Origin of the sequence: Pseudescherichia sp. (genome assembly GCF_032052675.1) — a bacterium.
Lineage (GTDB): Bacteria > Pseudomonadota > Gammaproteobacteria > Enterobacterales > Enterobacteriaceae > Pseudescherichia.
In genome coordinates this window covers 57672-173014 of record NZ_DAMBWA010000010.1, presented here as the reverse complement: position 1 = coordinate 173014, position 115343 = coordinate 57672, and the positions used below count along the sequence as shown (strand labels likewise).

Sequence of the window (115343 nt, the reverse complement as noted above, 5' to 3'; positions counted from 1 at the left end):
GCCGGTCTGCCCCTAAATGCCACAACCGGACGTCACTACAGCGGCGTGAATGTCCTGCTTCTCTGGATGTCAGCGGAAGAGCAGGGTTTTCGCAATAACCGCTGGATGACTTACCGGCAGGCGCAGCAGGCTGGCGGGCAGGTGCGTAAGGGTGAGAAAGCCACCCTGGCGGTGGTTTATAAGGACTGGACGAAGCAGGCGGAGGATCGCGAAGGCAACCGCCTTTATGACAGTGACGGTAAACCGCTGATGGAAACCGTGCCGATGCTTAAACCCCTGCAGCTGTTCAACGCTGAGCAGTGTGAGGGGTTGCCGGCAGAGGTTGCGGCTTCACCTGAGCAACCGCCGACGGTGGATGAGGACGGCATACTCAGCCCGGACGTGATGAACAGGGTGATCCGGATGTTTAACGCCACAGGGGTTAAACACCGGATGCTGCCTCAGAACCGGGCTTATTACCGTCCGCTGACGGATGAAATTGTGATGCCGGTGGCTGAGCAGTTTTTTACGGAGGCGGACTGCTGGTCCACGCTGCTGCATGAACTGGTACACAGTACCGGTCATGCGAAGCGACTTAACCGGGAGGGGATAACCTCCTCATCCCGCAAGTTCGGGGACCCGGTGTATGCCTTTGAGGAGCTCATCGCCGAAATGGGCAGTGCGTTTTTGTGTGCCCAACTCGGGGTATTCGGTGAGGTTCAGCACGACAGCTATGTGGACCACTGGCTGAAGGTGCTGAAATCTGACAAAAAGGCCCTGTTCCGCGCCTGCCGGCATGCCCGGGAAGCGTCGGAATATCTACTGGCACTGCCTGAAAGTCAGGCTGTGGCGGCGTAATTAACTTATCCGGTGGCGGTTATTCCGTAACTGTCGCCCTCCCGTGAGGACACCGCTCCTCACGGGGCTGTGTCCTCTTTTTTTTATGAAAGAGGAGTATTCACTATGTCCGAATGGTGTCATAACCGCCTGGAAATCACCGGTAAATCCGTCTGCATTGATGTCATGCTGCAGTGGATAAACGGAACTGACGTACCGCGTCACCGCCACGCAGTGCAGCAGAGCATACAGCTTTTTCTGGCTGGCGCGGCGGGGATACTCAAGCCGGTGCGCACAACGTCGTATCCGCCCTGTCAGGGGCTGGTCCGTGCAGGCACAGGGCTTTCCACTGCGGCCAATCAGGCGTTTGAAAGCTGGCTGGCGCTCCTGCTGAAGGATGCCATCCTCGATGCGGAAACCATCCGGGCCATTGACCGGCTGTATCACCAGTCAGGTCTGGGCGCGCTGAAATGGGAGAATATTCCCGACCCGGCACGTGAGGTTATGGCGGAGCTGATTGCCAGGCAATACACCGACTGGTTTGGTCTGGTCAGCGCCGGCGATGAGTCTGATGCCGCAACTGCCTGGGAGCGGCTCAGCCAGTATCCTGAACGCTCCCAGCCCTGCGATATGCTGGCCGTCATACCTACGCGGCTGGCAGCAGAGCTGAACGGTTCCGGAGGGCTGATGTCAGGCGTATCGACCACAACCAGCCTCTACTGCCGGCAGTACGGCATGGAGTGGCCTGCCGGGCACAATGTCAACTGGCAGCGGCATTCGCCAAACAGTCTTACGCTGCAGATGGATACGCCCTGGCTTCCGCCGTCAGGTGAGGTTGTCGGGGAAATTTCTGCGGTATTTGACTGCGAGGTGCGTCACAGCTACAGCGAGCCCGTGAGCGGGCTCAGCGGTTACGACTGCTATGACGGCGGCGAACATGTCGACGGACACAAAGGTGCGGCCGGCGCGTCTCAGCCCGGTCAGGTGCTTTATCTCGTCAGCGATGAGCCGGCGTTATCGACTCAGGAAGCAGCATCTTATCGTGAGGTCCGGGGGTAAAAGCCTGTTCCTCCGTTAACCCAGCCACGGCAATGCCGTGGCTTTTTACCCTCAGGGGACACGTCCCCTGGTCAGGGTGCGTGTTCCCTTTTTTTATGGAGAAGACGCATGCCTGGCATGATTAACCACGAAAAAGCCTTTGTTAAGTTGTTCAGTCAGACGGCCCGGTATCATCACCGGTTTAAAGTGTTTGAAGACTTCATCAGCTGCAGCGTCATCGCGCTGGAAAACCGGCTTCACTTCAGTGAAGCGCAGGAGCAAAAGTATCTGCGTATAGTCGGTGGATACGAAAAGGAGGACGTCACGCGCATGGCGCAGCTGCTGGCCCACGTTGTTAACGGGCTGGGTGAAGCGCCCGGGGACTTCCTTGGCCGCGTCTTTATGCAGCTGGAGCTGGGTGACAAATACAGGGGGCAGTTTTTCACGCCCTGGGACGTGGCCAGAATGATGGCGGCCATGCAGCTGGGCGACACTGAAGCGTTGTTCCGTGACAAACCCTTCATCACCCTGAGTGAACCTGCGTGCGGTGCCGGCTGCATGGTGCTGGCATTTGCTGATGTTCTGCAAAAGGCGGGGTGGCCACCGCACCGGTATCTGTGGGTATCCGCGACAGATATCGATCCGCTTGCGGCCGGAATGGCTTACATACAGCTGTCCCTGTGCGGGATTGCCGGCGAAGTGGTGGTAGGTAATACCCTGGCGAATGAACGACGCCGGATACTCTATACCCCCGGGCACTATCTCGGCGGCTGGCCTGTTCGTCTGGATCCACGGTACTTGCAGGCGGCATAATCACATCCACACGCTCCCGCCCGGGAGCGTTTTTTATTTCTGAAGCACGGTATCTGGTTTTTTATCGTAGTGAACTCTTCCCGCTGTCAGGCTGTTTTTTTTCACATCTGCTGCTGCGGGAGAACACAGTGACCTGGAAAACAACAGCCGAACAAAACGCCATCATCGAATGGAAGGGTAATCATCTTGTGGTAAATGCGTTTGCAGGCACAGGCAAAACCTCCACGTTAGTGAACTACGCTGAAGCCAACCCGGAAAGTAAGATGCTTTACCTTGCCTATAATCGCGCTGTGCGGGATGAGGCTGAACGCAAATTCCCCTATAACGTAGAGTGTAAAACGTCGCATCAGCTGGCATGGGCCCGTTTCGGCAGGCATTTCCGTGACCGGCTGACAGCCAGTCTGCGCATTACGGATGTGGCCCGCAAGCTCAATACCCGCCACTGGCCGCTGGCGCGGCTGGCGCTAAGCGGGCTGAACATGTTCCTCTGCAGTGCAGATACTGAGCCGGGGCTGATACATCTGCCGTCTGAGGATGATCGCCACGGTCTCGATGCCGGTAAAATTCTGGGGGCAATCCAAATCCTCTGGTATGAAATGAGCCGTACTGATTCAACCTTTCCCGTCACGCACGACACCTACCTTAAACTTTTCCAGCTTTCACATCCTGATTTATCAACACGCTGGGATACCATCCTTTTCGATGAGGCGCAGGACGCTAACCCGGTGACCAGTGCGTTTGTACTGAATCAGCCCTGCCGGGTCATCCTGGTCGGCGACCGCTACCAGCAGATTTACCGCTTTCGCGGGGCGGATAACGCGCTCAATGCCCCTCAGCTGGCGCAGGCAGACAAATTGTGGCTGACGGCGAGTTTTCGTTTTGGCCCTGAGGTCGCGCGTATGGCCAACATCCTGCTGGACCGTGCCGGTGAAGATAAACAGGTAACAGGCAACGGGGGGGAAGACAGTGTGGTGACCCGAATTCCGGAGGGAACTGAGCACATTGCTGTACTGAGCCGGACGGTATCCGGTGTGATTGGGAGTGCTTTAACGGCAAGTCTCATGGAGAAAAAGGTCTTCTGGGTCGGCGGGATTGAAGGCTACAAGACCGAAGAGCTTGAGGATCTGTACTGGTTCTCCGCCGATATGCCTGAAAAGATGCAGTCCCCGCGCTTCAGCCGGGACTACCGGGATTTTGACGAGTACTGCTCGATAGCCAAAGCCACGCAGGACGTGGAGATGAACCAGGCTATTCGCCTGCTCGATGACTTTTTCCCGCTCCCTCAAAAGCTGGCCATTATGCGCCGTCAGGTCGTCACTCATGAAAAAGAGGCTCAGGTCACGGTTTCAACCGCACACCGCAGCAAGGGGCTCGAATGGCCGGTGGTGATGCTGAGTGAGGATTTTACCGACATTACCGACCCGCTTCTTTCGCAGGATGAGCGGCAGGATGAGACCAACCTGCTGTACGTGGCTGTCACCCGGGCCAGAAGAACGCTCGTGCTTAACGAGTTGATGCGCTGGCTGAGCGATGAAGGCGGGAAAAACCGCGAGACGACGTACGAAACCGTACCGTCCGGAAATGGAGAGAGTGCCGACAGCCACGAAGAAACGGGAAAAACTTCTGAGAATGAGTAACTGGTTTTTTATGGTGAAGCGCGGGGAGTGTCACAACACTGGGCAGCCCTATACCAGGAGAAAATCATGCGCGACAGAATCAGGACTCTGAGGTTTCTGTTTTCAAAAGGTGAACCGGAACCAGCACGTCATGTATCCGCTTTCACACCTGCCGGCTACCACGCTCCGCGTACGGTCGATACGCTGTGCTGTAGCCCGTTGAGAAAAACCTGCCTGCAACAAATATGGGAAAACAGCTCACTTCCGGCGGATGTTTATCACCGGTTTTATATAACGCCACTGCATGGCTTACTGGCCAGGGTACAGAATGTGCCGGCAACACAGCAGGGAAGGTGGTCGCAGTCAGACGGCTTCGGGGACCTTACGCTGCAGTTCACAACCTGTGCGGTCAGACTGGCCAAAGGATACATGTTTCCACCCGGAGCTGCGCCAGAAGAGCAGGCAGAGCAAAACGTGATGTGGAATACGGTCATTTTCTGGTCTGCACTGTTCTGGCATTTGCCGCTCCTGGCGTCTCTGGAGGGGGAGCTGCTTGATGGTAAAAGCTGGCTTCCGGGAATAACCGTTCCGGACTCGCCTTATCGATTTCGCTTCCGGGAAGCTGACAACTCCTCAGCTTTTGCAGCGCTGGCAGCCGGACAACTTATGCCAGCGGAAGCGACAGGCTGGCTGGCAGAAAATCCCGAAGCTCTGGGCAATCTTGCCGGGGCCTTATGGAACCAGCATCCGGCAATGCCGTTGATCCGAAGCCTGATGAAACAAGCAGCTGAGAAAACAGAGTCTCCTCTGATGGAGAGGAAACCTGCGGAAATTTTAGGTTCTTATGCAGGTGAAATTCCAGTAAATACAGCCCTTTCAAATGAGGGGGGCGCTACGGTTTTACCTACAGATATGTTATCTGAACAAACAGCTCTGAGCGGGGCAACTGATCCATCTTCCCCTGAGATCTTTACACTTGCCACAGGTATTGATAACCCCACTCAGCTTAGTGATTCACCAGTTAAAAGCCGTGAAGAAAACGAAGCAGAAAGTGTTTTAAGCGAAATCGAAAAAAGTACTGGCTCTGACTCTCTGCCCTCTGAAGATGATGCTGATGCTCTCCTTTCTCTTTTCGACATGTCAGGAGATGCTAAAGCTTCAGAAAATGAAGGTGAGGTACAGGCAGGCGTGTCCGTTGTGATTGCAGAGGAACAGCAATCGTCAGAACCCCTTGAAAAGATAGAAGACCCCGCAAATGAAAAGGAACCGTCTGCAAAAGGAAACTCGGACTATTCTCAGGTTGCAATTGTTAACAAATGTGATGAAAGATCAGATTCCGTACCCGTAGCAGTCTCCGGTACTGACGTAGCGGAAGGAGAACAGTTTTTTGACTGGCTCCGGGAGGGACTCAATCGGGGAGATATTAGTTTTAATGGTAAAGCAGACAAAATCCATGTTATTGCCGGCTATGTCTTTTTACCCGTCCCCGGTATCTTTTTCGACTACCTTAAGGCCACTGGTTCGACTATTCAACGGGAAAGCATTCAGGCTTCTTTTGAGCGACTTAACCTGCATAAGCGTCGTGATAACAGGAGATTTTATTTTGCTCAGCTTTACGATACACCCGACAAGTCCGGGAGGTTCAAACGGGTAAAAGGCTACCTGGTGAAAAGCAGGCGGGTATACAGAAAGACCATCCCTCAGGACAGTCAGTTCATTTTGTTCCCCTGACCACAACGTCGGTCTGACATCTGGTGCGTTACTGTTACTAAGAGAGGAATGGAAAAAATGAACGAAAATAGTGCTGACTGGCTCTGGCAGGAACTTATGGATGAGTACTTTTTCTGTAAATCGCTGCGCGAAGATACCGAGTGGAGTTATAAGAAGGTTGTTCGTGGTTTCAGGAAGCATATCGGGGAAGCCTGTCCGCCTTACGGCATAACCAGTCGCGATGTGCTTGAGTGGCGAAGGCATGTGCTCAAGAAGCAGTGCCTTTCTGCACATACCTGGAACAATAAGGTCAGCCATATGCGTGCCCTGTATAATTTTGCCATCACTTCTCAACTGACGAACTTAAGTAAAAATCCCTTCAATGGCGTATCGGTCAAACAGGACAAGAAGCGTAAAAAAACGCTAACAAAAAACCAGATGACAAAAATCTGGCTAACTATGCAGCAATTTGCTTCTGAGCCCAGAACCGAATCTAAATGCGCTCTGAGGCCAGTATGGTACTGGCTGACTGTCCTGGACACCTTGCGTTACACTGGTATGCGGCAAAATCAACTGCTCCATATACGTCTAAAAGATGTGTCTCTTGACGATGGGTGGATTGAATTAAGAGCGGAAGGCAGTAAAACGTACCGGGAATGGCGGGTTCCCGTTGTCAGTCATTTACGACCGAGACTGGAAGCATTGCTTCAGCGTGCAAGGGACTGCGGTGCCGGCAATAATGATGCGCTTTTTCACTATGAGCGGTTTGTCTCTTCGCCTGCAGAAAGGGCGTCTCTTTCGGAAAAACCATCGCTGCAACCGTTACGCTCTTTTTTTCGTAGACTGTCAAAAGAGTGCGGATTTGATGTTTCTCCCCACCGGTTCAGGCACACCCTTGCCACGACACTGATGAGCTCGCCTGAACGAAACCTGCAGCTGGTTAAGGGATTGCTGGGGCACCGCAACGTGAGTACAACAATGGAATATGTTGATATCAGTATGGATATTGTGAGCCAGGCGCTGGAAAAGGAAATGGCACTTTACACCGATAAGGCTGAAGAGATGTTTTACAATGGTTGACATTCAGTCACGTCATTGTAATTATTCACAGTGATCGAGAAAAGGGAGCCTGTGTCAGCAGGCTCCCTAATCGAGAGGGTAACTTCTTGATGTATGCTGATGTGAGGATCAACATCAACAAGTACCACTCCCGTTAAACGCCCGTCAGTTTTCTCACCTCTGACCAGCGTGCTTCGAATAGTGGTGCCCGGAGGCGGAATCGAACCACCGACACGGGGATTTTCAATCCCCTGCTCTACCGACTGAGCTATCCGGGCAACGGGGCGCATTAAAACCGATCCGCCTCCTGTCGTCAACGAAATTTATTTAAATCGTTGCAGACTGCACAATCTATCACCACTTTGCCGTCTCTGCATTCGTTTTCAGGCAAAAAATGCCGTCCAGGCGGCGGAAAGCGGCATAGCGAGAACCAGCGCGGGCAGCATGTTAGCGACAGCAAACATCTTGATGCCGCAGATCCGCAGCCCCGTAGCCAGCAGCAGGATACCGCCAACGGCGGTAAAATCGCCCATCATCGCAGGCGTCGTCAGGGGCATCACCAGCGTAGCGCAGGCCCCAAGGCTGAGCTGAATAAGCAGCATCGGTATAGAGATGGCGGCAACCGCAATGCCCAGCGAGGTGGCAAAAATCACGGCGGTAAAGAAATCGAGAAAAGCTTTGGCGATCAGGATGCTGGCATCGCCCGTCATCCCCTCGCGCATCGCGCCGAAGATCCCGGTGCCGCTGGCGCAGAAGAGGATAATGATCGCTACCAGACTCTGAATAAAGGTCTCGTGGGCAGCAACGGCATCCTGCTTGCCGCCGCGCTGTACCAGCCGGCGCAGGCCGTTCACCGCGCCGCCAATCCCACGCTCGACATAACATACCTCGCCAATCAGCGTGCCGAGCAGCGTCGCCAACACCATCACCGGTAGATTAACGCACTTCACCACCAGCAGAATACCAATGCCGAGCGAGCAGAGGCCAAAGATGGCGGGCATGGAGGTGCGCACACGCTCAGGCAGCCGCTGGCTTAGTACTGCGCCAAGGGTTCCGCCAATCAGCACGGCGGCGGCATTTATAAAGGGTCCGGTTAGCACGCTCTCTCTCCTGAAATATCGATTTACATAGCTGCATAGTATGCCGGAAAAACCCCGCTTTTACGCACTCATTGTGGGTTGCATGGGCAGTTTAAAAGTGACATGATTGCGCGAAATTTCTCCTTTCTACTCTTCATTAAACAACGGGGGCTGCTGGATGACATATCAATTCGCTCGCCGGACGTATCGCATAGTTATGCGATCCTCCTCCCGTATGTTGCCGATCCCGACTCTTCTCACCATGCGGTGAGGCTAACGGTTACCCATAGCTTATGAAAACGATGAAAATCGCTGCCAGCCGCGAGCTGGTCTCTGCGCTCTCCACGCACCGGGAGGTGGTGACGCTGGACAACACGGACTTTACAGATGTGGCGGCAGTCGTCATTACACGGGCGGGGAGCCAGAGCGGCATCCTCGCCCTGCTCAAGCGTACGGGCTTCAATCTGCCCGTATTTATGTTTGCCGATGAGCAGGCAGATACGCCCGCGGGCGTCGACGCGGTGATTAACGGCAAAGAGCAGGCGATGCTGGAGCTGGAAGCGGCTGCCTGCCGCTATGAAGAGAACCTGCTGCCGCCGTTTTTTGACACCCTGAGCCAGTACGTGGCGATGGATAACAGCACCTTTGCCTGTCCGGGTCATCAGCACGGCGCATTCTTTAAAAAGCATCCGGCGGGCCGCCAGTTCTTCGATTTCTTTGGCGAAAACGTCTTTCGTGCCGATATGTGCAACGCCGACGTCAAGCTGGGGGATCTGCTGATCCACGAAGGCTCCGCCAAGCACGCGCAGAAATTTGCCGCCAAAGTATTCAACGCCGACAAAACCTACTTCGTACTCAACGGCACCTCGGCGGCGAATAAGGTGGTAACTAACGCGCTGCTCACCCGCGGCGACCTGGTGCTGTTCGACCGCAACAACCATAAATCGAACCATCACGGCGCACTTATTCAGGCGGGGGCCACGCCGGTCTACCTGGAGGCCGCCCGTAACCCGTTCGGCTTTATTGGCGGGATCGACGCCCACTGTTTTGATGAGACATACCTGCGCGAGCAGATCCGCGCCGTAGCCCCGGAAAAAGCCGATGCCCCACGCCCGTTCCGCCTGGCGGTGATCCAGCTCGGCACCTATGACGGCACGATCTACAACGCCCGGCAGGTGATCGACAAGATCGGCGCGCTGTGTGACTACGTGCTGTTTGACTCTGCATGGGTGGGCTACGAGCAGTTTATCCCGATGATGGCGGACTGCTCGCCGCTGCTGCTCGATCTTAACGAGAACGATCCGGGGATCTTTGTTACCCAGTCAGTGCACAAGCAGCAGGCCGGTTTCTCTCAGACTTCGCAGATCCACAAAAAAGATAACCACCTGCGTGGCCAGGCGCGCTTCTGTCCGCACAAGCGGCTGAATAACGCCTTTATGCTCCACGCCTCTACCAGCCCGTTCTATCCGCTGTTCGCCGCTCTCGACGTCAACGCCAAAATTCACGAAGGGGAGAGCGGCCGCCGCCTGTGGGCCGAGTGCGTGGCGGTAGGCATTGAGGCACGCAAAGCGATCATTGCCAACTGCAAGATGATCAAACCTTTCGTGCCGCCGGAGGTGGCCGGGCGGCCGTGGCAGGATCACCCCACTCACGCCATTGCCAGCGAGCGCCGCTTCTTTAGCTTTGAACCGGGCGCGGCGTGGCACGGCTTTGAGGGCTATGCCCGCGACCAGTACTTTGTCGATCCCTGCAAGCTGCTGCTGACCACGCCGGGCATCGACGCGGAAACCGGCGAGTACAGCGAGTTTGGTATTCCGGCCACTATTTTAGCCCACTACCTGCGTGAGAACGGCATCGTGCCGGAGAAGTGCGATCTCAACTCGATCCTCTTCCTGCTGACGCCCGCCGAAAGCGAGGAGAAGCTCGCCCAGTTGGTCGCGATGCTGGCACAGTTTGAGCAGCATATTGAGGACGATACGCCGCTGGCCGACGTGCTGCCGACCATCTTTAATAAGTATCCGGTGCGCTACCGCGACTACACCCTGCGCGAGCTGTGCCAGGAGATGCACGATCTCTATGTCAGCTTTGGCGTGAAGGATCTGCAGAAGGCGATGTTCCGCCAGCAGAGCCTGCCGCCGGTGGCAATGAATCCGCAGGATGCCAACAGCGAGTTTATTCGCGGCAACGTGGAGCTGGTGCGTATCAGCGAGGCGGAGGGACGGATTGCCGCCGAGGGCGCGCTGCCCTATCCGCCAGGCGTACTCTGCGTGGTGCCGGGTGAGATCTGGGGCGGGGCGGTGCAGCGTTACTTCCTGGCGCTGGAGGAGGGGGTCAACCTGCTGCCGGGCTTCTCGCCGGAGCTGCAGGGGGTCTACAGCGAAACCGACCCCGACGGCATCAAGCGTTTATATGGGTATGTCGTGCAGCAGGCGTAGGCCGGGTAAGCGTCGCGCCACCCGGCGTTTTCATCGCGGCTTAAATTCTCCCTCCGCGATACCCTTTCTGTGCCGTATTTACCTTGTAGAGGTAGCGGCGCGACTCCGCCGACGGGTGGCGGGTCGTGAGCGTCTCATAGACGTCGCCCGGCGACATGTTATTAATGATGTTCGCCGCCTGCACCTTATCGTTAGAGAAGACCCGCAGTACGCTGCCTGCGCCGCCGTTATAGGCGGTGATCACCGCGTAGCGGCGTGAGGTTGGGTTGCTGATGCCGGCGAGGTAGATGTTGTTCAGCATCGCCAGATAGGCGGTCCCGGTATCGATATTGCTGGCGGGATCGAACAGGAAGCCGCGGTCCGGCATGCCAGAACGTCCCTGCGCCCGGAAGACATCTTTACCGGCGCTGTGCTGCACCACCTGCATCAGGCCCAGCGCGTCAGAGCGGCTGACCGCGTAGGGGTTGAACGACGATTCGGTCTGCATAATCGCCAGGATCAGCGACTCGTCCACGCCATATTTGCGTGCCGACTGGCGCACCATGCCCACATACTTATGCGCACGCTTATCGAGGTGGTTGGCCACCAGGTTGATGGTCACGCTGTAGATGATCTTCAGGCCGTTGGTGCGGCTCTTCATCTGGTTTTGCAGCAGATAGTCGGCATATTTCTCGGCGCGCCACTGCCAGCGGATCGCCTCGCCGTTGTTATCTACCACCTGACCATAGAGGAACGGTTGCTTGGAGATCTGAATATCATCAACGTCGGAGTAGAGATCGATAGAGCCGGGATCGTCGCCCATCAGCAGGGTTTTGATAATCGCCTGGCGCAGGTGCGCCGCCGGCTCGGTACCGGCAATGGTCTCGATAGTGATCGTCCCGGCATCGAAGTTGATGTGGCTGCGGGTCTGATACTGGTCGGTATACTTAACGTAGTCCTTGGGACCGGCAATCAGGACTTCGTTAAAACCCCAGATGTTTTCGATATTATGGGCAAACTGACCCATCAGGATATCAAAACCGTTGGTGTCCTTTACCCAGGCTTCGTTATAGCTATCGCCCTTTTTATTGGAACTGGAACACGAGATGAGCAACGGCGCAACAAGGGCTAGCGCTAAATATTTTTTCATCATTCCTGGATGTATGTTGTGTTAAGTCGTTATTCTTTCCAAAAAAAGGGCCGAGGCCCTTAATCTTGTGGCTTATAGCCTTCGATATGTACGTCTTTCCCTTCGAACAGGAAGTTCACCATCTCCTCTTCCAGCAGCTTGCGGTGCTCTACGTTCATCATGTTGAGCTTCTTCTCATTGATGAGCATGGTCTGCTTCTGCTGCCACTGGGACCAGGCTTCTTTGGAGATCTCGTTGTAGATCCGCTTGCCCAGATCGCCCGGATAGAGCTGGAAGTCCTGGCCTTCCGCTTCGCGGCCCAGGAAGGTACAAAAAATGGTTCTGCTCATGGTCACTCCTCGTGATGTCGCGGCGCTAAACGGGTGCGCCCGCGCGTAATTGTTGTAACAGGCGCTCTACCGGCGCGGCCAGGCCCACCGACGGCGGCTGGGCTAAGTTATACCAGAGACCTGTTCCCTCATCCATGCATGACGTGAAGGAGGACACGGGAAGCCACATCGGCACAATATCCAGATGGAAATGGCTGAATGTATGGCGAAATCCGTTGAGCTCGGTAAGAGTATCGGCCTGAATCTGCCGTTGCGCCAGCCAGTCGCGCAGGGCCGCGTCATCGCTGAACTGTGGGAAGCAGTAGAGGCCGCCCCACAGACCAGTTGGCGGACGGCGCTCAAGCCAGACCGTCTCACCGTGCTGCATCAGCAGCAGAAAACCGGTGCGCTCCGGCAGCGTCTGCTTCGGCTTTTTGCCCGGATACTGCGCCCAGCTCCCGTTGGCATAGGCGATACAGCCGTTGTTCAGCGGGCAGAGCGTACACTTCGGCTTCGAGCGGGTGCAGACCGTCGCGCCAAGATCCATCATCGCCTGGTTAAACTGCGCCACGCCCTCGGCGGGCGTCACCTTTTCGCTGATCTCCCACAGGCGCTTCTCCACCTCTTTGCGGCCTGGCCAGCCCTCAACGGCGTAGCAGCGGGCCAGCACGCGCTTCACGTTACCATCAAGAATAGGAAAGTGTTTGCCGAGCGCAAGGGAGAGCACCGCCCCCGCCGTTGATCGTCCGACGCCCGGCAGGGCGGCAACCTCTTCAAAGGTATCCGGGAACACGCCGCCGTGCTGGTCAGCCACCTGCTGCGCCGCCTTGTGCAGGTTGCGCGCGCGGGCGTAGTAGCCCAGCCCGGTCCACAGATGCAGCACCTCGTCGATGGGCGCGCGGGCCAGATCGGTCACCGTCGGGAAACGCGTCATAAAGCGCTCAAAGTAGGGGATAACCGTCGCCACCTGCGTTTGTTGCAACATCACCTCAGAGAGCCATACTTTGTAGGGCGTTTTTTCGATTTGCCAGGGCAGGGTTTTGCGCCCGAATTTGTCGTACCACTCCAGCACCTGGGCTGAAAACTGAGACGCGTGCATGATCAAAGCAGGAGTTCCGAGTTGCATGATTAAGGGGCCAGATTGCAGCACAGCGGCACCAGGCTGTAAACCGGAACTTTCCGGTGCTTGCATCCGGCTATTAACTTTGGATAATGCCCGTTTCCCGAACACTCTCACAAGCAGACTAAACACCTATGAACAACGACGTCATTTCACCCGAATTTGATGAAAACGGTCGCCCGCTGCGCCGTATTCGCAGCTTCGTCCGCCGCCAGGGCCGTCTGACCAAGGGGCAGCAGCACGCGCTGGATAACTTTTGGCCGGTGATGGGCGTTGAGTTTAGCGAGCAGCCGCTGGATTTCACCGCGCTGTTTGGCCGCGATGCGCCGGTGACTCTGGAGATTGGCTTTGGTATGGGCGCGTCGCTGGTGGCGATGGCGAAAGCCAGGCCGGAGCAGAACTTCCTTGGCATTGAGGTCCACTCCCCGGGCGTGGGGGCGTGCCTCGCCACCGCTCACGAAGAGGGGGTGGAGAACCTGCGCGTGATGTGTCACGACGCGGTAGAAGTGCTGCACAAGATGATCCCGGACAACTCGCTGAACATGGTGCAGCTCTTTTTCCCTGACCCGTGGCATAAAGCGCGCCATAATAAACGCCGTATCGTGCAGACGCCGTTTGCCGAACTGGTGAAGGGCAAGCTGAAGCTGGGCGGCGTCTTCCATATGGCGACCGACTGGGAAGCCTACGCCGAGCACATGCTGGAAGTGATGTCCGCAATCGACGGATACCAAAACCGCTCTGAGAGCGGCGACTATGTACCGCGCCCGGAGACGCGCCCGGTAACCAAATTTGAACAGCGTGGTCATCGTCTTGGCCACGGCGTATGGGACTTAATGTTCGAGAGGGTAAAATAATGGCAACAAACCGTAGCCGTCGTCTGCGTAAGAAGTTACATATCGATGAGTTCCAGGAGCTGGGTTTTTCCGTCGCCTGGCGTTTCCCGGAGGGCACCTCTGAGGAGCAGATCGACCAGACGGTTGATGCCTTCATCAACGAGGTGATTGAGCCAAACAAGCTGGCCTTTGACGGCAGCGGCTACCTGGTCTGGGAGGGGCTGATCTGCAAGCAGGAGATTGGCAAGTGCACCGAAGAGCATCAGGCTAGCGTGCGTAAGTGGCTGGAAGGCCGCGGCTTTGAAGATGTGCGCATCAGCGAACTTTTTGACGTCTGGTGGGACTAAGTCACTATCGGGGCTGGCGATTGCCGGCCCGTTTTGTCTCTACAGGACAGGAGCTTTTATGATGCGCAAAGCGCTGCTGGCTGCGGCACTGGCGGCAACCGCCTTCACCGCCCAGGCAGAATACAAATGTAGCGTAAACCCGCGTGACGACGTGATCCTCAACCCGCAAACCGTGCAGGTGGTGGGTGAGAACGGCAATCTGGTGATGACCCCAGACGGCAACGTCATGTTCAACGGCAAGCAGTATAGCCTCAGCGCTGCCCAGCGCGAACAGGCCAAAGATTATCAGGCCGATCTGCGCAGCGCGCTGCCGTGGATCGACGAGGGCGCGCGTAGCCGCGTTGAGAAGGGCCGCGTGGCGCTGGATAAGATCATTGCTAAAGAAGTGGGTCAAAGCAGCAACATGCGCGGGCGCTTAACCAAGCTCGACGCGCAGCTGAAAGAGCAGATGAACCGTATTATTGAGCATCGCAGCGACGGCCTCGCTTTTCACTATAAGGCGATTGATGAGGTACGCGCTAACGGTCAGCAGCTGGTGAACCAGGCAATGGGCGGCATCCTGCAGGACAGTATTAACGAGATGGGTGCTCAGGCGGTGCTGAAAGGCGGCGGTAACCCGTTGCAGAGCGTGATGGGTAGCCTCGGCGGCCTGCAAACCGCGATTCAAAGCGAGTGGAAGAATCAGGAAGCGGACTTTGAGCAGTTCGGTAAGGCGGTATGCAGCCGCGTTATCTCCCTCGAAGAGAGCCGCAAGACGCTGGTGAGCGGGCTGAAGTAACGCCCGCCCGCAGGCAAACGCCTGCTAGAAATCAGCGGGCGCTTTAAAGGTCATGCTGGTGCCGTACGCCGGATGCGTGATGGTCAACATCTCGGCGTGCAGCTGCAGGCGGGGTGCCATCGCCAGCGCCTCGGGCGTGGCGTAGAAGCGGTCACCCAGGATCGGGTGGCCCAACGCCAGCATATGCACGCGCAGCTGGTGCGAACGCCCGGTAATGGGCTTCAACTGCACGCGGGCGGTGTTATCCGCCGCATACTCCAGCACCGTATACTCGGTCTGCGCCGCCTTACCGGTCTCATGACACACCATCTGCTTTGGGCGGTTAGGCCAGTCGCAGATCAGCGGCAGATCGATCAGACCCTCCGCCTTTTCAGGATGTCCCCACACGCGGGCCACGTACTGCTTCTTCGGCTCGCGCTCGCGGAACTGGCGCTTTAGCTCCCGCTCCGCCGCTTTGGTGAGGGCCACTACGATCACGCCGCTGGTGGCCATATCCAGACGATGCACCGACTCCGCCAGCGGATAGTCGCGCTGAATGCGCGTCATCACGCTGTCTTTATGCTCGTCCAGCCGCCCCGGCACAGAGAGCAGGCCGCTCGGCTTGTTGACCACCATAATGTGCTCGTCCTGGTATAACACGACCAGCCAGGGCGACAGTGGCGGATTGTAGGGCTCCATCAACATAACGGGTTCCTGTTACTGGTGCGTGACCACAATAAGACGCAGGGCATCGAGACGCCAGCCCGCCTGAGCGAGGCTATCAAGCACCTGCTGACGGTTGCTCTCGATGGAGGCCAGCTCATCATCACGGATGTTCGGGTTTACCGCCTTCAGCGCTTCCAGACGAGACAGCTCTGCAGAGAGACGTTCATCCGCCTCCTGGCGCGCCGCGGCGATCAGCGCCTTCGCCGCGCTCTCGATCTGTGCTTCACCCAGCTGCAGGATCGCGTGCACGTCCTGCTGCACCGCATTCACCAGCTTGCTGCCGGTGTGACGGTTGACCGCGCTCAGCTGGCGGTTGAAGGTCTCAAACTCCACCTGGGCGGCAAGATTGTTGCCGTTTTTATCCAGCAGCATACGCACCGGCGTGGCAGGCAGGAAGCGGTTAAGCTGAAGCTGCTTCGGTGCCTGTGCCTCAACGACGTAGATCAGCTCAAGCAGCAGGGTACCCACCGGCAACGCCTTGTTTTTCAGCAGGGAGATGGTGCTGCTGCCGGTATCGCCGGAGAGGATCAGATCCAGACCGTTGCGGATCAGCGGATGCTCCCAGGTCACGAACTGGGCATCTTCCCGCGACAGGGCCACGTCACGCTCAAAGGTGATGGTGCAGCCATCTTCCGGCAGGCCCGGGAAGTCCGGAACCAGCATGTGATCGGACGGGGTCAGCACGATCATGTTCTCACCGCGATCGTCCTGGTTGACGCCCACGATATCAAACAGGTTCATGGCAAAGCTTATCAGCCCGGTATCGTCATCCTGCTCTTCAATGCTCTCCGCCAGCGCCTGCGCTTTTTCGCCGCCGTTGGAGTGGATCTCCAGCAGGCGATCGCGGCCCTGCTCGAGCTGGGCCTTCAGCGCTTCGTGCTGTTCGCGGCAGGTTTTGATCAGCTCGTCGAAGCCTTCGGTCTCTTCCGGCGCGGCGAGGTAGCCAATCAGATCGCTGTGCACCTGGTCGTAGATAGTGCGGCCGGTAGGGCAGGTGTGCTCAAAGGCGTCGAGGCCTTCGTGGAACCAGCGCACCAGCACCGACTGGGCGGTCTTTTCCAGATAGGGGACGTGGATCTGAATGTCGTGTGCCTGGCCGATACGATCCAGACGACCGATACGCTGCTCCAGCAGATCCGGGTTAAACGGCAGATCGAACATCACCAGGTTGCTGGCGAACTGGAAGTTACGCCCTTCGGAGCCGATCTCCGAGCAGAGCAGCACCTGCGCGCCGCTGTCCTCTTCGCCAAACCAGGCGGCGGCGCGGTCGCGCTCAACGATGGACATGCCTTCGTGGAACACGGCGGCACGGATGCCTTCCCGCTCGCGCAGCACCTGCTCCAGCTGGAGGGCGGTGGCAGCCTTGGCGCAGATCACCAGCACCTTCTGCGAACGGTGGCTGGTCAGGTAGCCCATCAGCCACTCCACGCGCGGATCGAAGTTCCACCATGTGCCGGTGTCGCCCTCGAACTCCTGATAGATCTGCTCCGGGTAGAGCATGTCGCGGGCGCGCTCTTCAGCGCTTTTGCGTGCCCCCATAATGCCGGAGACCTTGATAGCGGTCTGGTACTGGGTCGGCAGCGGCAGCTTGATGGTGTGCAGCTCGCGTTTCGGGAAGCCTTTCACGCCGTTACGGGTGTTACGGAACAGAACGCGGCTGGTGCCGTGGCGGTCCATCAGCATGGAGACCAGCTCCTGGCGCGCGGCCTCTGCGCCGTCGCGATCGCTGTTAGCGGTTTGCAGCAGCGGTTCGATATCCTGCTCGCCAATCAGCTCGCTTAGGGTGTTCAGCTCGCTGTCGCTCAGATGCTTGCCCGCCAGCAGCATCGCCACGGCATCGGCTACCGGGCGGTAGTTCTGCTGCTCTTCAACAAACTGCTCAAAGTCGTGGAAGCGGTTCGGATCCAGCAGGCGCAGACGGGCGAAGTGGCTCTCCAGGCCCAGCTGCTCCGGCGTCGCGGTTAGCAGCAGGACGCCCGGCACGCGCTCGGCCAGCTGTTCAATCGCCATGTACTCGCGGCTCGGTGCCTCTTCGCTCCACACCAGGTGGTGCGCCTCATCGACCACCAGCATATCCCACTCGGCGTCGCACAGGTGCTCCAGGCGCTGCTTGCTGCGGCGCACGAAGTCCAGGGAGCAGATCACCAGCTGTTCGGTCTCAAACGGATTATCGGCCTCGTGCTGCGCTTCCGCGTAGCGTTCGTCATCAAACAGCGCAAAGCGCAGGTTGAAGCGGCGCAGCATCTCCACCAGCCACTGGTGTTGCAGCGTTTCCGGCACCACGATCAGCACGCGCTCTGCCGCACCGGCCAGCAGCTGCTGGTGCAGGATCATCCCCGCTTCGATGGTTTTACCCAGGCCAACCTCATCCGCCAGCAGCACGCGCGGCGCGTGGCGGCGGCCCACTTCATGGGCAATGTGCAGCTGGTGCGGGATCAGGCTGGTGCGCTGGCCACGCAGGCCGCTCCACGGCATCCGGTACTGCTCGCTCTGGTATTTACGCGCGCGGTAGCGCAGGGAGAAGCGATCCATACGGTCGATCTGCCCGGCGAACAGGCGGTCCTGCGGCTTGCTGAACACCAGCTTGCTGTCGAGCAGCACTTCACGCAGCGCCACGTCGGTTTCGCCAGTATCCAGGCGCGTGCCGGTATAGGTCAGCAGACCGTTTTGCTCTTTTACGTCATCAATGGTGAGCTGCCAGCCTTCGTGGCTGGTCACCGTATCGCCTGGATTAAACATTACGCGAGTAACCGGGGAGTCACTGCGGGAGTAGAGACGGTTCTCTCCGGTTGAGGAGAAGAGCAGCGTAACGGTACGCGCATCCATCGCCACAACGGTTCCCAGTCCGAGTTCGCTTTCTGTATCGCTGATCCAGCGTTGACCAAGTGTAAAAGGCATATTTATTCGGCTCTATATCTCAAATTGCAGGCAATAGTTAGACCACCGTCAGAGAACGACAGCGCGTCAAAAAATTGGGGCCAGGATTGGAAAGGGCGCTATGGTACTGGATGCTGAGATGATAGTCACCACTTAGAAGAGTCCCATCTGCCCCGTAACCAGTGTAGCAAAGTCATCGCCCATAAACGGCAGAATGCCCTCCGCTACCGGCTGGAGCTGACGGGTCAGGTAGTGATCGTAATCCAGCGGCGACTGCTGGTAGTCCACCGGCTCGGGGCCGTGGGTGGTCCAGACGTACTTAATGGTGCCGCGCTTCTGGTACTGCAACGCTCGACCGCGCTTCTGGTTCTGCTCATCCGCCAGCCTCGCCGCCCGCACGTGCGGCGGCACGTTGCGCTGATACTCCGCCAGCGGACGGCGCAGGCGCTTGCGATAGACCAGCTGGCTATCCAGCTCGCCCGCCATCAGTTGGGCAATAGTCTCGCGAATGTAATCCTGATACGGCTCGCGGCGGAAAATACGCAGGTAGAGCGCCTGCTGGAACGTCTGCGCCAGCGGCGTCCAGTCGGTGCGCACCGTCTCCAGCCCTTTGAAGACCATGCGCTGGCTGTCGCCCTCCTGAATCAGCCCGGCGTAGCGCTTCTTGCTGCCGGTATCCGCCCCGCGAATAGTTGGCATCAGGAAGCGGCAGAAGTGGGTTTCGAACTCCAGCTCCAGCGCGCTGGTTAAGCCTTTGCTGGCAAGATGCTCTCGCCACCAGTCATTAACCTGCACCACCAGCGTCTGGCCGATGCGGGCGGCCTGCTCTTCGCTATGGGCGTGCTTCAGCCAGACGAAGGTAGAGTCCGTGTCGCCGTAGATCACCTCGTAGCCCTGGGATTCGATCAGCGTTTTGGTCTGACGCATGATCTCATGCCCGCGCATGGTGATCGACGATGCCAGCCGGGGATCGAAGAAGCGGCAGGCGCTGGTGCCCAGCACGCCGTAGAAGGCGTTCATGATGATCTTCAGCGCCTGGGAGAGCGGTTTGTTGCCCTGGCGTTTGGCCTCGTCGCGGCCGTGCCAGATCTGGCCGACGATCTCCGGCAGGCAGTGCTTCTCGCGGGAGAACCACGCCCCGAGAAAGCCTTCGCTGCTGTGGGCCTCATCCGGCTGCGCCATGCCCTCTATCAGCCCCACCGGATCGATCAGAAAGGTGCGGATGATCGACGGGTAGAGGCTCTTATAGTCCAGCACCAGCACCGAGTCATACAGGCCGGGGGTGGAGTCCATCACGTAGCCGCCGGGGCTGGCCTGCGGCGGCACGGCACCGAGATTCGGGGCCACATAGCCCGCCCGGTGCATGCGCGGAAAATAGAGGTGGCTGAAGGCGGCCACTGACCCGCCGTGGCGATCCACAGGCAGGCCGTTGACCGAGGCGCGCTCGAGCAGGAAAGGCATGATCGCGGTCTTATGAAAAATGCGCGTCACCAGCTCGCAGTCTTTTAGGTTGTAGGTGGCAAGGGCGGGCTTATCCTCGTTAAAGCGCCGCTCGATCTCGTCCATTCGATCCCACGGGTTATCGATCGACTTGCCCTCACCGAGCAGCTCCCGGGCTACCGACTCAAGAGAGAATGACTGGAAATTCCAGAAGGCGGACTTCAGGGCGTCGATGCCGTCGATAATTAGCCGGCCCGCCATCTGTGCAAAGAAGACGCCGTTCTTGAAGCCATGCTCGCGCCACTCCAGCTCGCTGTTGCCGCGCCCCAGCCGCAGCGGGACGCCGTAGCGCTCGGCGTGCTTTTGCAGCATGCGCAGATCGAACTGCACCACGTTCCAGCCGATCAGCACGTCCGGATCGTGGGTGGCAAACCAGGCGTTGAGCTTCTCCAGCAGCTGTCGACGGCTGGCAACGTACTCCAGATGGAAATCGAGCCCCGAGGCGTCGCCGTTTTCCGGCCCGAGCATATAGACCGTGCGCTGGCCGCACCCTTCCAGCCCGATGCAGTACAGCTCGCCGTGACGGGTGGTTTCGATATCCAGCGACACCCACTTCAGCGGCGGGCGGTAGTGCGGGCTGGGCTTTAGACGGGCGTTTACCAGCGCGCCGTCGCGCGCTTCGCCGCTGACCCACACCGGGGCGGTGATAAAGCGCTCCATCAGAAAACGCTCTGGCGGGCGGACGTCGGCTTCGTAAAGGGTTACGCCGCCCTCGCGAAGCAGCTTCTCATAGCGCATCAGCTGGCGATGGGCGCGGCAGTAGAGGCCGTGCACCGGCTGGCGGCTGAAGTCCTTAAGCTCAAGCGGCGTCAGGCGATAGTGGCTTTCACCCGCCAGGATCCGCTGCGCCTGGGGCACCTGCGCCGAGGGGATAAACGCCACCGACTCCTGTACGGGCAGCACCACCCGCAGCGGGCCGCTATCGGTTGCCAGCCACAATTCGATCTCGGTGCCCTGCGGGGTATCCCGCCAGTGCCGGGTCAGTAAAAAGCCTTCTTGCGCCTGCGCCACGCCGTCTTCTCATAAAATAAAACCAGGCGTTATTATAGCCTGGTTTCAGTAATTTAGCTGGGTTTTTATACAGTCTTACTGGCCGTAATAGGCCTTCGCCCCGTGCTTGCGCAGGTAGTGTTTATCCAGCAGCGTCTGCTGCATGGCAGGCAGATCCGGGGTGAGCTGGCGGCAGAAGATGCCCATGTAGGCGACCTCCTCCAGCACGATGGCATTATGCACCGCGTCGTCGGCGTTTTTGCCCCAGGCAAAGGGACCGTGGGAGTGCACCAGCACGCCAGGCATCTGGGCGGCGTCGATCCCCTGGGTATTAAAGGTCTCGACGATCACCTGGCCAGTCTCCCACTCATACTCGCCGTTAATCTCGGCATCGGTCATCTTGCGAGTGCAGGGGATGGGGCCATAGAAGTAGTCGGCGTGGGTGGTACCGGTGGCCGGAATGGACTGTCCCGCCTGCGCCCAGATAGTGGCGTGGCGCGAGTGGGTATGCACAATGCCGCCGATGGTCGGGAAAGCCTGATAGAGCAGGCGGTGGGTTGGGGTGTCGGAGGAGGGTTTTTTCGTCCCCTCGACTACCTCGCCGGTTTCGATGCTCACCACTACCATATCCTCTGACGTCATGACGCCGTAGTCGACGCCGGAGGGCTTAATGACAAACACGCCGCGCTCGCGATCGACGGCGCTGACGTTGCCCCAGGTGAGGGTGACCAGATTATGTTTCGGCAGCGCCAGGTTGGCTTCCAGCACCTGGCGTTTGAGATCGTCTAGCATTCATCTCTCCACGCCGGATGGCGCTACGCTTATCCGGCCTACAAAACGTAGGCCCGGTAAACGAAGTGCCACCGGGCATTTAATGACTTAACGTTTTGAACCGTAATAGACTTCGTTCCAGCGCAGCGCATCTTTGAACGCCGGCAGGCGGGTGTCGTTATCGATCACCGCCAGCTCAATATCGTGCAGCTCAGCGAACTGGCGCATATCGCTGAGATCCAGCGCGTGGCTGAAGACGGTGTGGTGCGCGCCCCCGGCAACGATCCACGCCTCAGAGGCGGTGGCCAGATCCGGCTGGGCTTTCCACAGCGCGTTGGCGACCGGCAGCTTCGGCAGCTGGTGCGGGGTTTCGACGGAATCCACGCAGTTCACCAGCAGGCGGAAACGATCCCCAAGATCGATCAGGCTGGCGTTGATCGCCGGGCCGGTTTTGGTAGAGAAGATCAGGCGAGCCGGATCGGCTTTGCCGCCGATGCCAAGGTACTGCACGTCGAGGATCGGTTTCTCATCCAGGGCGATGGTCGGACACACTTCCAGCATATGGGAGCCGAGCACCAGATCGTTGCCGTCCTCAAAGTGGTAGGTATAGTCCTCCATAAAGGAGGTGCCGCCCTGCAGACCGGTTGCCATCACCTTCATGATGCGAAGCAGGGCGGCGGTTTTCCAGTCGCCTTCGCCCGCAAAGCCGTAGCCCTGCTGCATCAGGCGCTGCACGGCGAGACCCGGAAGCTGTTTCAGGCCGTGCAGATCTTCAAAGGTGGTGGTGAAGGCGTGGAAGCCACCCTGTTCGAGGAAGCGCTTCATGCCCAGCTCGATACGGGCCGCGTCAATCACGTTCTGGCGTTTATCACCGTTAACCTGCGCGGCAGCGGTCAGGCGGTAGCTGCTCTCGTACTCATCCACCAGCGCGCTGATATCGCCTTCGCTGATGTCGTTAACCACCTGCACCAGATCGCCTACCGCCCAGGTATTCACCGAGAAGCCGAACTTGATCTGGGCTGCCACTTTATCGCCGTCGGTAACGGCAACTTCACGCATGTTGTCGCCGAAGCGGCACACTTTAAGATGGCGGGTATCCTGTTTCGAGACTGCGTGACGCATCCACGCCCCGATACGCTGCTGGGCTTTGCGATCCTGCCAGTGGCCGGTCACCACGCTGTGCTGCTGGCGCATCCGCGCACCGATGAAGCCGAACTCGCGGCCGCCGTGCGCGGTCTGGTTCAGGTTCATAAAGTCCATGTCGATGCTGTCCCACGGCAGGGAGGCATTGAACTGGGTATGGAACTGCAGCAGCGGCTTGTTGAGGATAGTCAGGCCGTTGATCCACATTTTGGCTGGGGAGAAGGTGTGCAGCCACACCACCAGGCCCGCACACTTATCGTCGTAGTTAGCGTCGCGGCAGATCGCGGTGATCTCATCCGGCGAGGTGCCCAGCGGCTTCAGCACCAGCTTGCAGGGCAGTTTGGCTTCGCCGTTCAGCGCGTTCACCACCTGCTCAGCGTGCTGCGTGACCTGACGCAGGGTCTCCGGGCCATAGAGATGCTGGCTGCCAATCACAAACCATACTTCGTAGTTATCAAAAATAGTCATTATCGTGTCCTTAATGAGTCAGAGCGGCCTGCAACGCTGGCGCGGCTGAAGGGAGATAGTGTTGCTCGGCGCTGGCCGCCCAGTGCTGGTAGCGGCGATAGAGCTGTTCAAAGCGTTGCGCCTGAGCGGGAGCAGGCTGGAGCGTGTTTTCGACGGCGCTGGCCATGTGGCGCTGCGCGGTCGGGATATCCGGGTGATCCCCTGCGGCGACGGCGGCGAAGATGGCCGCACCCAGCGCGCAGCACTGATCGGAGGCGACGATCTGCAGCGGACGGTTGAGCACGTCGCAGCAGGCCTGCATGATCACCCGGTTTTTACGGGCGATACCGCCGAGAGCCATCACGTTGTTGACCGCGATCCCCTGTTCGGTAAAGCACTCCATAATGGCGCGCGCGCCGAAGGCGGTGGCGGCGATCAGCCCGCCAAACAGCAGCGGCGCGTCGGTAGCAAGATTAAGGTCGGTGATCACCCCCTTCAGACGCTGGTTAGCGTTGGGGGTGCGGCGACCGTTAAACCAGTCGAGGATCACCGGAAGGTGATCGAGGGAAGGGTTCTCCGCCCAGGCCTGGGTCAGGGCGGGCAGCAGCTGCTTCTGGCTGGCCTGGATCTGGGTTTTTAGCTCCGGATGCTGGAGGGCAAGCTGCTCAAGCGGCCAGCCGAGGATGCGGCCAAACCAGGCGTAGATATCGCCGAAGGCCGACTGCCCGGCCTCAAGGCCGATAAAGTCCGGCACCACGCTGCCGTCAACCTGGCCGCAGATGCCTTTCACTGCACGATCGCCGACGCTGGGCTTGTCAGCAATCAGAATGTCGCAGGTGGAGGTGCCGATCACCTTCACCAGCGTGTTCGGCTGCGCTCCAGCGCCCACTGCGCCCATGTGGCAGTCAAATGCGCCCCCGGCAATCACCACCTTTTCCGACAGGCCCAGACGCTGCGCCCACTCCGGGCTCAGGTTGCCCACCGGCAAATCGGCGGTCCAGGTCTCGGTAAACATCGGCCAGGCCAGATGCTTGTTAATGATGGGATCCAGCTCGTCAAAGAAGCTGGCTGGAGGCAGGCCACCCCAGCTTTCGTGCCAGAGAGATTTATGCCCGGCGCTGCAGCGCCCGCGGCGGATATCCTGCGGACGAACGGTGTTAGAGAGCAGGGCGGGAACCCAGTCGCACAGCTCGATCCACGAGGTGGCTGCCTGGGCGACGGCGGCATCCTGGCGGGTGACGTGCAGGATCTTGGCCCAGAACCACTCGCTGGAGTAGATCCCGCCGATATAGCGCGAGTAGTCGGTTTTGCCCGGCTGGTGGCAGAGGCGGGTAATGGCCTCGGCTTCCTCTACCGCCGTGTGATCTTTCCAGAGCACGAACATGGCGTTGGGGTTGTCGGCAAACTCCGGACGTAGCGCCAGCACGCGGCCCTCAGCGTCAATGGGGGCTGGCGTCGAGCCGGTGCTGTCCACGCCGATACTGCTCACCTGTTCGCGCTGGTCGGCGCTCAGCTGGGCCAGCACGCTTTTGATCGCCGCTTCCATCGACTCGATATAGTCGCGCGGGTGATGGCGAAACTGATTCCGCGGAGCGTCGCAATAACGCCCCTCCTGCCAGCGCGGATACCACTCTACGCTGGTGGCGATCTCTGTGCCGTGCTCGCAGTCTACTGCCAGCGCGCGTACCGAGTCGCTGCCAAAATCGAGGCCAATTGCAATTGCCATCGTCTTACTCCATCCAAAATAACCGTATGGAGAAACATTAGAGACAGGGGCCAAAAAGCGTCAGGCAGGATCCGCTAATCTTATGGATAAAAATGCTATGGCAGCTGAAAGTGTGATTCACTGCAAATATTCAATGTGGACATTTCTGCCGGGTTTATAGACACTTTTGTTACCCCTTTTTATCGGTGTAGATTAGGCAAAACGGGGAAAGTGCTTTTATCTGGCGGGGTTGTCACGCTGCGGTTTTCGTATCAGGTTCCCTCGAGCAGCCGCGTGGTGAAATAAAACCCAATATGGACAAATGGTTTCCTTGACCACTACCTGGAGCGCGCTGTGTATGGCTGAATTACAAACCGATCCTCTGCTGCCTGGCTACTCGTTTAATGCCCATCTCGTGGCCGGGCTGACGCCCATTGAGGCCGACGGCTACCTCGACTTCTTTGTCGATCGTCCGCTGGGGATGAAGGGCTATATTCTCAACCTGACGGTGCGCGGGGAGGGGATCGTCAACAACAACGGCCGGCAGTTTGTTTGCCGCCCGGGCGATATTCTGCTTTTCCCGCCTGGCGAGGTGCACCACTATGGCCGCCACCCTGAGGCGCGGGAGTGGTATCACCAGTGGGTCTACTTCCGTCCGCGGGCCTACTGGCATGAGTGGCTGGCCTGGCCGACCCTCTTTGCCCAGACCGGCTATTTCCGTCCTGACGACGTGCATCAGTCCAGCTTTAGCGAGCTGTTTGCCCAGATCATCAGCGCAGGGCAGCGCGGCGGGCGCTACAGTGAGCTGCTGGCGATCAATCTGCTGGAGCAGGTGCTGCTCAGACGCATGGATGCCATCAACGAATCGCTGCATCCGCCGCTGGATAGCCGGGTGCGCGACGCCTGCCAGTACATCAGCGATCACCTGGCGGATAACCACTTCGATATCGCCGGTGTCGCGCAGCACGTCTGCCTGTCGCCGTCGCGGCTGTCGCATCTCTTCCGCCAGCAGCTGGGGGTCAGCGTGCTCAGCTGGCGGGAGGATCAGCGCATCAGCCAGGCCAAGCTGCTGCTCAGCACCACGCGGATGCCCATCGCCAGCGTCGGGCGCAACGTCGGCTTTGAGGATCAGCTCTACTTCTCTCGCGTGTTTAAAAAGTGCACCGGGGCCAGCCCAAGCGAGTTCCGCGCCGGGTGTGAATAACGTAAAGAAACGAAATGCCGCCGCCGAGGTCTGATACAACCAGTAAACTAATCGGACAATTGCAGGCTTGACGAGGCGCTACCGGCTCTGGAGAATCCCTGCTTCGTCACTAAAACGGACCGCGTATGCAGGCATTTCTGGAACATTTTATTACTCAATCAGCGACCTATACGCTTATTGCGATCGCCCTCGTGGCTTTTCTGGAGTCGCTGGCGCTGGTGGGCCTGATCCTGCCCGGCACGGTGATGATGGCGGGACTCGGTGCGCTGATCGGCAGCGGCGAGGTGAACTTCTGGTATGCCTGGCTGGCGGGGATTGTCGGCTGCCTGCTGGGAGACTGGATCTCCTTCTGGCTCGGCTGGCGCTTTAAGAAGCCGCTGCACCGCTGGTCGTTTATGAAAAAGAACAAGGCGCTGCTTGATAAGACCGAGCATGCCCTGCACCAGCACAGCATGTTTACCATCCTGGTGGGCCGCTTTGTTGGGCCAACCCGTCCGCTGGTGCCGATGGTGGCCGGGATGCTCGATCTTCCCGTCAGCAAGTTTATCCTGCCTAACGTTATCGGCTGCCTGCTCTGGCCACCGTTCTACTTTCTACCGGGCATTCTCGCCGGGGCGGCGATCGATATTCCTGCCGATGAGCAGAGCGGGGCATTCAAGTGGCTGCTGCTGGGGGCGGCGCTGCTGCTCTGGCTGGCGGCGTGGCTCTGCTGGCGACTGTGGCGCAGCGGCAAGTCCGGCAACGATCGGCTGACAAAATACCTGCCGCGCGGACGGCTGCTGTGGGTTGCTCCGCTGCTGCTCGGTGTGGCAGTGATCGCCTGCGTGGCGGTGGCCCGTCATCCGCTGATGCCTGCCTACTTAACGATTCTCGGTAAGGTCGTCAGCGGTCACTGACGTTCAATTCCCAGCAGCCCCGAGACGGGCGCACGGCCGCTGACCAGCTCGGCGGTTGCGCCGTCCCAGGCGATGCGCCCCTCGGCCACCACCAGCGCCCGGCTGGCGATGCGCGCAGCATCCTCAATGCTGTGGGAGACCATCAGCAGGGTGATGTTCTGCCGCTGGCAAACGCTCTGCACCAGGGCCAGCATCTCCTGACGCAGGGCCGGATCGAGCGCCGAAAACGGTTCATCCAGCAGCAGGATAGGCTGGGCCCGCACCAGACAGCGCGCCAGCGCCACCCGCTGTCGCTGCCCGCCGGAGAGCTGATCCGGCAGCCGGTCAAGCAGCGTCTCCAGCCCCATCTGGGCGGCAATCTCCGCCAGCTTCTCCTGCTGCTCAGCATTGAGCTTCAGGCCGGGGTGCAGGCCGAGGCCGATGTTCTGCCGCACCGTCAGGTGGGTGAACAGGTTATTCTCCTGAAACAGCATTGATACCGGACGGCGCGACGGCGGCGTAGCGGTATGCTCCTGCTTGCCAATCATAATCGTGCCGCTTACCGGCTGGATAAAACCGGCGATCAGATTCAGCAGGGTACTTTTCCCCGCGCCGCTGGGTCCCAGCACCGCAATCTGCTCGCCCGCCTCGACGGCGAGCGTAAAGCGCATCGGCAGATGCTGATAAAGCCAGGTGACATCAGTGAGTTTTAGCATGGCGGCCCGGAAGTTTTTCAATAACGGTAAAGAGAACAAAGCAGAGCGCCAGCAGGATCAGCGCCGTCACCGCCCCGTCCTGGCTGCGGTAGGAGCCAATCTGCTGGTAAAGATAGAAGGGGAGCGTGCGAAAATCGTCGTTACCAAACAGCGCTACAACTCCGAAGTCGCCGATGGAGAGCACGCAGGCAAAGGCCAGCGCCTGGGCCAGCGGCCGCCGCAGCGCGCGCAACTCCACGACCCGCAGGCGTGAAAAGCCATGCATGCCCAACGACTCGCACAGCAGGCTGTAGCGGGCGGTAATGTCCCGCATCGGGTTATCGAGCACCTTCTGGGCGTAGGGGATAGCCATCAGGGCATTGGTAAAGATTACGATCCCATCCGCCGAGGTGGGTAGGCCGATGGAGTTGTTAAGGAGTAAAAAGAAGCCGGTTGCCAGCACGATGCCGGGCATGGCAAGGATCAGCATCCCGCTCAGCTCCAGCGCCTGCCCCCGGCGCAGCTGTCCGCGCGCCCGCAGCTCGCGGCTGCTCCAGAGCAGCATCATGGTGAGGATCACGCAGAGCAGCCCGGCCAGCAGGGCAATGCGCAGGGAGGTCCACGCCGCCTGCCACAGCACCGGCTGAGCCAGCACCGCAGGCAGGTTACGGTTCACCCCCTCGACGATGACTGCCAGCAGGGGCGGCAGAAGCAGGAGCAGCGCCAGGCCAATCAGCAGGCCGTCCCCCAGCCGGGCGCGCCAGCAATCTTGCGGATCGCGCCAGCCCTGGATCTGGCTGCTGCCCACCGGAATGGCCTTGCTCAGGCGCTGGCTCAGCAGCACCAGCGCCAGGCAGCAGATCATCTGCAATAGCCCCAGCAGCGCGGCGCGGCCGGGATCGTAGTCGAAGTTCAGGGCCTGATAGATCGCCAGCTCAATAGTCGTCGCCTTAGGGCCGCCGCCCAGCGACAGCACGGTGGCGAAGCTGGCGAAGCAGAGCATAAAGATCAGCGCCGCCACTGGGGGGATCTGCCGCCGTAGCCACGGCCACTCAACGAAGCGGAAGAGGGCGAAACCGCGCATCCCCAGCTGGGCGGCAAGCTGACGCTGCTCGCCGGGGATCTGCTCGAGGGCCTGGAGCAGTAGACGGGTTGCCATCGGCAGGTTAAAAAAGATGTGCGCCAGCAGAATGCCGCTCAGCCCGTAGGGCGAAAACCCCCACGGCAGGCCGAGGGAGTCGCACAGCGACGCCAGCCAGCCCTGGCGGCCATAGACGGTAAGAATGCCAAAGACCGCCACCAGCACCGGCAGGATCAGGGTCATCGCGCAGAGACGGAGCAGCATCAGCCTGCCGGGAAAGCGACGACGGTAGAGGGCGCGGGCCAGGAAAATAGCCGGCGTCACCGAGAGCAGGGCAGAGAGAAACGCCTGGCCAAAGGAGAAGGCCACCACGTGGCGCAGGTAGCTATCGTGCCACAGCGCCGAGACGTCGGTGGTCGGCGCATTGAGCCAGAGGGCAAGAAACGCCGCCAGCGCGACCGCCACCAGCAGGGTAGCAGCGGCAGCGCCGGGCAGCAGCCAGCCGGGAATTAGCGGCTGGTCGCGCGAAGCCACGTGTTAATCCACTCAGCGCGTTGGGAGAAGACCTGCTGCGGGGTGAACTCCAGGGTGGTCTTCGGCTTCGTCAGCGAGTCAAAGCCCGCGGGCAGCGTCACGTTGCTCACCGGGTACATCCAGTTGCCGGTCGGGATGGCGTTCTGGAACGCCGGGCTGACCATAAACTTAAGGAACTTCTCTGCCAGCTCAGGCTGCTTGCTGGCCGCGGTGCGGGCGGCCACCTCGACCTGCAGGTAGTGACCTTCGCTGAAGTCCGCCGCCGCGTAGTTATCCTTTTTCTCTTCGATCAGGTGATAGGCCGGAGAGGTGGTGTAGCTCAGGACCAGATCGCTCTCGCCCTTCAGGAACAGGCCGTAGGCTTCGCTCCAGCCTTTGGTAACGGTGACGGTTTTTGCCGCCAGCTTCTGCCACGCCTCAGGCGCTTTATCGCCGTAGACTTTTTGCATCCACAGCAGCAGGCCCAGCCCTGGGGTGCTGGTGCGCGGATCCTGATAGATCACCCGCCACTTCTGGTCGCTCTCCACCAGCTCCTTGAGACTCTTCGGCGGATCCTTCAGCTTGTTTTTGTCATAGACAAAGGCGAAGTAGCCGTAGTCGAAGGGGACAAAGGTGTCGTTTTTCCAGCCGCCGGGAACGTTAACGGCGTCGGCCGCGACGCCGCTTTTGGCAAACAGCCCGGTCTTGCTCGCTGCTTCCAGCAGATTATTGTCGAGGCCCAGCACCACGTCGGCCTTGCTGTTTTTGCCCTCCATGCGCAGACGGTTGAGCAGCGAGACGCCATCCTCCAGCGCCACCATCTTCAGCTCGCAGTTGCAGTCGGCCTCAAAGGCTTTTTTCACCGCGGGACCGGGCCCCCAGTCGGCGGCGAAGGAGTCGTAGGTGTAGACGGTGAGAACGGGTTTATCAGCTGTCGGGGCGGCAAAAACGGGGGCGGCTACAAGCAGCAGCAGCGGCAGACATTTTTTTAACACTTTGCACCTCAATAGAAAGAGAGTGGCAAAGGATTTTGAGCAGCAGCCTCAAATCCCTTCGCCGGCGTTATCCGGATCAGGTTCGACGGGTATTTTCTCAGCACACGCATTGCGCAGCACCCCGTTGAGCACGGCCTCATTGTAGTGATTATGTCAGCATTCTGAAAGCGCTAAGGATCTGGGGGGGCAAACCATGCCGATTTAAAATCAAACCAGCCGAGGGTATTCATCCGCAGGCCACGCATGCTGCGCTGCCCCTGGATCATCAGCCAGTGATGGATCAGCGGCACAATCGCCTTGCCCGCCAGCAGCTGCTGACACCAGGCGGCTAAGTTCATCTCGCCCGCCCGCCACTGCGTGGCATCCGCCTGCCAGTCGCGGGGAATGCACTTCTGCAGTAGCGGCACCTCATAGAGATGAGTAAAGAGAGAGAAGTCCAGCGGCAGGGTAAAGTTGGCGCTGTTGAGCCAGATATCGCTCACCGCGTCGCCGCTGTGCCACTCGTCATAGTCGACCTCCTGAATGTGCAGGGTCACCTGATGCGCTGCCAGCAGGGCGCTCATGGTCTGGGCCAGTACCCGGTGCTCAATATGATCCCGATAGTAGGTCAACGTCAGGGACTCCAGTCCGGCAGGCTTTTCACTGCCGCCCGGACGGGTATGGTGCCAGCGCGGCAGCAGGCCGTACGCCGGGAACCAGTAGCGCTGGTGGTGCTCCTCGGCGTGAAACAGCAGGCTCGCCGGAGAGAGGATCTGGCTCACCCACTCCCGCACCTGCTGGCTGGCGCCGCGACGAGTGCGGGCATCAAACAGCAGGTAGTAGCACCCCTCCTCGAGGCGGCTCTCTACCGCTCTCTCCTCGCCGCCTGGCCCTTCCAGCGTCAGGCCTGCGCTCAGATCGTCATTAACGTCGGGCAGCACCCAGACGTTTACCTCATCGATGAGCGCCCGGAAGCCAAAGTAGTCATCAAAGGCGTGGATCTTGAGCTGGTTGCTGTTGTTAAGCGTTACCGCATACGGCCCGGTGCCCACCGGCAGGCTGGCAAAGTTATCCATTGTGGGCCACTCCCGAGGAAGGATCATCGACTGCACGTGGCCCAGCAGCCAGGGTAGCCAGCTGTCGGGCTGGGAGAGGTGAACATCCAGCGTCCACGGGGTAGGGGAGACGATCTCGGTGATATGCGAGTAGAGCGGCAGGGCGTTAACCCGCTGCAGGGAGGTGATGACATCGCTCATCTCCAGCTCGCGGCCGTGATGAAAATGAATGCCAGGGCGCAGATAAAACCGCCAGTGCAGCGGCGAGAGCCGTTTCCAGTGGTGGGCAATATCCGGCTCCAGTTCCCCGTTTTCCTCATTTATCCGCGTTAGCGCGCTGAAGATCTGGCGGGCAATATGGGTTTCCGAGCGGCGCAGCGCCGTGCCGGGCAGCAGGTTTTTCAGTGGCCGGTAGTAGAGCACGCGCAGGATATGCCGGCCCTGGCGAAAGCTTCTGCCGAGGTGCGAGACCAGCATCTGCCGTACGGCACTTTTATCGCCCACCAGCTGTACCAGCTGATCGATACGATCCTGATCGAGTAGATCCTCCGCCCGCTGCTGCTGGAGCGCCAGCCCGGTATAGAGAAAGGTAAGGCGCGAGCGCTTGCCGCGGCCCGCTTCCGCCTCCCACGTCAGCCAGCCGCGCTGCTGCATGGCGTTAAGCAGGGTACGCATATGGCGGCGGGAACAGCTTAGCTGCTCCGCCAGCTCGCTGAGCGTCGTCTCGCGAGATGCGCCGTTGCAGCACTGCCAGAGGCGGATAAACTGTTGTTGCAGACGACCAGAGGACATAAAAGGGGAACTCCCGGCGAAAACCCAGCAATTTATTTTTCCCTATATTAAGCCAATACTCCTTGCTGATGAAAGCGGTGCTCAACTGCTTTCACCATGTGTGACTGAGTATTGGTGCTAATCGCCACGCCAGCAGCTATGATTCTGCTGGCTTTTTTCTTTTCTCACACGCTAAAAGGATGCTTATGCTCTGGCTGATGACAATGGGAAGGCGGCTGAACGGGGTCTACGCCGCGTTTATGATCGTCGCATTTATGATGGGCATTGCCGGAGCGCTACAGGCGCCGACGCTCAGCCTCTTCCTCAGCCGCGAGGTGGGCGCCGAGCCGTTCTGGGTGGGGCTGTTCTACACCGTCAACGCTATTGCCGGGATCCTTGTCAGCCTCTGGCTGGCGAAACGATCCGACAGTCAGGGCGATCGCCGTAAGCTGATCATGTTCTGCTGTGTGATGGCGGTGGGCAACGCGCTGCTGTTCGCCTTTAACCGCCACTACCTGACACTCATCACCTGTGGCGTGCTGCTGGCTTCACTGGCGAATACTGCCATGCCGCAGCTCTTTGCCCTTGCTCGCGAGTATGCCGACAGCTCGGCCCGCGAGGTGGTGATGTTCAGCTCCGTGATGCGCGCCCAGCTTTCCCTGGCGTGGGTGATCGGTCCGCCGCTGGCCTTTATGCTGGCGTTAAACTACGGCTTTACCACCATGTTCACTATCGCCGCCGGGATCTTCATTATCAGCTTAGCGCTAATTGCGCTGATCCTGCCGTCGGTCGCCAGGGTGGAGCAGCCTGCTGACGTGGCGGTGACGCAGATCGGCGGCTGGCGCGACGGCAACGTGCGCAAGCTGTTTATCGCCTCCACGCTGATGTGGACCTGCAACACCATGTACATCATCGATATGCCGCTGTGGATCAGCGGCGATCTCGGCCTGCCGGACAGACTGGCCGGGATCCTGATGGGAACCGCCGCCGGGCTGGAGATCCCGGCGATGATCCTTGCTGGCTACTACGTCAAACGCATCGGCAAGCGGCGGATGATGACCCTGGCGGTCGCGGCAGGGGTGCTGTTCTACATCGGTCTGCTCTTCTTTCATAGCGAGCATGCGCTACTGCTCTTACAGCTTTTTAACGCAGTGTTTATCGGGATTGTGGCCGGGATCGGTATGCTCTGGTTTCAGGATCTGATGCCGGGACGGGCGGGATCGGCCACCACGCTGTTTACCAACAGTATCTCTACTGGCGTCATTCTGGCGGGGGTGATCCAGGGCGCGCTGGCGCAAAGCTATGGCCACGGGGCGGTCTACTGGGTTATTGCGGGGATTTCACTGCTGACGCTGGGGCTGACAATGCGGGTAAGGGATGTGTAGTTGACAATAAAACGCCCGGTGGCGCTACCGCTTACCGGGCCTACAAACGGCTTTGAACCTGTAGGCCCGGCAAGCCTGCGCCACCGGGCATAGCCATGCATAAACGCCGAACGGCGCTGTGCTTACTAAACGACTTATTTGTACAGCTCAGCCGTCATATGCACGGTGTTGTTGACGTTAGCTTCGGTGATTTTATAGGAAGAAGCTCCGGCCTGCTCTGCCTGAGCGGCAATTTTCGCTTCGGCATCATCAATAGTGGTGCCGCTGGCGGTGACGCTCTGAGCGAAAGCACCAAATGAGAGCGTAGAGAGAGCAACGGCAGCAACAAGCGTTTTAATCGATTTCATGGGGTATTCCTTAAGCTTGATTTTGTCTGGGGTCGTTAATTAGTTAACGATCGATAGGTAAATGATAGGCGCGATTGGCTATGTGCGTCAACACTATTTTATAACGAGCGTTAATTAATTTATAAAAGCCAAGGAATTCAATGCATAAAAAAACGGCAAGGATCGCTCCTCGCCGTTTATGGTGTTAAAAATCGGTATCGGCTAGCTCATAAAAGCGGGCTGCCGCTGTTCGTACGCGGAGATAGCCTCTTCGTGTTGCAGCGTCAGGCCGATGCTATCCAGGCCGTTTAACATGCAGTGGCGGCGGAACGCGTCGATATTGAAGCTATAAGATTTCTCTCCGGCAATCACTTTCTGCGCCTCCAGGTCCACCACAAACGTGATGCCCGGATGGCTCTGCACCAGGTTAAACAGCTCATCCACCTCGTCATCGCTCAGCGTGACCGGCAGCAGCTGATTGTTAAAGCTGTTGCCGTAGAAGATATCGGCAAAGCTCGGGGCAATAACTACCTTAAAACCGTAGTCGGTCAGCGCCCACGGCGCATGCTCACGCGAAGAGCCGCAGCCAAAGTTTTCCCGCGCCAGCAGGATAGAGGCGCCGTTATACTGCGGAAAGTTCAGTACGAAATCCGGGTTTGGCTGCTCGCCTTTGTCGTCGAGGAAACGCCAGTCATTAAACAGATGTGCGCCGAAGCCGGTACGCGTCACCTTCTGTAAGAACTGCTTGGGAATGATCGCATCGGTATCGACGTTAGCGGCATCCAGGGGAACCACCAGGCCAGTATGCTGGGTAAATTTCTCTGCCATGATGGTCTCCTTATTTAATGCTACGAATGTCAGCGAAGTGGCCGGTAACGGCGGCGGCTGCGGCCATTGCCGGGCTGACCAGGTGGGTACGTCCCCCGCGCCCCTGACGGCCTTCAAAGTTACGGTTGCTGGTTGAGGCGCAGCGCTCGCCCGGATTCAGGCGATCGTTGTTCATTGCCAGGCACATGGAGCAGCCCGGCAAGCGCCACTCAAAGCCCGCCTCGATAAAGATCTTGTCCAGGCCTTCCGCTTCCGCCTGGGCTTTCACCGGGCCAGAGCCGGGGACGACCAGCGCCTGAACGCCCGGTGCAACCTTGCGTCCTTTCGCAATCTCTGCTGCCGCGCGCAGGTCTTCAATCCGCGAGTTGGTGCAGGAGCCAATAAACACCTTGTCGATGTTCACTTCGGTCAGCGGAATGCCCGGCTTCAGGCCCATATAGGCCAGCGCCTTCTCCGCGCTGGCGCGCTCAACCGGATCGGCAAACGACGCCGGATCGGGAATGTTCTCGCCGACGGCAATCACCTGGCCTGGGTTAGTCCCCCAGGTGATCTGCGGGGCGATCTCTGCCGCCTGCAGCGTCACTACGGTATCGAAGGCTGCGCCCTCGTCAGATTTCAGCGTCTTCCAGTAAGCTACAGCGTCATCGAAATCTTTACCCTTCGGTGCATGCAGACGGCCTTTGACGTAGTTAAAAGTTGTCTCGTCAGGGGCGACGATACCGGCTTTGGCGCCCATCTCAATGGCCATGTTGCAGAGAGTCATGCGACCCTCCATGCTCAGGGCCTGAATGGCTTCACCGCAGAACTCAACCACGTGGCCGGTACCGCCCGCGCTGCCGGTTTTACCAATGATCGCCAGCACGATATCTTTTGCGGTGATGCCCGGTGCAGCGTGTCCCTGCACCTCAATTTTCATGGTCTTGGCACGGCCCTGCTTCAGGGTCTGGGTCGCCAATACGTGCTCAACTTCCGAGGTGCCGATCCCGAACGCCAATGCGCCAAATGCGCCGTGGGTAGCGGTATGGGAGTCGCCGCAGACGATGGTCATCCCCGGCAGGGTGATGCCTTGCTCTGGCCCCATCACGTGGACGATGCCCTGATAAGGGTGGTTCAGATCGTACAGCTCCACGCCAAACTCGTTGCAGTTCTTGATCAGCTCCTGCATCTGAATACGTGCCATCTCGCCCGAGGCGTTAATATCTTTCGTCTGGGTCGAGACGTTGTGATCCATCGTGGCGAAGGTTTTACCCGGCTGGCGCACCGGGCGATGATGCGCGCGCAGGCCATCAAATGCCTGCGGGGAGGTCACCTCATGCACCAGGTGCCTGTCGATATAGAGCAGCGGGGTTTCGTTTGGCGCTTCATAGACCACGTGGGCGTCAAACAACTTCTCATACAAACTCTTGGCCATGATTACACCCCTTCCGCTACGTAGCGGGCAATAATGTCGCCCATCTCATCAGTACTGACCGCCGCGCCGCCGCGGGCCAGGTCTCCGGTGCGCACACCCTCTTCCAGCGCGCGGTTAATCGCGGCTTCAATGGCGTCCGCCGCATCGTTGGCGTTCAGGCTATAGCGCAGCAGCAGGGCCAGGGAGAGGATCTGGGCAATCGGGTTAGCCATGTTTTTCCCGGCGATGTCCGGCGCAGAGCCGCCTGCTGGCTCATACAGGCCAAAACCCTGCTCGTTGAGGCTGGCGGAGGGCAGCATCCCCATCGAGCCGGTGATCATCGCGCACTCGTCGGAGAGGATATCGCCAAACAGGTTGGAGCAGAGCAGGACGTCAAACTGGGACGGATCCTTAATCAGCTGCATGGTGGCGTTGTCGATATACATGTGCGCCAGCGCAACGTCCGGATACTCTTTAGCAATCTCGTTAACGATCTCACGCCACAGCAGCGAGGTTTGCAGCACGTTAGCCTTATCAATAGAGGTCACCTTATTGCGGCGCTTGCGCGCGGACTCAAAGGCGATGCGGGCGATACGCTCAATCTCAAAGCGGTGATAGACCTCGGTATCAAACGCTTTTTCATGCGGGCCGCTGCCTTCACGGCCCTTCGGCTGGCCGAAGTAGATCCCGCCGGTCAGCTCGCGCACGCAGAGAATATCAAACCCGTTGGCGGCAATGTCTGCCCGCAGCGGGCAGAAGGCTTCCAGCCCCTGGTACAGCTTCGCCGGACGCAGGTTGCTGAAGAGCTTAAAGTGTTTACGCAGCGGCAGCAGCGCGCCGCGCTCCGGCTGCTGGGCCGGGGGCAAGTGCTCCCACTTCGGTCCACCGACCGAGCCGAACAGGATCGCATCGGCCTGCTCGCAGCCAGCAACGGTTGCCTGCGGCAATGGGTTGCCGTGGCGGTCAATCGCAATCCCACCCACGTCGTAGTGGCTGGTGGTAATGCGCAGGGAGAAACGCTCCCGAATAGCTTCCAGTACTTTCAGGGCTTGCGCCATCACTTCCGGACCAATACCGTCGCCCGGCAAAACTGCAATATGATAATTTTTAGACATCACACGGTTTCCTGGTTGTTTTCTTTTATGGCTTTACGCTGCAGCTCTTTTTCGACTTCATTGGCGCGCCAGATGTTGTTCAGCACGTGTACCATCGCTTTGGCAGAGGACTCCACGATGTCGGTCGCCAGACCCACGCCGTGGAAACGACGGCCGTTATAGTTCGCCACGATATCGACCTGGCCCAGGGCATCTTTGCCGTGGCCCTTTGCGCTCAGCTGGTACTTCACCAGCTCGATATCGTATTCGGTGATGCGGTTAATCGCCTGGTAGATGGCATCTACCGGGCCGTTACCGTTGGCGGCTTCGGCTTTCACTTCCTCTCCGCAGGCCAGCTTCACGGAGGCGGTGGCAATATCGTTAGAGCCGGACTGCACGCTGAAGTACTCCAGGCGGAAATGCTCTGGCTCCTCCTGCTGCTTGTTGATAAAGGCCAGCGCTTCCAGATCGTAATCAAATACCTGGCCCTTCTTATCCGCCAGCTTCAGGAAGGCGTCGTACAGGCTATCCAGGCTGTAGTCGCTCTCTTTATAGCCCATCTCATCCATGCGGTGTTTCACCGCCGCGCGGCCGGAGCGGGAGGTCAGGTTCAGCTGTACCTGGTTCAGGCCGATAGACTCCGGGGTCATGATTTCGTAGTTTTCACGGTTCTTCAGCACGCCGTCCTGGTGAATACCGGAGGAGTGGGCAAACGCGCCGGTGCCGACAATCGCCTTGTTCGCCGGGATGGGCATGTTGCAGATCTGGCTAACGACCTGGCTGGTACGCCAGATCTCCTGGTGATTGATGCGGGTCTGCAGGTTCATGATGTCCTTGCGTACCTTAATCGCCATAATCACCTCTTCCAGCGAGCAGTTACCGGCGCGCTCGCCGATACCGTTCATCGCCCCTTCAACCTGGCGTGCGCCGGCATGGACCGCAGCGATAGCGTTGCCGACGGCGAGGCCTAAATCGTCGTGGGTGTGGACAGAGATAATAGCTTGATCGATGTTAGGCACGCGCTCATACAGGCCAGTGATGATATTGGCAAACTCGAAGGGCATGGTGTAGCCAACGGTATCGGGAATATTGATAGTTTTCGCTCCGGCGTTAATCGCTGCCTCAACCACCCGCGCCAGATCGGCAATCGGGGTACGGCCTGCGTCCTCACAGGAGAATTCGACGTCGTCGGTATAGTTACGTGCGCGCTTCACCATATAGACCGCGCGCTCGATCACCTCGTCCAGGGTGCTGCGCAGCTTGGTGGCGATATGCATCGGCGAGGTAGCAATAAAGGTATGGATGCGGAAGGCCTCGGCGACCTTCAGCGACTCTGCCGCCACGTCGATATCTTTCTCGACGCAGCGTGCCAGCGCGCAGACGCGGCTGTTTTTTACCTGGCGAGCGATAGTCTGTACAGACTCAAAGTCGCCCGGGGAAGAGACCGGGAAGCCTACCTCCATCACGTCCACGCCCATACGCTCAAGCGCCAGTGCAATCTGCAGTTTCTCTTTTACACTCAGGCTTGCCTGTAACGCCTGTTCACCGTCGCGTAAGGTGGTGTCGAAAATGGTAACGTGCTGCTGGCTCATGGTTTAGGTCCTTGTCTGTCGGAAGTCGCCTTGTGCTACGAGCATAAAAAAACCCGCGCATTGGCGCGGGTTCTCTGTTTTAACCGGAAGCTGACTTAACTCTGTTTGTCGCCCACCAGTCCACCGCGCAATGAGGATGCGTTTAGTAGTAGTAGACCGGCGATACGAACGTTGCGAATCATGCGTCAGGCTCCAGATGAAATCGATATGCTTTTAGTGGTACTGGATATGGCAGGTGATGTCAACAGCGAGCGGTAAAAAAGGGCGCAGAAGACGAAAGGAGGTTTAGGTAATTGTGCTGTTGAGAAGCGCATGGGCGAAACATTTCTATTCTCTACTGTAGAGATGTCTCGGCTGGTTTCTTGTGGACATAATGTATTTACAGAAATATATATTTTGTCACATGTAGAGAGGGGATTTTATTTGCTTGATTTGGTTGGTTTTAATCTTTTTATAATCTCTTTTTTATATACTCTTTTACAAGATTAAAACAATTGATATTCATTTTACCAATAATTAATTAGTTGATTTTAGATAATCTGAATTTACTTTTAAGTATATATTGCTTTGGTTATTCATGATGTTTATGTTTTCATTGCGCCCATAGCGTTAAGGGTATGCGTTGTGCAATAAAAAGCGCAGCGCGACTTTCGCTTTTTTTCGCGTACGTTTTTCTCGCGAAGTTATCCAAAATTGCCCTGTATTTTTTCTAAAATTATACGATACTGCTTTTGCTTATTTATATGCTTACTGAATCATATTTATAGCCAAGCGCTACGCTTGCCAGCAAAAGGAGTTTAGCATGACAGTGGAGTCAAAAATGTCAGAAGCCAACAATGAATATCTCTCGGTACCTTATGATATGAAATCGAAGCTCCGGCAGGTTGATCTAAATTTATTAACCGTTTTTGATGCGGTGATGCAGGAGCAGAATATCACCCGGGCCGCGCGTAATCTTGGTATGTCGCAGCCGGCGGTCAGCAATGCGGTAGCCCGGCTGAAGGTGCTGTTTAACGACGACCTCTTCTCCCGCTATGGTCGCGGTATCAAGCCTACGGCACGTGCCTATCAGCTTTTTGGCTCGGTTCATCAGGCGCTGCAGCTTATTCAAAATGAGCTTCCAGGCTCCGGCTTTGACCCACTTAAAAGCGAGCGTATTTTCCATATTTGTATCTGTAGTCCGCTGGATACTTACCTGACCTCTTCTATCTATAATCGAGTCGAAAAGGATGCGCCAAATATACACCTGGTCTTTAGCTCGGCGCTCGATAAAAATATTGAACACCAGCTGCGTTATCAGGAGACTGGGTTTGTTATTGGCTACGAGGAGTTTAAGCGTCCGGAGTTCTCTTGCCTGCCGCTTTTTAATGATGAGATGGTGCTGGTGGCCAGTAAAAATCATCCCCGGATCTATACGCCGTTAAAAGAGTCCGATATTTATGTCGAAGAGCATGCGGTTGTTTCACTTGAACGCTATGCCTCTTTTAGCCAGCCGTGGTATGACACGCCGGATAAACAGAGCCGTATTGCCTACCAGGGAATGGCGCTGGTTAGCGTCCTCAATGTCGTCTCGCAAACCCATCTGGTCTGTATTGCCCCGCGCTGGTTAAGCGAAAAATTTGCTGACAGTTTGGATCTGCAAATTATGCCGCTGCCGCTAAAGCGTAATAGCCGAACCTGTTTTTTGTCCTGGCACGAAGCCGCCGGGCGCGACAAAGGCCATCAATGGATGGAAGAGTTGCTCATTGACGTTTGCCGCCGCGTTTAGCAATTGATTAAAACCGGGTAGCCTCTATCCGGTTTATGCTAAATAGAGGCCCATCTGCGCTATTTTTGACTAATGTGATATTTATCTATGCATTGCCGGCAGGCGAAAAATGGATGAATTGCTGTGCCTTGCCCGTTTCCAATGATGAAGCATTATCAGCTTTCCTTATCGCAGTTGAATCCACTGATAACTTTTTATTTACCTCCCGCTTCCTCTTTTGGGTCCGCAGAGTGCTAATCGTTTGCTAATTGCCTGCCCTTAAATCAACAGTTAAGGTACAGACAATAAACAAAAGCCTGGAGGCAAGTCATGGAGATGTTGTCTGGAGCCGAGATGGTCGTCCGTTCGCTCATCGATCAGGGGGTAAAGCAGGTCTTTGGTTACCCCGGAGGGGCCGTCCTTGATATCTACGATGCCCTGCACACGGTTGGCGGGATTGAGCATGTGCTGGTGCGGCATGAGCAGGCCGCGGTGCATATGGCGGACGGGCTGGCGCGCGCGACCGGCGAGGTGGGCGTGGTGCTGGTGACCTCCGGGCCTGGCGCCACCAACGCCATTACCGGCATTGCTACCGCCTATATGGACTCTATTCCCCTGGTCGTGCTCTCCGGACAGGTTGCCACCTCGCTGATCGGCTATGACGCCTTTCAGGAGTGCGACATGGTCGGGATCTCCCGTCCGGTGGTAAAACACAGCTTTCTGGTCAAGCAGGCGGAAGATATCCCTGGCGTACTGAAGAAAGCGTTCTGGCTGGCCTCTACCGGCCGTCCAGGCCCGGTGGTCGTCGATCTGCCAAAAGACATCATGAACCCGGCAAATAAGCTCCCTTATGTCTGGCCGGATTCGGTGAGCATGCGCTCCTATAATCCCACCACCCAGGGCCACAAGGGGCAGATCAAGCGCGCATTGCAGACGCTGATCGCCGCGAAAAAGCCGGTGGTCTACGTCGGGGGCGGGGCGATCAATTCTGCCTGCGATAAGCAGCTGCGCGAGCTGGCCGAGAAGCTGAACCTGCCGGTCGTCTCGTCATTAATGGGCTTAGGCGCGTTTCCGGCTACCCATCGCCAGGCGCTCGGGATGCTGGGGATGCACGGCACCTACGAAGCCAACATGACGATGCACCACTCCGACGTGATCTTTGCCGTCGGCGTGCGTTTCGACGATCGTACCACTAACAATCTGATGAAGTACTGCCCGAACGCCACGGTGCTGCATATCGATATCGACCCGACCTCGATCTCGAAAACGGTGGCGGCGGATGTCCCTATCGTGGGCGACGCCAGGCTGGTGCTGGAACAGATGCTGGAGCTACTGGCCCAGGAGGAGAGCGTGCAGCCCCTCGACGATATCCGCGACTGGTGGCTAACAATTGATGGCTGGCGCGCCCGTCAGTGTCTGAAGTACGACACCCAGAGCGAGAGTATCAAGCCGCAGGCGGTCATTGAAGCCATCTGGCGTCTGACGAATGGCGATGCCTACGTCACCTCCGACGTCGGCCAGCACCAGATGTTTGCTGCCCTCTATTATCCTTTCGATAAGCCCCGCCGCTGGATCAACTCGGGCGGTCTGGGCACGATGGGCTTTGGCCTGCCCGCCGCGCTGGGGGTAAAAATGGCCCTGCCAGAGGAGACGGTCGTCTGCGTCACCGGCGACGGCAGTATCCAGATGAACATTCAGGAGCTGTCGACGGCCCTCCAGTATGAGCTGCCGGTGCTGGTGCTTAACCTGAATAACCGCTATCTCGGGATGGTGAAGCAGTGGCAGGATATGATCTACTCCGGTCGCCACTCGCAGTCCTATATGCAATCTCTTCCGGATTTTGCCCGTCTGGCCGAAGCCTACGGCCATGTGGGCATTCGCATCACCCGTCCCGATGAGCTGGAGGCGAAGCTGAGCGAGGCCCTGACGCAGGTGAAAAACGGCCGGCTGGTGTTTGTCGATGTCACCGTTGACGGCAGTGAGCATGTGTATCCCATGCAGATCCGTGGGGGCGGCATGGATGAGATGTGGTTAAGCAAAACGGAGAGAACCTGATTATGCGCCGGATATTATCTGTGTTACTGGAGAACGAATCGGGTGCGCTGTCGCGCGTGATTGGCCTCTTCTCCCAGCGTGGCTACAACATTGAGAGCCTGACCGTGGCCCCGACCGACGATCCAACCCTCTCGCGCATGACTATCCAGACGGTGGGCGATGCCAAAGTGCTGGAGCAGATCGAGAAGCAGCTGCATAAGCTGGTGGACGTGCTGCGTGTTAGCGAGCTGGGGCAGGGGGCACACGTCGAGCGTGAGATCATGCTGGTGAAGATCCAGGCCAGCGGCTATGGCCGGGAGGAGGTGAAGCGTAACGCGGAGATCTTCCGTGGTCAGATTATCGACGTCACTCCCTCTATCTATACGGTTCAGCTGGCTGGCACCAGCGATAAGCTGGATGCGTTTCTGGCCTCTATCCGCGACGTGGCGAAAATCGTTGAGGTCGCCCGCTCCGGGGTCGTGGGCCTGTCGCGCGGCGATAAAATCATGCGATAGGTTGAAGGCAACGGCAAAATGAGCAGCCCGACGGATCCTGTCGGGCTTTTTTTTGCGAAAACAACCGGAAGGCTGAGCGAAAGCGGTTGCCGCAGTGACTATTCTGCGTTTAGATGTTATGGAATTAAACCTATATTCCAAAAAAGGTTATGGAGTATCCTTTTTTCTTTGAGAGGCAATTGTGAAACTGGATGAAATCGCCCGGCTTGCCGGCGTCTCACGCACCACAGCAAGCTATGTGATCAACGGCAAAGCGAAGCAGTACCGCGTTAGCGATAAAACCGTTGAAAAAGTCATGGCCGTCGTGCGCGAGCATAACTACCATCCGAATGCGGTGGCCGCCGGGCTGCGGGCAGGACGCACGCGATCGATTGGCCTGGTGATCCCCGATCTGGAAAACACCAGCTATACCCGCATTGCTAACTACCTTGAGCGGCAGGCGCGCCAGCGTGGCTACCAGCTCCTGATTGCCTGTTCGGAAGACCAGCCGGATAACGAGATGCGCTGTATTGAGCATCTGCTGCAGCGCCAGGTGGATGCCATTATTGTGTCGACGTCGCTCCCGCCGGAGCACCCTTTTTACCAGCGCTGGGCCAACGACGCTTTTCCTATCGTTGCCCTCGACCGCGCCTTAGATCGAGAGCACTTCACCAGCGTGGTCGGTGCGGATCAGGACGATGCCGAGATGCTGGCGGCGGAGCTGCGTACCTTCCCGGCGGAGAACGTACTCTATCTGGGGGCGCTGCCGGAGCTGTCGGTCAGCTTTTTGCGCGAGCAGGGTTTCCGCACCGCCTGGAAAGACGATCCGCGCGAGGTCAGCTTCCTCTACGCCAACAGCTACGAGCGGGAAGCCGCCGCGCAGCTGTTCGATAAGTGGCTGGAGACTAACCCGATGCCGCAGGCGCTGTTTACCACCTCCTTTGCCCTGTTGCAGGGTGTGATGGATGTGACGCTGCGCCGCGATGGTCATCTGCCTGCTAATCTGGCGATTGCCACCTTTGGCGATCACGAACTGCTCGACTTCCTGCAGTGTCCGGTACTGGCCGTGGCCCAGCGCCACCGCGACGTGGCGGAGCGCGTACTGGAGATCGTCCTGGCCAGCCTCGACGAGCCGCGTAAACCGAAGCCTGGCCTGAGCCGCATTCGGCGCAACCTCTACCGCCGCGGCGTGCTAAACCGCATCTGATCCTCTTTAAGGATCGTAAACGCCGGGCGGCGCTGCGCTTGCCCGGCCTACAAAGCGCACTCCACCGTAGGCCCGTGCAAGCGCAGCGCCGCCCGGCGTGTCTTTATTTAACTAAAGCAGCTCTTTTCTTTCAGCGCCCTCATTTATATGAAAGCCATTCGCGTATTAACGTAAATTAACGTTCGGATTAATCCTTAAAATCCGTAGGCCGCTATTTTTTAAATTCCGCCTTATTCTAAAAACACCTTTTTTTAGGGAAGAAGGAGGTAACGGTGCGTTAATTTTGTATTGTTTTGTTACATCTAAGGAGGAGTCGCTGAATTAATGACCTTTTCTTTAGTATGACAATTCACTTCCTCTCTCAATGAACACGCTTCCCTCCCTCCACCGGTAAGTGACGCTGTTAACCATTGACAATATGGCTTAAAATGCTGCCCGCGTCGCAAACTGACACTTTATATTTAAGCCGTAGCGTGACCGAGGTCTTTAACCGTCTCATGCGGACGCATTATTTTTTTTGCAAATATTCATGACGTTAATTTGCAGCGCGCGTTGAGCACATTTTGTGCGGGACTGTTATCCACTATTAATCGTGGTTGTTTCGGACTCGTTAGCGTCAGTGCTGGCTTGACAAGCTTTTCCTCCGCTCCGTAAACTCCCTCGGTGGGGATTTGTGGGATAAAGTGGTGAAAGGTTGATTTTGAGGTGAAACTGGCATGTTCCGTGGGGCAACGTTAGTTAATCTCGACAGTAAAGGCCGGTTGTCCGTGCCTGTTCGCTACCGGGAACAACTCGTCGAGCATGCTGCCGGTCAGATGGTCTGTACCATTGACATCCATCACGCCTGCCTGCTCCTTTATCCCCTCCCGGAATGGGAAATTATTGAGCAAAAATTATCGCGTCTGTCGAGCATGAATCCCGCAGAGCGACGCGTGCAGCGTTTACTGCTGGGACATGCCAGTGAATGTCAGATGGATAGCGCGGGGCGCTTACTGATTGCTCCCGTTTTACGGCACCATGCCGGACTGAACAAAGAAGTGATGCTGGTCGGGCAGTTTAACAAGTTTGAGCTGTGGGATGAAACGACCTGGTATCAACGGGTCAAGGAAGATATCGACGCTGAGCAGTCAGGCTCTGAACCACTTTCAGAGCGATTGCAGGATTTGTCTCTATAACGATGATGGAAAATTTTAAACACACAACGGTACTGCTGGACGAGGCCGTGAATGGCCTGAACATTCGTCCTGACGGTATCTACATAGATGGAACTTTTGGTCGCGGTGGCCACTCGCGCCTGATCCTCTCCCAGCTGGGGGCGGAGGGGCGACTGCTGGCAATCGATCGCGATCCTGAGGCGATTGCTATCGCCAAAACCATTGACGATCCGCGCTTCTCTATTGTGCACGGGCCCTTTTCCGGGCTGGCGGACTATGTCCGCGAGCGCGATCTCGTCGGCAAGATCGACGGTATTCTGCTCGATCTTGGCGTCTCCTCACCGCAGCTTGACGATCCTGAACGTGGCTTCTCCTTTATGCGCGACGGTCCGCTGGACATGCGTATGGATCCCACCCGCGGCCAGTCCGCCGCCGAATGGTTACAAACCGCTGACGAAGCCGACATTGCCTGGGTGATTAAAACCTTTGGCGAAGAGCGTTTTGGCAAGCGTATTGCCCGCGCCATTGTCGAGCGTAACCGCATTGAGCCGATGACGCGTACCAAACAGCTGGCAGAAGTGATCGCCGCCGCAACGCCGGTGAAGGATAAGCATAAACATCCTGCCACCCGTACCTTCCAGGCGGTGCGCATCTGGGTGAACAGCGAGCTGGAAGAGATAGAGCAGGCGTTAAAAAACTCGCTCGACGTGCTGGCTCCAGGGGGAAGGCTGTCAATCATCAGCTTCCACTCGCTGGAGGATCGTATTGTGAAACGCTTTATGCGCGAGCAGAGCCGTGGGCCACAGGTTCCTGCCGGGCTGCCGATGACCGAAGCTCAGCTCAACAAGCTGGGCGGCCGCTATCTGCGCGCCCTAGGCAAGCTAATGCCGGGGGAAGAAGAGGTGGCAGAGAATCCACGCGCCCGTAGTTCAGTGCTGCGTATCGCTGAGAGGACGAACGCATGATTAGCAGGGTGGCAGAGACGCTCAGTAAAGTAAAAGGGTCGTTAGGAAACACCGAGCGCCATGCCTTGCCTGGCGTGATCGCCGACGATCTTTTGCGATTCGGCAAACTGCCGCTCTGCCTGTTCATCTGCATCATCGTGACGGCGGTAACGGTCGTCACGACCGCCCACCATACCCGTCTGCTGACGGCGCAGCGTGAACAGCTGGTGCTGGAGCGTGATGCGTTGGATATCGAGTGGCGCAACCTGATCCTCGAAGAGAATGCCCTTGGCGATCATAGCCGCGTTGAACGTATCGCCACTGAGAAGCTGCAGTTGCAGCATGTTGATCCCTCACAAGAAAACATTGTAGTACAAAAATAAGGACTTACGCGACGCATGAAAGCAGCGGTGAAGACGCTTAAACCAAAACGTCAGGAAGAGCAGGCCAACTTTGTGAGTTGGCGTTTTGCGTTGCTTTGCGGATGTATTTTACTGGCCCTGGCGTTTCTGCTGGGGCGCGTCGCATGGTTGCAGGTTATCAATCCGGATATGCTGGTGCGCCAGGGCGATCTGCGTTCGCTGCGCGTGCAGGAGGTCTCCACCTCTCGCGGCCTGATCACTGACCGCTCCGGCCGTCCACTGGCGGTGAGCGTGCCGGTAAAAGCGATCTGGGCCGATCCGAAAGAGCTGCATGACGCTGGCGGCATTACGCTCGACAACCGCTGGAAAGCGCTGGCGGATGCGCTGCATCTCCCGCTCGATCAGCTTGCTGCCCGCGTGAACGCCAACCCGAAAGGGCGCTTTATCTATCTTGCGCGGCAGGTAAATCCCGACATCGGCGACTACATTAAAAAACTGAAGCTGCCCGGCATTCACCTGCGGGAAGAGTCGCGTCGTTACTACCCCTCCGGCGAAGTAACCGCTCACCTCATTGGCTTTACCAACGTCGATAGCCAGGGCATTGAAGGCGTTGAGAAGAGCTTCGATAAGTGGCTTACCGGCCAGCCCGGCGAGCGTATCGTGCGTAAAGACCGCTATGGCCGTGTGATCGAAGATATCTCCTCTACCGACAGCCAGGCAGCGCATAACCTCGCCCTGAGCATTGACGAGCGTCTCCAGGCGCTGGTCTACCGCGAGCTGAACAACGCCGTGGCCTTTAACAAGGCGGAATCCGGCAGCGCCGTGCTGGTCGACGTTAACACCGGCGAAGTGCTGGCAATGGCCAACAGCCCCTCCTATAACCCGAACAACCTCAGCGGTACGCAGAAAGACGTGATGCGTAACCGTACCATTACCGACGTGTTCGAACCCGGCTCTACCGTGAAGCCAATGGTCGTTATGACCGCTCTGCAGCGCGGCGTGGTCAGAGAGAACACCGTTCTGAATACCGTGCCATACCGTATTAACGGCCACGAGATCAAAGACGTGGCGCGCTATAGCGAATTAACCCTGACCGGGGTACTACAGAAGTCGAGTAACGTCGGTGTTTCAAAGCTGGCGTTAGCGATGCCCTCCTCAGCGCTGGTAGAAACTTACTCGCGTTTTGGCCTGGGAAAAGCGACCAATTTGGGGTTGGTCGGAGAACGCAGTGGCTTATATCCTCAAAAACAACGGTGGTCTGACATAGAGAGGGCCACCTTCTCTTTCGGCTACGGGCTAATGGTAACCCCGTTACAGTTAGCGCGAGTCTACGCAACGATTGGCAGCTACGGCATCTACCGTCCGCTGTCGATCACCAAAGTTGATCCCCCCGTACCCGGCGAGCGCGTCTTCCCGGAATCCATCGTCCGTACCGTGGTGCACATGATGGAGAGCGTGGCGCTGCCCGGCGGCGGCGGCGTGAAGGCGGCCATCAAAGGCTATCGCATTGCCATTAAAACCGGTACGGCGAAAAAGGTCGGGCCGGACGGGCGCTATATCAACAAATACATTGCTTACACCGCGGGCGTTGCGCCAGCCAGCCAGCCGCGTTTTGCGCTGGTGGTGGTCATTAACGATCCGCAGGCGGGTAAATATTACGGCGGTGCCGTTTCCGCACCGGTCTTCGGGGCCATCATGGGCGGCGTACTGCGCACCATGAACATCGAGCCGGACGCGTTAGCAACGGGCGAAAAAAGTGAATTTGTGATTAATGAAGGCGAGGGAACAGGTGGCAGATCGTAATTTGCGCGACCTTCTCGCTCCGTGGGTATCGAATCTGCCTGCGCGAGCTTTGCGGGAAATGACACTCGATAGTCGCGTGGCGGCAGCGGGCGATCTCTTTGTGGCGGTAGTGGGCCACCAGGCGGACGGGCGTCGGTATATCCCGCAGGCGATAGCACAAGGCGTGGCGGCTATTATTGCGGAAGCCAAAGGCGAGGCCGCTGACGGTGAGATCCGTGACGTTCACGGCGTGCCGGTTATCTACCTCAGCCAGCTTAACGAGCGCCTCTCAGCGCTAGCCGGACGTTTCTACAATGAGCCTGCCGAGCATTTAAGCCTGGTGGGCGTTACCGGCACCAACGGCAAAACCACCACTACCCAGCTACTGGCGCAGTGGGCTCAGCTGCTGGGCGAAACCAGCGCGGTGATGGGTACGGTGGGTAACGGCCTGCTGGGCAAGGCGATCCCAACCGAGAATACCACCGGCTCCGCCATTGACGTTCAGCACGTGCTTGCCGATCTGGCAGGGCAGGGGGCAACCTTTGCCGCGATGGAGGTCTCCTCCCACGGTCTGGTGCAGCACCGTGTGGCCGCCCTGAAATTCCGTGCGTCGGTATTCACTAACCTGAGCCGCGATCACCTCGATTACCACGGGGATATGGCGGGCTACGAATCGGCAAAATGGCTGCTCTTCTCCGCGCATCACTATGGCGAGGCGATTGTGAACGCCGATGATGAAGTGGGCCGCCGCTGGCTGGCTAACCTGCCGGACGCCGTTGCGGTCTCAATGGAAGGGCATATCAACCCGGACTGTCATGGCCGCTGGCTGAAGGCCGAGGCGGTAAGCTATCACGACAGCGGCGCGACAGTGCGCTTTACCTCCTCCTGGGGCGAGGGCGAGATTGAGAGCCGCCTGATGGGGGCATTTAACGTCAGCAACCTGCTGCTGGCGCTGGCTACCCTGCTGGCGCTGGACTTCCCGTTGAGCGATCTGCTGAAGACGGCGTCGCGCCTGCAGCCGGTATGCGGCCGCATGGAGGTCTTCACCGCGCCGGGCAAACCGACGGTGGTAGTGGATTACGCCCACACCCCGGATGCGCTGGAGAAAGCGCTGCAGGCCGCGCGCCTGCACTGCACCGGCAAGCTGTGGTGCGTCTTTGGCTGCGGCGGCGATCGCGATAAAGGCAAACGCCCGCTGATGGGGGCCATTGCCGAAGAGTTTGCCGACGTGCCGGTCGTGACCGACGACAACCCGCGTACCGAAGAGCCGCGCGCCATCATAAACGATATTCTCGCCGGCATGCTCGACGCAGGCCGCGCCCGGGTGGTGGAAGGTCGTGCCGAAGCGGTGACCAGCGCCATCATGCAGGCGAAAGAGAGTGACGTGGTGCTGCTGGCCGGTAAGGGCCATGAAGATTACCAGATTGTCGGCACCCGCCGTCTTGACTATTCCGACCGCGTCACCGCCGCGCGTCTGCTGGGAGTGGTGGCATGATTAGCGTAACCCTTAACGAGCTTGCCCAGATCCTCAGCGGCGAGCTGCACGGCCAGAGCCTGACCATTGATGCCGTGACTACCGATACCCGCCAGCTGACGCCGGGCTGCCTGTTTGTGGCCCTGAAAGGTGAACGTTTCGACGCCCATGATTTTGCCGAGCAGGCGAAGGCGGGCGGCGCGGGCGCGCTGCTGGTCAGCCGTAAGCTCGACTGCGATCTGCCCCAGCTGGTGGTGAAAGATACCCGTCTCGCCTTCGGTGAAATAGGGGCCTGGGTGCGCCAGCAGGTACCGACCCGCGTGGTCGCGCTCACCGGCTCCTCCGGTAAAACTTCGGTGAAAGAGATGACCGCCGCCATCCTTGGCGAGTGCGGCAATACGCTTTATACCGCCGGCAACCTAAATAATGACATCGGCGTGCCGATGACACTGCTACGCCTGACGAAAGCGCACCAGTATGCGGTGATCGAGCTGGGGGCTAACCATCAGGGCGAAATCGCCTGGACCGTGAGCCTGACCCGTCCGGAAGCGGCGCTGGTCAACAACCTGGCGGCGGCGCACCTGGAGGGCTTTGGCTCGCTGGCGGGCGTGGCGAAGGCCAAGGGTGAAATCTTTACCGGGCTGCCGCTGAACGGCGTGGCGATCATGAATGCGGACAACAACGACTGGCTGAACTGGCAGAGCGTTATCGGCGAGCGCAAAATCTGGCGCTTCTCACCGAACGCGGCCAACAGCGATTTTACCGCCAATAACGTGCATGTGACCTCGCAGGGGACCCACTTCACGCTGCAAACCCCAACCGGGAATGCTGAGGTGCTGCTGCCGCTGCCGGGTCGTCACAACATTGCTAACGCGCTGGCGGCAACGGCGCTGGCGATGGCGGTGGGCGCACCGCTGGATGCGGTCAAAGCTGGGCTGGCGAAGCTGAAGGCGGTGCCGGGACGTCTGTTCCCTATTCAGCTTGCGGAAAACCAGCTGCTGCTCGACGACTCCTACAACGCTAACGTCGGCTCGATGACCGCCGCGGCGCAGGTGCTCTCCGAGATGCCGGGCTACCGGGTAATGGTGGTGGGTGATATGGCCGAGCTGGGCGATGAAAGCGAAGCGTGCCATCAGCAGGTGGGCGAGGCGGCGAAAGCCTCCGGCCTCGATCGCGTGCTGAGCGTGGGCGTCCAGAGCAAAGGTATCTCCGACGCCAGCGGCGTTGGCGAACATTTTAACGATAAAGCTGCGCTGATTGCGCGCCTCAAGGCGCTGATTGCAGAGCAGCAGATGATTACCATTTTGGTGAAAGGTTCACGTAGTGCTGCCATGGAAGAGGTAGTACACGCATTACAGGAGAATGGGACATGTTAGTTTGGCTGGCCGAGCATTTGGTCAAATATTATTCGGGCTTTAACGTCTTTTCCTATCTGACGTTTCGCGCCATTGTCAGCCTGCTGACCGCGCTCTTCATCTCTTTATGGATGGGGCCGCGCATGATCGCCCGCCTGCAAAAGCTCTCGTTTGGCCAGGTTGTTCGTAACGACGGTCCGGAATCGCACTTCAGCAAGCGCGGCACCCCAACGATGGGGGGGATCATGATCCTTACCGCCATTGTGGTGTCGGTCCTTCTGTGGGCTTACCCCTCCAACCCCTACGTCTGGTGCGTGCTGGTGGTGCTGGTGGGCTACGGCATCATCGGCTTTGTCGACGACTACCGTAAGGTGGTGCGTAAAGACACCAAGGGCCTTATCGCCCGCTGGAAATATTTCTGGATGTCGGTCATCGCCCTGGGCGTCTCCTTTGCGCTCTATCTGGTAGGCAACGATACGCCCGCTACGCAGCTGGTGGTGCCATTCTTTAAAGACGTTATGCCGCAGCTGGGCATCCTCTATATCCTGCTGGCCTACTTCGTGATCGTCGGTACCGGCAACGCCGTGAACCTCACCGACGGCCTCGATGGCTTAGCGATCATGCCTACCGTGCTGGTGGCATCAGGCTTTGCGCTGGTGGCCTGGGCAACCGGCAACATGAACTTTGCCAGCTATCTGCACATCCCCTACCTGCGTCACGCCGGTGAACTGGTGATCGTCTGTACGGCTATCGTCGGGGCAGGGCTGGGCTTCCTCTGGTTTAACACCTATCCGGCGCAGGTCTTCATGGGCGACGTCGGATCGCTGGCGCTGGGCGGCGCGCTGGGCATTATCGCCGTGCTGCTGCGCCAGGAGTTCCTGCTGGTGATCATGGGCGGCGTATTCGTGGTGGAGACCCTGTCGGTGATCCTGCAGGTGGGCTCCTTCAAGCTGCGCGGACAGCGCATCTTCCGTATGGCCCCGATTCACCACCACTATGAACTGAAAGGCTGGCCGGAGCCGCGCGTGATCGTGCGCTTCTGGGTTATTTCGCTGATGCTGGTGCTGATTGGCCTGGCTACGCTGAAGGTGCGTTAATCATGGCAGATTACCAGGGTAAACAGGTCGTCATCATTGGGTTAGGGTTAACCGGGCTATCCTGCGTGGATTTTTTCCTCGCGCGTGGCGTGACGCCGCGGGTGATGGATACGCGTAGCGCGCCGCCGGGGCTAGAGAAGCTCCCGGAGTCGGTTGAGCGCCACCTTGGTAGTCTGAATGACGACTGGCTGCTGGCCGCCGATCTGATCGTTGCCAGCCCCGGTCTCGCCCTGGCGCACCCGTCGCTGAGCGCGGCCGCCGAGGCTGGCGTAGAGATTGTCGGCGATATCGAACTGTTCGTGCGTGAAGCCCAGGCGCCGGTGATTGCGATTACCGGCTCTAACGGCAAGAGCACCGTCACTAAGCTGGTGGGCGAGATGGCGGAAGCCGCGGGCGTTAACGTTGGCGTCGGCGGCAATATTGGTCTGCCAGCACTGATGCTGCTCGACAGCAACCGCGAGCTGTACGTGCTGGAGCTCTCCAGCTTCCAGCTCGAGACCACCTCCAGCCTGCATGCCGTAGCAGCCACGATCCTGAACGTCACCGAAGATCATATGGATCGCTATCCGTTTGGCCTGCAGCAGTACCGCGCCGCCAAGCTGCGCATTTTCGAGAACGCTAAAGTCTGCGTGGTCAACGCCGACGACGCCCTGACCATGCCGGTTCGGGGTGCGGATGAGCGCTGCATCAGCTTTGGCGTCGACGTTGGCGACTATCACCTCAATCGCCAGCAGGGTGAGACTTGGCTGCGGGTGAAGGGCGAGAAAGTATTTAACGTTAAAGAGATGAAGCTCAGCGGCCAGCACAACTATACCAACGCCCTGGCGGCGCTGGCGCTGGCGGATGCCGCTGGCCTGCCGCGTGCCACCAGCCTGAAGGCGTTAACCACCTTTACCGGCCTGGCGCACCGTTTCCAGCTGGCGCTGGAGCATAACGGCGTGCGCTGGATCAATGACTCCAAGGCGACCAACGTTGGCAGCACCGAGGCGGCGCTTAACGGTCTGCACGTTGAAGGCACTCTGCACCTGCTGCTGGGCGGCGACGGCAAGTCGGCGGACTTCTCGCCCCTGAGCCGCTACCTGAACGGCGATAACGTGCGCCTCTACTGCTTTGGCCGCGACGGCGCAGCGCTGGCGGCGTTACGTCCCGAGATTGCGCAGCAAACTGAGACGATGGAGCAGGCGATGCGCCTTATCGCGCCGCAGCTTAAGTCAGGGGATATAGTGCTGCTGTCACCCGCCTGTGCCAGCCTCGATCAGTTTAAGAACTTTGAACAACGGGGCGATGAATTCACCCGTCTGGCGAAGGAGTTAGGCTAATGCGCTTATCATTTCCTCGCCTGAAGCTACCACGCATGCCGCATTTGCCGGGGCTCGGTATCCTGGAGTGGCTGTTTGCGGCGCTTAAAGGCTGGGTCATGGGGTCGCGTCCAAAGGACGATGATAGCCTGGTCATGTATGACCGGATGCTGCTGTGGCTGACCTTTGGCCTCGCGGCAGTGGGCTTTATTATGGTGACCTCCGCATCGATGCCGGTAGGGCAGCGTCTGACCAACGATCCCTTCTTCTTTGCTAAGCGCGATGCGCTCTATATCTTCCTCGCGTTTTGTATGGCGATGATTACCCTGCGCCTGCCGATGGAGTTCTGGCAGCGCTGGAGCTCCGCCATGCTCATCGCCTCTATTTTGATGCTGCTGCTGGTGCTGCTGGTCGGCAGCTCGATTAACGGGGCATCGCGCTGGATTGACCTTGGCGTGATGCGCTTCCAGCCTGCAGAGTTCACCAAGCTGTCGCTCTTCTGCTACCTCGCCAACTACCTGGTGCGTAAGGTAGATGAGGTGCGTAATAACCTGCGCGGCTTCCTGAAGCCGATGGGCGTGATCCTTGTGCTGGCCCTGCTGCTGCTGGCGCAGCCTGACCTCGGTACAGTGGTCGTGCTGTTTGTCACTACCCTCGCCATGCTGTTCCTTGCCGGAGCCAAGCTGTGGCAGTTTATCGCCATCATCGGGATGGGTATCTCTGCGGTGATCCTGCTGATCCTTGCTGAACCCTACCGCATCCGCCGCGTGACCTCGTTCTGGAACCCGTGGGAAGATCCCTTTGGCAGCGGCTACCAGCTTACCCAGTCGCTGATGGCCTTTGGCCGGGGCGAGTTCTGGGGACAGGGCCTCGGCAACTCGGTACAAAAACTGGAGTACCTGCCGGAGGCGCATACCGACTTCATTTTCTCCATTATCGGCGAAGAACTGGGTTATATCGGTGTGGTACTGGCGCTTTTGATGGTATTCTTCGTCGCTTTCCGTGCGATGTCTATTGGGCGGAAAGCGCTGGATATCGACCACCGTTTCTCGGGCTTTCTGGCCTGTTCGATCGGGATTTGGTTTAGTTTTCAGGCACTCGTCAACGTTGGCGCGGCCGCCGGGATGCTGCCAACCAAGGGTCTGACGCTGCCGTTAATCAGCTACGGTGGGTCCAGCCTGTTAATTATGTCGACGGCGATCATGATGCTGTTGCGTATAGATTATGAGACGCGTCTGGAAAAAGCCCAGGCGTTTACACGAGGTGTTCGATGAGTGGGCAACCGAAGCGGTTAATGGTGATGGCAGGCGGCACGGGCGGGCACGTTTTCCCCGGCCTGGCGGTTGCGCACCATTTAATGGCCCAGGGCTGGCAGGTTCGCTGGCTGGGCACCGCCGATCGTATGGAAGCGGATCTGGTGCCAAAGCACGGTATCGAGATCGACTTTATTCGCATCTCCGGGCTGCGCGGGAAGGGGTTGAAGGCCATGCTGCTTGCGCCGCTGCGTATCTTTAACGCCTGGCGTCAGGCGCGGACCATCATGCAGCGTTTCAAACCGGACGTGGTGCTGGGGATGGGCGGCTACGTCTCCGGGCCGGGTGGCCTTGCCGCCTGGTCGCTGGGTATTCCAGTGGTGCTACACGAGCAGAACGGCATTGCCGGGCTGACCAACAAATGGCTGGCGAAGATCGCCACCAAGGTAATGCAGGCCTTTCCCGGTGCGTTTCCACAGGCTGACGTGGTGGGTAACCCGGTGCGCACCGACGTACTGGCGCTGCCGCTGCCGGCGGATCGCCTCTCCGGTCGTGAAGGGCCGGTACGAGTACTGGTTGTCGGCGGCTCGCAGGGCGCTCGGGTGCTGAACCAGACGCTGCCGCAGGTCGCTGCCCGACTGGGCGATGCGGTAACCATCTGGCACCAGAGCGGAAAAGGGGCGCAGCAGACCGTTGAGCAGGCCTATGCCGATGCGGGCCAGCCGCAGCACCGCGTGACCGAATTTATTGATGATATGGCGGCAGCCTACGCCTGGGCCGACGTGGTAGTTTGCCGCTCCGGGGCGCTGACGGTGAGCGAGATCGCCGCTGCCGGGCTGCCGGCGCTGTTCGTGCCGTTCCAGCATAAGGATCGGCAGCAGTACTGGAATGCGCTGCCGTTAGAGCAGGCGCACGCGGCGAAGATCCTTGAGCAGCCGCAGTTTACCGTTGATTCCGTCGTCGAAACGCTGGCGAGCTGGGATCGCGTTACGTTACTGGGAATGGCCGAGCGCGCACGCGCCGCAGCCATTCCTGATGCTACCGACCGGGTAGCAAAAGCCGTAAGCCTTGCTGCACAGGCTTAACCATCGCGACGCCTTTTGCGTCGCACGAATTTTAGAAGTTTATGGCGTTTAGAGAATGAATACACAACAACTGGCGAAACTGCGTTCAATCGTGCCCGAGATGCGTCGCGTCCGGCACATTCACTTCGTTGGCATTGGCGGGGCCGGCATGGGCGGCATCGCTGAAGTCCTGGCGAACGAAGGCTATCAGATCAGCGGTTCCGACCTTGCGCCAAACCCGGTTACGCAGCAGCTGGCCGCCCTCGGCGCGACCATCTACTTCAACCATCGTCCGGAAAACGTACGCGACGCCAGCGTCGTGGTGGTCTCCAGCGCGATCTCAGCCGATAACCCGGAGATTGTTGCCGCGCATGAAGCGCGCATTCCGGTGATCCGCCGTGCAGAGATGCTGGCGGAGCTGATGCGTTTTCGTCACGGCATCGCCATCGCCGGGACGCATGGCAAAACCACGACCACCGCGATGGTCTCCAGCATCTATGCCGAGGCCGGACTGGATCCGACCTTTGTTAACGGCGGGCTGGTGAAAGCCGCAGGCGTACATGCGCGTCTGGGCCACAGCCGCTACCTGATTGCCGAAGCCGATGAGAGCGATGCCTCGTTCCTGCATCTGCAGCCGATGGTGGCGATCGTCACCAATATCGAAGCCGACCATATGGATACCTACCAGGGCGACTTCGAGAACCTAAAGCAGACCTTTATTAACTTCCTGCACAACCTGCCGTTCTATGGCCGGGCCGTGATGTGCGTGGACGATCCGGTGTGCCGCGAGCTGCTGCCGCGCGTGGGCCGTCAGACCACCACCTACGGCTTTAGCGACGACGCGGACGTGCGGGTTGAGAGCTACCAGCAGACCGGGCCGCAGGGACACTTTGTGCTGGTGCGCCAGGACAAACCTAATTTGCAGGTCACGCTGAACGCGCCGGGTCGCCATAACGCCCTGAACGCGGCGGCGGCGGTTGCCGTGGCGACGGAAGAGGGGATTGACGACGAGGCGATCCTGCGGGCGCTGGAGAGCTTCCAGGGCACCGGACGCCGCTTCGACTTCCTCGGCGCGTTCCCGCTGGAGCAGGTAAACGGCAAAGCGGGCAGCGCTATGCTGGTTGATGACTACGGTCACCACCCAACAGAAGTGGATGCCACCATCAAGGCCGCGCGTGCAGGCTGGCCGGATAAAAATCTGGTCATGATTTTCCAGCCGCACCGTTTCACCCGTACCCGTGACCTGTACGATGATTTTGCCAACGTGCTGACCCAGGTTGATGCTCTGCTGATGCTGGACGTTTATGCCGCAGGCGAGACACCGATCCCGGGTGCGGACAGCCGCTCCCTGTGCCGTACCATTCGTGGCCGGGGTAAAATCGACCCGATCCTGGTTCCGGATGCGGCCCAGGTTGCAGCGATGCTGGCCCCGGTATTAACCGGTAACGATCTTATTCTGGTTCAGGGGGCAGGAAACATTGGTAAAATTGCCCGCAGCCTGGCCGAGAATAAACTGAAGCCGCAGCCGTCGCAGGAGGAAGAGCGTCATGGCTAATAAAGTTGCAGTCCTGCTGGGCGGAACCTCCGCCGAGCGTGAAGTATCGCTGAACTCCGGCGCTGCGGTGCTGGCTGGCCTGCGTGAAGGCGGCGTGGACGCCCATCCGGTAGATCCGCGTGATACCGACGTCACCCAGCTTAAGAGCATGGGCTTTGACAAAGTCTTTATTGCCCTGCACGGTCGCGGCGGCGAAGACGGTACGCTGCAGGGCCTGCTTGAGCTGACCGGTCTGCCCTATACCGGCAGCGGCGTAATGGCCTCGGCCATCTCAATGGATAAGCTGCGCAGCAAGCTGCTGTGGCAGGGCGCGGGCTTGCCTGTCGCGCCGTGGGCGGCGCTGACGCGCAAAGAGTTTGAGCAGGGCCTGAGCGAGAGCGTACTTCAGCACATTGCCAGCCTGGGCCTGCCGCTGATCGTTAAGCCCAGCCGCGAAGGCTCCAGCGTGGGCATGTCAAAAGTTGACGAGGCCGGCGCGCTGAATGCGGCGTTAGCTTTAGCGTTTCAGCATGATGAAGAAGTCTTAGTTGAGAAGTGGCTGAGCGGGCCGGAATTTACCGTGGCAGTATTAGGGGAAGAAATTTTACCCTCAATTCGCATCCAACCCGCAGGAACCTTCTATGATTATGAGGCAAAGTATCTCTCTGATGAGACTCAGTATTTCTGCCCCAGCGGATTAGAAGCGGAGCGCGAAGCGCAGCTGCGCGATCTGGTACTAAAGGCCTGGACCGTTTTAGGCTGCCGTGGATGGGGTCGAATCGATGCCATGCAGGATCGCGATGGTCACTTCTATCTGCTGGAAGCGAACACCTCGCCGGGAATGACCAGCCACAGTCTGGTCCCGATGGCGGCTCGCCAGGCTGGATTAAGTTTCTCGCAATTGGTTGTACGAATTCTGGAGTTGGCGGACTGATATGTCGCAGGCTGCGCTAAACACGCGAAACCGCGAAGAGGAGGAGGTTGTTGCCTCCCGGCGGAATAATGGAACGCGTCTTGCAGGAATTGTTTTTCTGCTGGCGGTGCTGTGCACCGTGTTGGTGAGCGGCTGGATGATTCTGGGCTGGATGGACGATGCGCAGCGCCTGCCGCTGTCGAAGCTTGTGGTCACCGGTGAGCGCCACTACACGCGCAACGATGATATTCGCCAGTCGATTCTGGCCCTGGGGGCGCCCGGGACCTTTATGACTCAGGATGTAAACATCATCCAGAGCCAGATTGAACGTCTGCCGTGGATCAAGCAGGCCAGCGTAAGAAAGCAGTGGCCGGACGAATTGAAGATTCATCTGGTTGAATATGTCCCCATTGCGCGGTGGAATGATCAGCACATGATGGATGCAGATGGAAATTCGTTCAGCGTGCCGACCGATCGGGCTAAAGAACAGAATCTTCCGCTGCTCTTTGGTCCGGAAGGGAGCGAAAGCGAAGTGTTGCAAGGCTATCGCGACATGGGGCAGGTGCTGGCAAAGGATAAATTTACGTTGAAAGAGGCGGCGATGACCGCCCGTCGCTCCTGGCAGTTGACGCTTAATAATGGAATCAAGCTCAACTTAGGTCGGGGGGATACGATGAAACGTCTGTCACGCTTTGTAGAACTCTATCCTGTTCTGCAGCAGCAGGCGCAAACCGACGGCAAAGAGATCAGCTATGTCGATCTGCGCTACGACTCGGGCGCGGCGGTCGGTTGGAAACCGGCACCCATTGTGGATCCTAATCAGCAACAGAATCAGGCACAGGCAGAGCAATAATGATCAAGGCGACGGACAGAAAACTGGTAGTAGGACTGGAGATTGGCACCGCAAAGGTTGCCGCTTTGGTAGGGGAAGTTCTGCCCGACGGTATGATCAATATCATTGGCGTGGGCAGTTGCCCGTCGCGGGGTATGGATAAAGGCGGGGTCAACGATCTGGAGTCGGTGGTAAAGTGCGTGCAGCGCGCCATCGACCAGGCCGAGCTGATGGCGGACTGCCAGATTTCGTCGGTTTACCTGGCGCTCTCCGGCAAGCATATTAGCTGTCAGAATGAGATCGGCATGGTGCCCATTTCCGAAGAGGAAGTGACCCAGGAAGACGTTGAAAACGTGGTGCACACCGCCAAGTCGGTGCGGGTGCGCGATGAGCACCGGGTTCTGCATGTGATCCCGCAGGAGTACGCCATTGACTACCAGGAAGGGATCAAAAATCCGGTAGGGTTATCCGGCGTGCGGATGCAGGCAAAAGTGCACTTGATCACATGTCACAACGATATGGCAAAAAACATTGTCAAAGCAGTTGAACGATGTGGTCTGAAAGTTGACCAACTTATTTTTGCCGGACTGGCGTCCAGCTATTCCGTATTGACGGAAGACGAACGTGAGCTGGGTGTCTGCGTGGTCGATATCGGTGGTGGTACAATGGACATCGCCGTGTATACCGGCGGTGCGCTGCGCCACACCAAAGTGATCCCCTACGCGGGGAACGTGGTGACCAGCGACATCGCCTATGCCTTCGGTACGCCGCCAAGCGACGCCGAAGCCATTAAGGTTCGCCACGGCTGTGCGCTGGGCGCTATCGTCGGTAAAGACGAAAGCGTAGAGGTGCCGAGCGTGGGCGGACGTCCGCCGCGCAGCCTGCAGCGTCAAACGCTGGCGGAGGTGATTGAGCCGCGCTACACCGAGCTGCTCAATCTGGTGAACGAAGAAATTTTGCAGCTGCAAGAACAGCTCCGGCAACAAGGCGTTAAGCACCATCTTGCAGCAGGAATTGTATTAACCGGCGGCGCCGCGCAGATCGAAGGGCTTGCAGCCTGTGCGCAACGCGTGTTTCATACACAGGTGCGCATAGGTGCGCCGCTGAATATCACGGGCCTGACGGATTATGCCCAGGAGCCGTACTATTCAACGGCGGTAGGTCTGCTGCACTACGGGAAGGAGTCCCATTTAAGTGGTGAAGCAGAGGTGGAAAAACGTGCGTCAGTCGGCTCGTGGATCAAACGTCTGAACAGCTGGCTGCGAAAAGAGTTTTAATATTTTCAGAGACCGCACAAAATTAGCGGACTCAGGCGACAGGTACTTACATTGAATCCCTCTTGCAGCCGTAACGCAGTTTGAAGGATGATGTGTAAAATCGGAGAGAAAATTATGTTTGAACCTATGGAACTGACCAACGACGCGGTGATTAAAGTCATCGGCGTCGGTGGCGGCGGCGGTAACGCCGTTGAGCACATGGTGCGCGAGCGCATCGAAGGCGTTGAATTCTTTGCAGTAAACACCGACGCCCAGGCGTTGCGTAAGACCGCGGTGGGACAGACCATCCAGATCGGCGGCGGCATCACCAAAGGTCTGGGAGCAGGCGCTAATCCGGAAGTCGGCCGCAACGCAGCCGAAGAGGACCGTGAGGCACTGCGCGCTGCGCTTGATGGCGCAGACATGGTATTCATCGCCGCAGGTATGGGCGGTGGTACAGGCACAGGCGCTGCGCCAGTGGTTGCCGAAGTAGCCAAAGATTTAGGTATTCTGACCGTTGCCGTCGTGACCAAGCCTTTCAACTTCGAAGGCAAGAAGCGTATGGCCTTTGCAGAGCAGGGGATCACCGAGCTGTCCAAGCACGTTGACTCCCTGATTACCATCCCGAACGACAAGCTGCTGAAGGTGCTGGGTCGTGGCATCTCTCTGCTCGACGCCTTTGGCGCGGCCAATGACGTGCTGAAAGGCGCGGTTCAGGGCATCGCCGAGCTGATCACCCGTCCGGGCCTGATGAACGTCGACTTCGCCGACGTGCGCACCGTGATGTCCGAAATGGGCTACGCGATGATGGGCTCCGGCGTGGCGAAAGGGGAAGATCGTGCGGAAGAAGCCGCCGAGATGGCGATCTCCAGCCCGCTGCTGGAAGATATCGACCTCTCTGGCGCGCGCGGCGTGCTGGTCAACATCACGGCGGGCTTCGACCTGCGTCTGGACGAGTTTGAAACCGTGGGTAACACCATCCGTGCCTTTGCGTCGGATAACGCCACCGTGGTTATCGGTACCTCTCTGGATCCAGAGATGAACGACGAGCTGCGCGTGACCGTTGTTGCCACCGGTATCGGTATGGACAAGCGTCCTGAAATCACCCTGGTAACTAACAAACAGCAGCAGCAGCCGGTGATGGATCGCTATCAGCAGCACGGTATGGCTCCGCTGAGCCAGGAGCAGAAACCGGCCGCTAAAGTGGTTAATGACCCGACGCCGCAGACCGCGAAAGAGCCAGATTATCTCGATATTCCGGCATTTTTACGTAAGCAGGCTGACTAAGAATTAGCTGGAAGTTGGGCATTGTCGCTCTTTGTGCTAAACTGGCCCGCCGGTTGTATAGTACAATTCGGTTGGATTAGTAACTAGGCGAGATTATACGATGATCAAACAAAGGACACTTAAACGTATCGTTCAGGCGACTGGCGTCGGTTTGCATACCGGCAAAAAAGTCACCCTGACGCTGCGACCTGCGTCGGCCAACACCGGGGTCATCTATCGTCGCACTGACTTGAATCCACCGGTAGATTTTCCGGCCGATGCCAAATCTGTGCGTGATACCATGCTCTGTACCTGTCTGGTGAACGAGCATGACGTGCGGATCTCTACCGTAGAGCACCTCAATGCCGCGCTGGCGGGTCTGGGTATCGACAACATCATGATTGAAGTTGATGCCCCTGAGATCCCGATCATGGACGGTAGTGCAGCGCCGTTCGTTTACCTGCTGCTTGATGCCGGTATCGAAGAGCTGAACTGTGCGAAGAAATTCCTTCGCATCAAAGAGACCGTTCGCGTCGAAGATGGCGACAAATGGGCTGAATTCAAGCCGTACAATGGTTTTACGTTGGACTTTACCATCGACTTTAACCATCCGGCGATTGATGCCAGCAGCCAGCGCTACGCGATGAACTTCTCTGCTGACGCATTTATGCGCCAGATTAGCCGCGCGCGTACCTTCGGCTTTATGCGTGATATCGAGTATCTGCAGTCCCGTGGCCTCTGCCTGGGCGGCAGCTTCGACTGTGCCATCGTCGTTGATGACTATCGTGTATTGAACGAAGACGGCCTGCGTTTTGAAGACGAGTTTGTGCGTCATAAAATGCTGGATGCGATCGGTGATCTGTTCATGTGTGGTCACAACATTATCGGTGCATTTACCGCTTATAAATCCGGTCATGCGCTGAATAATAAACTGCTGCAGGCGGTCCTGGCTAAACAGGAAGCCTGGGAGTATGTGACGTTCCAGGACGACGCTGAGCTGCCGCTGGCATTTAAAGCACCGTCAACGGTACTGGCATAATCCTCCAGACCGTTTAGTAAAAATTCGACTGGTTAACCTGGCACTCTCTCCGGTCAGGGGCGCCAGTCGTTTTTGTTTCCAGGTTTTACTGTTTCTCTTCCTGCCTCCCGACGTACAAATCCAGACGTAATTTACTGCCGAAAGCGGTGCGTTCGCTGTTTTCTTAAGCGTTTTCACCCGGCTATGCCCCTCATTGTTACTGCCGTGTAGCGCCTTTAATGGTAATATTTGGTCGCAAAATAACGGATGTTGATGTGAATCGGGTAGGTTTAACCCATTAATGGTGGAGCAAGTGAGCGGATTACTGACGCGCTGGCGACAATTTGGCAGACGCTACTTCTGGCCGCATCTCTTTTTAGGGATGGTCGCGGCGAGTCTTGGCCTGCCCGCGCCGGGTACGCAGGATCGTCCCACCCAGCCTGAGAAGGCCACCGCCAGCAACCATAACCGCACCAGCCCGGTTAATTTCACCAGCCTCGCACTGCTTGAAGCCAGCCGCCGTCCGACCTTTACCGTCGACTACTGGCACCAGCACGCCATTCGCACCGTTATTCGCCATCTCTCCTTTGCGATGACGCCGCAGGCGCTGTCGGTTGCCGAAGAGCCGCTGCCCGTCCGGGCGCAGCATCTGGCGCTGCTGGATACGCTCAATGCCCTGCTGACCCAGGAGGGCAAACCGCCGGTTATCGTCCGGCATAAGCCTGTCTCTACTCCCGAACCTCACGCGGCGTTTACCGTTGCCAGCTGGCTCGCGCAGGTGCAGGGGATCCGCGCCGGACCTCAACGCCTCAGCTAAATTAACCGTTTCAACACCTTAATTTATCTGCCCGCTTTGGGGCGTTTGAGAATTTATTATGCTTATTAAACTGTTAACAAAAGTATTTGGTAGCCGTAACGATCGTACCCTGCGCCGGATGCGCAAGGCCGTGACCCTTATCAACAGCATGGAACCGGCTATGGAGAAGCTCAGCGATGACGAGCTGAAAGCCAAAACCGCCGAGTTCCGCGCCCGTCTTGAAAAAGGCGAGACCGTAGAGAGCCTGATCCCGGAAGCATTCGCCGTGGTGCGCGAAGCGAGCAAGCGCGTATTCGGTATGCGCCACTTTGATGTCCAGCTGCTGGGCGGCATGGTGCTTAACGATCGCTGCATCGCCGAGATGCGTACCGGTGAAGGTAAAACCCTGACCGCAACCCTGCCGGCCTACCTGAACGCCCTGAGCGGTAAAGGCGTGCACGTGGTCACCGTCAACGACTACCTTGCCCAGCGTGACGCCGAAAACAACCGTCCGCTGTTCGAGTTCCTTGGTATGAGCGTGGGCGTTAACATGTCTGGCCTGCCTGCACCAGCCAAGCGTGAGGCCTATGCCGCAGATATCACCTACGGCACCAACAACGAATACGGCTTTGACTATCTGCGTGACAACATGGCGTTCAGTCCGGAAGAGCGCGTTCAGCGTAAGCTGCACTATGCGCTGGTGGATGAGGTGGACTCCATCCTGATCGACGAAGCCCGTACGCCGCTGATCATCTCCGGTCCGGCGGAAGACAGCTCCGACATGTACAAGCGCGTCAACAAAATCATCCCTAACCTGATCCGTCAGGAGAAAGAGGACTCTGACACCTTCCAGGGCGAAGGCCACTTCTCCGTGGATGAGAAAGCGCGTCAGGTGAACCTGACCGAGCGCGGGCTGGTGCTGATTGAAGAGCTGCTGGTGAAAGAGGGCATCATGGACGAGGGCGAGTCGCTCTACTCCCCGGGCAACATCATGCTGATGCACCACGTCACCGCTGCGCTGCGTGCACACGTGCTCTTCACCCGCGACGTAGACTACATCGTGAAAGACGGCGAAGTGATCATCGTTGATGAACATACCGGCCGTACCATGCAGGGCCGCCGCTGGTCCGATGGCCTGCACCAGGCCGTTGAGGCCAAAGAGGGCGTAGAGATCCAGAACGAGAACCAGACGCTGGCCTCCATCACCTTCCAGAACTACTTCCGCCTGTATGAGAAGCTGGCGGGGATGACCGGTACCGCCGATACCGAAGCGTTTGAGTTTAGCTCTATCTACAAGCTGGACACCGTGGTGGTGCCGACCAACCGTCCGATGATCCGTAAGGATCTGCCGGACCTGGTTTACATGACCGAAGCGGAAAAAATTCAGGCCATTATCGAAGATATCAAAGAGCGTACCGCTAACGGCCAGCCGGTGCTGGTGGGGACCATCTCTATCGAGAAATCCGAGGTGGTATCAAACGAGCTGACCAAAGCGGGTATCAAGCACAACGTTCTGAACGCCAAATTCCACGCCAACGAAGCGGCGATCGTGGCCCAGGCGGGCTACCCGGCGGCGGTGACCATCGCCACCAACATGGCCGGTCGTGGTACCGATATTATGCTGGGCGGTAGCTGGCAGGCAGAGGTTGCCGCGCTGCCGGAACCAACCGCAGAGCAGATCGCTAAAATCAAAGCGGACTGGCAGGTGCGTCATGATGCCGTGCTGGCGTCCGGCGGTCTGCACATCATCGGTACAGAGCGCCATGAATCCCGCCGTATCGATAACCAGCTGCGCGGCCGTTCCGGTCGTCAGGGTGATGCGGGCTCCTCTCGCTTCTACCTGTCGATGGAAGATGCCCTGATGCGTATCTTCGCCTCCGACCGCGTCTCCAACATGATGCGCAAGCTGGGGATGAAGCCAGGCGAAGCGATCGAGCACCCGTGGGTGACCAAGGCTATCGCCAACGCCCAGCGTAAGGTGGAGAGCCGCAACTTCGACATTCGTAAGCAGCTGCTTGAGTATGACGACGTAGCCAACGACCAGCGCCGCGCGATCTACACCCAGCGTAACGAACTGCTGGACGTGAGCGACGTCAGCGAAACCATCGCCAGCATCCGCGAAGACGTCTTCAAGGCGACCATCGACGGACATATTCCGCCGCAGTCGCTGGAGGAGATGTGGGACATCCCTGGCCTGCAGGAGCGTCTGAAAAACGACTTCGATCTCGATCTGCCGATTGCCGAGTGGCTCGACAAAGAGCCGGATCTGCATGAAGAGACGCTGCGCGAGCGTATTATGCAGAGCGCCGTCGAGGTCTATCAGCGTAAAGAAGAGGTGGTGGGTGCCGAGATGATGCGCCACTTCGAAAAAGGCGTCATGCTGCAAACCCTCGACTCCCTGTGGAAAGAGCACCTGGCGGCGATGGACTACCTGCGTCAGGGTATCCACCTGCGCGGCTATGCGCAGAAAGATCCGAAGCAGGAGTACAAGCGCGAATCCTTCGCCATGTTCGCCGCTATGCTTGAGTCACTGAAGTATGAAGTGATCAGCACCCTGTCAAAAGTACAGGTGCGGATGCCGGAAGAGGTGGAGGAGATGGAGCAGCAGCGTCGCGAAGAGTCAGAGCGCCTGGCCCAGATGCAGCAGCTTAGCCACCAGTCCGACGACGCGCAGGCCGCAGCCGATCTGGCGGAGCAGTCCGGCGAGCGTAAAGTGGGCCGTAACGACCCATGCCCGTGCGGCTCTGGCAAAAAATACAAACAGTGCCACGGCCGTCTGAGCTAAACGCAACACAATAAAAAACAAAGGCGCAGATTCTGCGCCTTTTTTATGGAGCCTACCTGATGAAAGTATTGAATATCGCCGCCGGGATCATTCGCAATCCGCAGGGCGAAATCTTTATTACCCAGCGTGCCGCCGACGCGCACATGGCCAATAAGAAGGAGTTTCCCGGCGGCAAGATTGAGGCTGGTGAAACCCCGGAGCAGGCGCTGGCGCGCGAGCTGGATGAGGAGGTGGGCATTACCGTCACCTCAGCGCAGCTGTATGAAAAACTGGATTACCACTATCCGGAGCTGCACATCACCCTGTGGTTCTACCTGGTCGAAGGCTGGGAAGGGGAGCCGTGGGGGAAAGAGGGACAGCCGGGAGAGTGGTTGACGCCGCAGGCGCTGAACGGGGACGACTTCCCGCCCGCCAACCAGCCGATCGTCGCCCGGTTACGCGGCGAGTAGTTTGCTGGTTTTATAGGCCCGGTAAGCGTCGCGCCACCGGGCAATTAACCGCTTAAGGCTGTTTCTCTTCGCTCCAGCCATCGCTGTCGGAGAGGTCGCCCTCGCTGGGGATACGCTTCTCTTCGGCGGCCCACTCGCCTAAATCAATAAGCTGGCAGCGCTTAGAGCAGAACGGGCGAAACGGGCTGGTCTCGTTCCAGACAACGTTCCGGCCGCAGGTTGGGCACTTTACAACGGTTTCTTCAGACATCACTCCTCCTTAACAGCAGGCCAGGCCAAAATCGAGACGCTCCGGCACGTGGCCGTTTTCGCTGTCCAGCGGCATAAAGCGGATGGCAAAACGGCTCTTATGCCCGGAGATTTGCGGATAGAGCTGGTCGGCGAGGGTCAATTCCAGACGCAGCAGGTCGGCATCGTCACCGTTGTCCTGATAAAAGCCGTTCAGGCTGGTCTGCTTACGGAACGGCGCAGAGTTGCGGATCAGGTCGAGGATCAGCGTCAGGGTCTGGGTCAGCGGCTGGAGGCTCTCCAGCCAGACGGCGACCTGCTCATCCCGCTGGGACTGAGGCGCATAGAGCCACAGGTGCAGGGTCGGCAGATCGAAGCTGCAGCAGCCGCCTGGAATAGAGAGGCGCTGGCGCACCAGGCCAATCAGGCGCTCTTCACGCAGCAGCTGGCCAACGCGTGGAGCGGCCATTAGCGTATTGCTGCTCTGCTTCAGCTGGTCGCGCACCGCATCAATACGGCTCTGGTCGACGCCAGGCACTTCTACCCACGCTTTCAGCTTACGCTGCTGGCGCTCCAGCTCTTTCAGCAGCTCGGTGCGGATATCGCCGCGTTCGAACACGTCAAGCAGGTCTCCGGCGTTACGAAAAAAGTGTAAGGCGTCAGCGTGATCGCTGATGGGAAGCCGGGCAGAGAGCTGCTGGAGCAGAAATTCAATACGCAGCCAGGTGCGCATCTTTTCATTGAGCGGGTGTTCAAAAAGGACGTGGGTCTGCATTACGGTTTTTCCTGTGATACGACCTGGGAAGCGTAGCGTAGATACGCCTCATGCAGGCGGGCAACATCCGATGCAACGGCATCTGGTGCGCCATTATTGTCAATAACATCATCCGCGACGGCAAGGCGTGCTTCTCGCGTGGCCTGAGCAGCAAGGATATGCTCGGCGTGCTCACGCGTGACGCCATCGCGCGCCATCGTGCGGGAAATCTGTGTCTCCGGGGAGACGTCAACCACCAGTACCCGATCGGCCCTGGTGTGCAGCTGGTTCTCCACCAGCAGCGGCACTACCCAGAGCACGTAGGGCGATGTCGCCCCGGCAATCTGCCGCTGGGTCTCCTCGTGGATCAGGGGGTGGAGTAGTGCGTTAAGCCAGCGTTTGTCGTCTGGCGAGGCGAAAATGCGTTCCCGCAGCAGGCGGCGGTTGAGCGTGCCGTCTGGCTGGATCGTCTCTGGCCCAAAATGGGCCGCAATGGCGCGTAGGGCAGGAGCGCCAGGCTCAACCACCTGGCGGGCAATGACATCAGCATCAACGACGCTAACCCCGTTTTTCAGGAATTCGCGGGCAACCGTACTCTTCCCGCTGCCTATTCCCCCGGTTAAGGCGACCGTATACCCCATAACGCAAAATCCCAGACTGCTCTGCCAGCTCACGATCTTTTGATTTATCTATTCATAAATCAAAAGGTTATAATTTGTACGGAAAACGAAACGATCAATTATCCGGACCCCGCCCATTCGGCAGGTAAATTTATAGGATTGTAGCGTAAAAAAAGAGAATTTCGCAGTCTTGCGGACTCCTATTTAGTGCGTATGATAGCGTCACTGGAGTTGTGTGTTAGCTCGTATGCGTTAGTCGCCATTAACCCCAGGAATCCGTTCATGCGTATTGAAGAAGATCTGAAATTAGGCTTTAAAGACGTTCTTATCCGCCCTAAACGCTCTACCCTCAAAAGTCGTTCTGATGTCCAGCTAGAACGCGAGTATACCTTTAAGCACTCTGGCATGACCTGGTCTGGCGTTCCTGTTATCGCAGCGAACATGGATACCGTAGGCACCTTCGCGATGGCGAAAGCGCTGGCGTCGTTCGACATCCTGACTGCCGTGCACAAGCACTACTCTGTAGAAGAGTGGAAAGCCTTTGTTGCCGCTGAATCCGCTGAGGTGCTGAAACACGTGATGGTTTCAACCGGCACTTCAGACGCTGATTTTGAAAAGACCAAACAGATCCTCGACGCCAGCCCGGCGCTGAGCTTTGTCTGTATTGACGTTGCTAATGGTTACTCCGAGCACTTCGTGCAGTTCGTGGCCAAAGCGCGTGCGGCATGGCCGACCAAAACCATCTGCGCCGGTAACGTCGTGACGGGCGAAATGTGTGAAGAGCTGATCCTCGCCGGGGCTGATATCGTTAAGGTTGGCATCGGCCCAGGCTCCGTCTGCACCACCCGCGTGAAAACCGGCGTCGGCTACCCGCAGCTCTCTGCGGTGATCGAGTGTGCCGATGCGGCTCACGGTCTCGGCGGCCAGATCGTCAGCGACGGCGGCTGCACCGTACCGGGCGACGTGGCAAAAGCCTTTGGCGGCGGCGCGGACTTCGTGATGCTGGGCGGTATGCTGGCCGGTCACGAAGAGAGCGGCGGCACCGTAGTCGATGAAAACGGCGAGAAATTCATGCTCTTCTACGGCATGAGCTCTGAGTCGGCGATGAACCGTCACGTTGGCGGCGTTGCGGGCTACCGCGCTGCGGAAGGGAAAACCGTTAAGCTGGCCCTGCGCGGCCCGGTTGAGAACACCGCCCGCGATATTCTTGGTGGCCTGCGCTCAGCCTGCACCTATGTGGGTGCTTCCCGCCTGAAAGAGCTGACCAAGCGCACCACCTTTATTCGCGTCGCCGAGCAGGAAAACCGCGTTTTCAATAGCCTCTGATGTCTCTGCTGGCGCGGTTCGCTGCGTCAGCTTCTCTCCTGCTGTTATCCCATCCCACTCATCGCATCCCCCAGATGAAAAATCGGCAGATACATGGCGACGATCAGCGTTCCGATAATCACCCCGGTCACCACCAGCATCAGTGGCTCCAGCAGCGTCGCCAGGCCATCCGCCTGCTGCTGCGTCAGTTCGCTATGGTGGCGGGCAAGGTTATCGAGCATGGTATCGAGCGCCCCGGAAGCCTCGCCGGTTCGTACCAGCTGAATGCACAGCGCACTAAACTCACCGCTGTTTTTCAGCGCCGCCCAGATTGGCGTCCCCTGCGCTATCTCCTGATGGATATGATGGATCGCTTCGCGCCAGTGGGGGCAGGTTAAGGTTGCCTCGACGCTCTCCAGCCCCTGCAGAAAAGCAATACCCGCCCTCTGGGTGAGGGCCAGCACGGTAAATATCTGGCTGAGCCTTTGCCCCCGCACCAGCCCACCGACGACCGGGATCCTCAACAGCAGCCGCTGCCGATAGCGTTGCCACGGCGGGTGGTTGCGCAGCGCAAATCCGCTGGCGGCAAGGAGCAGAGCCGCAGCCAGCGTCCAGGGTCCGGCGCGGGTAATCAGCCCCGAGAGCGCCATAACGCCACGCGTGAGCGCTGGCAGCGGCGTATTGAAGGTCCGGTAGATAGCGGCGAATTCGGGCAGTACCAGCAGGATCATCGCCAGCGTTACTGCCACCGCCAGGGTCAAAACGATCAGCGGGTAGCGCAGGGCCTTTTTTACCTTGCCGGCCAGCTCTTGCTGGGTTTTCTGCTGGGCGGCAAGCTGGAAGCAGCACTCATCCAGCGCGCCGGTCAGCTCACCGGTGTGGATCATAGCGATATAGATCGGCGGGAAGGCGTCCGGCCAGCGGCGCATGGCCGCAGAGAGCGCGGTGCCCTGGGCCAGATCCTCCGCCAGGCTTTGCAGCAGCGCCTGCCACTGTCCTACCGGATGCTGTTGGGAGAGCATCAGCAGCGCATCGGGCAGGGTCAGGCCCGCCTTGAGCAGCGTTGCCAGCTGGTGCACCACATTGCAGCGGTGCGTCCCGCGCCAGTCTGCCGTTCGAACCGCGCTGCGCCTGAGGGTCAGAATAAAGATCTGCTCAGCCTGGAGCGCCTCGGCAAGGGTCAGCCGATCTGCCGCCCAGCGTGCCCCCTGGCAGCGCTGGCCTGCATTATCAAGTCCCCGCCAGTGCCAGAGCTGATTAGCCTGCATGGGGCATCCCCAGCACCCGCAGCAGCTCCTCCAGGGTTGTTAAACCCTGCTCGACGGCAAGACAGCCGTGCTCAAACAGGGTGATCATACCCTGCTGGCGCGCCTGCTGCTCGATGCGCTCAGCTGGCTCGCCGCTGGCGATAGCCTGGCGCAGGGCGCGGTTGACGCTCAGCACTTCAAAGAGTGCCACTCTGCCGCAGAAGCCGTGATAGCACGCTTCGCAGCCGATGGCCTGCCAGTGGGGCAGGGGGCGGGGCCAGAGGCCTGGCGGCAGAATAACATCCTCCGGTTGCCGACGACGACAGTGTGGGCAGAGCTTACGCACCAGCCGCTGCGCGACCACCAGCGAGAGCGCAGAGGCGATCATCCAGCGTGCGACGCCCATCTGGGCGATCCTCACCAGCGCTTCGCTGGTGGAGCTGGTGTGCAGAGTAGAGAGCACCAGATGACCGGTTTGGGAGGCTTTAATAGCAATCTCCGCCGTTTCGCCATCGCGGATCTCGCCCACCATAATGATGTCCGGATCCTGGCGCAGCAGCGCCCGCAGCACGCTATGAAAGTCCAGCCCCGCCCGGGGATTAATCTGCGTCTGGTTTAGCCCCTCCAGCGGGATCTCCACCGGATCCTCCACGCTGCAAATGTTTACCTCGGGCAGGTTACGCGCCGCCAGCGCGCTGTAGAGCGTCACGGTCTTGCCGCTGCCCGTGGGGCCGGTGACCAGCATCAGCCCTTGCGGTCTGGCGAGCGCCGTCTGAAACTGGGCCAGCTGCTGCGGATCCATGCCCAGCGCTGCGAGATCCAGCGGCTGGTTCATCTGATGCAGCAGGCGCAGAACGATCTTCTCCCCGTGGCGGCAGGGCAGCGTGGCGATACGAAACGAGATCGCTCTGCCGGAGAGCGTAACCGTGAACTGCCCATCCTGGGGCAGACGCCGCTCGGCGATATCCAGGCTGCCCAGCACCTTCAGGCGCGCCGTCAGCGTCTTTGCGCTCTCTCGTGTTAGCAAGGGAAGGGCATGGAGCACGCCGTCAATACGCAGCCGGATGCGATAGTGCTTCTCCCCCGGCTCAAAGTGGATGTCGGACGCCCGCTGCGCCAGCGCCTGCTGCAGCGTCTGGTTAAGCAGCTCCACCACGGAGGTACTGCCCTCGCTGACGGCCGGAAGATGGCTTTGCGCGGCGAACGATGCAGGTATATCCATATTCCCTCCTTACTGATAATCAAAGCGGAAAACATCTTCGCAGGCCTGCTGGAACGCTGCGTCGTTTTGCACGTTGCAGGTACGCTGCCAGCCGCTTATGCCGCTGCTGCTGCTCCACTGCGGCACCAGCGTCACGCTCAGCCCGGTCAGGCTCTCCTGCCCGGTCAGCGTGACCGTGCCGTTTTCGACGCTCATCTCGGAAACGTAGCGCGTGGTGGTGGGAGAGGGGATGCCGTTACTGCCGCCGTCGCAGCTCTCCGTACCGCCGCGATCGAGAGCGCACAGTTCAATGGCGGTACGGTAGGGGATAAAGGTTTGCAGCATGTCGGTGAGGGCCGCTTTGCGCAGGTAGTTCTGATAGGCGGGAATGCCGATGGCGCTGAGGATGGCAATGATACCGATAACCACCATCAGCTCGATTAAGGTAAACCCCCGCTGTTTTTCCAATGACTGTTTCATGACGTGCTCCCTGGTTGATGCGGGGGAGTGTGTCAGCAGAGAAAGAGGGTGGCGAGGGGGTAAAACCGCGTTCGGGAAGGTTGCTTCCTGAGTTTTTAATGGCGTTGCAGGGGTAAGCAAAAGTTTTGCGAGCGGTGTTGTCATTTGCAATAAACATAACCGCGTTACAAAGCAATAAGGGGTAACCTCAACGAAATCATAATGTGGATAACTCTGGAGTTTAAATTATATATAATTCAAATGGTTGTGCAGATGGACTGGTGTTTTTGACTTATTGCATTTTTGCGATTTATGGTCCCGTAATTAATGTGATTAAGGTACAATACTCTGCCAACAATCATTTTACGGTTTATAAATGCTTAAAAAAACAGCTCGCTCTGGAACCTTCACTGACAACATGAAGTTACCTGTCCATCGCTGGTTCCGCTATTCGGCTGGTTTCTCTGCGGAATGGGTAGTAGCTGAAATTGAAAAATTCCAAAACGAAACAGGTGATAAGGCGGTTATACTTGAGCCTTTCGCTGGTTCTGGAACAACGAACATTGCTGCAGACTCTCTTGGCGTCAAATCCTATGGTTTTGAAGGGCATCCTTTTGTGTCAAGAATTGCACAAGCGAAGCAGCACTGGAACGCAAGTACGGCTGAGTTTCGTCAAGCTGGTAATGAGGTTCTTGAACTTGCAACCTCATTAAAAATCAAATCAGAGAGTAGTAGATTCTCAGAAGATACCCTGCTAGGGAAATGTTATTCTCTTGAGATATTTAACAAACTTGAACAGCTTAAGAAAGCATATGAGATGCTTGCTGAAGAGCATAATCCGATCTGGGAATTAGTAAGGCTTAACATTACTTCTATCCTGAGGGCCTGTAGTCATGTTGGAACTGCGCAGTGGCAATATGTTTTGCCTAATAAATCAAAGAGTAAAGTATTAGATCCATTCGAGGCCTTCAGCGGTAAAATGGAGCTTATGATCGCTGATATGGAGTACGCAACTTCTTCAGACTGGATTAATAGTTCTCATATTGCTCACCATGACGTTCGCCGATCTTTTGTAGTGCCACAAAAATGCAATTTGATTATTACATCGCCTCCTTACCCAAACAATTATGATTACGCAGATGCTACTCGTCTGGAAATGATGTTTTGGGGAGAGATCAATGGATGGGGCGATCTTAAGCATGTTGTAAGGCCGAGCTTAATGAGGTCATGTTCTCAACACTCAGCCTCTGATAAAGTTGTTCTCGAAGAGGTTCTGGAGGATCCATTGCTGCTTCCTATAAAGGAAGAAATAACCATTGTGACTAAGCAATTAGATGAAATCAGACATACTAAAGGCGGTAAAAAAACATACCATACAATGGTAGCGGCTTATTTTTTAGATTTGGCTCAGATTTGGTCTAACTTAAGATCCAACATGTCTGATGACTGTAAAATTTGTTTTGTTATTGGTGATTCTGCTCCTTATGGGATTCATGTGCCTGCGGAAAAATGGTTGGGCGAATTAGCTTTATCTGTAGGATTTAAATCCTTTGCTTTTGAGAAGCTAAGGGACAGAAATGTAAAATGGAAAAATCGTACCCATACTGTGCCATTGCATGAGGGTCGTTTGTTGATAAAAGGTTAATTTAACATGGCTGCATCACCATCACAAAAATTAGGGCAACTCATAGGTAATATTCTTGAGAGCCTATTTGCCCCCCTTCTTCAAAGCGTTGCTGATAAGTCTGGTTTATACCTTGATGTTGTGGGTCAACCAAGAAAAGTTCGAAAAGGAAAAAAAATTACCTGGGAAGACGCCTATGGTAGTACTCACGACTTAGATTTCGTTTTCGAATATTCGGGCAGTGATACTACCTTGGGTAGACCTGTTGCTTTTATCGAATCAGCCTGGCGTCGTTACACTAAGCACTCGAAGAATAAAGCTCAAGAAATTCAAGGTGCTGTGCTTCCTATTGTTAATAAATATCAAATTGAATGCCCATTCAAAGGAGCAATCCTTGCAGGTGAATTTACTGAGCCATCACTCAAGCAGTTAAGAAGTAGTGGATTTCAAGTTCTTTACATCCCTTACAAAGATTTTGTTGCTGCATTTTCAGTTGCAGGGATAGATATGTCATTTGATGAGGGCACATCTGAAAAAATCCTATCTGAAAAAGTCGCTTTAATAGAGAAGCTTGAGCAAAGTCAACTGAAACAAGTAAAGGATAGCATTTTTAAATCAAACCAGGATGGGATTAATGATTTTATTCTCGCCCTGGAGTTGAAGGTGCAAAAAGTTCTCAGCTATATCACTATTAGTCCATTGTATGGGCATGACTGTAATTTTACATCCTTGGATGAAGCTAAGTTATTTATAAAGAGTTATGATGCTAGTAAAGTGCCAGGTGATCTGCGCTTTAATACCTTTATCATTAATGTAAAGTATGTAAATGGTGATTTTATTAAAGCTGAACTATCTTCAGCGAATGCTGCTATTGGGTTTTTAACAAGTATTTTATCTTAGCTTTTCAAAAGTACGCCATAAGAGATCATAAAAAAGAGACTCGAGAGTCTCTTTTTTGATTGATAAATTTTACGAGTTCCTAACGGAAACGCATCGAGAGATCGAGGGCGCGCACGTGCTTGGTCAGCGCGCCCACTGAGATATAGTCCACCCCGGTTTCAGCAAATTCGCGAAGGGTGTCAAAGGTGACATTGCCGGAGACCTCCAGCCGCGCCTGGCCGTCGGTGATCCGCACTGCCTCGCGCATCTGCTCGGTGGTAAAGTTATCCAGCATAATGATATCGGCCCCGGCCTTCAGCGCCTCCTCCAGCTCAGTGAGCGTCTCCACCTCTACCTCCACCGGCACGTCCGGGTGCAGCCAGAAGGCTTTCTCTACCGCCTGGCGCACCGAGCCGGAGGCGATAATGTGGTTCTCTTTGATCAGAAACGCATCGGAGAGGCCGAGGCGGTGGTTGGCCCCGCCGCCGCACAGCACCGCGTACTTCAGGGCGGTACGCAGGCCGGGCAGGGTTTTACGGGTGTCCAGCAGCTGAGTCTTTGTACCTTCAAGCAGGTCCACATAGCGACGAACCTCGCTCGCCACGCCGGAGAGCGTCTGGACAAAGTTCAGCGCCGTGCGCTCGCCGGTCAGCAGCACGCGGGAGGCGCCGTCCAGCTCGAACAGCGGCTGGTTTGCCGTCACGCTCTCCCCGTCGGCAACGTGCCACTGGATCTGCACGTCGTCGCCAGCCAGCTGAATAAAGACCTCTTCTACCCAGCGCTTGCCGCAGAAGACGCCATCCTCACGGGTGATCACCACCGCGTGCGAGCGCGTATCTTCCGCCAGCAGCTGGGCGGTAATATCGTTGTTCGCATCCACCTTGCCGCCCAGGTCTTCACGCAGGGCCTGCGCCACGGCGGCGGGGATATCCAAATTTATACGTTCCAGCAGGGCATCACGACGGCTATCGGGGTTGTAACGGCGAGGCGGCATGATAAAACTCCAAAAAGGGTAACGAATCAGAAGATTGAATCATGCTACTCTGAAGCGAGTATTAGAGCCATAGTTGAGGAGAACCCGTATGCAGTTAAACGAGGGCTGGCTGGTCGATGCGCGGCAGGTCCGCTCCCCGCATTATGACTGCCGCCCGGATGATGAGTGTCCCTCCCTGCTGGTGGTGCATAACATTAGCCTGCCCCCCGGAAAGTTTGGCGGGCCGTGGATCGACGCCCTGTTTACGGGCACGCTGGATGCCACCGCACACCCTTTCTTTGCCGAGATAGCCCATCTGCGCGTCTCCGCGCACTGCCTGATCCGCCGCGACGGCGAAATCGTCCAGTATGTGCCTTTTGATAAGCGCGCCTGGCACGCGGGTCTCTCCTGCTATCATGGGCGCGAGCGCTGCAACGATTTTTCCATCGGTATCGAGCTTGAGGGGACGGATACGCTGCCCTATACCGAAATGCAGTATCAACAGCTGGCGGCAATTACCCAGGCGCTGGTTGCGCTTTATCCCGCCATTGCTGACAATATGACCGGACACAGCAACATTGCCCCCGAGCGTAAAACCGATCCTGGCCCGGCCTTTGACTGGTCGAAGTTCCGCGCTCTGGTTGCCCCCTCGTCAGATAAGGAGATGACATGACGCTATTCACGATGCTGCTGGTATTGATCGCCGAGCGCCTTTTTAAGCTTGGCGAGCACTGGCATCTGGATCACCGCCTTGAGGTGCTGTTCCGCCGGATTAAGCGCTTCTCGATGCTGCGCACCCTGCTGATGGCCGCCCTGGCGATGCTGGTAACCTTTCTGCTGCTGCGTGCGCTCTACGGACTCTTTTTCAACGTGCCGCTGCTGGTGGTGTGGATTATGCTCGGCCTGCTCTGCATCGGCGCGGGCAAGGTGCGCCTGCACTACCATGCCTACCTGAAAGCGGCCTCGCGGGATGATAGCCACGCACGGGATACGATGGCCAGCGAGCTGACGCTGATCCACGGCGTGCCGCCGGAGTGCGACGAGCGTGAATACCTGCGCGAGCTGCAAAATGCCCTGCTATGGATTAACTTCCGTTTCTACCTGGCGCCGCTGTTCTGGTTTGTCGTTGGCGGCGCGTGGGGTCCGGTGCTGCTGGTGGGCTACGCCTTCTTACGTGCCTGGCAGTCGTGGCTGGCGCGCTACCTGACGCCGCACGCGCGGCTACAGTCCGGCATTGACGCGATCCTGCATCTGCTGGACTGGATCCCGGTGCGGTTGGTGGGGGTTGTCTACGCGCTTATCGGTCACGGTGAAAAGGCGCTGCCCGCCTGGTTTGCCTCGCTCACCGACTGGCGCACCTCGCAGTATCATGTCCTGACCCGGCTGGCCCAGTTCTCGCTGGCGCGTGAGCCGCACCTCGATAAGGTCGAAACGCCTAAAGCCGCGGTGTCGATGGCGAAGAAAACCTCGTTCGCCGTGGTGGTTGTGGTGGCGCTGCTGACAATTTACGGAACGTTGGTGTAGATTTAACGCCCGGCGGCGCAGGCTTGCCGGGCCTACAGGATCGTAGGCCGGGTAAGCGCAGCGCCACCCGGCGGAACTTAATAGCTGTCCGCAGGCGGAACACCAAAAATCGGCATTCCCTCTTTATCCCACTGGATCAGCTTCAGGCGGGTATGGCGGTTTGGATCGTAGAGGGGGTCGCCCTCAATTTCCGTGTAGTTACGCGCATGGTAAACCAGCACGTCTTCACCATCCGTTGTGCAGGTAAAACTGTTGTGGCCTGGGCCAAACTGCTTGTTATCGTAGCTGGTGGTAAACACCGGCTGCGGCGATTTATGCCAGTTCTCCGGCTTTTGCGGATCGGCATCAATATCGATCCATAGCAGGCCCAGACAGTAGTTCTCATCGGTGGCGCTGGCGGAGTAGGTGATAAACAGCCGGTCACCGTGAGTCATCACCGCCGGCCCCTCGTTGACCAGAAAACCACGGCACTCCCACTCAAACTCCGGCTTGCTTAGCATCACCGGGTCGCCTTTCAGCGTCCACGGGTTCTCCAGCTCCGCCAGATAGATATTTGAGTTGCCGGGAATATCGGGGGCTTTCTGCGCCCACAGGTACCACTGTTTACCCTGGTGATTGAACGTCGTGGCATCCAGCGCAAAGGTATCAAACGGCGTCTGCACCTGTCCTTTCTCCGTCCAGCGACCGGTTAAGGGATCGGCATCGGCACACTCCAGCACAAACATGCGGTGCTGGAACATATTCAGCTCGTCGAGATCGTGCGTGTGTGTCGCGGCAAAGTAGATGTACCACTTTCCGTCAATCTGATGCAGCTCCGGGGCCCAAATAAGCTGGCTCATCGGGCCGGTCTGCGGTTTACGCCATACCACCACCGGCTCGGCGTCGCGCAGCCCCTCCAGGGTAGCGGCGCGGCGGATCTCCAGCCGATCATACTCTGGCACGGAGGCGATAAAGTAGTACCCATCGCCGTGACGCAGAATGAACGGGTCGGCGCGTTGTTCAATAAAGGGATTTGGCCACTGGCGCATTATGCTTTCCTCACGTTGTCGCCTGTTGGAAGTTGGCTGCTTTCACTCAGCTCGCGGTAGTTGATGCGGCGTTTCTCCAGGTCAGTCTGGATCTGCTGCATAAACGTGCGGTCGACCTTCAGCAGGCGAACGACCCCGGCGGTAATCAGATAGCCCACGCCCGGGATAACGGTGAACAGCAGCATGATGCCGTTGATCGCCGTGGCGCTCTGCTGCTTCGCACCCGCATCGTAGCCGTACCAGGAGAGCAGGAAGCCCACCATCGCACCGGCTACCGCCAATCCGACTTTTAAGAAGAAAAGGTTACCGGAGAAGCTGATCCCGGTAATACGTTTGCCGGTCTTCCACTCGCCGTAGTCATCTACGTCGGCCATGAGTGACCAGTGCAGCGGAGAGGGGATCTGATGCAGCACATTAAGCAGGAAGTAGAGCACAACGATCATCACCGTTGCGTGAGGATCGAAGAAGTAGAACGCGCCGGAGAAGAGCGCCAGCGCAATGTTGGTCCAGAAAAACACTTTCAGCTTGCACCAGCGATCGGTCAGCGTTTTGGCGAGCATGCTGCCAATCATCATGCCCACTACGCCAAGGCTAATAAACAGCGTCGCGAAGTGGGTGCTCTGTCCCATGACCCAGGTAACATAGTACATGGTGGCGGCCATCCGGATAAAGCCGGGGCAGACGTTGCACAGGGTAAGCAGCAGAATGCGCACCCACTGGTCGTTTTTCCAGACGTCCCGCAGGTCTTTCTTCAGATCGTCATTGGTTTGTACCGCCGGACGGACACGCTCGCGCACGGTAGCAAAGCAGTAGAGGAACATGCACATACCAATAAAGGCCAGCACCATCATCGCCATCTGATAGCCTTTGGCTTTATCTGCGCCGCCGAACCACTCCGCCATCGGCAGCAGCGTTAACGACAGCAGCAGCGTGGCGATGCCCACCAGCACGAAGCGATATGACTGGCAGGCGACGCGCTCTTTGGGATCGTTGGTGATGACGCTGCCGAGAGAGCAGTAAGGGATATTGATGGCGGTATAGGTAATTGACAGCAGGAAGTAGGTAACGAAGGCATAGATAACCTTGCTATGGTAGCTCCAGTCCGGCGTGGTAAACATCAGCACGCTGAAGACGGCGTAGGGCACAGCGATCCACAGCAGCCAGGGGCGAAAACGACCATATTTGCTTTTGGTACGGTCGGCCAGCGCTCCCATAATCGGGTCCGTTACCGCATCAATGACGCGGATAGAGAGCAGAAGCACCCCGACCAGCGCCGGTGCCAGACCAAATATGTCTGTATAGAAGTAGTTAACGAACAGCATGATAGCGCCGAAGATGATATTGCATCCGGCGTCGCCCATGCCGTAGCCAATCTTCTCTTTCACTGACAGCTTATTATTGTCCATCGCGAAATCTCCCGTTGATATAGAAAGGGATTATTTGCTCGCTACGGAATTTTTTGCGTTACAGGATAGGGGCGCAGAGATGGACAAAACGGCTACGAAAGTGAATTTGTGAAGCGTCTTACAATTTCACCTCTCTCCCGCCTCCCTGGATTTAGGAGGCGGGGCAGAGCGTGCGGTTAGTGGGCCTTAACCGGCTTTCCCGCTTTTTGCTGCTTGATGAAGTAACCCACGGCGAGGATCGCCACCCAGACCGGGATCAGCCAGACGGAGATCGCCATGCCAGGGGTAATCGCCATGATCACCAGCACTGCAGCCATAAATAGCAGGCAGATCCAGTTACCCAGCGGGTAGAGGAGGGCCGGGAAGCGGGTCTTCACCCCCTGCTTATCCTTCGCCCGGCGGAACTTGATGTGCGCCAGGCTGATCATCGCCCAGTTGATCACCAGTGCGGAGACCACCAGCGCCATCAGCAGGCCAAAGGCTTCGCCAGGGGCCAGATAGTTAATCAGCACGCACAGAGCGGTGAAGAAGGCCGAGGTGAGGATAGTCGCCACCGGTACGCCGCGTTTGTCGACTTTGGTTAGCGCTTTCGGGGCGTTGCCCTGCTTCGCCAGGCCAAACAGCATCCGGCTGTTGCAGTAAACGCAGCTGTTATAGACCGAGAGCGCGGCGGTTAAGACCACAATGTTAAGCGCGTTAGCAACAAAGGTATCCCCCAGCTCGTGGAAGATCAGCACGAACGGGCTGGTATCGGCGGTTACGCGCGTCCACGGCAGCAGTGAGAGCAGCACCGCCAGCGAGCCGATGTAGAAGATTAGGATCCGGTAGATAACCTGGTTAGTGGCTTTAGGAATGCTCACTTCCGGATTATCGGCCTCGGCAGCGGTGATCCCCACCAGCTCCAGGCCGCCGAAGGAGAACATAATGATGGCCATCATCATCACCAGCCCGGTAAAGCCATGAGGCAGGAAGCCGCCCTGTTCCCAGAGGTTACGCACGGTGGCCTGCGGGCCTGCGCTATCGCTAAACAGCAGCCAGCCGCCGAAGAGGATCATGGCGACCACGGCAATCACTTTAATAATGGCAAACCAGAACTCCATCTCCCCGAACACTTTGACGTTGGTCAGGTTAATGGCGTTGATGATCACAAAGAAGGCCGCCGCCGATACCCAGGTTGGGATCTCCGGCCACCAGAACTGGATGTATTTCCCTACGGCGGTCAGCTCAGCCATCGCCACCAGCACGTAGAGCACCCAGTAGTTCCAGCCGGAGGCGAAGCCAGCAAACCCGCCCCAGTATTTGTAGGCGAAGTGGCTGAACGATCCGGCGACCGGCTCTTCAACTACCATTTCACCCAGCTGGCGCATAATTAAGAACGCGATAAAACCGGCGATGGCGTAGCCGAGGATAATCCCCGGCCCTGCGGACTGAATAACGGATGCGCTGCCCAGAAACAGACCCGTCCCGATAGCACCACCCAGCGCAATTAGCTGAATGTGACGGTTTTTAAGGCCGCGCTTCAGCGTTTCACCGTGCTGTTGACCTTCCATCATGAAACCTCATATGTGGTTATTTTGTGTACGCTGTTGTGTGCGTGTACGGATAAAATTCCATTTTTGTATTTATAGGTTTACGTAAGCGGGATCTGAAATATCAGCCCATACCTTTCGTAAGGGTCAGAATAGTGATAAGCGCGCGGGAATGCACCTGCTTTATGCAGGGGCGGCGGCGGGTTGGATAAAAAGCAAACATTTGTAAATTCTGGCCGCTTACCCCCAGCTACCCCCAAAAACAGCCCATTGAATAATTAAACATCTTATTTAACTAAATATGCATATTATTGCTCACTGAATCGCTTCAATCATTAATATTTACGTTTCAAAGAGGTTAAATCTGCCTCTTAAGGGGTAACGGTATCTTTTGGGCAAAGTTACATTCCTGAAACGTCATTTCTGTAATGTTGTTAAAATGTGCAGGGTTCCCTGATTTCAATCAAAACCTGTATGGACAGAAGGTGAATACTTTGTTACTTTAGCGCTAAGAACATGAAATTGGTAAGACCAATTTACTCCGGGCTAATGGCAGAGACAGGGAATAATGGCCTACAGCAAAATCCGCCAACCAAAACTATCCGATGTGATTGAGCAGCAGCTGGAGTTCTTGATCCTTGAGGGGACACTGCGCCCCGGTGAAAAACTTCCACCTGAACGCGAGCTGGCTAAACAGTTCGACGTTTCCCGTCCTTCGCTCCGTGAGGCGATTCAACGTCTCGAAGCCAAGGGCCTGCTGCTTCGTCGCCAGGGCGGCGGAACCTTTGTCCAGAACAGCCTGTGGCAGAGCTTTAGCGACCCGCTGGTCGAACTGCTCTCCGATCATCCTGAATCCCAATTTGACCTGCTTGAGACGCGCCACGCGCTGGAAGGTATTGCCGCCTATTACGCGGCGCTACGCGGCACCGATGAAGACCGGGTGCGGATCCGCGAGCTTCATCACGCCATCGAGCTGGCACAGGAGTCAGGCGATCTCGATGCCGAGTCTAGCGCGGTGGTCCAGTATCAGATTGCTGTCACCGAAGCGGCCCATAATGTGGTGCTGCTACATCTGCTACGCTGCATGGAGCCGATGTTAGCCCAGAACGTTCGCCAGAATTTTGAATTGCTCTATGCCCGCCGGGAGATGCTCCCGCTGGTAAGCAAACATCGCACCAGTGTTTTTGAGGCGATTATTGCCAGGGAGCCGGAGCAGGCGCGTGAAGCGTCGCATCGTCACCTGGCGTTTATTGAGGAGATATTGCTGGATCGCAGCCGTGAGCAGAGCCGTCGGGAACGCTCAATGCGCAGGCTTCAGCAACGAAAGGACTAAGCGTGGTTCTTTAAACGCGCGGCAACTCACGCAGAACCTGTCTTATTGTATTTTCTGGCGAAAATACAATGGGACAGGTTCCAGATTAATTAACGTACTCAGATAGATAAGGAATACCCCCATGTCAGAACGTCTCCAAAATGACGTGGATCCGATCGAAACTCGCGACTGGCAACAGGCGATCGAATCGGTCATCCGTGAAGAAGGTGTTGAGCGCGCTCAGTATCTAATTGAACAGATGCTTTCTGAAGCCCGCAAAGGCGGCGTGAAAGTAGCTGCAGGTGCAGGGGCTAACAACTACGTAAACACGATTGCCGTTGAAGACGAACCGGAATACCCGGGCAATCTGGATCTGGAACGCCGCATTCGTTCTGCAATCCGCTGGAACGCCATCATGACCGTTCTGCGTGCGTCCAAAAAAGATCTGGAGCTGGGCGGCCACATGGCGTCCTTCCAGTCTTCTGCAACCGTTTATGAAGTGTGCTTCAACCACTTCTTCCGCGCGCGCACCGAGAAAGACGGCGGCGACCTGGTATACTTCCAGGGCCACATCTCTCCGGGCGTCTACGCACGTGCCTTCCTGGAAGGTCGTCTGACTGAAGAGCAGATGAACAACTTCCGTCAGGAAGTGCATGGCAACGGCCTCTCCTCTTACCCGCACCCGAAACTGATGCCGGAATTCTGGCAGTTCCCGACCGTATCTATGGGTCTGGGCCCGATCGGTGCGATCTACCAGGCTAAGTTCCTGAAATATCTGGAACACCGTGGCCTGAAAGATACCTCTGAGCAGACCGTTTACGCCTTCCTGGGCGACGGCGAGATGGATGAGCCAGAATCCAAAGGTGCGATCACCATCGCCACCCGTGAGAAGCTGGACAACCTGTGCTTCGTCATCAACTGTAACCTGCAGCGTCTGGATGGTCCGGTAACCGGTAACGGCAAGATCATCAACGAACTGGAAGGCATCTTCGCCGGTGCTGGCTGGAACGTGATCAAGGTGATGTGGGGCGGTCGTTGGGATGAGCTGCTGCGTAAAGACACCAGCGGTAAACTGATCCAGCTGATGAACGAAACCGTTGACGGCGACTACCAGACCTTCAAATCCCGTGACGGCGCCTATGTGCGTGAGCACTTCTTCGGTAAATACCCGGAGACCGCAGCGCTGGTTGCTGACTGGACTGACGAGCAGATCTGGGCCCTGAACCGCGGTGGCCACGATCCGAAGAAAGTCTACGCTGCACTGAAAAAAGCACGCGAAACCAAAGGTAAAGCGACTGTTATCCTGGCCCACACCGTTAAAGGTTACGGCATGGGTGATACCGCCGAAGGTAAAAACATCGCTCACCAGGTTAAGAAAATGAACATGGACGGCGTGCGCTATATCCGCGACCGTTTCAACGTTCCAGTGACCGATGAGCAGGTTGAAAACCTCTCTTACATCACCTTCCCGGAAGGGTCTGAAGAGCACACCTACCTGCACGCCCAGCGTCAGAAGCTGAACGGCTACCTGCCGTCCCGCCAGCCAAACTTCACCGAGAAGCTGGAACTGCCTGCGCTGGAAGACTTCAAATCGCTGCTGGAAGAGCAGAACAAAGAGATCTCCACCACTATCGCTTTCGTTCGTGCCCTGAACGTGATGCTGAAGAACAAGTCGATCAAAGATCGTCTGGTTCCGATCATCGCTGACGAAGCGCGTACCTTCGGTATGGAAGGTCTGTTCCGCCAGATCGGTATCTACAGCCCGAACGGTCAGCAGTACACCCCGCAGGACCGTGAGCAGGTTGCGTACTACAAAGAAGACGAGAAAGGCCAGATCCTGCAGGAAGGCATCAACGAGCTGGGCGCAGGTTCCTCCTGGCTGGCTGCGGCGACCTCCTACAGCACCAACAATCTGCCGATGATCCCGTTCTACATCTACTACTCCATGTTCGGTTTCCAGCGTATCGGCGACCTGTGCTGGGCAGCAGGTGACCAGCAGGCACGCGGCTTCCTGATCGGTGGTACCTCCGGTCGTACAACGCTGAACGGCGAAGGTCTGCAGCACGAAGATGGTCACAGCCACATTCAGTCGCTGACTATCCCGAACTGTATCTCCTACGATCCGTCCTATGCTTACGAAGTGGCAGTCATCATGCATGACGGTCTGCAGCGTATGTACGGCGAAGCGCAAGAGAACATCTACTACTACATCACCACGCTGAACGAAAACTACCACATGCCGGCGATGCCGCAGGGTGCAGAGGAAGGTATCCGTAAAGGTATCTACAAACTCGAAACCGTTGAAGGCGCGAAAGGTAAAGTTCAGCTGCTGGGCTCCGGCTCTATCCTGCGTCACGTACGTGAAGCAGCGCAGATCCTGGCCAACGACTACGGCATCGGCTCTGATGTTTACAGCGTGACCTCCTTCACCGAGCTTGCTCGTGACGGCCAGGACTGTGAGCGTTGGAACATGCTGCACCCGATGGAAACCCCGCGCGTGCCGTACATCGCTCAGGTGATGAATGATGCACCGGCAGTGGCGTCCACTGACTATATGAAACTGTTCGCCGAGCAGGTTCGTACTTATGTACCGGCTGATGACTACCGCGTACTGGGTACCGACGGTTTCGGTCGCTCTGACAGCCGTGAAAACCTGCGTCACCACTTCGAAGTGGACGCATCTTACGTGGTTGTAGCAGCGCTGGGCGAACTGGCTAAACGTGGCGACATCGATAAGAAAGTGGTAGCGGAAGCCATCACCAAATTCAACATCGATGCAGATAAAGTTAACCCGCGTCTGGCATAAGAGGTAAAGAGAGAATGGCTATCGAAATCAATGTACCGGACATCGGGTCGGACGAAGTAGAGATCACCGAGATTCTGGTCAACGTGGGCGACAAGGTTGAAGCTGAACAGTCGCTGATCGTCGTAGAGGGCGATAAAGCCTCTATGGAAGTTCCGTCTCCGCAGGCTGGCGTTGTTAAAGAGATCAAAGTCTCTGTTGGCGACAAAACCGAGACCGGTAAACTGATCATGATTTTCGATTCCGCCGACGGTGCAGCAGCGGCTGCACCTGCGCAGGAAGAGAAGAAAGAAGCCGCTCCGGCCGCCGCTGCACCAGCAGCCGCTGCCGCGGCGAAAGAAGTGAACGTGCCGGACATCGGCGGTGACGAAGTTGAAGTGACCGAGATCCTGGTGAAAGTGGGCGATACCGTTACCGCTGAGCAGTCCCTGATTGTCGTAGAGGGTGATAAAGCCTCTATGGAAGTCCCGGCACCGTTCGAAGGTACCGTTAAAGAGATTAAGATCAACACCGGTGACAAAGTCTCTACCGGCTCCCTGATCATGATCTTCGACGTCGCGGGCGCTGCCCCGGCTGCCGCCGCTGCTAAACCAGAAGTGAAAGAGCAGGCTGCCGTTGCGCCAGCCGCTGCCGCTGGTGCGAAAGAAGTTCACGTGCCGGACATCGGTGGCGATGAAGTTGAAGTCACTGAAGTGATGGTGAAAGTCGGCGACAAAGTTACCGCTGAGCAGTCACTGATCACCGTTGAAGGTGACAAGGCTTCTATGGAAGTCCCGGCACCGTTCGCCGGTACCGTTAAAGAGATCAAAATCAGCACCGGCGACAAAGTCTCTACCGGCTCCCTGATCATGGTCTTCGAAGTGGAAGGCGCTGCGCCTGCTGCTGCTCCGGCCGCTGCCGCGCCGGCTCCGGCTGCTGCACCGGCTCAGGCTGCCAAACCTGCTGCTGCGCCGGCTGCGAAAGCGGAAGGCAAGTCTGACTTTGCTGAAAACGACGCTTACGTCCACGCGACCCCGCTGATCCGCCGCCTGGCGCGCGAGTTCGGTGTAAACCTGGCGAAAGTAAAAGGCACCGGTCGTAAAGGCCGTATCCTGCGCGAAGACGTTCAGGCTTACGTGAAAGAGGCCGTTAAACGCGCTGAATCTGCACCTGCTGCTGCCGCAACCGGTGGTGGTCTGCCAGGCATGCTGCCGTGGCCGAAAGTAGACTTCAGCAAGTTTGGTGAAGTTGAAGAAGTTGAGCTGGGCCGTATCCAGAAAATCTCTGGTGCGAACCTGAGCCGTAACTGGGTGATGATCCCGCACGTTACCCACTTCGACAAAACCGACATCACCGACCTGGAAGCGTTCCGTAAACAGCAGAACGCCGAAGCTGAGAAGCGTAAACTGGACGTGAAATTCACCCCGGTTGTCTTCATCATGAAAGCCGTTGCCGCTGCCCTGGAGCAGATGCCACGCTTCAATAGCTCCCTGTCCGAAGATGCGCAGCGTCTGACGCTGAAGAAATACATCAACATCGGCGTGGCGGTTGATACCCCGAACGGTCTGGTTGTTCCGGTCTTTAAAGACGTCAACAAGAAGAGCGTTACCGAGCTGTCTCGCGAGCTGACCGTGATCTCCAAGAAAGCGCGTGATGGCAAGCTGACCGCTGGCGAAATGCAGGGCGGCTGCTTCACCATCTCCAGCATCGGCGGCCTGGGTACCACCCACTTCGCGCCGATCGTTAACGCGCCGGAAGTGGCCATCCTGGGCGTCTCCAAGTCCGCGATGGAGCCGGTCTGGAACGGGAAAGAGTTCGTACCGCGTCTGATGATGCCGATCTCTCTCTCCTTCGACCACCGCGTGATCGACGGTGCTGATGGTGCGCGTTTCATTACCATCATCAACAATATGCTGTCTGACATTCGCCGTCTGGTGATGTAATCGTAAAAGCCGGCCTGACGGTCGGCTTTTTTCTGGTAATCTCATTATGTTGTTGAGGTTATTAGGACAAAGGACACTTCGTTTGCCGTTTGTTGTTTCAAAAATGTTAACAATTTTGTAAACTGCGGACGGATAGAACGTCCCGGCGGATGCAAAGCAAAAGCACTTTGTACGGCCGGAAATAATTAAGAGGTCATGATGAGTACTGAAATCAAAACTCAGGTCGTGGTACTTGGGGCAGGCCCGGCAGGTTACTCTGCTGCCTTCCGTTGCGCTGATTTAGGTCTGGAAACCGTCATTGTTGAGCGTTACAGCACCCTCGGCGGTGTTTGCCTGAACGTCGGCTGTATCCCTTCTAAAGCGCTGCTGCACGTAGCGAAAGTGATCGAAGAAGCGAAAGCGCTGGCCGAGCACGGTATCGTTTTCGGCGAGCCGAAAACCGACATCGACAAAATTCGTACCTGGAAAGAGAAAGTCATCAACCAGCTGACCGGCGGTCTGGCTGGCATGGCTAAAGGCCGTAAAGTAAAAGTGGTTAACGGCCTGGGCAAATTCACCGGCGCGAACACCCTGGAAGTGGAAGGCGAAAACGGCAAAACCGTGATCAACTTCGACAACGCGATCATCGCGGCAGGCTCCCGTCCGATTGAACTGCCGTTCATTCCGCATGAAGATCCGCGCGTGTGGGACTCCACCGATGCGCTGGAGCTGAAAGAAGTGCCGAAGCGTCTGCTGGTTATGGGCGGCGGCATCATTGGTCTGGAAATGGGTACCGTGTACCATGCGCTGGGTTCAGAGATCGACGTGGTTGAGATGTTCGACCAGGTTATCCCGGCCGCTGACAAAGATATCGTTAAAGTCTTCACCAAGCGCATCAGCAAGAAGTTCAACCTGATGCTGGAAACCAAAGTGACCGCCGTTGAAGCGAAAGAAGACGGCATCTACGTTTCTATGGAAGGCAAAAAAGCCCCGGCAGAAGCGCAGCGTTACGACGCGGTGCTGGTGGCTATCGGCCGCGTGCCGAACGGTAAAAACCTCGACGCAGGCAAAGCCGGCGTGGAAGTGGACGACCGTGGCTTCATCCGCGTAGACAAGCAGCTGCGTACTAACGTACCGCACATCTTTGCTATCGGCGATATCGTCGGTCAGCCGATGCTGGCGCACAAAGGTGTTCACGAAGGTCACGTTGCCGCTGAAGTTATCGCCGGCATGAAACACTACTTCGATCCGAAAGTGATCCCGTCTATCGCCTACACCGAGCCAGAAGTGGCATGGGTTGGCCTGACCGAGAAAGAAGCGAAAGAGAAAGGCATCAGCTACGAAACCGCCACCTTCCCGTGGGCAGCTTCTGGCCGTGCTATCGCTTCCGACTGCGCAGACGGTATGACCAAGCTGATCTTCGACAAAGAGACGCACCGTGTGATCGGTGGCGCGATTGTCGGTACTAACGGCGGCGAGCTGCTGGGTGAGATCGGTCTGGCGATCGAGATGGGCTGTGACGCTGAAGATATCGCGCTCACCATCCATGCGCACCCGACCCTGCACGAATCCGTGGGTCTGGCAGCAGAAGTGTTCGAAGGTAGCATCACTGACCTGCCGAACGCGAAAGCGAAGAAGAAATAATCTTCGGGATATGATTAAAGCGGCTCATGTAGCCGCTTTTTTTATGTCTGAAAATTGCAAAAGATGTACCGAACGCACAAAAAGCCAGATTTTATTAAGGTCAATTTATCTCACGTTACGTTTAGCCTGCGTCATAGCGGTAAAGTGGTTGTTTTGTAAGAAATATTCTTTTGTATTTTGTCACCCGCCCGAAACCTTATTTATTTTAAGCTGCCCCCTCGCAACGACTATAAGGGATGCATAATGAAATTATTTTGGACAACCGCCGCGTTAGCGACGGCGCTGGTTTCTGGTATGGCGTTGGCTAACGATGCCACTGTTCCCTGGGCGGCTAATAGCGGGGGCACGCAGAGCACGCATATCGCGGCAATGGGTGAAAACCTAAACGCCCAGCATCAGAAGGTAACCCAGTCGGGGGAAGGGGAGTGGGCGAAGAATTCCGGCAGCATTCAGGCCGATGAGGCGGTGCTTAACAGCGGCAAACCGCCGGTAAAAGATGATCCTACGCTCATGCCTCATCAGCTCTGAGCACCGTAGACCGGGCAAACGCAGTCCCGCCCGGCATGACGGCGTTAACCGATAAACGCCCGGTGGTGCTACGCTTACCGGGCCTACTGTAGTTAAGGTTCAACAGGCTGCCACGGATCAGCAGCAGCAAACTTATCGATCGCCTGCGCTTTCTCACTCGTCTCCTTGCCTAAATCAGCCTGATAAACGCGATCGTCCTGATTCACCATAAAGCTCATTACTCCTGTTTTATCCCACGCCACCGGCCACGCCAGCAGGGCAAAACCACGGGCGCTGTCGCTGTGGATAATCCGGAAATGGTAGCCGTGATAGCCTATGCCTGGCTTGCCTGGGCTAAATGCAGGACCCAGCGGGCTGGGGGCCTCTCCCGGCTTAACCGGCCAGTAGAGACCGTCCTGCTGGCCTTCGCTGCTGATAAGCTTCGTGGCATACGCCTGCTTGCGCTGCCGGTAGTCATATTGCGCATCGACGTAGGCGTGCATGGCTTCAATTGCCGACAGCTCGTTGCGGCCAATGGCACGGGTGAGGATCTCCTCCTGAGCAGCGGGCATATCAAAGTGCCAGCCTCCGGCAATTTTGACCATAGGAATGGGCAACTGCCACCCCTCTTCGCCGACGTTGAGATGGGCAACGCTCTCTTGCGCGACGACCTCATGCTTCACCGCCCAGTCGCGGTTAAAGCGGGCGATAGCTTCAGGATCGACCTGTTCCAGAGGGAGAAACTGCCGCCAGTCATCGCCCAGCACGGCGGCGAGCTGGGCTTCGTTTTGATCGGCTACCGCGGCGGCAAAGGCGCTGGCCGCCGCATCAGGGGAGGGGAACAGCTGCTGGGCGTAGCTTAGAAAAGGCAGCGACAGCAGCAGGGTACTTAGCAGGACTTTCTTCATGATCGGCTCCGGTTAACGACGGCGAAACTCGCGGTGTTCACGCAGGCCTTCATGCCCGGCGGCCCGCTGTTCAAGGTTGCCAATGTCGATGTGGCGGCTCTGCTGGCCACGCAGCTGCTGCGACTGCCATGACGGCGAGCGGCTGTCATTGCCGCTAAACACGTTAGCGCGGGCACTCATCACACGCGGCTCGCGCTGTGGAGAGGCGGGAACGGTTCGCTGGTGCATCTCTCTCGTTACCCTTTGTTCCGGTCGTATGCTCTCTCTGGCCGGTTCTTTTTTTGCCTGCCTGGCGGGGCGGGGAAGATCGCTATCGTAACCGCGGTAGTTATTACGCTGGGCAATCTGGCTGAGCTGCTGCGAGGCAGCCTTGCGCTGGGCGTCGCGGGAGGATACCCCAGCCACACTGCTGGTTGGAGCGTGGTTACGCTGCTCAAACTGCGCCATTGCCGCCTGGCGCTGACTATCCCGGGAGGCCGTCGGCTGCCGGGTAGCGCTCAGCCCGCCGCTAACGTCAGTAGGGTGGAAACGCTGGGCAACCGCACCGCTCTGGTAGGGGACACCGTCGCGATAGGCAGGATTATGCTGCCAGGTCATATGCTGCTCTTTCAGATTCTGTCCTGAGATGCGGTTGAGATTGTTGACGTTAATGTTGATGTTGTCCCCGTTATGCTGGTAGCCGTTGCCGTGATAGCCGCCATCATGATGATCGTCGTCGTGGTGATCGTCATCATGGTGATGGTGATCGTCGTCATCCCAGTCGATGTTGCTGAACAGCGCGTAGGTGGTAGCGACCCCCAGGCTATAGCCGAAGCCTTTAACGAAGCTGTCTGCAAACTGCTGGCCGGGAGGCGGCGGTAGATAGACGGGGGGATAGGCCGTGTTTGGCCAGCTGCCGTAGACCGTAGCGGGGTTGTAGTTGGGAACATAAACCACCTGCGGATTGGCAGGCTCAATTTTGATTACCGTTGGGGCAGGGGCCTGCGTGCCGCCGCTGCTCTGAACGGCAACAGGCGCTTTAGCTTTCTTCGGCGTGCTGCTGACCGTCTGCTGCGGCGTGGATTTTAACGCGCCGGTCTGCTGGGCCAGCTGCCGCAGCCGCTGCACAGAGTCCATGACGTCCTGCGGCTGGGCCAGAAACGCATCCCCCAGATTTTGTACCCACTCCGGGTTCTCGCCCATCAGGGCCATCAGCTGGGGGAAGGCAACCAGCGACTTCACGCTCGGATCCCAGGGCTGGCCCGAAACCGCCTGAATGGCCGCATCGCCCTGCAGGGTAGGGTTATCTCGTGACCACTGCACGGCCTGCACCACGTTGGCCGGGTAGGTAGCGGCCATTAGTACCTGAGAGAGCAGCGGGTCGGGGTAGAGCGCCACCGGCGCGACCCATTGATCGATCTGCGCTGAGGTAAACGTCGGCTTCACCGCCGGTGCCGTAATGGGTGCCGTCTGAGGCGGGGGGGTAACAGGCGCTGTCTGGACAGGCGTGTCGGGAGTGCGGCTTTTAACGTAGAGCACGCCCGAGGCGGCAAATAGCCCGGCGCTGCACACGAGGGCGAGCGCAGCGTATTTAAAGGGCAGGGTCATTCTCTCTCTCCCGATTTCCACAGAAATCGCAGGGTCAGGTATGAGGTGAGTATGAAAGAGAAGCGCAGATATTTTTTGATTAATGTTGCGGATGCAGAAGGCATGCCAAAAAAGCAGCTAAAAATCCCTCTAAGAGGAGTGGATAAAGCGCTTTAGTTGAACCTTAACGATTCAGCTAATATTTAATGTTGCTTTTTTGTAAACAGATTAACACCCCCCCTAAATCCTGATATGCTGCCCAATGCGGTATCGGGCATTACCCTACAAACTGCTGTTCCACAGGAGCGCGAAGAGATCGCCTGCCGCACTATGACAATGAGAGTGAGAGCGAGGAGAAATACCGTCGTGCTAGAAGAATACCGTAAGCACGTAGCCGAACGTGCCGCCCAGGGAATTGTACCCAAGCCTATCGATGCAACCCAAATGGCCGCACTGGTCGAGCTGCTGAAATCCCCGCCAGCGGGTGAAGAAGAGTTCCTGTTAGATCTGCTTTCCAACCGTGTTCCGCCGGGCGTTGATGAAGCCGCCTATGTTAAAGCGGGCTTCCTGGCCGCCATCGTAAAAGGCGAAGCGACCTCACCGCTGATCACGGCGGAAAAAGCCGTTGAGCTGCTCGGCACCATGCAGGGTGGTTACAACATCCATCCGCTCATCGAAGCGCTGGACAACGACGCTCTGGCCCCGATTGCCGCGAAAGCGCTCTCCCATACGCTGCTGATGTTCGATAACTTCTACGACGTGGAAGAGAAGGCGAAAGCGGGCAACGCCCATGCGCAGCAGGTGATGCTCTCCTGGGCTAACGCCGAGTGGTTCCTGAGCCGTCCGCCGCTGGCTGAAAAAATTACCGTTACCGTATTTAAAGTGACCGGTGAAACCAACACCGATGACCTCTCTCCGGCCCCGGATGCCTGGTCACGCCCGGATATCCCTCTGCACGCGCTGGCGATGCTGAAGAACGCCCGTGAAGGCATTGTGCCGGACGTAGCCGGTACCGTTGGCCCGATCAAGCAGATAGAAGAGCTCAACAAAAAAGGCTTCCCGCTGGCCTACGTCGGTGACGTGGTCGGTACCGGCTCTTCGCGTAAATCCGCCACCAACTCGGTGCTGTGGTTTATGGGCGATGACATTCCGTTTGTGCCGAACAAGCGCGGCGGCGGTCTGGTGCTGGGCGGCAAAATCGCGCCGATCTTCTTCAACACGATGGAAGATGCGGGCGCGCTGCCGATCGAAGTGGACGTGAACAACCTCAATATGGGCGACGTGATTGACGTCTATCCGTTCAAAGGTGAAGTACGCAACCACGAGACCGGCGAGCTGCTGGCCAGCTTTGAGCTGAAAACTGACGTGCTGATTGACGAAGTACGCGCCGGAGGCCGTATTCCGCTGATCATCGGGCGTGGCCTGACCACCAAGGCGCGTGAAGCGCTGGGTCTGCCGCATAGCGACGTCTTCCGCAGCGCAAAACCGGTCGAGGCCAGCAACAAAGGCTTCTCGCTGGCACAAAAAATGGTCGGCCGCGCCTGTGGCGTGACCGGTATTCGTCCTGGCGAATACTGCGAACCGAAAATGACCTCGGTTGGCTCTCAGGACACCACCGGTCCAATGACCCGTGACGAACTGAAAGATCTGGCCTGCCTCGGCTTCTCTGCAGACCTCGTGATGCAGTCCTTCTGCCACACGGCGGCCTATCCGAAGCCGGTGGACGTGACGACGCACCATACGCTGCCAGACTTCATCATGAACCGCGGCGGCGTGTCGCTGCGTCCGGGTGATGGCATCATCCACTCGTGGCTGAACCGTATGCTGCTGCCAGACACCGTCGGCACCGGCGGTGACTCCCACACTCGCTTCCCGGTAGGGATCTCCTTCCCGGCAGGCTCTGGTCTGGTGGCGTTTGCCGCGGCGACCGGCGTTATGCCGTTGGATATGCCGGAGTCGGTGCTGGTGCGCTTCAAAGGCACGATGCAGCCGGGCATTACCCTGCGCGATCTGGTGCATGCTATTCCGCTGTACGCGATCCGTCAGGGGCTGCTGACCGTTGAGAAGAAAGGTAAGAAAAACATCTTCTCTGGCCGCATCCTTGAGATCGAAGGTCTGCCTGAGCTGAAAGTAGAGCAGGCGTTTGAACTGGCCGATGCCTCTGCCGAACGTTCCGCTGCGGGCTGTACCATCAAGCTGGATAAGGCACCGATTACCGAGTACTTGACCTCTAACATCGTGCTGCTGAAGTGGATGATTGCGGAAGGCTACGGCGATCGCCGTACCATCGAACGCCGTATCCAGGGCATGGAGAAGTGGCTGGCGGATCCGCAGCTGCTGGAAGCCGATGCCGACGCCGAGTACGCGGCGGTCATCGAGATCGATCTGGCAGATATCAAAGAGCCGATCCTCTGTGCGCCAAACGATCCGGATGATGCCCGTCTGCTCTCTGACGTTGCCGGTGAGAAGATTGACGAAGTGTTTATCGGCTCGTGCATGACCAACATCGGTCACTTCCGTGCTGCCGGTAAGCTGCTGGATAGCCATAAAGGCCAGCTGCCGACCCGTCTGTGGGTCGCGCCGCCAACCCGTATGGATGCCGCTCAGCTGACGGAAGAGGGCTACTACAGCGTCTTCGGCAAGAGCGGGGCGCGTATTGAGATCCCAGGCTGCTCGCTCTGCATGGGTAACCAGGCGCGTGTAGCCGATGGTGCAACGGTAGTGTCGACCTCAACGCGTAACTTCCCGAACCGTCTGGGTACTGGGGCGAACGTCTTCCTGGCATCAGCGGAGCTGGCGGCGGTCTCTTCGCTGCTGGGTAAACTGCCGACGCCGGACGAGTACCAGATCTTTATGGCGCAGGTCGATAAGACAGCGGTGGATACCTATCGCTATCTGAACTTTGACCAGCTCGGCCAGTACACCGAGAAAGCCGACGGCGTGATCTTCCAGACCGCCGTGTAAGTCAGACCAGGCCTTAGGCCAGCATAAAACCCCTTCGTCTTGCGAAGGGGTTTTTTTATTTCTTCTCCTTCTCCCCGTTACGCTGTTTTTCTTCTCCGCGACTGCGATAATTACCCTATTGCGGATGTGAGGAAAAAAGCATGGATTACGAATTCTTACGCGACATCACGGGCCAGGTGAAAGTGCGCATGTCGATGGGCCACGAGGTGGTCGGACACTGGTTTAATGAAGAGGTGAAAGAGAATCTGGCCCTGCTGGATGAGGTGGAGCAAGCGGCAAAAACCGTCAAGGGCAGCGAGCGCCAGTGGCAGCGGATTGGCCATGAGTACACCCTCTGGATGGATGGAGAAGAGGTGATCGTGCGTGCCAACCAGCTGGAGTTCTCTGGGGATGAGATCGAAGAGGGGATGAGTTATTACGATGAGGAGAGCCTGTCGCTGTGCGGCGTGGAGGACTTTCTGCAGGTTGTGAAGGCCTACAGGGAGTTTATTCAGCAGAAGTAACCTGTTTTAAAAAGATTGTCGGAGCGTCCCTGCTCCGGCTTTAACAGCAATTACACGGCGGGAATATTGCGCGCGTAGTAGATCTCGCGCATCTCTTTCCATAGCGATTCGGTAATGGCTTCCCGCTCTTCGGCGGTGAGATCTTCCGGGCGGGTGTGGAACATATAGTGCTTCAGGTCGAACTCCTTCAGCATCATCTTGGTATGGAAGATGTTCTCCTGGTAAACGTTCACGTCCACCATGTCATACAGCGCCTTCATATCCTCAGAGAGGAAGTTCTGAATCGAGTTGATCTCGTGGTCGATGAAGTGCTTCATGCCGTTGATGTCACGGGTAAAGCCGCGCACGCGGTAGTCAACGGTGACGATGTCCGACTCAAGCTGGTGGATCAGGTAGTTCAGCGCCTTCAGCGGGGAGATGACGCCGCAGGTAGAGACCTCAATGTCGGCACGGAAGGTGCACAGGCCACCTTCTGGGTGGCTCTCCGGATAGGTGTGCACGCAGATGTGGCTCTTATCGAGATGGGCCACCACCGTCTCCGGCAGCGGGCCGGGGTGCGCGGTTTTATCAATCAGGGTCGGATCGACCGGCTCTTCGCTCACCAGAATGGTTACGCTGGCCCCCTGCGGCTCATAGTCCTGGCGGGCAACGTTGAGAATGTTCGCGCCGATGATGGAGCAGGTCTCGGTGAGGATCTCCGTCAGGCGGTTGGCGTTATAGAGTTCGTCGATATAGGCAATATAGCCGTCACGCTCTTCGGCGGTTTTGGCATAACAGATATCGTAAATACAAAAACTCAGGCTTTTGGTCAGGTTGTTAAAGCCATGCAGTTTCAGCTTTTTCAATTTTCATCACCTCCTGGGGAGAGCGCATCGAGCAGGTATTGCGGCAGGGCGAAGGACGCCGTATGAACAGCCGGGTTGTAGTAACGGCAGGTCAGGGCAGCGCTGTGGAAGCGCGCCTGAATAATCTCGGTGGAGAGGTTACGCAGGATCTCGTTGTCCGTCGCCCAGGCGAAGGTCATGATGCCGCCGTAGTAGGTGGGCACTGCCGCCTGGTAGAAGCTAACGTCGCTAAAGTAGTGGCTCAGCTTTTTGTGGCTGCCTACGGCCTCATCCTGCTGCAGGAAGCTTACGCCGTTCTGGGCAACGAAGATGCCGCCCGGATTCAGGCAGCGCTTGCAGCCTGCATAGAAGTCCGAGGTAAACAGACTCTCGCCTGGCCCCACCGGATCGGTGCAGTCGGAGATAATCACGTCAAAGGTCTGTGCGGTCTGGTTAACAAAATTAACGCCGTCGTCAATCACCAGCGTAAAGCGCGGATCGTCGTAGCTGCCCGCGTTGTGATTCGGCAGGTACTGACGACAGAACGACACCACGCCCGCGTCGATCTCAACCATAGTGATGGTTTCAACGTTTTTATGCCGGCTCACTTCGCGCAGCATCGCCCCGTCGCCGCCGCCGATGATCAGCACATGCTTCGCCTGGCCGTGGGCCAGCAGCGGAACGTGGGTCATCATTTCGTGATAGATAAATTCGTCACGCTCGGTGGTCTGGACAACGCCGTCCAGCGCCATCACGCGGCCAAAGGCGGCGTTTTCAAAGATGATCAGATCCTGGTGATCGGTCTTCTCGTGGTAGAGCACGTTATCAACGGCAAAGTACTGACCAAACTGGTCATGCAGCGTTTCATGCCACTGGCGGGTATCAGCCATGCATCCTCCTTCGTTAACATCCACACAAAATGGGCGCAACATCATAGCTAACTATAGCCGTTGATGCACGGCTATAACTTCAGCAGGGGAGGCGGGTTTACTTTACTTGACGTAGGCCAGCAGGCTGAGGGAGTCGCGGGCCAGCGCTTTGCATTTTTTGGCAACCGGTATGCCAATGCCGCTGAGATCGCGATAGCTATCTTCGCCGAGGGATTTCATATCAAAGGTGTCGTAGTTGCTCAGATCCCACTGGTTCTGCTGGGCAAAAAACACCAGCGCCCGGCGGATCTGGCCATTCGGTAGATTCTGGTAACCACAGTCGTTTTTCAGAAACACGAACACCGCCGTCAGATCGGCCATGTCCTCCGCTTCAGACTCGCTGAGCGCATAACTATTTGCTGACATCGCCAGCAGGCTGGTGAACACAACGGTTCTGAAAAACATCTTCATTCTTCTTACCAAAACATCACGGAAATTAAACGTTAGCATACTTGTGGGTAAGGCGACGATCTTTATTATTCGCCTTTCGCTTGACCTTGCCGCAGGGGCAGGGTTTAAGCTCAGCATACCGTTTGCCGACGATAAGGATTCGACTATGCAACGCCGTGATTTTCTAAAATATTCCGCTGCGCTGGGGGTCATCAGCGCGCTGCCGACGTGGGCGCGGGCTGCCGCGACAGGGGAACAGGCTACGCTGCCGATACCCGAACTGCTCGCTCCCGATGCCCAGAACCGTATCAGGCTTACCGTGCAGCCTGGCACCTCCTCCTTTGGCGATAAAAGCGCTGCAACCTGGGGCTATAACGGCAACCTGCTGGGTCCTGCGCTTCAGCTGCGGCAGGGGAAAACGGTGACGGTGGGGATCCGTAACCGACTCGCGGAAGAGACTACCGTTCACTGGCATGGGCTGGAGGTGCCGGGTGAGGTAGACGGCGGCCCACAGGGGATCATCCCGGCGGGCGGCGCGCGCGAGGTCACCTTCACCCCCGATCAGCGGGCCGCTACCTGTTGGTTCCATCCGCATCAGCATGGTAAAACCGGGCATCAGGTTGCGATGGGTCTGGCGGGGCTGGTACTGATCGAGGACAACGAGAGCCGCATGCTGCGCCTGCCCAAGCAGTGGGGCATCGACGACGTGCCGGTGATCGTGCAGGACAAACGTCTGGCCGCCGACGGCCAGATCGATTACCAGCTCGACGTGATGAGCGCGGCGGTGGGCTGGTTTGGCGAGACTCTGCTGGCAAACGGGGCGCTCTATCCTCAGCACGCGGCCCCACGCGGCTGGCTGCGTCTACGCCTGCTGAACGGCTGCAATGCGCGTACCCTTAACTTTGCCCTCAGCGACGGACGCCGGATGTATGTTATCGCCAGCGACGGCGGTCATCTCGCCGAGCCGGTTGCGGTGACGGCGCTGCCGGTGCTGACCGGGGAGCGTTTTGAGGTGCTGGTGGATATCAGCGACGGCAAGCCGGTAGATCTGGTTACGCTGCCCGTCAGCCAGATGGGGATGGCCCTGCCACCGTTTGACCAGCCGCACCCGGTACTGCGCATCCAGCCGCTGCGGGTGACCGCCTCCGGCACGCTGCCCGATACGCTGGTTAACGTACCAGCGCTGCCGGATCTCATGGGCTTAACCCAGCGCACCTTCCACCTGTCGATGGATCCGATGCTGGATATGATGGGGATGCAGGCGCTGCGGGATAAGTACGGCGACAAGGCGATGAGCGGAATGCACCACGGCGGCATGATGGACCACATGGGGATGAACATGGATCACGGTGGCCACGGCGGCGAGTTTGATTTCCACAGCGCCAACCGCATCAACGGTAAAGCCTTTGATATGCACAACCCGCTGTTCACCGCCAGCAAAGGGCAGTATGAGCGCTGGGTGATTTCCGGGGAGGGGGACATGATGCAGCACCCGTTCCATATCCACGGTACGCAGTTCCGCATTCTGTCGGAGAACGGCAAGCCACCGGCGACCCATCGTTCAGGCTGGAAGGATACGGTAAACGTCTACGGCGCGCGCAGCGAGGTACTGGTGAAGTTCGATCATGATGCCCCGAAAGAGCATGCCTACATGGCGCACTGTCATTTGCTGGAGCATGAGGATACGGGAATGATGATGGGATTCACGGTATAAAAGGTTAGCCAGCGTTACTATAAGGAATGGATCCTTTTCTCGACCGCAGCGCTGTTGTTGCAGCCAGCCCATGATATTTACAGCTTCGCTGCGGTTCTTTAGATCTTTCAATTTTTTAAGATTATTATGGCGTGTAGTAACCGTTGTTAAATTATTGTATAGACTGCTGCTATGAATAGCATATTGAAAAAAGAGTGTAGCATTATTGGAAGCACCAAGCCTTTAGTTAATACTCTGACACAAATGAGCAGTATGGAAAGGATAAATACAGAACTGTATTCGATTATTGATGAAAATTGTATATGCATCACACTAAAAATAAGAGAGGTAGCAAGCAATGGTACTATCATGCCTTGTCCAGCGCCAAGCGTATTACAAAAATGACATAACGAGTCAAACAGGCAACCTCTGTAAAAAATCTCCTCACAAAATGGGCTTATAATTATAAAGTAAATAATTCCTGGGGTGTCTGACAGAGAAAAATGCAATGAAGGAGTATGTTTATGGGTGAAGATAATGGGCAGGGTCTGCATCAAAAAAACTAATAAAAAAAATGGTAGTGATTTTTTTAAATGTGGGCCACTGATTTGGTTCTGTTTACGGTAGAAAACAGCATACGCACAAGTACCTATGCCTATCTCCAGCATAACCATTATGAGAAAGGCGAACCCTGCGCCAATAAATTTAGACGTAATCAGCGAAGATAATGTATTACCTATGGCCGCTAAAAAAAAGCACATTAATATAAATGATTTTTTTTGAGTGGATGACCCAACTTGGAGTTCTGTTCCTTCATTGATTACAGACATGTATTAACCTATAAAAAATAATATAGATAAAAAGTTGTTTATGCCTGCATTCATAATGCTTGAGCCAAAAGTATCAATGTTGAGAATTGTATTATATCCATATATGTTGTGCGCATAATGCACCTCACTATTACACGTATAATCCGGGTGGGAAATTGTGCATTTGTAAGAAATTATTTCTTTGAAGTAAGGGGTAGGCCGGGTAAGCGTAGCGCCACCCGGCGTCAGGTGCCCTATTCGGCATCGTAACGCCCGGCGGCGCGAAGCTTGCCGGGCCTACAGATACTACAGAGACACTATTACTTCTCGTCGTCCGGCAGGGCGTAGGCAACGATATAGTCGCCCATCTTGGTACCAAACGAACCGTGACCACCCGCGGAGATGACAACGTACTGCTTGCCATTCACTTCATAGGTCATCGGCGTTGCCTGGCCACCCGCTGGCAGACGGCCCTGCCACAGCTTCTCACCGTTGCTCATGTTGTAGGCGCGCAGATAGTTGTCTGCGGTCGCCGCGATGAACAGCACGTTACCGGCGGTAGAGATTGGGCCGCCCAGCATTGGCATACCGGTGGTGAACGGTAATGGGATCGGCATTGGGAACGGCAGGCTATCCTGCGGCGTACCGATACGTTTTTTCCACACCACTTCGTTGGTTTTCAGATCCAGCGCGGAGATGTAACCCCAGGCAGGCTGTTTACACGGCAGGCCAATCGGCGACAGGAACGGGTTCAGGGTCACACCGTACGGCACGCCGTACTGCGGCTGAATACCCGACTCAGAGCCAGTGCCCTGGCCATTTTCCGGCTCTTCCATCGGGTTACCCGGACCGCGTGGCATCAGCTTAGAGACAAACGGCAGCGCCATCGGGTTGGCAATCGCCACCTGACGGTGCGGATCGACAGAGATACCACCCCACTCGAACATCCCCAGGTTACCCGGGAATACCAGCGTACCCTGCTCAGACGGCGGCGTGAAGATGCCTTCATAGCGCAGGTTCTGGAAGATCACGCGGCACACCAGCTGGTCAAACATCGTGGCACCCCACATGTCTTTCCCGCTCAGGTCTTTCTTCGGACGGAAGCTCAGGTCGGAGAACGGCTGGGTTTTGGTAACGTAGTCACCTTTGGCCGCACCCTGCGGAACCGGCTTCTCTGGCGCAGGAACAACCAGCTGACCGTTACGGCGATCCAGCACAAAGATGTTGCCGGTTTTCGCCGGGGCGTAGATCACCGGTACGGTCTGACCCTTAACGGTAATATCCGCCAGCGTCGGCTGGGACGGCATATCCATATCCCACAGATCGTGGTGTACGGTCTGATAGCTCCACGCCAGTTTACCGGTGGTGGCGTTCAGGGCCACGATAGAGCTGGCATAACGCTCCTGCTCCGGCGTGCGGTTACCGCCCCAGATGTCCGGCGTGGTGACGCCCATCGGCAGGTAGACCAGATCCAGCTTGGCATCATAGGCCGCCGGTGCCCAGGAGTTCGGTGAGTTCGGCGTAAAGTGATGCTGGTCCGCCGGAATGGCGTTCGGATCTTTCGCGCCCGGATCGAAGGCCCACAGCAGCGCGCCGGTATTGATGTCGAAGCCGCGAATAACGCCAGACGGCTCACGGGTAGAGTAGTTATCGGTTACCGCACCGGCAATGACAATCACCTTATCAGTAACGATAGGCGGTGAAGTCGGCTCGTACATGCCCGGGGTAGTGACCGGCATGTTGGTTTGCAGGTTCAGAATACCTTTGTTAGCAAAGGATTCGCACAGCTTGCCGTTGTCGGCGTTGACGGCGAACAGGCGACCATCGTTCACCGGCAGAATGATGCGGCGCGGGCAGTTAGCGACCACGTCCGGGCTGGCATTGTTGGCGTTCGCCTCATGATAGGAGACGCCACGGCAGGTCACGTGCTGGAACGACGGATTGGTGTTCAGCTGCGGATCGAAGTGCCACTTCTCTTTACCGGTGGCGGCATCTAGGGCAAACAGACGCTGGTGCGCAGTGCAGAGGAACAGGGTGTCGCCAACCTTAATCGGCGTGACTTCATTGGTGATCTCACCCGGATCGGTTGGCAGCTTCAGATCGCCGGTACGGAATACCCAGGCCTCTTTCAGCTTATGCACGTTGTCGGCGTTGATCTGCTTCAGCGGGGAGTAGCGCTGACCCTCCTGGTTACGACCATAGGCCGGCCAGTCGGCATCTGCGACCTGAGAGATCGGTGCAGCAGGCGTCGCATCAGCGCTCAGCGTGCCGTTAATCTCCTGCGGATCGTTAAAGCCCGCCCAGGTCAGCATTCCGCCTGTGATCACCAGCGCTACCAGCAGCGCGGCGACCGCACCGTTGGCAGGTACGATCAGGCGACGCCAGACAAACGGCAGCACCAGCCAGATCCCAAAGAAGACGAGGATGTCGCTACGCGGCGTGAGCGCCCAGAAGTCGAAGCCGACTTCCCAGACGCCCCAGATCATGGTGCCGAGAAGGAGCGCAGCGTAGAGCCAGAGCGCTGCACGCTTGCTGCGCCACAGCAGCCAGGCGACGCCGAGCATAACAAGACCGGCGATAGGGTAGTACCAGGAGCCGCCAACGGCGACCAGCCAGACCCCACCGATCAGGAGAAATAGCCCGCATAGTGCTGCGAACAGGGCTGTTAACGTCACGAGCACGCGCGACGTCCGAGCTTTTGTTTCTGCCATAGAAAGACACTCTTCTTAATGTTTAATATTTTGATAGCAATTAATTATAGGATTTAACAAGTGTGACCGTCATCACATATTTGGCTTTTCTTAACTCGCGCCCCTAATAAAAGCATTTGCTGGTATACTGGCGCGCTAATGAATTGATGCCGGAATAGAGGCTATCCGCATCGAGTGAGTGGTTACAAAATCAAACGGTTAGCATATGAAACATACTGTTGAAGTGATGATCCCGGAAGCGGAGATCAAAGCGCGTATTAGTGAATTGGGTCGTCAAATCACCGAACGCTATCAGGCGAGCGGCAGCGAGATGGTGCTGGTGGGCCTGCTGCGCGGCTCGTTTATGTTTATGGCCGATCTGTGCCGTGAAGTGCAGGTGCCGCATGAGGTCGATTTTATGACTGCCTCCAGCTACGGCAGCGGTATGTCCACCACCCGTGACGTAAAAATTCTCAAGGATCTGGACGAAGATATTCGCGGTAAAGACGTGCTGATCGTCGAGGATATTATCGACTCTGGGAATACGCTCTCCAAAGTGCGCGAGATCCTCAGCCTGCGCGAGCCGAAGTCGCTGGCGATCTGTACCCTGCTGGATAAGCCATCGCGCCGGGAAGTTGCGGTGCCGGTAGAATTTGTTGGCTTCTCGATTCCAGACGAGTTTGTGGTGGGTTACGGCATCGACTATGCCCAGCGCTATCGTCATCTCCCCTATGTGGGCAAAGTGGTGCCGCTTGACGAGTAGGCATTAAAAAGCCCGGTAGCGCGAAGCGTGCCGGGCAGTTGTAGGCCGGGTAAGGCGTAAGCCGCCGCCCGGCATTGCCACTTATTTGTGGTTAATATGCTTCTGGCTGATGTTGGACACGCCCTTGCGATAGCCCAGCTCAAGGGTATCGCGGCTGGTGGCGGTAACGTCAAGATCGCGCAGCAGGCCGTCGTGAATACCGTAGGCCCAGCCGTGGATAGTGACATTCTGCCCGCGCTTCCACGCCGACTGCATGATGGTTGAGTGGCCCAGGTTATAGACCTGCTCCATGACGTTCAGCTCGCACAGGGTGTCGAGGCGACGCTCTTCCGGCATTTCGCTCAGCAGCGCGTTGTGCTTGAGCCAGATGTCACGGATATGCAACAGCCAGTTGTTGATCAGCCCCAGCTCAGGGTTCTCAACCGCTGCCTGCACGCCGCCGCAGCCGTAGTGGCCGCAGATGATGATGTGCTCAACTTCCAGCACGTCCACCGCGTACTGCACTACCGACAGGCAGTTCAGATCGGTGTGGATAACCAGGTTGGCGACGTTACGGTGAACGAACAGCTCGCCCGGCTCAAGGCCGGTCAAACGCTCGGCGGGAACGCGGCTGTCGGAGCAGCCAATCCACAGGAAGCGCGGCTTCTGTGCCTTAGCCAGGGTCTCGAAAAATCCGGGATCCTCTTCCACCAGCATCTTTGACCATAGTGCATTGTTACTGATGAGTGTATCTATATCTTTCATGACGGTTAACGACCTGTAACCAAGTAAATGCGTTGAGCTAATATAGGTCAACTCCATTTAATTTTAAACCACACATAGAGTGTCAGAAAAAAGGTAAGCGAAACGACATGACCATTGCACTGGAGCTTGAGCAGCTTAAAAAAACCTATCCGGGCGGCGTGCAGGCGCTGCGCGGCATTGATTTAAAAGTAGAAGCGGGTGACTTCTACGCGCTTCTGGGACCCAACGGTGCGGGTAAATCGACCACGATCGGTATCGTCAGCTCGCTGGTAAATAAAACCTCGGGGCGGGTGAGCGTCTTTGGCTACGACCTGCAGAAGGACGTGGTGAACGCTAAACGCCAGCTCGGCCTGGTGCCGCAGGAGTTTAACTTCAACCCCTTTGAGACCGTGCAGCAGATTGTCGTCAACCAGGCGGGCTACTACGGCGTCGAGCGCCATGAGGCGCTGATCCGTAGCGAAAAGTACCTTAAGCAGCTCGATCTGTGGGAAAAACGCAACGAAAAGGCGCGGATGCTCTCTGGCGGGATGAAACGCCGTCTGATGATCGCCCGGGCGCTGATGCATGAGCCTAAGCTGCTGATCCTCGACGAACCTACCGCCGGGGTGGACATTGAGCTGCGCCGCTCCATGTGGGGCTTTTTAAAAGATTTGAACGCCCAGGGCACGACCATTATCCTCACCACCCACTATCTGGAAGAGGCGGAGATGCTCTGCCGTAACATCGGTATTATTCAGCACGGCGAGCTGGTGGAGAACACCTCCATGAAGTCGCTGCTGGCCAAGCTGAAATCAGAGACCTTTATCCTCGACCTGGCGCCGAAAAGCCCGCTGCCGAAGCTGGAAGGCTACCAGTACCGGCTGGTGGATACCTCAACCCTGGAGGTCGAAGTGCTGCGCGAGCAGGGGATCAACAGCGTTTTCAGCCAGCTGAGCGCCCAGGGCGTTCAGGTATTAAGCATGCGTAACAAAGCCAACCGTTTAGAAGAGCTGTTTGTCACGCTGGTACACAATAAAAAAGGAGACCACGCATGATGCAGCTCTACTGGGTCGCGCTAAAAAGTATCTGGCACAAAGAGATCCAGCGCTTTATGCGCATCTGGATCCAGACCCTGGTTCCGCCGGTGATCACCATGACCCTCTACTTCATCATCTTCGGCAACCTGATCGGATCGCGGATTGGTGAGATGCACGGCTTCACCTACATGCAGTTTATCGTTCCGGGCCTGATCATGATGGCGGTGATCACCAACGCCTATGCTAACGTCGCCTCATCGTTCTTTAGCGCCAAGTTCCAGCGCAACATTGAGGAGCTGCTGGTGGCCCCGGTGCCTACGCACGTGATTATTGCCGGCTACGTCGGCGGCGGCGTGGCGCGCGGGCTGTGCGTCGGCGTGCTGGTGACGGCGGTGTCCCTCTTCTTCGTGCCTTTCCAGGTGCATTCATGGCTGTTTGTCGGCCTGACGCTGCTGCTGACGGCGGTGCTCTTCTCGCTGGCGGGCCTGCTGAATGCGGTGTTTGCCAAGACCTTCGACGATATCAGCCTGATCCCGACCTTCGTGCTGACGCCGCTCACCTACCTCGGCGGGGTGTTCTACTCCCTGACCCTGCTGCCGCCGTTCTGGCAGGGGCTGTCGCACCTCAACCCGATCGTCTACATGATCAGCGGCTTCCGCTTTGGCTTCCTCGGCATTAGCGACGTGCCGCTGGTGATGACCGTCGGCGTGCTGGCGGTGTTTATCGTCGCGTTCTACCTGCTTTGCTGGTATCTGATCCAGCGTGGACGTGGCCTGCGTAGCTAATCTACATGCTCATGCGCCTACTCCTGGCGCTGCTCCTGATATGGAGCAGCGCCGCCTCCGCCCGCCTGTTGGATCAGGACTCCCCGGCTCGCTATATGCAAACCACCGAGGCCGCCGCCGTCTGGGCGCAGATTGGCGACCGGGTGATCAACGTCGGCTATGTGCAGGCGGGGCAGATTATTGCAGTGATGAACGGGGAGGGGGACTACAGCGCCTTTCGCTTCGGCTTTGGCCGGGCCTTTATCGACAAAGGCCATCTGGAGCCGGTGCGAGGTAAAAAACGGGTGCAGGACCGGCTGGGGGATCTCAACAAGCCGCTGAGCAACCAGAACCTTGTGACCTGGAAAGCAACCCCGCTCTACAGCGGGCCTAACGTTCGCAGCGCGCCTTTCGGTATGCTGGCGGAGAACCTGCGCTACCCCATCGTCGGCAAGCTGCGCGACGGGCTGAACCAGACCTGGTTCCAGATCCGCATTGGCGACCGGCTGGCCTATATCAGCAGCCTGGACGCGCAGGAGGATCATGGCATCCCGGTGCTCACCTATCACCACATCCTGCGCGATGAGGAGAACACCCGCTTTCGCCACACCTCTACTACCACCTCGGTGCGGGCATTCAGCAACCAGATGACCTGGCTGCGGGACAGGGGCTATACCACCCTGACGATGTATCAGCTGGAGGGCTACCTGAAGAACCGGCTTAACCTTCCGGCCCGGGCGGTGGCGATCACCTTTGATGACGGGCTGAAGTCGATCAGCCGCTACGCTTATCCCATCCTCAAGCAGTACGGCTTTAAGGCGACGTCGTTTACCATCTCGTCGCGCATCAAAGCCTACCCGCAACGGTGGGATCCGACATCATTACAGTTTATGAGCATCTCCGAGCTGCGTGGCATTCAGGACGTATTTGATATCCAGTCGCACACCCACTTTCTGCATCGGGTCGATGCCGCCCGCCATCCCATTCTGCTCAGCCGCAGCTACCACATCATTGAGTTCGATTTTGCCCACTCGCGTCGGGCACTATCGCAGTTTAACCCGCACGTGGATTATCTCTCATATCCTTTTGGCGGCTACAACGAAAAAGCGATCGAGGCCGCGCGCGACGCCGGTTTTCATATGGCGGTGACGACGGTAAAGGGGAAGGTGAAGCCGGGTGATAATCCGTTCTTATTGAAACGACTCTATATCTTAAGAACGGATTCGTTAGAGGAGATGGCACGGCTGGTGGGTAACCAGCCGTAGATATCAGGCAACCTGCACCGGCACCGCTTTCGCTTTGCGGGTCATCTCATTGTCGCCGTCAAAGTAGGCCACTTTTGGCTGCCAGCTGCGAGCCTGCTCGTCCGGCATCGTCACGTAGGTGGCGATGATCAGGATGTCGCCGACGTCGGCGCAGTGGGCCGCCGCGCCGTTGACCGAGATAATTTTCGAGCCGCGCTCGCCGGCAATCGCGTAGGTGGAGAAGCGTTTGCCGTTGGTTACGTTGTAAATATCGATGGCTTCGTATTCCAGAATACCAGCCGCCTCAAGGAAATCCTGGTCAATAGCGCAGGAGCCTTCATAGTGCAGGTCTGCCTGAGTCACTTTGACGCGGTGGAGCTTGCCTTGCAGCATAGTGCGGATCATAACGTCTACCTTTGTGCTTGTGTTGGCCCGGCCGCCTGCGCCGCCGGGAGTAAAATGCTGTGGAGCATCAACCCGCTGGCGGCGGCGTCAGCGCTACCGTCACGTTGTCGATGAGGCGCGCCTGGCCAAGCCATGCCGCCATCAGGATCACCGCCCGCTGGCTGGCATCGTTCAGCGCTTGCAGCGTGTCGGCATCGCGGATCTGGATCTCATCAGTACGAAAACCGGCTTCGTCCAGCGCCTGTCCGGCCTCGGCAATCATCTCTTCCAGCTGGCGATTGCCCGCCCGCAGCTTCGCCGCCAGGGCGTTCATCTCTTTGCTCAGGGCCGGGGCAATCTTACGCTGCTCTGCCGTGAGGTAGCCGTTGCGCGAGCTGAGGGCCAGACCGTCTTTGGCGCGTACCGTCGGCACGCCGACGATGTCGATATCGTAGCCCATGTCGGCCACCATCTTGCGGATCACCGCCAGCTGCTGGAAGTCTTTCTCACCAAAGCAGGCGACGTCCGGCTGGACCAGGTTAAACAGCTTGCTGACGATGGTCGCCACGCCGCGGAAATGACCCGGACGGCTTGCGCCTTCCAGCATGGTGGAGAGGCCGGGAACGTCAACGTAGGTCTGCTCGCCGGTGCCCTGGGGGTAAACCTGGTCGGCAGCAGGGGCAAAGACAAAATCCACCTTGCGTTTGTTCAGCTTCTCGCAATCTTCCTGCAGGGTGCGCGGGTAGCGCTGCAGATCGTCAGGGCGGTCAAACTGCATAGGATTAACAAAGATGCTCACCACAACCACATCAGCGTGGGTTTTCGCTTCGTCAACCAGCTGCATATGGCCATCGTGGAGGTTGCCCATAGTCGGCACCAGCGCAATGCGCTGGCCCTCACGGCGCAGCCGGCGGATATGCTGGCGCAGCAGCGGCAGGGTTTCGATAATCAACACGCGTAGGCTCCTTAGTGAAAACTGTGCTCTTCGCCGGGATAGGTCCCCGCTTCGACTTCACTCACGTACTGGCGCACGGCAGCGCGCATGTCGCCCGTGCCAGCCAGGAAATTCTTGGCAAATTTAGGAATATGGCCGCCGGTGATGCCAAACGCATCGTGCATCACCAGGATCTGGCCGTCGGTCACGTTGCCCGCGCCAATGCCAATCACCGGAATAGTCAGCGCCTCGGTAATACGCTTCGCCAGCGCAACCGGCACGCACTCCAGCACCAGCAGCTGTGCGCCAGCCGCCTCCAGCGCCAGGGCGTCATCAAATAGCGTCTGGGCCGCGTCGCCGCGCCCCTGCACCTTGTAGCCACCAAAGACGTTCACCGACTGCGGGGTTAACCCCAGGTGACCGCACACCGGCACGGCGCGTTCGGTCAGCATGGTTACCGTCTCGGCCAGCCAGCGGCCGCCCTCAATTTTGACCATGTTGGCTCCGGCGCGCATCACCGTGGCGGCGTTGGCGAAAGCCTGTTCAGGGGTGGCATAGGCCATAAACGGCAGGTCGGCAAGCAGCAGACAGTTCGGCGCGCCGCGGCGTACGCTCTGGGTATGGTAGGCGATATCTGCGACCGTCACCGGCAGAGTGGAGTCATGACCCTGGACCGTCATCCCTAACGAGTCGCCGACCAGCATGACGTTGATGCCCTCTTCAGCAAAAAGCTTAGCGAAGCTGTAGTCATAGGCGGTGATGGTGGCGAAGCGTTTCTGTTCCTGCTTGCACTTTTGCAGCCAGGAGAGGGTGGTTGGTTTCATAGCGTTTCCTGATGGAGCCTTAAACTTTCCGGCATTTTATCAGTAACGTCAGGCGGGACAATGATTTTCAGCAGGTTTAGGGGGCGGAGTGGTATTACCAGCTCGCGGGTTTTGCTGCGCCGAGGCGTGCAAGTACGCTGACAAGCGTCTCGCCGTCGGGGAAACGCAGTTCGGGCGCGATCTCAAACAGCGGCCAGAGCATAAAGCCGCGGTTTTTCATATCGTAGTGGGGGACGGTGAGGCGCGGGGTAGCGAGAGTCTCATCGCCAAACAGCATAATGTCGAGATCCAGCGTGCGCGGTCCCCAGCGCTCCGCTTTACGCACCCGGCCCTGGTCCAGCTCGATACGCTGGGTGTGATCCAGCAGAGCTTCAGGCGCCAGCGTCGTCTCCAGCGCCACGGCGGCGTTAAGGTAGTCGGGCTGATCCTGCGGACCCAGCGGCGGCGTGCGGTAGAAGCCGGAGACGGCGACAACCTGGCTGTCAGGGAGGGTTCCCAGCGCCGCGATTGCCGCGTTAACCTGGGTCAAAGGCGACGCCAGGTTACTGCCAAGGGCAATATAGACCAGCGTCATGCGCTGCCTTCGCGACGCGGGGTACGCTTACGCGGGCGGCGATGGCGACGGCGGGTATCTGGCTCATCATCCAGCACGTCAAGCATGCCCTTCTGCGCGGGCGGTGCGGCCACCTGGAACTCGCCCCACCACTGCACCAGTTTTTGTAGCTCGTGGTTGCCCTCGACCTCGGCCCGCAGAGCAAGCAGATCGTAGGCGGCGCGGAACTTCGGATGCTCCATCAGCTTCCAGGCGCGTTTGCCCTGGCGGCGGGACATGCGCAGCTGCAGCTGCCAGATATCGCGTACCAGGGTGGTGATCCGTTTCGGGATCGCCAGCGTGCGGCAGGCTTCGTCCAGCACGTCGTTCATTGCCAGCGCGAAGGCGTCGTGATAGGTCAGGCCGCTCTCCTGGGCAATCTTCTGCGCGGTCTCCAGCTGTGGATACCAAAGCATGGCGGCAAACAGGAACGCCGGGTTAACACGCATATCGTTCTGAATGCGGGTATCGGTGTTCTTCAGCACCAGGTTGATGATCCGCTCCATCGACGAATCACCCTTCTCGGTGAAGTATCGCGTGATGGTAGGGAACAGCGGCTGGAACAGGCTGTACTCGCGCAGCAGCTGATAGGTATCCAGGCCATTACCAGCCTGCAGCAGCTTCAGCGACTCTTCAAACAGGCGCGCCGGCGGCACGTCGTTGATAAGCGTCGCGAGACGGGCGATCGGCTCGGCGGTTTCCGGACTGATACGCATATGCAGCTTGGCGGCAAAGCGCACCGCGCGCAGCATCCGCACCGGATCCTCCCGATAGCGGGTCTCCGGGTTACCGATCAGGCGGATAACACCCTCTTCAAGATCCTGCATCCCCCCGACGTAGTCGCGCACCGTAAAGTCAGCCACGCTGTAGTAGAGGCTGTTAATGGTGAAATCGCGGCGCTGGGCGTCCTCTTCAATAGAGCCGAAGATGTTGTCGCGCAGCAGCATGCCGTTCTGGCCGCGCTGGGAGGTGGTGCGATCGGCAGGCTGATCTTCGTGATGGCCACGGAAGGTAGCTACCTCGATAATCTCCGGACCAAACATCACGTGAGCGAGACGGAAGCGGCGGCCCACCAGGCGGCAGTTGCGGAACAGCTTGCGCACCTGGTCCGGCGTGGCATTGGTCGTCACGTCGAAATCTTTCGGTTTTTTGCCTAACAGCAGATCGCGGACGCCACCGCCTACAAGGTAGGCTTCGTAGCCCGCTTTGTTCAGACGGTACAGCACCTTGAGGGCATTTTCACTGATATCTTTGCGGGAAATTGTGTGCTGCTCGCGCGGAATAACCGTCATACGCGGCTCGGCGATGACCTCCTCGGCCATGCTTTCCTCGCGGCTTAACACCTTGCGGCAAAAATTAGCGACTCGGGTAAAAATGGTGCACCTCGGTTGTGTCAGTCTTTACGACAAAAAAATTGCGGCTAATCATAGCTCAGAGTGGGGCATTTAGGAATGCCGGATTGATCTGTGCTGTCTCAGGGACCCGGGACAGATCCCAGTTCTCTACCGCATGCTGTAGCAGGGCCGCGGTGGGCAAATCCTGCCAGTTACTTGTTACATCCTGATTTAAAAATTGTAAAGCGCGGATCAGCACCGGCCGCGGATCGCCCTCTGGCAGCGGCGGAGCGTGATTCTGCTTAGAGAGCTTGTTACCGTCGCTGTTCAGGGCCAGCGGCAGGTGAACATAGTCAGGCGGCTGCCAGCCAAGCTGCTGATAGAGCGAGATCTGCCGCACCGTGGGGGCGATGAGATCCGCGCCGCGCACGATCTCAGTGACGCCCTGAAAATTATCATCTACGACTACGGCCAGGTTATAGGCAAACAGGCCATCCCGGCGGTGGATAATAAAATCCTCCCGCGCCAGCGCCTCATCGGCGTAGAGATCGCCCCGCAGCCTGTCATGAAAGTGCAGCACCGGTTGGTGCTGCCACAGGCGCAGCGCGGCGTTCTCCGGGCCGTTATCGCGCAGGCGGCAGTGGCCGTCATAGACCCCGCCGATGCTCTGAATACGCGCCCGGGTGCAGGTGCAGTAGTAGCTCAGCCCGCGCTGGCGTAAAGCAGCCAGCGCGTCGCGGTAGGCCTCATGCCGCTGGGACTGCCAGAGTACCTCGCCGTCCCAGTGCAGGCCGTAGTGCTCAAGCTGACGCAGGATGGTATCGGCCGCGCCGGGCACTTCCCGGGGCGGATCGATATCCTCAATGCGTACCCGCCACGTTCCCTGCTGGGCGCGGGCCTGGAGATAGCTGCCGAGCGCGGCTATCAGCGAACCGAAATGGAGTTCACCGGAAGGCGATGGCGCAAAGCGCCCAATATAGTGTGATTCTGGCATGTCGACAGGCGAGAGATAACAGGGCGGGAGAGACTCCCGCCACAGGGAACGGTGCGAAAACGCCGGGCTTAGCCCGCCATCTGTTTTTCGCGGATTTCAGCCAGTGTTTTGCAGTCGATGCACAGGTCGGCTGTCGGACGTGCTTCCAGACGACGAATGCCAATTTCAACACCGCAGGATTCGCAGAAGCCAAAGTCTTCGTCTTCTACTTTCTTCAGCGTCTTCTCGATCTTTTTAATCAGTTTACGCTCGCGGTCACGGTTACGCAGTTCGAGGCTGAACTCCTCTTCCTGGGCGGCTCTGTCCACCGGATCCGGGAAGTTAGCAGCTTCATCCTGCATATGGGTGACGGTGCGATCGACTTCATCCCTAAGTTGATTACGCCACGCTTCAAGAATACGCTTGAAGTGCGCCAGCTGGGCTTCGTTCATATACTCTTCGCCCGGCTTCTCCTGATACGGCTCCACGCCAGCAATGGCGAGAATACTCAGGGACGATGTTTTACGGTTTTGCCCTTCTTGCATGTTGCTTCTCCTTAACACGCACTATCGATCCCCGTGTTCGGGGGAAAAATCAGGCCGCTATAAATAGCAGATGCTTTTCCGGATAGCAATTATCTAAACGTAACACTTGACAACCCTGTGAGGAAAAGCGTATTTGCGCACGTAGACCAGAATGCTATCTGGCTGGTCGCCGATCCTTAGCTTTCATAAGGTAAGGGCGATCTAAGACTCATTTCTCCGGCAGAAAGTTCCGCTTTGTAAACCAGAATTTCTACCCCCTGCCGCTGCGCTTCTTCTAAAAGCTGTGCGTATTTTGCATCTATATGGCGCGCCGGTGAAAAACGTTCAATGGCTGAGTGCAGCACGGTAAACAGCATCACTGCCCGATCCCCACTGGCCGCCACGCTCATTAACTCCCGCAGATGCTTCTGCCCGCGAAGAGTCACTGCATCGGGAAAAAAGCCGTATCCCTTGTCGGCAAGCGTGACCGATTTCACTTCAATATAGCAGTTGCGGCGGGCCTCCGCCTGCAACATAAGGTCTATTCTGCTATTTTCGGAGCCGTATTTTACTTCACTTTTCAGCACGCTATAGCCCTGCAGTTCAGGGATAACGCCGGAGAGAATCGCCTCTTTGGCCAATGTGTTGGCCCGTAATGTGTTGACACAAATAAACGTGCCATTTTGCGTCTGGGTGATCTCCCAGGTGTGCGGGTACTTACGCTTTGCGCTCTCTGAGGTGGAGTACCAGACGGTATCGCCGGGCGTCGCGCAGCCGGTCATCGCCCCGGTATTGGGACAGTGCAGCGTCAGGGCCGTACCGTCCGGGGTAATCACATCCGCCAGAAAACGCTTGTAGCGCTGCACCAGGGTACCAGGCTGTAACGGGGGGGAGAACTGCATCAGAACCTCTTAATCAGCAAGTCGCCAGCTCTCCAGCGGCGTATAACGGGTGCGCCCTCGGGAAAACTGCGACTCATACAGCACAAATTCGTTAACGGGAAAGGACCAGCTAAACCCCGGCGGCGGAATAGCCACCGCGTGGCTGGCGTTGCGCAGCAGCGTCACGTGAGGATGAAACGGCTGCGGACTTTGGTAGCAGCCGCTGCGGGCGGCCTGGGCACGCAGCAGGTTGGCCAGCTGCAACAGGCCGCGCGGCGGCTGGCGCGTGCCGAGCCAGACTACCCGTGAGCGCAGCCACTGCCCGGCATCGTCCAGGGTCAGGGTAAAGCCCGGCTGGCGGATGCGTCCGGCAAGCTGGCTCAGCGCGCGCTGCTTCTCCTCGCCGACCTCGCCGAGAAACGCCAGCGTTACGTGGAGATTTGCCGCCTCAATGGGACGTCCGGCCTCTGGCGAAAAATGCGCCGCCCGCCAGTGGATAATCTGCCGCTGGATCTGGTCGGGCAGCGCAACGGCGAAGAACAGCCTTTTTGGCTCAGACATAAGCGATACTCGGTAATGATTTACGGCGATGCTACAATGCTCGCCGTTGAAATGAAAGTTAACCCCTGGAGCCATGCGTGTCCTCTCTGCCCGTCGCTGCCGTACTGCCCGAACTGCTCTCTGCGCTCGCCCATGCGCCACAGGTCCTGCTTAACGCCCCCACCGGCGCGGGCAAATCGACCTGGCTGCCGCTGCACATTCTTGCCGAGGGTAATATTGCCGGGCGCATTCTGCTGCTGGAGCCGCGTCGTCTGGCAGCGCGCAACGTCGCCCAGCGGCTGGCGGAGCTATTGGGCGAGCAGCCCGGTGAGACGGTGGGCTACCGGATGCGAGGTGAGACCTGCGTCGGCGCAGCGACGCGCCTGGAGGTGGTCACCGAGGGGATCCTGACCCGCATGATCCAGCGCGATCCCGAGCTGGCCGACATTGGACTGGTGATCCTCGATGAGTTCCACGAGCGTAGCCTGGA

100 protein-coding genes, 1 tRNA gene, 1 pseudogene and 1 riboswitch (2 of these 103 cut by a window edge) are annotated in these 115343 nt (G+C 57.6%); of the genes and pseudogenes, 54 read left to right on the top strand and 48 right to left on the bottom strand.

Features of this window, described 5'->3' with window-relative positions; genetic code table 11:
• The 6 genes from RTX96_RS14835 to RTX96_RS14810 form a co-directional block, all read left to right on the top strand.
• A protein-coding gene (locus RTX96_RS14835) for an ArdC family protein (RefSeq protein WP_006781408.1) crosses the window boundary here: on the top strand, window positions 1-837 show its 3' portion. It extends 150 nt beyond the left edge of the window; 837 of the gene's 987 nt are visible here — the last part of the coding sequence; its start codon lies beyond the left edge, outside the window; it ends in the stop codon at window positions 835-837.
• Window positions 838-942: 105 nt separating this feature from the next.
• Window positions 943-1875, top strand: a complete 933-nt coding sequence (locus RTX96_RS14830) for a DUF1281 domain-containing protein (RefSeq protein ID WP_006781409.1) — start codon at window positions 943-945, stop codon at window positions 1873-1875.
• Between the two features lie 108 nt (window positions 1876-1983).
• Window positions 1984-2667 carry an N-6 DNA methylase gene (locus RTX96_RS14825; protein ID WP_006781411.1) on the top strand — a complete coding sequence of 228 codons (684 nt, stop codon included), beginning with the start codon at window positions 1984-1986 and terminating at the stop codon, window positions 2665-2667.
• A gap of 128 nt (window positions 2668-2795) precedes the next feature.
• On the top strand, window positions 2796-4304 hold the full coding sequence (locus RTX96_RS14820) for a UvrD-helicase domain-containing protein (RefSeq protein ID WP_006781413.1): 1509 nt from the start codon (window positions 2796-2798) through the stop codon (window positions 4302-4304).
• A 66-nt stretch (window positions 4305-4370) separates the two neighbouring features.
• Window positions 4371-6014 carry a conjugal transfer nickase/helicase domain-containing protein gene (locus RTX96_RS14815; RefSeq protein WP_006781415.1) on the top strand — a complete coding sequence of 548 codons (1644 nt, stop codon included), beginning with the start codon at window positions 4371-4373 and terminating at the stop codon, window positions 6012-6014.
• 57 nt (window positions 6015-6071) lie between these two features.
• On the top strand, window positions 6072-7073 hold the full coding sequence (locus tag RTX96_RS14810) for a tyrosine-type recombinase/integrase (protein WP_006781417.1): 1002 nt from the start codon (window positions 6072-6074) through the stop codon (window positions 7071-7073).
• Window positions 7074-7254: 181 nt separating this feature from the next.
• On the opposite strand, the gene RTX96_RS14805 is transcribed toward RTX96_RS14810, so the two are convergent.
• Window positions 7255-7330: transfer RNA gene (locus RTX96_RS14805), tRNA-Phe, on the bottom strand.
• Between the two features lie 105 nt (window positions 7331-7435).
• On the bottom strand, window positions 7436-8152 hold the full coding sequence (locus RTX96_RS14800) for a DUF554 domain-containing protein (RefSeq protein WP_312671461.1): 717 nt from the start codon (window positions 8150-8152) through the stop codon (window positions 7436-7438).
• A 272-nt stretch (window positions 8153-8424) separates the two neighbouring features.
• Here RTX96_RS14800 and RTX96_RS14795 point away from each other — a divergent pair, with 272 nt between their 5' ends.
• Window positions 8425-10566 carry an ornithine decarboxylase gene (locus RTX96_RS14795; protein WP_312671460.1) on the top strand — a complete coding sequence of 714 codons (2142 nt, stop codon included), beginning with the start codon at window positions 8425-8427 and terminating at the stop codon, window positions 10564-10566.
• Window positions 10567-10606: 40 nt separating this feature from the next.
• Here RTX96_RS14795 and mltC read toward each other — a convergent pair whose 3' ends face one another.
• Genes mltC through mutY form a run of 3 tightly spaced genes read right to left on the bottom strand, consistent with a single transcriptional unit; the run spans window position 10607 to window position 13102 of the window.
• Window positions 10607-11695, bottom strand: coding sequence for a membrane-bound lytic murein transglycosylase MltC (gene mltC / locus RTX96_RS14790; RefSeq protein ID WP_103820746.1), 1089 nt, complete (start codon window positions 11693-11695; stop codon window positions 10607-10609).
• A 59-nt stretch (window positions 11696-11754) separates the two neighbouring features.
• A complete protein-coding gene (locus RTX96_RS14785; RefSeq protein WP_042390388.1) occupies window positions 11755-12024 on the bottom strand; it encodes an oxidative damage protection protein in 270 nt (89 codons plus the stop codon).
• Between the two features lie 25 nt (window positions 12025-12049).
• A complete protein-coding gene (mutY, locus tag RTX96_RS14780; protein WP_312671459.1) occupies window positions 12050-13102 on the bottom strand; it encodes an A/G-specific adenine glycosylase in 1053 nt (350 codons plus the stop codon).
• Between the two features lie 155 nt (window positions 13103-13257).
• On the opposite strand from mutY, the gene trmB reads away from it, so the two are divergent.
• Genes trmB through RTX96_RS14765 form a run of 3 tightly spaced genes read left to right on the top strand, consistent with a single transcriptional unit; the run spans window position 13258 to window position 15081 of the window.
• Complete coding sequence (gene trmB / locus RTX96_RS14775) at window positions 13258-13977, top strand: tRNA (guanosine(46)-N7)-methyltransferase TrmB (RefSeq protein WP_042390391.1); 720 nt, start codon at window positions 13258-13260, stop codon at window positions 13975-13977.
• A complete protein-coding gene (locus tag RTX96_RS14770; RefSeq protein ID WP_103820744.1) occupies window positions 13977-14303 on the top strand; it encodes a YggL family protein in 327 nt (108 codons plus the stop codon). The genes trmB and RTX96_RS14770 overlap by 1 nt, the downstream gene beginning before the upstream one ends.
• 58 nt (window positions 14304-14361) lie before the next feature.
• The gene (locus RTX96_RS14765; RefSeq protein ID WP_103820743.1) at window positions 14362-15081 is read left to right on the top strand and encodes a DUF2884 domain-containing protein; all 720 of its coding nucleotides are present in this window, start codon (window positions 14362-14364) and stop codon (window positions 15079-15081) included.
• 24 nt (window positions 15082-15105) lie between these two features.
• Here the strand turns inward: RTX96_RS14765 and rluA are convergent, their stop codons facing one another.
• From rluA to araB, 6 genes are all read right to left on the bottom strand, one after another.
• Entirely contained in the window at window positions 15106-15765 is a 660-nt protein-coding gene (gene rluA, locus RTX96_RS14760; protein ID WP_103820742.1) for a bifunctional tRNA pseudouridine(32) synthase/23S rRNA pseudouridine(746) synthase RluA, read from the bottom strand.
• A gap of 12 nt (window positions 15766-15777) precedes the next feature.
• Window positions 15778-18684 carry an RNA polymerase-associated protein RapA gene (gene rapA / locus RTX96_RS14755; protein ID WP_312671458.1) on the bottom strand — a complete coding sequence of 969 codons (2907 nt, stop codon included), beginning with the start codon at window positions 18682-18684 and terminating at the stop codon, window positions 15778-15780.
• A 132-nt stretch (window positions 18685-18816) separates the two neighbouring features.
• A complete protein-coding gene (gene polB / locus RTX96_RS14750; protein ID WP_103820740.1) occupies window positions 18817-21174 on the bottom strand; it encodes a DNA polymerase II in 2358 nt (785 codons plus the stop codon).
• Window positions 21175-21249: 75 nt separating this feature from the next.
• Window positions 21250-21945 (bottom strand): L-ribulose-5-phosphate 4-epimerase, encoded by a 696-nt coding sequence (gene araD / locus RTX96_RS14745; RefSeq protein ID WP_312671457.1) that lies wholly within the window; start codon window positions 21943-21945, stop codon window positions 21250-21252.
• A gap of 87 nt (window positions 21946-22032) precedes the next feature.
• The gene (gene araA, locus RTX96_RS14740) at window positions 22033-23535 is read right to left on the bottom strand and encodes an L-arabinose isomerase (protein WP_312671456.1); all 1503 of its coding nucleotides are present in this window, start codon (window positions 23533-23535) and stop codon (window positions 22033-22035) included.
• 10 nt (window positions 23536-23545) lie between these two features.
• Window positions 23546-25240: a ribulokinase gene (araB, locus tag RTX96_RS14735; RefSeq protein ID WP_312671455.1), complete on the bottom strand. Its 1695-nt coding sequence runs from the start codon at window positions 25238-25240 to the stop codon at window positions 23546-23548.
• Window positions 25241-25577: 337 nt separating this feature from the next.
• Here araB and araC point away from each other — a divergent pair, with 337 nt between their 5' ends.
• Complete coding sequence (araC, locus tag RTX96_RS14730) at window positions 25578-26423, top strand: arabinose operon transcriptional regulator AraC (protein ID WP_312671454.1); 846 nt, start codon at window positions 25578-25580, stop codon at window positions 26421-26423.
• Between the two features lie 125 nt (window positions 26424-26548).
• Window positions 26549-27319, top strand: coding sequence for a DedA family protein (locus RTX96_RS14725; RefSeq protein WP_312671453.1), 771 nt, complete (start codon window positions 26549-26551; stop codon window positions 27317-27319).
• Here RTX96_RS14725 and thiQ read toward each other — a convergent pair.
• The 4 genes from thiQ to sgrR all read right to left on the bottom strand — a co-directional run bounded on the left by thiQ (window position 27313) and on the right by sgrR (window position 32408).
• Window positions 27313-28014 (bottom strand): thiamine ABC transporter ATP-binding protein ThiQ, encoded by a 702-nt coding sequence (thiQ, locus tag RTX96_RS14720; RefSeq protein WP_103820734.1) that lies wholly within the window; start codon window positions 28012-28014, stop codon window positions 27313-27315. The two genes, RTX96_RS14725 and thiQ, sit on opposite strands and share 7 nt — an antisense overlap.
• Entirely contained in the window at window positions 27998-29608 is a 1611-nt protein-coding gene (gene thiP, locus RTX96_RS14715) for a thiamine/thiamine pyrophosphate ABC transporter permease ThiP (RefSeq protein WP_312671452.1), read from the bottom strand. Before thiP ends, thiQ begins: the two co-directional genes overlap by 17 nt.
• Window positions 29584-30582 carry a thiamine ABC transporter substrate binding subunit gene (gene thiB / locus RTX96_RS14710; protein WP_103820732.1) on the bottom strand — a complete coding sequence of 333 codons (999 nt, stop codon included), beginning with the start codon at window positions 30580-30582 and terminating at the stop codon, window positions 29584-29586. Before thiB ends, thiP begins: the two co-directional genes overlap by 25 nt.
• 35 nt (window positions 30583-30617) lie before the next feature.
• Window positions 30618-30716, bottom strand: a riboswitch (TPP riboswitch).
• Window positions 30717-30752: 36 nt separating this feature from the next.
• On the bottom strand, window positions 30753-32408 hold the full coding sequence (gene sgrR, locus RTX96_RS14705) for an HTH-type transcriptional regulator SgrR (protein ID WP_312671451.1): 1656 nt from the start codon (window positions 32406-32408) through the stop codon (window positions 30753-30755).
• Window positions 32409-32593: 185 nt separating this feature from the next.
• On the opposite strand from sgrR, the gene RTX96_RS14700 reads away from it, so the two are divergent.
• Window positions 32594-33772, top strand: a complete 1179-nt coding sequence (locus RTX96_RS14700; RefSeq protein WP_312671450.1) for a sugar efflux transporter — start codon at window positions 32594-32596, stop codon at window positions 33770-33772.
• Between the two features lie 134 nt (window positions 33773-33906).
• Here RTX96_RS14700 and RTX96_RS14695 read toward each other — a convergent pair whose 3' ends face one another.
• From RTX96_RS14695 to leuL, 6 genes are all read right to left on the bottom strand, one after another.
• The gene (locus RTX96_RS14695; RefSeq protein WP_103820729.1) at window positions 33907-34119 is read right to left on the bottom strand and encodes a YdgH/BhsA/McbA-like domain containing protein; all 213 of its coding nucleotides are present in this window, start codon (window positions 34117-34119) and stop codon (window positions 33907-33909) included.
• Window positions 34120-34320: 201 nt separating this feature from the next.
• Window positions 34321-34926: a 3-isopropylmalate dehydratase small subunit gene (gene leuD / locus RTX96_RS14690; protein ID WP_312671449.1), complete on the bottom strand. Its 606-nt coding sequence runs from the start codon at window positions 34924-34926 to the stop codon at window positions 34321-34323.
• A 10-nt stretch (window positions 34927-34936) separates the two neighbouring features.
• Window positions 34937-36337 carry a 3-isopropylmalate dehydratase large subunit gene (gene leuC, locus RTX96_RS14685; RefSeq protein ID WP_103820727.1) on the bottom strand — a complete coding sequence of 467 codons (1401 nt, stop codon included), beginning with the start codon at window positions 36335-36337 and terminating at the stop codon, window positions 34937-34939.
• 2 nt (window positions 36338-36339) lie between these two features.
• The gene (gene leuB, locus RTX96_RS14680; protein WP_312671448.1) at window positions 36340-37431 is read right to left on the bottom strand and encodes a 3-isopropylmalate dehydrogenase; all 1092 of its coding nucleotides are present in this window, start codon (window positions 37429-37431) and stop codon (window positions 36340-36342) included.
• On the bottom strand, window positions 37431-39002 hold the full coding sequence (leuA, locus tag RTX96_RS14675) for a 2-isopropylmalate synthase (RefSeq protein ID WP_312270028.1): 1572 nt from the start codon (window positions 39000-39002) through the stop codon (window positions 37431-37433). The genes leuB and leuA overlap by 1 nt, the downstream gene beginning before the upstream one ends.
• A 95-nt stretch (window positions 39003-39097) precedes the next feature.
• Window positions 39098-39184, bottom strand: a complete 87-nt coding sequence (gene leuL / locus RTX96_RS20850) for a leu operon leader peptide (protein ID WP_103820724.1) — start codon at window positions 39182-39184, stop codon at window positions 39098-39100.
• Window positions 39185-39804: 620 nt separating this feature from the next.
• On the opposite strand from leuL, the gene leuO reads away from it, so the two are divergent.
• The 23 genes from leuO (at window position 39805) to mutT (ending at window position 67116) form a co-directional block, all read left to right on the top strand.
• Window positions 39805-40770 (top strand): transcriptional regulator LeuO, encoded by a 966-nt coding sequence (gene leuO / locus RTX96_RS14670; protein WP_103820723.1) that lies wholly within the window; start codon window positions 39805-39807, stop codon window positions 40768-40770.
• A gap of 309 nt (window positions 40771-41079) precedes the next feature.
• Entirely contained in the window at window positions 41080-42804 is a 1725-nt protein-coding gene (gene ilvI, locus RTX96_RS14665; RefSeq protein WP_103820722.1) for an acetolactate synthase 3 large subunit, read from the top strand.
• Between the two features lie 2 nt (window positions 42805-42806).
• Window positions 42807-43298 (top strand): acetolactate synthase small subunit, encoded by a 492-nt coding sequence (ilvN, locus tag RTX96_RS14660; RefSeq protein WP_103820721.1) that lies wholly within the window; start codon window positions 42807-42809, stop codon window positions 43296-43298.
• Between the two features lie 181 nt (window positions 43299-43479).
• On the top strand, window positions 43480-44484 hold the full coding sequence (gene cra, locus RTX96_RS14655; RefSeq protein WP_103820720.1) for a catabolite repressor/activator: 1005 nt from the start codon (window positions 43480-43482) through the stop codon (window positions 44482-44484).
• A 716-nt stretch (window positions 44485-45200) separates the two neighbouring features.
• Window positions 45201-45659, top strand: coding sequence for a division/cell wall cluster transcriptional repressor MraZ (mraZ, locus tag RTX96_RS14650; protein WP_042390438.1), 459 nt, complete (start codon window positions 45201-45203; stop codon window positions 45657-45659).
• A gap of 2 nt (window positions 45660-45661) precedes the next feature.
• Window positions 45662-46603: a 16S rRNA (cytosine(1402)-N(4))-methyltransferase RsmH gene (gene rsmH / locus RTX96_RS14645; RefSeq protein ID WP_103820719.1), complete on the top strand. Its 942-nt coding sequence runs from the start codon at window positions 45662-45664 to the stop codon at window positions 46601-46603.
• Window positions 46600-46965 (top strand): cell division protein FtsL, encoded by a 366-nt coding sequence (gene ftsL / locus RTX96_RS14640; RefSeq protein ID WP_103820718.1) that lies wholly within the window; start codon window positions 46600-46602, stop codon window positions 46963-46965. Before rsmH ends, ftsL begins: the two co-directional genes overlap by 4 nt.
• A gap of 15 nt (window positions 46966-46980) precedes the next feature.
• Window positions 46981-48747: a peptidoglycan glycosyltransferase FtsI gene (gene ftsI / locus RTX96_RS14635; protein ID WP_103820717.1), complete on the top strand. Its 1767-nt coding sequence runs from the start codon at window positions 46981-46983 to the stop codon at window positions 48745-48747.
• Window positions 48734-50221: a UDP-N-acetylmuramoyl-L-alanyl-D-glutamate--2,6-diaminopimelate ligase gene (murE, locus tag RTX96_RS14630; RefSeq protein ID WP_103820716.1), complete on the top strand. Its 1488-nt coding sequence runs from the start codon at window positions 48734-48736 to the stop codon at window positions 50219-50221. The genes ftsI and murE overlap by 14 nt, the downstream gene beginning before the upstream one ends.
• Window positions 50218-51576: a UDP-N-acetylmuramoyl-tripeptide--D-alanyl-D-alanine ligase gene (gene murF / locus RTX96_RS14625; protein ID WP_312671447.1), complete on the top strand. Its 1359-nt coding sequence runs from the start codon at window positions 50218-50220 to the stop codon at window positions 51574-51576. Before murE ends, murF begins: the two co-directional genes overlap by 4 nt.
• A complete protein-coding gene (gene mraY / locus RTX96_RS14620) occupies window positions 51570-52652 on the top strand; it encodes a phospho-N-acetylmuramoyl-pentapeptide-transferase (RefSeq protein WP_042390449.1) in 1083 nt (360 codons plus the stop codon). Before murF ends, mraY begins: the two co-directional genes overlap by 7 nt.
• Before the next feature lie 2 nt (window positions 52653-52654).
• A complete protein-coding gene (murD, locus tag RTX96_RS14615; protein ID WP_312671446.1) occupies window positions 52655-53971 on the top strand; it encodes a UDP-N-acetylmuramoyl-L-alanine--D-glutamate ligase in 1317 nt (438 codons plus the stop codon).
• Entirely contained in the window at window positions 53971-55224 is a 1254-nt protein-coding gene (gene ftsW, locus RTX96_RS14610; RefSeq protein WP_103820713.1) for a cell division protein FtsW, read from the top strand. The genes murD and ftsW overlap by 1 nt, the downstream gene beginning before the upstream one ends.
• Window positions 55221-56288 carry an undecaprenyldiphospho-muramoylpentapeptide beta-N-acetylglucosaminyltransferase gene (gene murG / locus RTX96_RS14605; RefSeq protein ID WP_103820712.1) on the top strand — a complete coding sequence of 356 codons (1068 nt, stop codon included), beginning with the start codon at window positions 55221-55223 and terminating at the stop codon, window positions 56286-56288. The genes ftsW and murG overlap by 4 nt, the downstream gene beginning before the upstream one ends.
• A 55-nt stretch (window positions 56289-56343) precedes the next feature.
• The gene (gene murC, locus RTX96_RS14600; RefSeq protein ID WP_103820711.1) at window positions 56344-57822 is read left to right on the top strand and encodes a UDP-N-acetylmuramate--L-alanine ligase; all 1479 of its coding nucleotides are present in this window, start codon (window positions 56344-56346) and stop codon (window positions 57820-57822) included.
• On the top strand, window positions 57815-58735 hold the full coding sequence (locus RTX96_RS14595; RefSeq protein WP_312671445.1) for a D-alanine--D-alanine ligase: 921 nt from the start codon (window positions 57815-57817) through the stop codon (window positions 58733-58735). Before murC ends, RTX96_RS14595 begins: the two co-directional genes overlap by 8 nt.
• A gap of 1 nt (window position 58736) precedes the next feature.
• Window positions 58737-59567: a cell division protein FtsQ gene (gene ftsQ / locus RTX96_RS14590; protein WP_103820709.1), complete on the top strand. Its 831-nt coding sequence runs from the start codon at window positions 58737-58739 to the stop codon at window positions 59565-59567.
• On the top strand, window positions 59567-60823 hold the full coding sequence (gene ftsA / locus RTX96_RS14585; protein WP_103820708.1) for a cell division protein FtsA: 1257 nt from the start codon (window positions 59567-59569) through the stop codon (window positions 60821-60823). The genes ftsQ and ftsA overlap by 1 nt, the downstream gene beginning before the upstream one ends.
• A gap of 114 nt (window positions 60824-60937) precedes the next feature.
• Complete coding sequence (ftsZ, locus tag RTX96_RS14580; RefSeq protein ID WP_042390697.1) at window positions 60938-62089, top strand: cell division protein FtsZ; 1152 nt, start codon at window positions 60938-60940, stop codon at window positions 62087-62089.
• A 100-nt stretch (window positions 62090-62189) separates the two neighbouring features.
• On the top strand, window positions 62190-63107 hold the full coding sequence (lpxC, locus tag RTX96_RS14575) for a UDP-3-O-acyl-N-acetylglucosamine deacetylase (RefSeq protein WP_042390462.1): 918 nt from the start codon (window positions 62190-62192) through the stop codon (window positions 63105-63107).
• Between the two features lie 292 nt (window positions 63108-63399).
• Window positions 63400-63903, top strand: coding sequence for a secA translation cis-regulator SecM (gene secM, locus RTX96_RS14570; protein WP_219817877.1), 504 nt, complete (start codon window positions 63400-63402; stop codon window positions 63901-63903).
• Window positions 63904-63961: 58 nt separating this feature from the next.
• A complete protein-coding gene (secA, locus tag RTX96_RS14565; RefSeq protein ID WP_268109051.1) occupies window positions 63962-66667 on the top strand; it encodes a preprotein translocase subunit SecA in 2706 nt (901 codons plus the stop codon).
• A gap of 59 nt (window positions 66668-66726) precedes the next feature.
• Complete coding sequence (mutT, locus tag RTX96_RS14560) at window positions 66727-67116, top strand: 8-oxo-dGTP diphosphatase MutT (RefSeq protein WP_103820705.1); 390 nt, start codon at window positions 66727-66729, stop codon at window positions 67114-67116.
• 52 nt (window positions 67117-67168) lie between these two features.
• On the opposite strand, the gene yacG is transcribed toward mutT, so the two are convergent.
• The 3 genes from yacG to coaE are packed head-to-tail and all read right to left on the bottom strand — an operon-like array spanning window position 67169 to window position 68739.
• Complete coding sequence (gene yacG, locus RTX96_RS14555; protein ID WP_312671444.1) at window positions 67169-67366, bottom strand: DNA gyrase inhibitor YacG; 198 nt, start codon at window positions 67364-67366, stop codon at window positions 67169-67171.
• Between the two features lie 9 nt (window positions 67367-67375).
• Window positions 67376-68119, bottom strand: a complete 744-nt coding sequence (gene zapD / locus RTX96_RS14550) for a cell division protein ZapD (RefSeq protein ID WP_103820703.1) — start codon at window positions 68117-68119, stop codon at window positions 67376-67378.
• Window positions 68119-68739, bottom strand: coding sequence for a dephospho-CoA kinase (gene coaE, locus RTX96_RS14545; RefSeq protein ID WP_103820702.1), 621 nt, complete (start codon window positions 68737-68739; stop codon window positions 68119-68121). The genes zapD and coaE overlap by 1 nt, the downstream gene beginning before the upstream one ends.
• Before the next feature lie 261 nt (window positions 68740-69000).
• On the opposite strand from coaE, the gene RTX96_RS14540 reads away from it, so the two are divergent.
• A complete protein-coding gene (locus tag RTX96_RS14540) occupies window positions 69001-70044 on the top strand; it encodes a GMP reductase (protein WP_103820701.1) in 1044 nt (347 codons plus the stop codon).
• A gap of 44 nt (window positions 70045-70088) precedes the next feature.
• Here RTX96_RS14540 and hofC read toward each other — a convergent pair whose 3' ends face one another.
• From hofC to ppdD, 3 genes and pseudogenes are all read right to left on the bottom strand, one after another.
• Window positions 70089-71291, bottom strand: coding sequence for a protein transport protein HofC (hofC, locus tag RTX96_RS14535; protein WP_312671443.1), 1203 nt, complete (start codon window positions 71289-71291; stop codon window positions 70089-70091).
• Window positions 71281-72447: pseudogene (gspE, locus tag RTX96_RS14530) on the bottom strand (type II secretion system protein GspE); the annotation flags it as partial. The pseudogene gspE and the gene hofC, both read right to left, overlap by 11 nt.
• Before the next feature lie 54 nt (window positions 72448-72501).
• Window positions 72502-72939: a prepilin peptidase-dependent pilin gene (gene ppdD, locus RTX96_RS14525; RefSeq protein WP_312269965.1), complete on the bottom strand. Its 438-nt coding sequence runs from the start codon at window positions 72937-72939 to the stop codon at window positions 72502-72504.
• Window positions 72940-73306: 367 nt separating this feature from the next.
• Between ppdD and RTX96_RS14520 the strand changes: the two genes are divergently transcribed.
• Both RTX96_RS14520 and RTX96_RS14515 read left to right on the top strand, forming a co-directional pair.
• A complete protein-coding gene (locus RTX96_RS14520) occupies window positions 73307-74575 on the top strand; it encodes a hypothetical protein (protein ID WP_312671442.1) in 1269 nt (422 codons plus the stop codon).
• 6 nt (window positions 74576-74581) lie between these two features.
• Window positions 74582-75454, top strand: a complete 873-nt coding sequence (locus RTX96_RS14515; protein ID WP_312671441.1) for a hypothetical protein — start codon at window positions 74582-74584, stop codon at window positions 75452-75454.
• A gap of 79 nt (window positions 75455-75533) precedes the next feature.
• Here RTX96_RS14515 and nadC read toward each other — a convergent pair whose 3' ends face one another.
• Window positions 75534-76427: a carboxylating nicotinate-nucleotide diphosphorylase gene (nadC, locus tag RTX96_RS14510; RefSeq protein ID WP_312671440.1), complete on the bottom strand. Its 894-nt coding sequence runs from the start codon at window positions 76425-76427 to the stop codon at window positions 75534-75536.
• Between the two features lie 88 nt (window positions 76428-76515).
• On the opposite strand from nadC, the gene ampD reads away from it, so the two are divergent.
• Together ampD and ampE are read left to right on the top strand one after the other, a co-directional pair.
• On the top strand, window positions 76516-77079 hold the full coding sequence (gene ampD, locus RTX96_RS14505) for a 1,6-anhydro-N-acetylmuramyl-L-alanine amidase AmpD (protein ID WP_312671439.1): 564 nt from the start codon (window positions 76516-76518) through the stop codon (window positions 77077-77079).
• Window positions 77076-77930 (top strand): beta-lactamase regulator AmpE, encoded by an 855-nt coding sequence (ampE, locus tag RTX96_RS14500; RefSeq protein WP_103820696.1) that lies wholly within the window; start codon window positions 77076-77078, stop codon window positions 77928-77930. Before ampD ends, ampE begins: the two co-directional genes overlap by 4 nt.
• A gap of 77 nt (window positions 77931-78007) precedes the next feature.
• On the opposite strand, the gene RTX96_RS14495 is transcribed toward ampE, so the two are convergent.
• The 3 genes from RTX96_RS14495 to aroP all read right to left on the bottom strand — a co-directional run bounded on the left by RTX96_RS14495 (window position 78008) and on the right by aroP (window position 81917).
• Window positions 78008-78958: a family 43 glycosylhydrolase gene (locus tag RTX96_RS14495; protein ID WP_312671438.1), complete on the bottom strand. Its 951-nt coding sequence runs from the start codon at window positions 78956-78958 to the stop codon at window positions 78008-78010.
• Entirely contained in the window at window positions 78958-80364 is a 1407-nt protein-coding gene (locus RTX96_RS14490; RefSeq protein ID WP_312671437.1) for an MFS transporter, read from the bottom strand. The genes RTX96_RS14495 and RTX96_RS14490 overlap by 1 nt, the downstream gene beginning before the upstream one ends.
• 176 nt (window positions 80365-80540) lie before the next feature.
• Entirely contained in the window at window positions 80541-81917 is a 1377-nt protein-coding gene (aroP, locus tag RTX96_RS14485; protein WP_312671436.1) for an aromatic amino acid transporter AroP, read from the bottom strand.
• 544 nt (window positions 81918-82461) lie between these two features.
• Here aroP and pdhR point away from each other — a divergent pair.
• From pdhR to RTX96_RS14460, 5 genes are all read left to right on the top strand, one after another.
• Window positions 82462-83226 carry a pyruvate dehydrogenase complex transcriptional repressor PdhR gene (gene pdhR, locus RTX96_RS14480; RefSeq protein ID WP_103820692.1) on the top strand — a complete coding sequence of 255 codons (765 nt, stop codon included), beginning with the start codon at window positions 82462-82464 and terminating at the stop codon, window positions 83224-83226.
• A gap of 121 nt (window positions 83227-83347) precedes the next feature.
• A complete protein-coding gene (gene aceE / locus RTX96_RS14475; RefSeq protein WP_103820691.1) occupies window positions 83348-86011 on the top strand; it encodes a pyruvate dehydrogenase (acetyl-transferring), homodimeric type in 2664 nt (887 codons plus the stop codon).
• A 14-nt stretch (window positions 86012-86025) separates the two neighbouring features.
• A complete protein-coding gene (gene aceF / locus RTX96_RS14470; protein ID WP_103820690.1) occupies window positions 86026-87930 on the top strand; it encodes a pyruvate dehydrogenase complex dihydrolipoyllysine-residue acetyltransferase in 1905 nt (634 codons plus the stop codon).
• Window positions 87931-88128: 198 nt separating this feature from the next.
• Window positions 88129-89553 carry a dihydrolipoyl dehydrogenase gene (gene lpdA / locus RTX96_RS14465; RefSeq protein ID WP_103820689.1) on the top strand — a complete coding sequence of 475 codons (1425 nt, stop codon included), beginning with the start codon at window positions 88129-88131 and terminating at the stop codon, window positions 89551-89553.
• Window positions 89554-89796: 243 nt separating this feature from the next.
• Window positions 89797-90081: a hypothetical protein gene (locus RTX96_RS14460; RefSeq protein WP_312671435.1), complete on the top strand. Its 285-nt coding sequence runs from the start codon at window positions 89797-89799 to the stop codon at window positions 90079-90081.
• 92 nt (window positions 90082-90173) lie between these two features.
• Here the strand turns inward: RTX96_RS14460 and RTX96_RS14455 are convergent, their stop codons facing one another.
• Together RTX96_RS14455 and RTX96_RS14450 are read right to left on the bottom strand one after the other, a co-directional pair.
• Complete coding sequence (locus RTX96_RS14455; protein WP_312671434.1) at window positions 90174-90968, bottom strand: DUF2950 family protein; 795 nt, start codon at window positions 90966-90968, stop codon at window positions 90174-90176.
• A gap of 12 nt (window positions 90969-90980) precedes the next feature.
• Entirely contained in the window at window positions 90981-92555 is a 1575-nt protein-coding gene (locus RTX96_RS14450) for a DUF3300 domain-containing protein (protein WP_312671433.1), read from the bottom strand.
• A 345-nt stretch (window positions 92556-92900) separates the two neighbouring features.
• On the opposite strand from RTX96_RS14450, the gene acnB reads away from it, so the two are divergent.
• A complete protein-coding gene (gene acnB / locus RTX96_RS14445; protein ID WP_312671432.1) occupies window positions 92901-95498 on the top strand; it encodes a bifunctional aconitate hydratase 2/2-methylisocitrate dehydratase in 2598 nt (865 codons plus the stop codon).
• Between the two features lie 140 nt (window positions 95499-95638).
• A complete protein-coding gene (yacL, locus tag RTX96_RS14440; RefSeq protein ID WP_312671431.1) occupies window positions 95639-96001 on the top strand; it encodes a protein YacL in 363 nt (120 codons plus the stop codon).
• Window positions 96002-96051: 50 nt separating this feature from the next.
• On the opposite strand, the gene speD is transcribed toward yacL, so the two are convergent.
• From speD to RTX96_RS14425, 3 genes are all read right to left on the bottom strand, one after another.
• On the bottom strand, window positions 96052-96846 hold the full coding sequence (gene speD / locus RTX96_RS14435; RefSeq protein ID WP_042390548.1) for an adenosylmethionine decarboxylase: 795 nt from the start codon (window positions 96844-96846) through the stop codon (window positions 96052-96054).
• Window positions 96843-97715, bottom strand: a complete 873-nt coding sequence (gene speE, locus RTX96_RS14430) for a polyamine aminopropyltransferase (protein WP_103820682.1) — start codon at window positions 97713-97715, stop codon at window positions 96843-96845. The genes speD and speE overlap by 4 nt, the downstream gene beginning before the upstream one ends.
• A 102-nt stretch (window positions 97716-97817) precedes the next feature.
• The gene (locus RTX96_RS14425; protein WP_103820681.1) at window positions 97818-98165 is read right to left on the bottom strand and encodes a YacC family pilotin-like protein; all 348 of its coding nucleotides are present in this window, start codon (window positions 98163-98165) and stop codon (window positions 97818-97820) included.
• A gap of 145 nt (window positions 98166-98310) precedes the next feature.
• On the opposite strand from RTX96_RS14425, the gene cueO reads away from it, so the two are divergent.
• Window positions 98311-99858, top strand: coding sequence for a multicopper oxidase CueO (cueO, locus tag RTX96_RS14420; RefSeq protein ID WP_312671430.1), 1548 nt, complete (start codon window positions 98311-98313; stop codon window positions 99856-99858).
• A gap of 146 nt (window positions 99859-100004) precedes the next feature.
• Here the strand turns inward: cueO and RTX96_RS14415 are convergent, their stop codons facing one another.
• Window positions 100005-100667 carry a CPBP family intramembrane glutamic endopeptidase gene (locus tag RTX96_RS14415; RefSeq protein WP_312671429.1) on the bottom strand — a complete coding sequence of 221 codons (663 nt, stop codon included), beginning with the start codon at window positions 100665-100667 and terminating at the stop codon, window positions 100005-100007.
• Window positions 100668-100966: 299 nt separating this feature from the next.
• Window positions 100967-103357, bottom strand: coding sequence for a glucose/quinate/shikimate family membrane-bound PQQ-dependent dehydrogenase (locus RTX96_RS14410; protein WP_312671428.1), 2391 nt, complete (start codon window positions 103355-103357; stop codon window positions 100967-100969).
• A gap of 205 nt (window positions 103358-103562) precedes the next feature.
• Between RTX96_RS14410 and hpt the strand changes: the two genes are divergently transcribed.
• Window positions 103563-104099, top strand: a complete 537-nt coding sequence (gene hpt / locus RTX96_RS14405) for a hypoxanthine phosphoribosyltransferase (RefSeq protein ID WP_312671427.1) — start codon at window positions 103563-103565, stop codon at window positions 104097-104099.
• 81 nt (window positions 104100-104180) lie between these two features.
• Here hpt and can read toward each other — a convergent pair whose 3' ends face one another.
• Window positions 104181-104843, bottom strand: a complete 663-nt coding sequence (can, locus tag RTX96_RS14400; RefSeq protein WP_312269831.1) for a carbonate dehydratase — start codon at window positions 104841-104843, stop codon at window positions 104181-104183.
• A gap of 107 nt (window positions 104844-104950) precedes the next feature.
• Between can and RTX96_RS14395 the strand changes: the two genes are divergently transcribed.
• From RTX96_RS14395 to RTX96_RS14385, 3 genes are read left to right on the top strand one after another with little or no spacing between them, the layout of a single operon-like run.
• Window positions 104951-105877, top strand: coding sequence for an ABC transporter ATP-binding protein (locus RTX96_RS14395; RefSeq protein ID WP_103820676.1), 927 nt, complete (start codon window positions 104951-104953; stop codon window positions 105875-105877).
• The gene (locus RTX96_RS14390; protein ID WP_154057942.1) at window positions 105874-106644 is read left to right on the top strand and encodes an ABC transporter permease; all 771 of its coding nucleotides are present in this window, start codon (window positions 105874-105876) and stop codon (window positions 106642-106644) included. Before RTX96_RS14395 ends, RTX96_RS14390 begins: the two co-directional genes overlap by 4 nt.
• Window positions 106644-107888 (top strand): polysaccharide deacetylase family protein, encoded by a 1245-nt coding sequence (locus RTX96_RS14385; RefSeq protein WP_312671462.1) that lies wholly within the window; start codon window positions 106644-106646, stop codon window positions 107886-107888. Before RTX96_RS14390 ends, RTX96_RS14385 begins: the two co-directional genes overlap by 1 nt.
• A gap of 3 nt (window positions 107889-107891) precedes the next feature.
• On the opposite strand, the gene panD is transcribed toward RTX96_RS14385, so the two are convergent.
• The 9 genes from panD to thpR all read right to left on the bottom strand — a co-directional run bounded on the left by panD (window position 107892) and on the right by thpR (window position 114874).
• Window positions 107892-108272, bottom strand: a complete 381-nt coding sequence (gene panD, locus RTX96_RS14380) for an aspartate 1-decarboxylase (protein ID WP_042390564.1) — start codon at window positions 108270-108272, stop codon at window positions 107892-107894.
• Between the two features lie 67 nt (window positions 108273-108339).
• Window positions 108340-109206 carry a pantoate--beta-alanine ligase gene (gene panC, locus RTX96_RS14375; RefSeq protein WP_312269832.1) on the bottom strand — a complete coding sequence of 289 codons (867 nt, stop codon included), beginning with the start codon at window positions 109204-109206 and terminating at the stop codon, window positions 108340-108342.
• Window positions 109207-109217: 11 nt separating this feature from the next.
• The gene (gene panB / locus RTX96_RS14370) at window positions 109218-110009 is read right to left on the bottom strand and encodes a 3-methyl-2-oxobutanoate hydroxymethyltransferase (RefSeq protein WP_103820672.1); all 792 of its coding nucleotides are present in this window, start codon (window positions 110007-110009) and stop codon (window positions 109218-109220) included.
• A 94-nt stretch (window positions 110010-110103) separates the two neighbouring features.
• Complete coding sequence (folK, locus tag RTX96_RS14365; RefSeq protein ID WP_312269833.1) at window positions 110104-110583, bottom strand: 2-amino-4-hydroxy-6-hydroxymethyldihydropteridine diphosphokinase; 480 nt, start codon at window positions 110581-110583, stop codon at window positions 110104-110106.
• Window positions 110580-111977, bottom strand: a complete 1398-nt coding sequence (pcnB, locus tag RTX96_RS14360; RefSeq protein ID WP_181016638.1) for a polynucleotide adenylyltransferase PcnB — start codon at window positions 111975-111977, stop codon at window positions 110580-110582. Before pcnB ends, folK begins: the two co-directional genes overlap by 4 nt.
• Window positions 111978-112032: 55 nt before the next feature.
• Complete coding sequence (gluQRS, locus tag RTX96_RS14355; protein ID WP_103820669.1) at window positions 112033-112929, bottom strand: tRNA glutamyl-Q(34) synthetase GluQRS; 897 nt, start codon at window positions 112927-112929, stop codon at window positions 112033-112035.
• Window positions 112930-112997: 68 nt separating this feature from the next.
• Window positions 112998-113453, bottom strand: coding sequence for an RNA polymerase-binding protein DksA (dksA, locus tag RTX96_RS14350; protein WP_007373199.1), 456 nt, complete (start codon window positions 113451-113453; stop codon window positions 112998-113000).
• Window positions 113454-113629: 176 nt separating this feature from the next.
• Window positions 113630-114334, bottom strand: coding sequence for a DNA/RNA nuclease SfsA (sfsA, locus tag RTX96_RS14345; protein ID WP_312671426.1), 705 nt, complete (start codon window positions 114332-114334; stop codon window positions 113630-113632).
• Window positions 114335-114343: 9 nt separating this feature from the next.
• Window positions 114344-114874 (bottom strand): RNA 2',3'-cyclic phosphodiesterase, encoded by a 531-nt coding sequence (gene thpR / locus RTX96_RS14340; RefSeq protein WP_103820667.1) that lies wholly within the window; start codon window positions 114872-114874, stop codon window positions 114344-114346.
• 77 nt (window positions 114875-114951) lie between these two features.
• Here thpR and hrpB point away from each other — a divergent pair, with 77 nt between their 5' ends.
• Window positions 114952-115343, top strand: partial view of an ATP-dependent helicase HrpB gene (gene hrpB, locus RTX96_RS14335; protein ID WP_312671425.1) — the 5' portion only. It continues 2038 nt past the right edge of the window; the window shows 392 of its 2430 coding nt (coding positions 1-392); it begins with the start codon at window positions 114952-114954; its stop codon lies off the right edge, out of view.

Excerpts from the sequence above, each read along its gene's own strand:
- RTX96_RS14830 (WP_006781409.1), top strand. The coding sequence starts at position 943 with ATGTCCGAATGGTGTCATAACCGCCTGGAAATCACCGGTAAATCCGTC.
- RTX96_RS14825 (WP_006781411.1), top strand. The coding sequence starts at position 1,984 with ATGCCTGGCATGATTAACCACGAAAAAGCCTTTGTTAAGTTGTTCAGT.
- RTX96_RS14815 (WP_006781415.1), top strand. The coding sequence starts at position 4,371 with ATGCGCGACAGAATCAGGACTCTGAGGTTTCTGTTTTCAAAAGGTGAA.
- RTX96_RS14810 (WP_006781417.1), top strand. The coding sequence starts at position 6,072 with ATGAACGAAAATAGTGCTGACTGGCTCTGGCAGGAACTTATGGATGAG.
- RTX96_RS14795 (WP_312671460.1), top strand. The coding sequence starts at position 8,425 with ATGAAAACGATGAAAATCGCTGCCAGCCGCGAGCTGGTCTCTGCGCTC.
- mltC (WP_103820746.1), bottom strand. The coding sequence starts at position 11,695 with ATGAAAAAATATTTAGCGCTAGCCCTTGTTGCGCCGTTGCTCATCTCG.
- RTX96_RS14785 (WP_042390388.1), bottom strand. The coding sequence starts at position 12,024 with ATGAGCAGAACCATTTTTTGTACCTTCCTGGGCCGCGAAGCGGAAGGC.
- mutY (WP_312671459.1), bottom strand. The coding sequence starts at position 13,102 with ATGCACGCGTCTCAGTTTTCAGCCCAGGTGCTGGAGTGGTACGACAAA.
- trmB (WP_042390391.1), top strand. The coding sequence starts at position 13,258 with ATGAACAACGACGTCATTTCACCCGAATTTGATGAAAACGGTCGCCCG.
- RTX96_RS14770 (WP_103820744.1), top strand. The coding sequence starts at position 13,977 with ATGGCAACAAACCGTAGCCGTCGTCTGCGTAAGAAGTTACATATCGAT.
- RTX96_RS14765 (WP_103820743.1), top strand. The coding sequence starts at position 14,362 with ATGATGCGCAAAGCGCTGCTGGCTGCGGCACTGGCGGCAACCGCCTTC.
- rluA (WP_103820742.1), bottom strand. The coding sequence starts at position 15,765 with ATGTTGATGGAGCCCTACAATCCGCCACTGTCGCCCTGGCTGGTCGTG.
- rapA (WP_312671458.1), bottom strand. The coding sequence starts at position 18,684 with ATGCCTTTTACACTTGGTCAACGCTGGATCAGCGATACAGAAAGCGAA.
- araD (WP_312671457.1), bottom strand. The coding sequence starts at position 21,945 with ATGCTAGACGATCTCAAACGCCAGGTGCTGGAAGCCAACCTGGCGCTG.
- araA (WP_312671456.1), bottom strand. The coding sequence starts at position 23,535 with ATGACTATTTTTGATAACTACGAAGTATGGTTTGTGATTGGCAGCCAG.
- araB (WP_312671455.1), bottom strand. The coding sequence starts at position 25,240 with ATGGCAATTGCAATTGGCCTCGATTTTGGCAGCGACTCGGTACGCGCG.
- araC (WP_312671454.1), top strand. The coding sequence starts at position 25,578 with ATGGCTGAATTACAAACCGATCCTCTGCTGCCTGGCTACTCGTTTAAT.
- RTX96_RS14725 (WP_312671453.1), top strand. The coding sequence starts at position 26,549 with ATGCAGGCATTTCTGGAACATTTTATTACTCAATCAGCGACCTATACG.
- thiQ (WP_103820734.1), bottom strand. The coding sequence starts at position 28,014 with ATGCTAAAACTCACTGATGTCACCTGGCTTTATCAGCATCTGCCGATG.
- sgrR (WP_312671451.1), bottom strand. The coding sequence starts at position 32,408 with ATGTCCTCTGGTCGTCTGCAACAACAGTTTATCCGCCTCTGGCAGTGC.
- RTX96_RS14700 (WP_312671450.1), top strand. The coding sequence starts at position 32,594 with ATGCTCTGGCTGATGACAATGGGAAGGCGGCTGAACGGGGTCTACGCC.
- RTX96_RS14695 (WP_103820729.1), bottom strand. The coding sequence starts at position 34,119 with ATGAAATCGATTAAAACGCTTGTTGCTGCCGTTGCTCTCTCTACGCTC.
- leuD (WP_312671449.1), bottom strand. The coding sequence starts at position 34,926 with ATGGCAGAGAAATTTACCCAGCATACTGGCCTGGTGGTTCCCCTGGAT.
- leuC (WP_103820727.1), bottom strand. The coding sequence starts at position 36,337 with ATGGCCAAGAGTTTGTATGAGAAGTTGTTTGACGCCCACGTGGTCTAT.
- leuB (WP_312671448.1), bottom strand. The coding sequence starts at position 37,431 with ATGTCTAAAAATTATCATATTGCAGTTTTGCCGGGCGACGGTATTGGT.
- leuA (WP_312270028.1), bottom strand. The coding sequence starts at position 39,002 with ATGAGCCAGCAGCACGTTACCATTTTCGACACCACCTTACGCGACGGT.
- leuL (WP_103820724.1), bottom strand. The coding sequence starts at position 39,184 with ATGATTCGCAACGTTCGTATCGCCGGTCTACTACTACTAAACGCATCC.
- leuO (WP_103820723.1), top strand. The coding sequence starts at position 39,805 with ATGACAGTGGAGTCAAAAATGTCAGAAGCCAACAATGAATATCTCTCG.
- ilvI (WP_103820722.1), top strand. The coding sequence starts at position 41,080 with ATGGAGATGTTGTCTGGAGCCGAGATGGTCGTCCGTTCGCTCATCGAT.
- ilvN (WP_103820721.1), top strand. The coding sequence starts at position 42,807 with ATGCGCCGGATATTATCTGTGTTACTGGAGAACGAATCGGGTGCGCTG.
- mraZ (WP_042390438.1), top strand. The coding sequence starts at position 45,201 with ATGTTCCGTGGGGCAACGTTAGTTAATCTCGACAGTAAAGGCCGGTTG.
- rsmH (WP_103820719.1), top strand. The coding sequence starts at position 45,662 with ATGATGGAAAATTTTAAACACACAACGGTACTGCTGGACGAGGCCGTG.
- ftsL (WP_103820718.1), top strand. The coding sequence starts at position 46,600 with ATGATTAGCAGGGTGGCAGAGACGCTCAGTAAAGTAAAAGGGTCGTTA.
- ftsI (WP_103820717.1), top strand. The coding sequence starts at position 46,981 with ATGAAAGCAGCGGTGAAGACGCTTAAACCAAAACGTCAGGAAGAGCAG.
- murF (WP_312671447.1), top strand. The coding sequence starts at position 50,218 with ATGATTAGCGTAACCCTTAACGAGCTTGCCCAGATCCTCAGCGGCGAG.
- mraY (WP_042390449.1), top strand. The coding sequence starts at position 51,570 with ATGTTAGTTTGGCTGGCCGAGCATTTGGTCAAATATTATTCGGGCTTT.
- murD (WP_312671446.1), top strand. The coding sequence starts at position 52,655 with ATGGCAGATTACCAGGGTAAACAGGTCGTCATCATTGGGTTAGGGTTA.
- ftsW (WP_103820713.1), top strand. The coding sequence starts at position 53,971 with ATGCGCTTATCATTTCCTCGCCTGAAGCTACCACGCATGCCGCATTTG.
- murG (WP_103820712.1), top strand. The coding sequence starts at position 55,221 with ATGAGTGGGCAACCGAAGCGGTTAATGGTGATGGCAGGCGGCACGGGC.
- murC (WP_103820711.1), top strand. The coding sequence starts at position 56,344 with ATGAATACACAACAACTGGCGAAACTGCGTTCAATCGTGCCCGAGATG.
- RTX96_RS14595 (WP_312671445.1), top strand. The coding sequence starts at position 57,815 with ATGGCTAATAAAGTTGCAGTCCTGCTGGGCGGAACCTCCGCCGAGCGT.
- ftsQ (WP_103820709.1), top strand. The coding sequence starts at position 58,737 with ATGTCGCAGGCTGCGCTAAACACGCGAAACCGCGAAGAGGAGGAGGTT.
- ftsA (WP_103820708.1), top strand. The coding sequence starts at position 59,567 with ATGATCAAGGCGACGGACAGAAAACTGGTAGTAGGACTGGAGATTGGC.
- ftsZ (WP_042390697.1), top strand. The coding sequence starts at position 60,938 with ATGTTTGAACCTATGGAACTGACCAACGACGCGGTGATTAAAGTCATC.
- lpxC (WP_042390462.1), top strand. The coding sequence starts at position 62,190 with ATGATCAAACAAAGGACACTTAAACGTATCGTTCAGGCGACTGGCGTC.
- secA (WP_268109051.1), top strand. The coding sequence starts at position 63,962 with ATGCTTATTAAACTGTTAACAAAAGTATTTGGTAGCCGTAACGATCGT.
- mutT (WP_103820705.1), top strand. The coding sequence starts at position 66,727 with ATGAAAGTATTGAATATCGCCGCCGGGATCATTCGCAATCCGCAGGGC.
- yacG (WP_312671444.1), bottom strand. The coding sequence starts at position 67,366 with ATGTCTGAAGAAACCGTTGTAAAGTGCCCAACCTGCGGCCGGAACGTT.
- zapD (WP_103820703.1), bottom strand. The coding sequence starts at position 68,119 with ATGCAGACCCACGTCCTTTTTGAACACCCGCTCAATGAAAAGATGCGC.
- coaE (WP_103820702.1), bottom strand. The coding sequence starts at position 68,739 with ATGGGGTATACGGTCGCCTTAACCGGGGGAATAGGCAGCGGGAAGAGT.
- RTX96_RS14540 (WP_103820701.1), top strand. The coding sequence starts at position 69,001 with ATGCGTATTGAAGAAGATCTGAAATTAGGCTTTAAAGACGTTCTTATC.
- hofC (WP_312671443.1), bottom strand. The coding sequence starts at position 71,291 with ATGCAGGCTAATCAGCTCTGGCACTGGCGGGGACTTGATAATGCAGGC.
- RTX96_RS14520 (WP_312671442.1), top strand. The coding sequence starts at position 73,307 with ATGCTTAAAAAAACAGCTCGCTCTGGAACCTTCACTGACAACATGAAG.
- RTX96_RS14515 (WP_312671441.1), top strand. The coding sequence starts at position 74,582 with ATGGCTGCATCACCATCACAAAAATTAGGGCAACTCATAGGTAATATT.
- nadC (WP_312671440.1), bottom strand. The coding sequence starts at position 76,427 with ATGCCGCCTCGCCGTTACAACCCCGATAGCCGTCGTGATGCCCTGCTG.
- ampD (WP_312671439.1), top strand. The coding sequence starts at position 76,516 with ATGCAGTTAAACGAGGGCTGGCTGGTCGATGCGCGGCAGGTCCGCTCC.
- ampE (WP_103820696.1), top strand. The coding sequence starts at position 77,076 with ATGACGCTATTCACGATGCTGCTGGTATTGATCGCCGAGCGCCTTTTT.
- RTX96_RS14495 (WP_312671438.1), bottom strand. The coding sequence starts at position 78,958 with ATGCGCCAGTGGCCAAATCCCTTTATTGAACAACGCGCCGACCCGTTC.
- RTX96_RS14490 (WP_312671437.1), bottom strand. The coding sequence starts at position 80,364 with ATGGACAATAATAAGCTGTCAGTGAAAGAGAAGATTGGCTACGGCATG.
- aroP (WP_312671436.1), bottom strand. The coding sequence starts at position 81,917 with ATGATGGAAGGTCAACAGCACGGTGAAACGCTGAAGCGCGGCCTTAAA.
- pdhR (WP_103820692.1), top strand. The coding sequence starts at position 82,462 with ATGGCCTACAGCAAAATCCGCCAACCAAAACTATCCGATGTGATTGAG.
- aceE (WP_103820691.1), top strand. The coding sequence starts at position 83,348 with ATGTCAGAACGTCTCCAAAATGACGTGGATCCGATCGAAACTCGCGAC.
- aceF (WP_103820690.1), top strand. The coding sequence starts at position 86,026 with ATGGCTATCGAAATCAATGTACCGGACATCGGGTCGGACGAAGTAGAG.
- lpdA (WP_103820689.1), top strand. The coding sequence starts at position 88,129 with ATGAGTACTGAAATCAAAACTCAGGTCGTGGTACTTGGGGCAGGCCCG.
- RTX96_RS14460 (WP_312671435.1), top strand. The coding sequence starts at position 89,797 with ATGAAATTATTTTGGACAACCGCCGCGTTAGCGACGGCGCTGGTTTCT.
- RTX96_RS14455 (WP_312671434.1), bottom strand. The coding sequence starts at position 90,968 with ATGAAGAAAGTCCTGCTAAGTACCCTGCTGCTGTCGCTGCCTTTTCTA.
- RTX96_RS14450 (WP_312671433.1), bottom strand. The coding sequence starts at position 92,555 with ATGACCCTGCCCTTTAAATACGCTGCGCTCGCCCTCGTGTGCAGCGCC.
- yacL (WP_312671431.1), top strand. The coding sequence starts at position 95,639 with ATGGATTACGAATTCTTACGCGACATCACGGGCCAGGTGAAAGTGCGC.
- speE (WP_103820682.1), bottom strand. The coding sequence starts at position 97,715 with ATGGCTGATACCCGCCAGTGGCATGAAACGCTGCATGACCAGTTTGGT.
- RTX96_RS14425 (WP_103820681.1), bottom strand. The coding sequence starts at position 98,165 with ATGAAGATGTTTTTCAGAACCGTTGTGTTCACCAGCCTGCTGGCGATG.
- cueO (WP_312671430.1), top strand. The coding sequence starts at position 98,311 with ATGCAACGCCGTGATTTTCTAAAATATTCCGCTGCGCTGGGGGTCATC.
- RTX96_RS14415 (WP_312671429.1), bottom strand. The coding sequence starts at position 100,667 with ATGTCTGTAATCAATGAAGGAACAGAACTCCAAGTTGGGTCATCCACT.
- RTX96_RS14410 (WP_312671428.1), bottom strand. The coding sequence starts at position 103,357 with ATGGCAGAAACAAAAGCTCGGACGTCGCGCGTGCTCGTGACGTTAACA.
- hpt (WP_312671427.1), top strand. The coding sequence starts at position 103,563 with ATGAAACATACTGTTGAAGTGATGATCCCGGAAGCGGAGATCAAAGCG.
- can (WP_312269831.1), bottom strand. The coding sequence starts at position 104,843 with ATGAAAGATATAGATACACTCATCAGTAACAATGCACTATGGTCAAAG.
- RTX96_RS14395 (WP_103820676.1), top strand. The coding sequence starts at position 104,951 with ATGACCATTGCACTGGAGCTTGAGCAGCTTAAAAAAACCTATCCGGGC.
- RTX96_RS14390 (WP_154057942.1), top strand. The coding sequence starts at position 105,874 with ATGATGCAGCTCTACTGGGTCGCGCTAAAAAGTATCTGGCACAAAGAG.
- panD (WP_042390564.1), bottom strand. The coding sequence starts at position 108,272 with ATGATCCGCACTATGCTGCAAGGCAAGCTCCACCGCGTCAAAGTGACT.
- panB (WP_103820672.1), bottom strand. The coding sequence starts at position 110,009 with ATGAAACCAACCACCCTCTCCTGGCTGCAAAAGTGCAAGCAGGAACAG.
- folK (WP_312269833.1), bottom strand. The coding sequence starts at position 110,583 with ATGACGCTGGTCTATATTGCCCTTGGCAGTAACCTGGCGTCGCCTTTG.
- gluQRS (WP_103820669.1), bottom strand. The coding sequence starts at position 112,929 with ATGCCAGAATCACACTATATTGGGCGCTTTGCGCCATCGCCTTCCGGT.
- dksA (WP_007373199.1), bottom strand. The coding sequence starts at position 113,453 with ATGCAAGAAGGGCAAAACCGTAAAACATCGTCCCTGAGTATTCTCGCC.
- sfsA (WP_312671426.1), bottom strand. The coding sequence starts at position 114,334 with ATGCAGTTCTCCCCCCCGTTACAGCCTGGTACCCTGGTGCAGCGCTAC.
- thpR (WP_103820667.1), bottom strand. The coding sequence starts at position 114,874 with ATGTCTGAGCCAAAAAGGCTGTTCTTCGCCGTTGCGCTGCCCGACCAG.